Here is a 112032-nt window from a genome sequence, read left to right on the forward strand (position 1 = left end):
ATCAACCTGTTGGTCAATGCCATCCAGTCGATGGCTTCGTGCCCCGGGCGGGCGCACGAATTGCTGGTCTGCCTCGCGCGGCACGAGGACGATGGCAAGGTGCGGCTGCGCGTCGAAGACAGCGGGCCGGGGATCGAGGCGGACCAGATCGGCAAGTTGTTCGGCGCCTTCTATACCACGCGCAAGGAGGGCCTGGGCATGGGGCTGTCGATCTGCCGCTCGATCCTGGCGGCGCATGGCGGCAGCATCTGGGCCGAGTCCCCGGCCCGGCCCGACGGCATGCCAGGGCCGGGGGGCGGCGCGGCCTTCAGCTTCACGCTGCCTGCATGGCAGCCCGACGCCTGAGGCGCGCGCCGCCGCCGCACGGCGAGGCCGGCGTCAGCGCGCTGCCGGCGGCGGCTGGTCCGGCGATGCTTCGGCTTCGGTGCGCGCGGCGACCAGCGTGGGCGCAGGCGTGCCGGTGATCTTGGGCACGCATTCGCTGCGGAACCACGCCACGCTGACGGGCTCGCCGGCCAGCATGCGCTTGACGGGCGGTACCACCTGTTCGCCGATCAGCATGCCGAGCAGGCCGATCAGGGCGACCGCGGGCGGGGCGGGCGAGCGCACCTGCAGCAGTGCATAGATGATGCCGACCAGGATGCCGGCGGCGAGCGAGACGATGTAGACCTTCATGATGTTCTCGATGTCACGGTGTCATGGGTTGAAGTGGAGGACAGCGGGGGAGAGCGGCCGGCGCGGGTGCCACGGCTTCAGCCGCCGGGCGGGGACCGGTGCCGCCAGTCCTCCCACGCCACCAGCAGGAAGCCGCCCACCAGCCCGAGATGCTCGAAGAAGGCATTGGCCAGGCCGAAGCGCTCGGCCGGCGGCGCCGCCCAGAAGCGGTTGGCCAGGAAGGTGGCCAGCAGCGTGAAGGCGGCCAGCCCGAGCGCACCCAGCCAGCGCCAGCGCCCGCTGAGGATCAGCAGCGAGGCGCCCAGCTCCAGCGCGATCACGGCCGCCGCCAGCGGCGCCGCCGGCGCCAGGCCGAAGTGCTGCATCTCCTGCACGGCGCCGCCGAAGTCGCTCAGCTTGACCAGTCCGCCCTGCAGGTAGGCCGCGCACAGCAGCAGCAGGGCGAGCCAGCGCAGCCAGCGGGGCAGCACGCGCGGGGCGGCGCGGTCCAGGGTCATGTCGGGCATGGCGCGCTCCCTCAGAAGGCCCAGCAGGAGCAGCCCAGCGCGCCCCAGAAGCTGCGCGCGTCGGAGGCCGGCACGTTGGCGGCGAGGGCCGAGGTGTGCGCGTGGCCGTGCACGCCGCAGGCGCTGGCGCAGGCGCAGGCGGCTGCCGCGCTGCGCGCCAGCCCGGCCTTGTCGCGCAGGGCACCGGGGCGGCCCTGGTAGCCGCCGCCGTGGCGTACCGGCGACCAGTCCGGCATGGCCGGCGGCACCACCGGCGCGAGCGGGCCGAAGTCGCCGTCGCCGTACACCACCTTGCCGCCCAGCAGCGTCATCACCGAGGTGATGTCCTGGATCTCGTCGCCGGGCACGGCGAAGTAGTCGGCGGACAGCACTGCGAGGTCGGCCAGCTGGCCCACGGCGATGCGCCCCTTCTTGCCTTCCTCGGAGGAGAACCAGGTGTTGGCCTCGGTCCACAGGCGCAGCGCGGTTTCGCGGTCGAGCAGGTTGGCCTGCGGATACATCGACATGCCGCCCACGGTCTTGCCCGTGGTCAGCCAGTACAGCGAGACCCAGGGGTTGTACGAGGCCACGCGGGTGGCGTCGGTGCCGGCGCCCACCTTGACGCCGCGCTCCAGCATGCGCTTGATCGGCGGCGTCGCCTCGGCCGCGCGCGCGCCGTAGCGCTCGACGAAGTACTCGCCCTGGTAGGCCATGCGGTGCTGTACCGCGATGCCGCCGCCCAGCGCGGCGATGCGGTCGATGTTGCGGTCGCTGATGGTCTCGGCGTGGTCGAAGAACCAGTGCAGGCCGTCGAAGGGGATGTCGCGCGCCACCTTCTCGTACACGTCGAGCGCGCGCGAGATGGTCTCGTCGTAGGTGGCGTGCAGGCGCCACGGCCAGCGCTGCTCGGCCAGCAGGCGGATCACCGGTTCAAGGTCGCTCTCCATCGACGGCGGCATCTCGGGGCGCTCGACGCGGAAATCCTCGAAGTCGGCCGCCGAGTAGACCAGCATCTCGCCCGCGCCGTTGTGGCGGTACAGGTCGTCGCCCTGGCCGGGCTTGACCTGGCCGGACCAGGTGCGGAAGTCGCTCAGCTCTTCCTTGGGCTTCTGCGTGAACAGGTTGTAGGCCAGGCGCACCGTCAGCTGGCCGTCCTTGTGCAGTTCCTCGATGATCTGGTAGTCCTCGGGGTAGTTCTGGTAGCCGCCGCCGGCGTCGATCACGCCGGTCACCCCGAGCCGGTTCACCTCGCGCATGAAATGGCGCGTGGAGTTCTTCTGGTACTCGGGCGGCAGCTTGGGGCCCTTGGCCAGCGTGGCATAGAGAATGGTGGCGTTGGGCTTGGCCAGCAGCAGTCCGGTCGGATTGCCGTTGCCGTCGCGCACGATCTCGCCGCCCGGCGGGTTGGGCGTGTCCTTGGCGTAGCCGACCGCGCGCAGTGCCGCGCCGTTGAGGATGGCGCGGTCGTACAGATGCAGGATGAAGACCGGGGTATCGGGCGCGACGGCGTTCAGTTCGTCGATGGTCGGCAGCCGTTTCTCGGCGAACTGGTGCTCGGTGAAGCCGCCCACCACGCGTACCCATTGCGGCGCGGGGGTACGCGCCACCTGCTCCTTGAGCATGCGCATGGCATCGGCGAGCGAGCGCACGCCGTCCCAGCGCAGTTCCATGTTGTAGTTCAGGCCACCGCGGATGATGTGCATGTGGCTGTCGATCAAGCCGGGGATGGCGCGCCGGCCGCCGAGGTCCACGACCTGGGTCGAGCTGGCGGCCAGGCGCATGATGTCATCGCGGCGGCCGACCGCGGCGAAGCGGCCATCGCGGATGGCAACGGCGTCGGCCTGCGGGTTGGCCGGGTCGAGGGTGGCGAACTTGCCGTTGACGAGGATCAGGTCCGGAGGCGTCGAAGCGTTCATGGCGAATGTCCTGGTGGCGGCTGCCGCGCCGAGGGCGGCGGCGCCGGCGATGAATTGCCGGCGTGTCAGCGGCAGCTGCGGTTGGCCCGGTCGGGGCGAAAACAGGCCGTCCCGGCCTGCCTGGGAGTCGCGGGACGGCATGGGCGTCAAGCGTTCAGGAAGGCCAGCAGGTCGGCATTGACCTTGTCCGCGTCGACCACGCACATGCCGTGCGAGCCGCCGGGATAGATCTTCAGCGTGGCGTTCTTGACGATCTTGGCGCTGAGCTTGCCGGCGTCATCGATCGGCACGATCTGGTCGTCGTCGCCGTGCAGGATCAGCGTCGGCACGTCGATCTTCTTCAGGTCCTCCGTGTAGTCCACCTCGGAGAACTCGCGGATGCACAGGTACTGGCCGAGGATGCCACCGGTCATGCCCTGCGCCCAGAAAGCGTCGATGGTGCCTTGCGACACCTTGGCGCCGGGACGGTTGAAGCCGAAGAAGGGGACCGCCAGGTCCTTGAAGAACTGGGAGCGGTTTTCCGCCGTGTTCTTGCGGATGCCGTCGAACACGTCCATCGGCAGCCCGCCCGGGTTGGCCGCGGTCTTCAGCATGATCGGCGGCACCGCGCCGATCAGCACCGCCTGGGCCACGCGCCGGGTGCCGTGCCGCCCGATATAGTGCGCCACCTCGCCGCCGCCGGTCGAATGGCCGACCAGCGTCGCGCCCTTCAGGTCGAGTGCCTCGATCACCGCCGCCAGGTCATCGGTATAGGTGTCCATGTCGTTGCCCTGGGTGGGCTGGCCGGAGCGGCCGTGGCCGCGGCGGTCGTGGGCGATCACGCGGAAGCCGTGCTGCACCAGGAACAGCATCTGGGCGTCCCAGGCGTCGGCGTTGAGCGGCCAGCCGTGCGAGAACACTACGGGGCGGCCGGCGCCCCAGTCCTTGTAGAAGATGCGGGTGCCATCCTTGGCGGTGACGTAGCTCATGCTGTGTGCTCCTGAGGCGTGGTGGGTGCGGGCCTGCGGCTTGCCGGTGGCGCCGCCTGCGCGGCGGCGCCAGCCGTAGCGGCCTGCATGTCCCGCCGCGCGGCTTGCCCGCGCATCGAGGTGCTTCGGGGTGGGCTGCCGGCGGCGCGGCGATCAGCGTGCCGGCACCGGCGCGATGGACTCGTGGGTGGTGGCGGTGCGCTGGGGTGCCTTATGCACCATGGTGTAGGCATAGTCCACGCCCATGCCGTAGGCGCCGGAGTGCTCCTTGACGAGCTGCATCACGGCGTCGTAGGTGTCGCGGTGCGCCCAGTCGCGCTGCCATTCGAGCAGTACCTGCTGCCAGGTCACGGGCACCACGCCGGCCTGGATCATGCGCTGCATGGCGTAGTCGTGGGCTTCCTTGCTGGTGCCGCCGGAGGCGTCGGCCACCATGTAGATCTCGTAGTCGGTGTCATGCATGGCCGACAGGGCGAAGGTGAGGTTGCAGACCTCGGTCCACAGGCCGGAGACGACGATCTTCTTGCGGCCGTTGGCGGCCAGGGCGTCGCGCACCTTCTGGTCGTCCCAGGAGTTCATCGAGCTGCGTTCCAGGGTCTTCTGGCCGGGGAAGACATCGAGCAGTTCGGGGTAGGTGAAGCCGGAGAAGGACTCGCTCTCGACCGTGGTGATGGTGGTCGGGATATTGAAGATCTTGCCTGCCTTGGCCAGGCCCACCACATTGTTCTTCAAGGTCTGGCGGTCGATCGACTGGACGCCGAACGCCATCTGGGGCTGCTGGTCGATGAAGATCAGCTGGCTGTTCTGCGGGGTCAGGACTTCGAGTTTGGCGTTCGACATGATGTCTTCCTGAAGTAAGAGGGGGCGGAAACTGCGCCGCTCTGGCAGGATAGGGCGCCAGGGCGGACAGCGCGGGTTGCTTGCGGAAAGTGCGCTCACCGCCGCGCTGCGGCGCGTGATACGCGCTGGTGCCGGGTCGAAGCTCGCCTGGCAACCGCACGGAAGGCTAAACCCGGCGGTGGCCGGAGGCCATTGTCTGTTCGTATTACCTGTGTGCCGTCGAGGCGGACACATCAGGCGGACACATCGCCGTGGTCCGGGCCGGCGCCGCGCGCCCCGTCGGTGAATGTGTCGAGCTTGCCGCTGCGCGCGCCGTCGCTGTAGACGTCATGGCTGCGGAAGGTGTAGCCGTAGGTATCGGCGGCGTTCGGTTCACGCGCGCCGGCGCCCGGCGCGGCGGTGAGGGCGGCCAGGGACAGCAGCAGGGTGGAAACGATCCTGCGGGAAACGATGTGGCTCATGATGTGCTCCAATGCCATTGGTTATTGAGTTTTATAGAATGTCTGCGTTTCGCTGCATCCTGTTCATGGGCTCAACTATAGGGCTGATTCAGGTATCTTTTCAGGCATATTTGAGGTTGAGTTATTCAAAATATCTGAATATCGATGCCGGCACCTATAATCGGAGGGCTGTTGAAACGGGAGGGGATCCGGCGTCCTTGCGAGCCTCGGCGACAGGAAGCCATATGGGGCGGTCAGAGTGCTGTGCACGCGATTGCATCGCCTGCGATTAAAAAGCGCAAACAGGATCAAGGCGCAGCACAAATTGACAAGGCAGCGGCGGTCGCATGGCGTAGATTCCGCTGCAGAGCGCTGAGCCGGCCGCGCGGGGCGGCCGGATCGGCGACGAGGGGAAGAAGGAGGGGCTGTGACACGACAGAACTTGGAACCGGCCGAAGCGGGCGCCCGGGATGACGCCCTGGTGCTGGTGGTCGATGACGATGCGGCACTGCGTGGGGCGCTGGGCTGCCTGTTCCGTTCGATCGGGCTGGAGGTCGCACTGTTCGGGTCGGCCACGGAGATGCTCGAATTCGCCATGCCGGACGTGCCGTGCTGCCTGGTGCTCGATGTGCGCCTGCGTGGCCCGAGCGGGCTGGACCTGCAGGCGCGCCTGGCGCAGCGGGGCGTGCACGTGCCGATCATCTTCATGACGGGCCATGGCGATATCGCCATGACGGTGGCCGCCATGAAGGCCGGCGCGGAGGACTTCATGACCAAGCCCTTTCGCGACCAGGACCTGCTCGATGCGGTGTCGGCGGCGCTCGACAAGGACCGCCGCCGGCGCGAGGCGGGGCGGCGCACGCAGGCGCTGCGCGCCAGTTTCGAGACGCTGACGCCGCGCGAGTCGGAGGTCATGGGGCTGGCGGTGTCCGGCCTGATGAACAAGCAGGTCGCGGGCCGGATGGGGATCAGCGAGGTCACCGTGAAGATCCATCGCGGACAGGCCATGCGCAAGATGAAGGCGCGCACCTTCGCCGAGCTCGTGCTGATGGCGCAGCAACTCGGCATCTGCCACGCCTGAGGGCGCTGTGCGGTACGGACTCCGGCCGCCTCCCGTGGCGGGGCGGAGCACGGCAGGCAAGAGCGGCCGGCAGGTGCCGTCCGTGCCGCGATGGCGCGCTGGCTACAGTGCGCGCAGGGCGTGGCTCAGCACGTGGGCCGCACGTACGGCGGCGTCGAAGGAGCGATCGCAGGCCAGTTCGCGGCCGGCGATGCGGATCGACCAGTATCCCTGCACACGCTCGCAGGACAGCCGCCGCTCTTCCATCTGGTCCGAGAACCAGCGCCAGAGGGCAGCGTCCTGTCCGTTGGCATGGACGGCCGCGCGCAGTCGGATCAACTGAAGGCTGGTGGTCTCGGTCATCGCTATCCTCTGTGCGGTACGGATGCAGCGGCCGAGGGTCAGGGAGCCGGCGCGGTCTGCCAGTCACAGCTTAGAGCGAAGCGGGCATCGACGCCGCTGTGCTTGCGGGCAGACTTCCTAGGGCATGGGTTTAGCGGGCTCAGACCATGGTATGAGTGTCAGCCCTCCGGCTTTGCCGCGGCGCGGTGGATCGCCGCGCGGATGCGCGGATATGTGCCGCAGCGGCAGATATTGCCCGACATGGCGGCATCGATGTCCGCGTCGGTGGGCCGCGGCGTCTGCTTCAGCAAGGCGCAGGCCGACATCAGTTGGCCGCTCTGGCAATAACCGCACTGCACCACGTCGAGTTCCCTCCAGGCGGCTCTGAGCGCCTGCGCCTGCGGACCCTGCAGCCCTTCGATGGTGGTGATCTCCTGGTTGCCGACCGCGCTCAGCGGGGTCACGCAGGCGCGTACCGGCGCGCCGTCCAGGTGGACCGTGCAGGCGCCGCACAGCGCCATGCCGCAACCGAACTTGGTGCCGGTCATCTTGAGTTCGCCGCGCAGCACCCACAGCAGGGGGGTATCGGCTTCGGCCTGCACGTCAACGGCCTTGCCGTTGATCTTCAGGGTGGGCATGTCGGTCTCCGGTCGGAATGGGCCGTGATGGCGGGAGTCTGCGCGGTATCTGCGCTGGTCAGGCCGGCCGCAGCGGCAGGGCGCGCTGGCGTTGGCCGGTCAAGGCGAACAGCGCGTTGGCGACGGCCGGCGCGATGGGTGGCGTGCCCGGTTCGCCCACGCCTTCGGGAGCGTCCTGGCTGGACATGATCTCGGTCTCGATGCGCGGGCATTCGTGCATACGCAGCACGGGGTAGTCGTGGAAGTTGCTCTGCTGCACCTGGCCGTCGACCACCTTGATTTCGCCATGGAGGGCGGCCGACAGACCGAACAGGATGGCGCTCTCCATCTGCTGGCGGATCAGGTTCGGGTTGACCGGCGTGCCGCAATCCACCACGCACACCACACGATGCACGCGGATGCGCTTGCCTTGGCCCTGGTCCTGGCCGAGCGAAACCTCGGCCACCTGCGCCACGATGGAGCCGAAGGACTGGTGCAGGGCGACGCCGCGCGCGCGCGGGCTGCCGTCATCGGCCGGCGCCAGCGGCTTGCCCCAGTCGGCCAGCGCGGCGGCCCGCCGCAGCACGGCCAGGTGGCGCGGATGCTGCGCCAGCAGCGCGGCGCGGAAGGCGACCGGATCCTGGCCCGCCGCCGCCGCCACTTCGTCGAGGAAGCTCTCCTTGAAGAAGGCCTGGTGCGAATGGCCGACCGAGCGCCAGAAGCCGACCGGTACCGGCAGGTCGACGATTTCGTGGGCGATGCGCGCGTTGGGCCACTCGTAGGGCTGGTCGAAGGCGCCCTCGGACGTGGTCTTGTCCGGACCCGCGCCGGGCAGGCCGAAGCTGCGCTTGAGCACATTGGGCATGATGGCCTGGCCCGCCGAGGTGTTGCGCCAGGCCACCAGCTTGCCGTCGGCATCGAGCCCGGCCTGGAAGCGCGAGACGCAGGCAGGGCGGTAGAAGTCATGGCGGGTGTCTTCCTCGCGCGACCAGATGGTCTGCACGGGCCGCCCGGGCATGGCGCGCGCGATGGCGGCGGCCTGCGCCACGTAGTCGGCCTCCAGGCGCCGGCCGAAGCCGCCGCCGAGCAATTGCACGCGCAGGTCGACCTTGTCGGCGGCGATGCCCAGCACCTTGGCCACGTGGTCGCGTGCGATGCCCGGCACCTGGGTCGAGGCCCACACCGTGGCGGCGCCGTCTTGCGCCTGCACGGTGCAGTTGACCGGCTCCATCGCCGCGTGTGCCAGGTAGGGCGCGCGGTACTCGGCGCTGACCTTGCGCGCGGCGCCGGCCAGCGCGCCGTCGACGTCGCCGCGGCTGAAGTAGGCGTGGCCGTCGGCCTTGTCGAGCGTGGCCGCCAGCTGGGTGAAGATGGCGTCGCTGGACGTGCTGGCGGCCGCGCCGTGGTCCCATTCGACCGTGACCTGCTTGAGCGCGCGCATGGCGTGCCAGGGCGTGTCGGCGATGACCGCCACGCCGCCGCTGCCGCCGTGGTAAGGCTCGACCGCCAGCACCTTGTGCACCCCCGGCAGGCGCGCCGCGGCGGCGCCGTCGAAGCGCGCCACCTTGCCGCCCAGCGTGGGGCACATGGCGACGCTGGCGTAGAGCAGGCCGTCGGGTGCGGCGTCGATGCCGAAGCGGGCCGAGCCGTCGAGCTTGGCGGCGGCCTCGATGCGATGCAGCGGCTGGCCGACCAGCTTGAAGCGCGCGGGCTCCTTCAGTGCCACCTTGTCCGGACGCGGCTGCTGCGCGGCCAGCGCCGCCAGTTCACCGAAGGTGGCGCTGCGGCCGGAGCCGTGCAGCACCTTGCCCGATTCGGCGCGGCACTCCTGCGCGGGCACCTGCCACTGCGCGGCAGCGGCGCCTACCAGCATGGCGCGCGCCGAGGCGCCGGCTTCGCGCATGGGCAGCCACAGGTCCTTGATGCTGGAGGAGCCGCCGGTCATCATGACGCCGATCTCGCGCATCAGCTTGCCGGTCATCCATCCGGCCGCGCGCTTGAGCGCACCCTGGTCGTCAGGGTGGAAGGGCAGGCCGTCGACGGTGGCCGCGACGTTGTTGTAGATCTTGTCGATGGGGGACTGCTCGATGCGCACTTGCGACCAGTCGGCATCGAGTTCCTCGGCCAGCAGCATGGCCAGCCCGGTGTGCACTCCCTGGCCCATCTCGGACTTGCTCATCATCACCGTGACGGTGTTGTCCGGCGAGACCTTGAGCCAGCCGTTGAGCGCCGCCTGGGCGGGGCCGAGCGGCAGCGGCTCGGCGGTCAGCAGACGCTGGCGCGCCGGCATCACCGACCAGCCGACCACCAGCGCGCCTGCGGCACCGACGGCGCCCGCGCTGGCGCGCAGGAAAGTTCTTCGACTGACCATGCGTTGTCTCCTGGTTCCGGGGCGGTATCCGCAGGGCTTGGGGAGCGATCCGTGGACGATGTGCCACGGCGGCAGCGCCGCGCGTCCGGCCGCTGTGGCCGCCGTGCTTTTCATGTTGACGGCGACAACATAAACTAGCGATGTAAGCACTGTCAACATCGGTTCGGCAAAGTGCGCGCGTTTGAATCGGCCTGTCCGCTGCAGGCATTGCGTGCCACACATCCCGGCCCGGAGGCCTCCATGAATCCACCCGCGTCGCGCGCCAAGGCCGCGCCCTACCATCACGGCGACCTGCAGCCGGCCCTGCGGGCCGAGGCAGAGCGCATCCTGCAGACACGCGGCGTCGCCGAGGTCAGCCTGCGCGAAGTGGCGCGCGGCGTGGGCGTGTCGCATGCCGCACCCTATCGCCATTACGCGAACCGGGACGCGCTGCTGGCAGACGTGGCCGCGCGCGGCTTCGAGCGCCTGCACGCGCGCTTCGAGGCCCTGCCGCGGCGCCGCAAGGCGGCGCTGCGCTTCGCCGACCTGCTGCGTGCCTATCTCGAGTTCGCTGCGGCCGAGCCGGCCATCTACCGCCTGATGTTCGGCCCGGAGTTGCGCAAGGCGGACCATCCCCAGCTCGCCGCGGCGGGCTTCCGCGCCTTGGACGCAGTGCGCACGGCGATCGAGGCGCTCGACATCGCGCGGCCGGCGACCGCCGAGGCGATGGCGGCGTGGAGCCTGGCGCACGGGCTGGCCTTGCTGATCCTCGATGGCCGCATCGAGTTCGAACCCGGCGTGGACGAGCCCATCGACCACCGGGCCCTGGCGCAGCGGGCCGGGGAGATCTTCCTGGCGGGCCTGCAGGCGCGGGTGCCGCCACGGCAGCGGCAGCCGCGCCCGCGCGCGTAGGCGACGGAGGCGCTCAGCCCGACGCTTCGCCGCGGGCCTTGTGGCGCGATGCCATCTGGTCCTGCTGCGCGGGCGGCACCGGATCGTAGTGGCTGAACTGGATGGTGTAGCTGCCGTGCCCGCCGGTCAGGCTGTTCAGGCGCGTCTGGTAGTCGTTCAGTTCGGCCAGCGGGATCTTGCCCATCACGACGACGCTGTGGCTGGTCGCGCCGCGCGTGCCGCGCACCTGGCCGCGCTTGGCCGACAGGTCGCCGATGATGTCGCCCATCGCCGCCTCGGGCGTGAGCACCTCGATGTCGACGATCGGCTCCAGCACGCTCGGCCGCGCCTTCAGCACGGCGTCGATGAAGGCCTTGCGTCCTGCCGTGGCGAAGGCGACCTCCTTCGAGTCCACGGGGTGGCTCTTGCCGTCGTACACGGTGACGCGCACGTCCTGCATGGGGAAGCCTGCCAGCGGGCCGCTGTCCAGCACCTGGCGGATGCCTTTCTCGACGGCCGGCAGGAACTGGCCCGGAATCGCGCCGCCCTTGACCGCGTCGATGAACTCGAAGCCGCTGCCGCGCGGCAGCGGTTCGACGCGCAGCATGACCTCGCCGAACTGTCCGGCACCGCCGGTCTGCTTCTTGTGCCGGTGCTGGCCCTCGGCCTTGCCGCCGATGGTTTCGCGGTAGGCGATCTTGGGCGGCCGCGTGACCACCTCCAGCTTGTACTGTTCGGTCAGGCGCTCCAGCAGGCAGCGCAGGTGGAACTCGCCCAGGCCCAGCACCACCGTCTCGTTGGTGTCGGCCGGATGCTCGATGCGCAGGCAGGGATCCTCGGCGCCGAGCTTCTGCATCACCTCGGCCAGGCGCTGTTCCTGGCCGCGCCGCGCGGGCTCGATCGCCAGGCCGTAGATCGGCGTGGGGAAGTCCAGCGGCACCAGGTGGATGTCGCCGTCCTCGCTGGCGTCGTGCAGCACCGCATCGAAGCCGATCTCGTCGATCTTCGCCACCGCGCAGATATCGCCCGGACCGGCGCGCGGCACCTCAGTGTGCTCCTTGCCCTGCAGCAGCAGCAGGTGGGACACCTTGAACGGCTGGCGCCCGGCGCCGATGTAGAGCTGGCTGTCGCGCGCGACCGTGCCCTGGTGGATGCGGAACAGCGCCAGCTTGCCGATATAAGGGTCCGCCACGATCTTGAAGACATGCGCCAGCACGTGCTTGCCGGGATCGGGTTCGGCCCGCACCGCTTCGCGCTTGCCGTTCGCCTCGCGGTAGAACAGCGGGGGGTTGCCTTCGGCGGGATTGGGCAGCAGCCGCACGAACACGTCGAGCAGTTCGGCGATGCCCGCGCCGCTGGCGGCCGAGGTGAAGCAGATGGGCACCAGGTGGCCTTCGCGCAGCGCGCGCTCGAACGGCGCGTGCAACTGCTCGGGCGTGATGGCCTGGTCCTGCTCCAGGTAACGCTCCATCAGCTCCGGGTCGATCTCGATGACCTGGTCGACCAGCGCGTCGTGCGCCGACCCCACAGAAAGAAAATCCGCCTCGCCGGACGGATCGAAGAAGCAGTCGACGACCTGGCCGGCGTGGGCCGCCGGCAGGTTGATGGGCAGGCACTCCTTGCCGAAGGCCTCCTGGATGTCGGCTACCAGGGCGGGCAGGTCGATCTTGTCGCAATCGATGCCGTTGACCACGATGAGCCGGCACAGCTTGCGCGCGGCCGCCCAGGCCATCATGTGGCGCGTGGTCATCTCCACGCCGGTCTGCGCATGGATCACGATGACGGCGGTCTCCACCGCCGGCAGCGCGCTCAGGGCGAGGCCGGCGAAGTCGGGATAGCCCGGGGTGTCGATCAGGTAGAGGCGGGTGTCGGCGTGGTCGAGGTGGGTGACGGCGGAGGTGAGGGAGTGGTGATACTTGCGTTCGAGCGGGTCGGAGTCGCACACCGTGGTCCCGCGCTCGACGCTGCCCGCCGCGTGCAGCGCGCCGCCCCGGTGCAGCAGTGCCTCGATCAGCGAGGTCTTGCCGCCCCCCGCATGGCCCAGCAGGGCAATGGTACGAATTGCATCGGGACCGCGAAGCATGGTCGCCCCCTCGTGCAGCGATGGCAGATGCCAGTCAGTGAGCCCATTATTGGCGAAATCGGCCGCGGCGCCAAATGCTGTGCAGGGCGCGTGTTGGACGCCGTACGCTCACGACTGTCCTGCTTGCGGAACAGTGTATTGCGACTTTCAGGGTTTTCCCTGATACAAGCCCTGCGCTACAGTGCACCATGCCGTTGCTGCAGCGCGGGATGTCCGGTGCGGTGCAGCGAGCGGCGCGACTGGCCGTGCCCCCCGAGGCGAAGCGGAGCCCGCCTCGATCCGGCGGCCAGCCGTCTCCAGCGCCCTGGCCGGCCGCGCGCCTGCCAGCCGCGCACCCAAAGCCAATAAAGCCCATCGAAGGCAACAGGAAGCGAAGCCATGGTCACCACCATCGAAGCCCTTTTCCCCGGCCACCAGCATGATGCCGACACGGTCGTCAGCGCCCTGAACCACCAGCAGATCGTTGTCGCGCTGTCGGCGCTGGTAGCGCCGCAGCGCGTCGCGATCCTGCACATGCTGTACCCGCGCAGCGACGCGCGCACGCACCGCAGCCTCGATGCGCTGGTGAACGTGCTGCACGGGCACGGCCTGCACCAGGTCGCCACGCTGATCGAACAGGAAGCCCATTACCTGGTGTTCCGCGACCCGGTCAAGGCATGGAAGGCCTTCCAGGAAATCCGCCACGACTCGCTGGCGATCGGCGTGCACCTCTACTACAAGGGCCATTCGGGCGAGGCCGCCGAGCGCGAACTCGACGCCGACGCGCACCACAAGGCCTGAAGTCCCGGGGGCGCGCCGGCGCCGCGGCGTGCCGGCTCAGGCCGCGGTGGCTGCCTGGTGCAAGCCGGGCCGGGCCGGCGGCGTCCAGGCCGGCAGCGCGCTGCCGTCGAGCAAAGCGTCGACGTGGCGGCGCGCCAGCGCCGGGCCGACGCTCATGCCGATGCCGCTGTGCATCAGCGCGGCGGTGGTGCGAGCGTCGACGCGTGTCACCGAGAAGGCGCCGCCCTCGGGCACGCGGCGCTTGGCGCCGTACACGCCCTGCCAGCGCTCGATCACGCGCAGTCCGGAGCCCAGCGCCTCGCGCGCCAGGTCGAGCATCAGGGTATCGACGCTCTCGGCGTTGAATGGGCGCGCGTCCTGCCCGTAGTCGTGCGAATCGCCGACGATCCAGTCGCCGTAGGGCGTGGGGCTGACCAGCAGGTGGATGCCGTGGCGCTCCAGCTCGGGCCGCTGCTGCGCGATGCGCGTGGCCAGCGCGCGTGCCGAGGTGAGGTCCGAGAAGGCGCCGTAGTGCGTGCATGACAGCCCGGTCAGTACCACGTGCTCGAGCGCGAAGCCGTCCAGCGGCGCCACGCGCAGCATCTGCAGCCGGCATACCTGCGGCTGCAGCGCGCGCAACTGGTCGGCGCACAGGGTCTGGTAGTCGTGGCCGCTGCAGACGATGACGTGCTGCGCGCGGCAGGGGCCGGCCGTGGTGTCGAGACGGCCATCCTCCACGTGGCGCACCAGCGTGCCGAAGTGAAAGCGCACGCCCTGGCCGGCCAGCCATCGGGCCAGCGCCGGCACGGCCTCGCGCGAATAGAGCTGCAGGTCTTCCGTGCCTTGCAGGGCTGCATGATGGCGCGCGAAGCGGCCATCGTAGAGCCCGGACAGCGCGGCGCCGCGCAGCAGGCGCACGCGATAGCCGAAGGCGGCGGCCCGGGTGTCCATGAACTCCTCCAGCACCGCCTCTTCCTGCGCATCGCGGGCGAACAGCAGGCAGCCGTTGGCGCGCACCGACAGGCCGGCGCGCTCGGCCCAGCCGAGATAGAGCGCGCGGCTCTCGCGCGCCAGGTCCAGCATGATGCCGGGCGGCTGCCCGGTCACCAGCATCTGGCCGAAATTGCGGATGGAGGCGCCCACCGCGATGTCGCTGCGTTCGAACACGGTCACGCGCAGGCCGCGGCGGAGCGCCGCGGCTGCGTGTGCCAGTCCGAGGATGCCGGCACCGACGATGGCGACATCGGTCTCGCCATCGAGGCGCGGCGAGGTATCGGACGGCACCATCATTTACTTCTTCTCCGACTTGCCATCGTAGCGCTTGGACCATTCGGCCAGCACGCGGTCGCGATTGGCGCTGGCCCAGGCGAAATCGTTCTTGATCAGGCGCTTCTCATAGTCGGCCGGCAGCAGCGCGTCCGGCTTGGCGACGCCGGGCATGGCGGTCACGGCGAAGTTCTTCTCGTACAGGGCCATGGCGGCGGGGCTGGCGGAGAAGTCGGCGAGCTTCCTGGCGGCGTCGAGGTTCTTGGTGCCCTTGACGATGGCGGTGGCTTCGATGTCCCAGCCCAGGCCTTCGGAGGGCAGCACGATGTCGATCGGCGCGCCTTCCTTCTTGGTCTTCACCGCGCGGTACTCGAAGGAGATGCCGATGGGGAACTCGCCGGTGGCGGCCATCTTGCAGGGCTTGGAGCCGGAGTGGGTGTACTGGCCGATGTTCTGGTGCAGGGCGTCCATGTAGGCCCAGCCCTTCTGCTCGCCCATCATCTGCAGCCAGGCGCTCACGTCGAGGTAGCCGGTGCCCGACGAAGCCGGATTCGGCATGACGATCTTGCCGGCATAGACGGGCTTGGCCAGGTCGGCCCAGGAGGTCGGCCTGGGCAGCTTCTGCTTCTGCGCTTCCACGGTGTTGAAGCAGATCGCCGCGCCCCAGACGTCCATGCCGACCCAGGCCGGCGGGTTGGCGCCGCTGCGGTAGCGGGCGTCGATCTGCGCCAGCGAGGCCGGCGCGTACGGCGTCAGCATGCCTTCCTTGTCGAGGATGGCCAGGCTCGAGGCGGCCAGGCCCCAGATGGCGTCGGCGTGCGGATTGTTCTTCTCGGCCAGCAGCTTGGCGGTGACGATGCCGGTGGAGTCGCGCACCCACTTGATCTCGATATCGGGGTTGGCCTTCTCGAAGGCGGCCTTGTAGGCGGCCACCTGGTCGGCTTCCAGCGCGGTGTAGACGGTCAGCGTGGTGGCGGCCTGGGCGGGGCCGGCCAGCAGCGTGGCGGCGGCCGCGGCGATGGCGGCCGGCAGGGCGAAGCGAGCGGTCATGGAGTTTCTCCTGGTTCGGATACGGCTAAGGATGAGACGGATGGAATGGGCAAGACGGTCGGCAGGTGCGGCGCAGGCGCGCGGCGGGCGCCTCACTGGCACTGCGGCCGTTCGCCGCGTGCCAGGCGCGCATTGATATCGGCCACCACGGCGGGCAGGTCGGCGATGGTGTCGATCTCGTAGTGCGGGCGGCAGGCGGCGAAGCCGGCCGAGATGGCCACGCGGTGGCGGGCGCGCTCGGTCACGGGCAGCGCGGCGTACTGTTCGTAGGTCAGCCCCAGCGCATTGCCCGACATCAGCAGCGCCACCGTCCACATGCCGGCACGGCGGCCTTCTTCGATGCCCGGCACGGTGTCGTCGACCTTGACGCAGGCGGCGACGTCGCCGATGCCGAGCTCGACCACGTTGCGCAAGGCCTGCGCGGGCCAGGGACGGCCGCGCGGCACCTCGTCGGAGGCGACCACGCAGTCGGGGCGGTAGCCGGCCTCGGCGGCATACTCGACGACGCGCGCCATCACGGCGGCGGGGTAGCCGGAGCAGGTGCCGATCTTCAGGCCCTGCGCGCGCAGCGCGGCGATGGTTTCCAGCGCGCCGGGAATCAGTGCCGAATGCGCGCCGACCTTCTCGATCTGCAGCGGCATGAAGCGTTCGTAGATGGCGGTGACGTCGTCATTGGTCGGGGCATGCCCCTGTGCTAGGGCGAAGCGCGCGGCGATGGCGGCATCGTTGCACAGGGCGCGGATGTGGTCCCACTTGCCCATGCCCATCGGGCCGCGTGCCTCTTCGAGAGTGATGGCCACGCCGAACTCGGCAAAGGCTTCGACGAAGATCTGCGTCGGCGCGAAGGAGCCGAAATCGATCACGGTGCCGGCCCAGTCGAGGATGGCGGCTTCCAGGCGCAGGGCCGTGGCGGGTGCGGCTTCGCGGCGCGCGATCGGGGTGCTTGCTTGTTCCATGGTCGGTGCGTTGTCTCAGGCAGTGTCCTGGCGGACGGTCAGTCGTGGTGGTGTGGCTATCGTCTTGTGGCGGAGGCCGGGTTGCGGCGCGCTCCTGTCTTGCCCGGCGGCCGCCGCACGGGCATGGAGGTGCCCCGGCAGCCCGCGGTGGGTTCACTGCCTCAGTCGCGCGGCGCGCTGCGCCAGGCCTGCGTGCGCCGCACCAGGCGGTGCGTCAGCAGCGACAGCAGCAGCGTGGCGGCGATCGAGGTCAGCAGGATCAGCGTGGACATGGCGGCGGCCGGGCCGATATCGCCGGCGTCGTCCATATTGAGCACGGCCACCGAGGCCAGCACGGTGTCCGGGCTGTACAGGAAGATCACCGCCGACACCGTCGTCATGGCCGAGACGAACAGGTAGCGGGCGTTGGCCAGCACCGTCGGCAGGCAGATCGGCAGGGTGACGCGCCAGAAAGTGCGCAGCGCGCCGACCTTGAGCGAGGCCGATACGGCTTCGAAGACCGGGTCGAGCTGGCCCAGCGCCGAGACCGAGGTCAGGTGCGCGGTGGTGGCGCAGTGCATGATGGTGCAGAGCACCAGCAGCGCCATGCCACCGTACAGACCATGCAGCGGGTTGGCCGGGTGGTTGAAGAAGAACACGTAGCCGAGGCCGAGCACCAGCCCGGGCACCGCCATCGGCAGCAGGATGCACAGGCGGATCAAGGGGTGCGTCCAGGCCGCCAGGCGGCCGGCGCGGGTCTTTTCCAGCAGCCAGGCGCCGGTGAAGATCAGCGCGGTGCCGAACACAGCGGTCAGCGTGGCCAGCTTCAGGCTGTTGCGGTAGGCCAGCCAGCCGCCTCCGTCCATATTGTCGAAATCATAGTTGCGCAGCGTCAGCTCCAGGTTGTAGGGCCACAGCTTGACCAGCGAGGCGCCCACGGCGGTGGCCAGGATCAGCAGGATCCAGCCGGCCACCAGCAGCGCCAGCAGCAGGAAGGCGGCGTCGCGCAGGCGGTTGGCGCGTGGCGCATAGGGCTGGGCGCGGCTGGCCATCTGCGCATGCTGGCGCCGCTGTACCAGCCGCTCCAGTCCGAAGGCGAGCACGGCGGGCAGCAGCAGCAGCAGGCCGATCACCGCGCCGCGCGCGAACTGCTGCTGGCCGACCACGGCCTTGTAGGCTTCCACCGCCAGCACCTGGTAGCTGCCGCCCACCACGGTGGGCACGCCGAAGTCGGTGGCGACCAGCGTGAAGACCAGGGCGAAGGCGCCGAACAGGCCATAGCGTGCGCCGGGCAGCGTGACCGTGCGGAAAGTGCGCCACGGCCCGGCGCCCATGGCGCGGGCGGCGTCGTAGAGACGGCCGTCGGCCAGCGCCAGGGTGGCCAGCAGCGGCATCAGGGCATAGGGGAAGGTGTAGAACGCCTCGCCGGCGACGATGCCCCAGAAGCCGTAGATGCTGCCGCCCACCCAGTCCTTGAACAGGCCCTGGTTGCCGAACAGGTAGACCAGCGCGATGCCCGGCAGCAGCGAGGGTGCGAACAGCGGCAGCATGGCCAGCGCGCGCAGCACGCCGCGCAGCGGCAGGCGCGTGCGCTGCATCGCATAGGCGAAGGCGAAGGCCAGCGGTACCACGATGGCCGCCACGGTGGCCGCCACGGCCAGGCTGCGCCCCACCATCGGCAGGAAATTGGCGTCGCCGAGCACGTGCGCCACCAGCGCCAGCCCGTGTTCGCCGCCACGCGCGGTGGTCACCAGGCCGGTGGCCTGCAGCAGCATCGCGGCCAGCGGCAGCAGCAGGCCGAGCAGCAGCAGCGCCAGCCAGGCCAGCTTCATGCTGCCCAGCACGGCGCCTTCGCCGGGCGCGCGGCCGCGGCGGGTGGCGGGAGCGGCGGCAGCCGGCGTGGCGGCCCTCAGTTCACGCGGGATCGTCGACATGGCCGCCTCACGCATAGACGCGCAGGCCGTCGCGCTGCAGCGCGATCCAGAGCTTGCCGACGCCGGCCGGCAGCGCTGCCGAAGGGACTTCGGCAACCACCGGGGTGTCTTCGAGGCCATCCAGCGCCAGCGTGACGCGGCTGCGGCTGCCCAGGTAGAGCTGGTCGGTGATGCGCGCCAGGTGCCGGTTGGGCATGCCTTCGGGGGCATGCAGGGTGACGGCTTCGGGGCGGCAGAACAGGCGCGCGCGGCCGCGCGGCGCGGCCTGGGCGGGGCACAGTTGCAGCGGCTGGCCGGCCAGGCGCAGCGAACCGTCGCCGGCATGCTCCAGCGGCAGCCAGTTGGCCTGGCCGACGAAGCCCGCCACGAAGGCGGTGGCCGGGGCGGCGTAGATGTCCTGCGGCGCGCCGGTCTGCTCGATGCGGCCATTCGACATCACCGCGATGCGATCGGCCATGGCCATGGCCTCGTCCTGGTCATGCGTGACCATCACCGTGGTGACGTTCAGCTTGCGCTGCAGCCGCCGCAGTTCCACGCGCAGGTGCTCGCGTACCTGCGCGTCGAGCGCCGACATCGGCTCATCGAGCAGCAGCAGGGACGGCGCCGGGGCCAGCGCGCGGGCCAGCGCCACGCGCTGCTGCTGGCCGCCGGACAGTTGCGCGGGGTACTTCTCTTCGCTGCCCGCCAGGCCGACCAGGGCCAGCATCTCGGCGACGCGCGCGCGCAGCCGGGCACGGTCGGTGTTGCGCGAATCCAGTCCATAGGCGACGTTCTGCGCCACCGTCAGGTTGGGGAAGAGGGCGTAGGACTGGAACACGATGCCGTAGTCGCGCTCGCGCGGCGGCGCTTGCGTGATGTCGCGGCCGCCGGCCAGGATCTGCCCGCCGTCGCAGTCCTCCAGGCCGGCCACGATGCGCAGCAGGGTCGTCTTGCCGCAGCCCGAAGGGCCGAGCAGGCAGACGAATTCACCTTGCGCCACGTCCAGCGAAACCCCGTCGAGCGCGGTGAAGGCGCCGAAGCGGCGCGAGATGCCGCGCACGGACAGGAAGGCGGGGCTGGCGGTGCCGGCTTGGGGGGCGTTGGGGGGCTGGGACATCGGCGCAAGCGTGGTGGTTGACGCCTTGCACTGTAGCCAGCCGACATGTAGGCACCGTGGCAGTTATCGCAAAAACGCCGATGCGGTCATTGCTGGTTTTGCGATGGGCCACCGCGGCGGGTGGCGGGCACGGGTGGCGCAAGCCCCGCCGGCGGGTGGCGGACGGCCGAGCCGATGGTCTATCGGGCGAACGTCCGCACCAGGGCCAGGAAGGCGGCGATCAGGCGCGCCTCGCGCCGGTCCTGCAGGCAATAGAGGTATTCGCTGAGTTCGGGTGTGGCGCCGGCGAAGGGGATCACGCGCAGCTCGGGATGGTCCGGTACCTCGTGGCGGGCGATCACGCTGACGCCGAGGTCGCGCAGGATGGCTTCGCGGATGGCCTCGCGGCTGCCGATCTCGAGCGTGGCGCGGGCGCTGACGCCGGCCTGCGCGAGCATGGTCTCGGTCATCGCGCGGGTGATCGAGCCCGCTTCGCGGACCAGCAGGCGGCAGTCCGCCAGCGCCTGCAGCGGCAGGCTGGCGCGGCCGGCCAGGGGGTGGCGGCGGTGTACCACCAGCACCAGCGGGTCGCGCGCCAGTTCGAGGCGCAGGAAGCGCGCGTCGTCGGCACGGTGCGACGACAGGGCCACGTCGACGCGGTACTCCTGCAGCGCCTCGAGCATCTGCACCGAATTGCCGGTCTCGATGCTGACCTCGATGCCCGGGTGGCTGCGGCAGAAGCGGTCGACGATGTCGAGCACGTAGTAGGGCGCGGTGGCGCCGATGCGCAGGTGGCCCGAGCCGAGGTCGCCGGAATTGCGCAGCATGAAGTCGATCTCGGTCTCCTGGCGCACCAGTTCGTCGACCAGGGGCATCAGGCGCACGCCGGCATCCGACAGGGCCAGGCGGCGCCCGCCGCGATGGAACAGCTCGACGCCGTAGGCCTCTTCCAGCGCGCGGACCTGCGAGGTGACGGTCGGCTGGCTCAGGCCGAGCTGCTTGGCCGCCAGCGTGATGCTGCCGAGGCGGGCGACCATGAAGAACGATTTGAGTTGGGCGACGAGCATCGGGGGTGGGCGGTGGGCGCGCCGGGCAGGGCCGGCGGTGCAGCGGCGCTCATTCTAGCCGAGCGGCCGAGCGCCGCGGCACCCGGCCGCCGGCCAGGCTCACAGCTGGGTGGTGTCGACGGCGATGCCCAGCTCGCCAGCCATGCGCTCGATCAGTGCCTGCAGGCGTTCCACCTTGTCGCTCAGCGCCTCGTGTTCGGCGCGCAGCGCGGCGAACTCGGCCATGGGGACGCCGCCGGCGGTGCCGGCGAGGGCATCGTCGTTCGCGCCGCGGCCGACGGCGTCCGCCGCCGCCATGGTGTCGATGGCGACCTCGCCGCACAGCAGGTGCGTCCAGCGGTGTTCGCGTTCCCCCGGCATGCGCGGCAGCTTGACCACGCGCGCCGGTTCGCCGTCGGCCAGTTCGTCGAGAAAGGCTTCGACCGAGGACGTGTCGGCGAAGCCATGCAGGCGGGCGGTATTCAAGCGCAGTTCGGCGGCCGTCTGCGGGCCGCGCAGCATCAGTACCGCGAGGATGGCGGCCGACTGGCTGGGAATACCGAGCACGCGGCCCATATTGTGTTCGAAGCGGGTCACGCGGCTGCTGCTGCCTTCCATGGCCAGGCTCAATTGCTTGAGGCCCTCGATGGCTTGCAGCACCTCGGTCTCGCTGACATTCATGACCGGCGCGCGCGCGGTCTTCTGGTTGCAGCCGGCGGTGAGCGCGTTCAGGGACAGCGGATAGGTGTCTGGCACGGTGTGCTGCTTCTCCAGCAGCACGGCCAGCACGCGTGCCTCCAGGGGCGTCAGCGGCCGCATGGCCGGGCGGGCGGTGGATGGGGCTTCGGTTTGCATGGTCGGTTCCGCGGGTTGCTCGCCTCGCCCGCAGCGCGCGCATGCCGCGCCGCGCTCCGGGAGAGGCATGTTGGAGCCGGCGGGCGCAGCGCCACGACTGCGCGGGGCCGGCCGGCGAGCGACATGATAGCCGCGATTCCCGGGCGCGGGCCTAAAGCGGCTCCCGGCGGCGCGAGAAGTAGCGCGCGGGAGAGTCGCCGAAGGCCTTGCGGAACATGGCGATGAAGTTGCTCGGAGTGGCGTAGCCGAGCGCTTCGGCCACGTCGTTGACGGCATCGCCGCCCGCCAGGCGTTCGAGCGCCAAGGTCAGGCGTGCCTGCTGGCGCCATTGCTGCAGGCTCATGCCGGTCTCGGCCAGGAACAGGCGCCGCAGCGTGCGCTCGGACAGCCCCGCCTCGCCGGCCAGCGACGCCAGCGTGCGCGCGTCGGCCGGCTGCGCCAGCAGCGCCGTGGCAACGCGCAGCAGCCTGCGGTCGGACGGCATCGGCAGGTGCAGCGGTTCGTGCGGCGCCAGGCGCATCTCGTCGAGCAGCACCGCCACCACCCGCTCCTGTTCCGGCAGCAGGTGCTCCGCCTGTGACCACGAGGTGGCCCGGCGCACCAGCGCGCGCAACAGCTCGCTGACGCCGAGCACGCGGGGCTCCGGCGGCAGTCCGCCGCTGGCGGCCGGCGTCAGCATCACGCCCCAGCCGCTCAGCGCGCCGCTGATGCTGACCTTGTGCTCGATGCCGGGCGGCAGCCAGCCGGCACGGTGCGGCGGCAGGATCCAGGAGCCGTGCCGGGTGCGCACGTGCACCAGCCCGTTCTCGATGCAGAAGAACTGGCCGCGCAGGTGCCGGTGCCAGCCGTATTCGCGCGTGCCGAGGCGGAACTCGCTCTGCGCGGCTTCCGAGCCCCAGAAGGCGACCAGCGCGGGGCCGTCGGCGCGGTCGCTCAGGTCGCGCAGGGCGAGGACGGTCTCGCTCTCCGGCGGCGTGGCCAGGAGCGTGGCCCGGAGCGGCTGGCGAGGCTTCCCGTGGTCACCGCCGCGCCGCTTGTCCGGAGCGCCGTGCGCCTTGGCATTGGTGTCGTCGGATGCCTGGACGGATGCCTGGTCCTGTCCTTTGCGGCCTGTCGTGCGTGGCATTTCCCGTGGCATCTCCTGCAGGGTGGGGATAGGCCGCCGCGCGAGGCTTTCCCCGGGTTGGCCGAATTGCATTAATTATCGTCCGAATATCGTTATCGCGGAAAGGCGCGGCCGGGCTACCTTTGTCGGCACGGCGCTGCGGCATGGGCCGCCGCCGGTCACAGGAAGAATCCACGATGAAGGGTCTACACGTTTCCATCATCGGCGCGGGCCTCGGCGGCCTGTGCCTGGCCCAGGGCCTGCAGCGCGCGGGCATCGCCTTCGACGTCTTCGAGCGCGATGCGCGGCCGGACAGCCGCGCCCAGGGCTACCGTATCCGCATCGATGCCGACGGGCAGCGCGCGCTGTCGGCGTGCCTGCCGCCCGGCCTGGACGTGCTGTTCCGGCACAGCTGTGCCGTCGCCGCCAGCGCGGGGAGTTTCTTCGACACCGGCTTGAGGCCGACGCGTGGCAGGCCGGCGCCCGGCTGGCGGCGCACGGTGGACGAGGCCGGCGCGCCTGCCGGTGGCGACCTCAGCGCGCACCGGCAGACGCTGCGCGAGATCCTGCTGTGCGGCATCGAGAGCCGGGTGCATTTCGGCAAGTCCTACCTGCGCCACGCGCCGATGGGGCAAGGCGGCCTGCGGGTGGCGTTCGACGATGGCACGGCGCTGGCCACCAGCGTGCTGGTCGGCGCGGATGGCGTGCATTCCCCGGTCCGCGCGCAACTGGCGCCGGCGGCCGCGCCGGAGGACACCGGCGCCGTCTGCTTCTACGGCCGCAGTGCCGCCATGCCAGCGCTGCGGCGCGATGCCGGCGCGGCCGGCGAGGCGTTGTGCCAGGGCACCTCGGTGATTTTCGCCGATGGCTTTGCCGCCATCCTCGACCCCATGCGTTTCCGCGAGCCGCTGCCGCAACTGGCCGCGCGCCTGGCACCGGGTTGCCGGCTCGGCGCGGTCGAGGACTACTTCTATTGGGCCGTGATCGGCCCGCGGGCGCGCGTCGGACCGGCCGATGCCGAAGCGACGCCTGCACGGCGCTTCGCGCAGGTGGCCGGACTGGTCGCCGACTGGCATCCGGTGCTGCGGACGGTGTTCGATCAGACCGACCCGCGCAGTATCGCCATGCTGCCCGTGCGCAGCGCGCGCCAGCCCGCCCTCTGGCCGGCCGGGGAGGCAACCCTGCTCGGTGACGCGGCGCATGCGATGTCGCCGGCTGGCGGAGTCGGAGCCAATACGGCGCTGCAGGATGCCGCGGAGCTCGCCGCATGCCTGGCTGCGGTGGCAGGTGGCTATCAAGCCCTGCCGGCGGCGCTGGGGCGGTACGAGGCGGGCATGCGCGAGCGCGCGGCGGCTGCGCTGGAGGCCTCGGCCGCGGCGGCGGCACGCCTCGCCGCTGCCATGGATGCCGCGGACGCGGCTTGAAGAAGCAGAAGGAGCAATGCCATGACCCAGGTATTCGAGCACGCCACACCGTTTACCGTTCACGATATCGCCGCGTTCCCGCTGGTCTGGACCCGGCGCGAGGCCGTCCGCCCGGGCTACGCCGCGCAGTGGGAGCGGGAGATGGACGAGCTGCTGCGGCAGCAGTTTCCCTTCGTGATCCTGATGCCGGAGCGCCAGGCCGAAGAGGAGCATGCGGACCGCAAGGTACGTGCGCTCTGGCTCAAGCGCAACAAGGAGGCGCTTGCCCGCCTCTGCAAGGCGGTGATCGCCGTCGAGCCGGATGCGCTCAAGCGCGTGGCCCTGAATGCACAGGCAGCGCTGGCGGTGAAGGCCTTCGGCGTACCGATGGCGATCGCGCCGTCGGCGCAGGCAGCGCAGGAACTGGCCAGGGAGCGGCTGGCCGGCTAGCCGCTCCGCCTGGCCGGCACACCGGCGCGGCCGCGGTCTACGCGGATGGCGAAGCCTGGCACGCCGACTGCCGGCAGCACCTATGCTGGTGGCAGTGGCTACGCCCACGTGAAGGAGAGACCGATGACGACGATCTGGACAGTGGTTGCGGACGGCAGCCGGGCACGGGTGTTCCAGAGCAACGGCCGTTCCCGCGATTTCGAGGAGATCCAGGATCTGCTGAATCCGCTCGGCAGGGCCCGCGACAGCCAGTTGCGGACCGATGCGCAGGGGCGCTTCGCTGGCAAGGGGGAGCCCTCGCATTCGATGTCGCCGCGTACCGATCCGGCGGCCAAGGAACATGAACTGTTCGCGCGCTGGCTTGGGCGCTTCCTCGACGAGGCGCGCATGGCCCGCCGCTTCGACAAGCTGCGGCTGGCGGCCGCGCCGCGTTTCCTGGGGCGCCTGCGTGTGCACCTGGGCAAGCAGGTGCGAGGCATGGTGATGGAGGAGATTCCCGGCGGACTGTGCAAGCTGGCCGCACCCGAGGTGCGCAGCCGCCTGGCCAGGCGCTGACCGGTGCCGCGCGCCCCGCCGGGGGCGCGTTCCGGTGGCCTGCCTGCACGCGCTGGGCCGTGAGCGCCGTGAGCGCGGCGGCGCCGGTGCTAGTAGGCGCGCTCGCCGATGGGGGCGGGGGCCTGGCTGGCGCTGGCAGGCATCGGCCTGGTCGCGGCGTCGAGCTTTGCCACCGCGGCGACGACGGCCGCGCGCGCTTGCGCATCCAGCGTCAGGCCGATGTGCCCGCTGCCTGGCACCAGCGTGACGGGGATGTCGGGCCGTCCGGCTTCGGCGAAGACCTGGGCGAAGCGGGCGGCCAGGAAGACCTCGTCGTCCACGCCGGCCAGCACCGCTGCCGGCTCGCGGATGGCGCGGATATCGTCCTGGTAGGCTTCGTCGGGCTGGAAATTCGTCACCAGGGCATAGGAATAGGTGCCGACCAGCCCGGCAGCGGATGCATTGCCGACGGCGAAGGCCACCACCGGCAGGTGGTTGTAGCGCGTGACGCCGATGCGGTTGAGCAGGGTCAGCGCGACCACGCGCGGCACGCCGACCGCCACCCAGCCGCCGGCATTGGGCCGGAAGCTGGCGGCGCGGCGGCTGGTGTAGGGGGCCAGGAACAGGTAATTGTCGAACAGCGCCTGGCGCGCTCCGCCGGCCACGCGGATGGCAAAGCCGCCGCCCGAGGAGAAGCCCGCCAGCGTGCTCGGGCGCGGCGGGCGCACGCTGCCCATGAAGTCCTGCAGGTCGTCGTCGAGCTGGCCGATGTAGGCGATGTCACCGTGCGGGCCCGAGTTGCCGTGGCCGCGGATATCGAGCGCGTAGACGGCGAAGCCCGCTCCGGCGAGGCTTTGCGCCAGCGGATGCACGCTCTGGCTGTTGGCCGATGAGCCGTGCACCAGCACCACGCTGCCGCGCGCGGCAGCGCCGCCCGCCGGCGCATAGCGGCGGTAGGCCAGTTGCGTGCCGTCGCGCGCCGCATAGTGCGACAGCGGCGGCAGCGCGCTGTAATCGACATTGCGGAAAGGGTTGCTGATGCTCAGCATCGGCTGCGGCCGCGTGGGGCCGCCGAAGGCGATGGCGGCCGCCAGCGCGACGAGCAGCAGCACGGCGCAGGCCGCGCAGGCCGAGAGGACGGTTCGCAGGTTCACAGGTGGCTTCTTGGTCCAGTTGCTGCGTCTGACAAGCGAAGAACGGCCGCGGAGAACGGCGGGCGAAGAACGGCGCACGAACAACGGCGCACGAACAACGTGGCCTGCAGCCAGCTGCACGCGCAGGCCAGCCTCGGACACTAGGCGCTTTCGCTCGTTCAGGCAATAGGTGCCTGCCCGGGCGGCTGGTCCATTGCGTCAGAGAAGGCGCACCGGAGCGGCGCCGCCTCCAGGTGGCAGGCCAGGTGCAACGCACAGCCATGGCACGGCCATGGCGGGCCTTTGCAACGACGCATACGGACGGCCCGGAGGCGCGGTCCGATCGGGGGTGCCTTTCGAATGCGCCGTGGACTAGAATCCTGGGTCCGGCGCCAATCCCGGCCGCGGCGGCATCCGGCCACCGGCCACTGCGCGCCCGGCTTCAACCCAGGCATCGAACGTGACCCTCCGCAGCTTCCAAGGCAAGACCCCGCAACTCGGCGACCGTGTGTTCGTCGACGCCAGCGCCGTCGTGATCGGCGACGTCGAGATCGGCAGCGACAGTTCCGTGTGGCCGCTGGTGACGATCCGCGGCGACATGCACCGCATCCGCATCGGCGCACGTACCAGCATCCAGGATGGCAGCGTCCTGCATATCACCCACGCCGGCCCGTTCAACGCGGACGGCTTTCCGCTCACCATCGGCGACGAGGTGACCGTGGGCCACAAGGTACTGCTGCATGGCTGCACCATCGGCAGCCGCATCCTGGTGGGCATGGGTTCCATCGTGATGGACGGCGCCGTGATCGAGGACGAGGTCATCCTCGGCGCCGGCAGCGTGGTGCCGCCCGGCAAGGTGCTGGCGAGCGGACATCTCTACGTCGGCAGTCCCGCCCGCCAGGTACGCGCGCTGACCGACAAGGAGCGCAGCTTCTTCAGCTATACCGCGGGCAATTACGTGAAGCTGCAGGCGCAGCACCGGGCCGAAGCAGACCAGGCCTGAGGCCGGGCGGCGCCGTGGGCACCGCCCGGGTATCGCCGTGCTCAGAACTTGTGGCGGATGCCGACTACCGCGCCGACCTGGTTGCGCTTGGCCGTGCCGTCGATGAAGGGGGCCGGCGCGCCATACAGGCTGTCGCCGCCGTTGACACCGAGGTTGGAGGCGACGCCCTGGCCGGCGTCGGCGCGGTTCCAGGCGAGCGCGACGTTCACGTAGGCATCGGTGCGCTTGGACAGCGCATAGTCCGCCGAGGCGACGAAGAGCCAGGGGTCGGCGCGCGTGTCGCGGAAGTCCTGGTAGTAGGCCGCGCCCTTCAGCGACAGCGCCGGCGTGGCTTGCAGGCCCAGGCCCGCCCACCACAAGTTGGCGCGCGAGTGGGGTGTCCCGGCCTGCAGCATGGCCCAGCGGTAGCCTGCGAAAGCCTTGACCGGGCCGATGGCGTAGCTGCCGGCGATTGCGGCGCGCTGTACCTTGACGTCGCGGCCGAGCGATTTATCGGTGGACGGCAAGCGCTGGTCGTAGATGGCGCCGACGCTGAACGGCCCGTCGGCGTAGCCGAGGCCGAAGGCATACTCACGGCCCAGGCGCGAGTCGCCCGGGCGCTCGCCCTCGTCGCCGTAGCCGAAGCTATACAGGGCCGATGCCGTCAGGCCGCCGAAGCTGCCGGTGTACTTGATGGCGTTATTGGCGCGGCCGGCCATGCCGCGATCCTGCGACAGCATGGAATAGCGCGCCGACAGCGCCATCGGGTCGTAGGTGATGCCGAAATCGTAGACCGGCGTCTGCTGGCGTCCCAGCGTCAGGCTGCCGAACTCGCCCTGCAGGCCGACCAGGGCCTGGCGGTCGAACAGGCGCGAGCCACCGCTGGTGCTGCCGGTATCGAGGTGGAAGCCGCTCTCCAGCGTGAAGACCGCCTTCAGGCCCTGGCCCAGGTCCTCGACGCCGCGCAGGCCCCAGCGCGAGCCGGACAGGTTGCCCGACGACATGCGCACGGTGCGGCCGTCGGCGCCGGGAGCATGCCCCTGCGACGCACGGTTGAGGGCTTCGATGCCGACGTCGGCGACGCCGTAGAGCGTCACGCTCGATTGGGCATGCAGCGTGCCCGAGGCCAGCAGGGCGGCCGACGCGGCGATCAGTCTGAGCTTCATGGTTTTTTCCTCCGTTCCTGTGTTTTCACAAGCACTCCTTGTGGACCGAGGATTATCGAAGGTCAAAAATATCCGCTCAATTCCTGCGCTGCCTGGTGTTGCTGGTCTGTTTTTCGTGTGAGATTAATATTTTTCTTATAAATCAATGGCTTGATTTATTTTTAATGAAAATTAGGAAAATAAACTTCCGAAAATAGAATATTCCCAACCGGCGCTGGGTCGCGCTGGGATAATCGGCATGTCCGGCATGTCCGGCATGTCCGGCATGTCCGGCATGTCCGGCATGGTCCGGCGTGCATGCCGGCGCCTCGAGGGCGTGTGCGGCCCCGGGTGGGACGCGCGTTCCCGCCTGGGGGGGGGGGCCAGCGAGGGAGCCGTGCCGCGCCTACAGCACCTTGCCCGGGTTCATCAGCCCGAGCGGATCCAGCGCCTGCTTGATGGCGCGCATCATGGCCAGCTCGACCTCGCTCTTGTAGCGCTGGTTTTCCTCGCGCTTGAGCTGGCCCAGCCCGTGCTCCGCCGAGATCGAGCCGCGGTGCGCATGCACGCTGTCGTGCACGATCTGGTTGACCGCTGCCTGGTTGGCGAGGAAGGCGTCGTGGTCGGTGCCTGCGGGCGGCGAGACGTTGTAGTGCAGGTTGCCGTCGCCGAGATGGCCGAACGTGACCATGCGCGCGCCCGGGAAGGCCTGCTGCAGCAGCGCGTCGGTGGCCTCGATGAAGTCGGCGATGCGCGAGATCGGCACGGCGATGTCGTGCTTGATGTTCTTGCCTTCCTCCACCTGGGCCAGCGGAATGTGCTCGCGCAGGTTCCAGAAGTCGCGCGACTGCTGCACCGATTCGGCCACGGCGGCGTCCTGGACCACGCCGGCCTCCAGCGCGGCCTGCATCATGGTCTCGAAGATCTGGCGCGCATGGTCCTCGCTTTCGCTGTCGGAGAGCTCCAGCAGCACCAGCTGGGGATAGGGCTGCACGAAGGGATAGCGCAGCTGCGGGAAGTGGCGCGTCACCAGCGTCATGCACAGCGCCGACATCAGCTCGAACCCGGTCAGCATGGCGCCGGCATGGGCCTGGGCGATGGCCAGCAGCGCCAGCGCCGCGCGCGGGCTGTCCACTGCCGCCAGCGCGGTGACGCGCGCGCGCGGCAGCGGATAGAGCTTCATCACGGCGGCGGTGATGATGCCCAGCGTGCCTTCGGCGCCGATGAAGAGGTCACGCAGGTCGTAGCCGGTATTGTCCTTGCGCAGGCCGCGCAGGCCGTCCCACAGTTCGCCGGACGGGGTCACCACTTCCAGCCCCAGGCACAGTTCGCGCGTGTTGCCGTAGCGCAGCACCGCGGTGCCGCCGGCATTGGTGCCGAGGTTGCCGCCGATGGTGCAGCTGCCTTCCGCCGCCAGGCTCAGCGGGAACAGGCGGCCGTGCTCGCGCGCCACTTCCTGCAGGTGCTGCAGCACCACGCCGGCCTCGACCGTGATGGTGTTGTTGAGCGGATCGACCTGGCGCACGCGCTTGAGCCGCTGCAGCGAGATCACCACCACCGGCCGTTCGCCGGCCGCGGCCGGGGTGGCACCGCCGCACAGGCCGGTGTTGCCGCCCTGGGGCACCATGGCCACGCGGTGCGCGTGGCAGGCATGCACCACCGTGGCCACTTCCTCGGCGCTGCCCGGGCGCAGCACGGCGAGCGCCTCGCCGGTGTAGCGCCGGCGCCAGTCGGTCAGGTAGGGCGCCAGGTCGTCGGCAGTGGTCAGCACATGCTGCGGCCCGATGGCGGCGCGGCACAGGTCGAGGAAGGAGTCGGGGCGGAAGGGGGTGGACATGGTGTCTGCAGGGTCGGGGATGGGCCGGGAGTCAGCGGCCGCGCGCGCTGGCGCGGGCACGTTGCTTGAACGGGCGCAGGTAGAGGATGGTGCTGACGAAGCACAGCAGGACCAGGGCCACCTCGATCCAGGCGTAGGTGGCGGACGGCTGGCGGTCGCTGGTGGCGCGCACGATGCCTTCGGTGAAGTAGAGCAGGATCAGCATCGACGACCACTGCATGGTGTAGCGGTCGCGGCGCAGCACCCCGCGCAGCGGCAGCAGCAGTGGCAGGCACTTCAGGACCAGCCATGAGCCGCCCGGGCGCAGCGGCGCCAGCAGCCATTCCCAGCCGACGCACAGCAGCAGCAGGGCAACGAGGCTGCCCGCCGACAGGGCGTGCAGTGCCGGATTGTGCAGGCGGGTGTCGTCGGTGGAGGGGGCGGCCGCCATCAGCGCACTCCCGCGTCGAGCCGCAGCGCCGTCTGCGCCAGGCGGCGCCCGAGCGCGCGCGCCAGCGCGCTTTCGTCCTCGGTGACCGGGCCGCTGTTGTCGACGTGGGCGTAGTGGCTGGCGCCATAGGGCGTGCCGCCGGAGCGCGTGGTCATCAGCGCGCTCTCGGAATAGGGCAGGCCGAGCAGCAGCATGCCGTGGTGCAGCAGCGGCAGCATCATGGACAGCAGCGTGCTTTCCTGTCCGCCATGCAGGCTGCCGGTCGAGGTGAAGACGCAGGCCGGCTTGCCGGCCAGGGCGCCGGACAGCCATTGCGCCACGGTGCCATCGAGGAAGTACTTCATCGGCGCGGCCATATTGCCGAAGCGGGTGGGGCTGCCGAGCGCCAGGCCGGCGCATTCCTCCAGGTCACGCAGCTCGGCGTAGGGCGGGCCGTTGCCGGGGATGTCGGGGGCAGTGGCTTCGCTGACGGTGGAGACCGGCGGCACGGTGCGCAGCCGCGCATGGGCGCCGGGCACGCTGTCGATGCCGCTGGCGATCAGTTCGGCCAGCCGGCGCGTGCTGCCGTGGCGGCTGTAGTACAGGACAAGGATTTCGGTCATCGGGGAGCGGAGCGGGCAGATGGTGTCGGGCTCTGGTCGTGCTTGGGGCGCGCCTGGGTCGTGCTTGGGCCGGGCTGGTGCCGGGCACGCAGCAGGCCGGTCCGCTGCGGGCGGGCCGGCAATAGCGGTTATTATAGATGTGGCCCCGGCGCCAGCTCCGGCTGCGCCGGGCCATCGTCATCGAAGCTGGAGCCGTGCCCCCAAATGTCCTCCGTCCGCCTGAACCGCCTGCGCCGCGGCTGGAACCTGCAGAAGCTGCGCGCGCTGCTGCGCTATGTGCTGCGCCGCGCCGGCGAAGACAAGCTGCCGCAGGTTGCCTCGAGCCTCACCTTCACCACCTTCCTGTCGGTGGTGCCGGTGCTGACCGTGGCCTTCGCCCTGCTGGCCGCCTTTCCCGTGTTCCGCGACTTCCGCGCGCAGATCGAGGCCTTCCTGTTCCAGAACCTGATTCCGGGCAATGTCAGCAATTCGATCTCGAGCTACCTGGGGCAGTTCTCCCGCAGCGCGCGCGGGCTGACCGCGATGGGCCTGGGCGGCCTGATGGTGACGGCTGTGCTGACCATGCTGACGGTGGAGAACGCGCTCAACGCCATCTGGCGCGTGCGCCGGCCGCGCCCGCTGGCGCAGCGCGTGCTGGTGTACTGGGCGACGCTGACCTTCGGGCCGGTGCTGATCGGCGCCAGCCTGTCGATCAGTTCCTACCTGATCTCGGTCTCGGCCGGCTACGTCGGCACCATGCCGTTCGGCGTCGGCCTGCTGGTCAGCATGGTGCCGGTGCTGCTGTCGGCGCTGGCCTTCGCCTTCCTCTACACCACGGTGCCCAATGCCTACGTGGACTGGCGCGACGCCATCGTCGCCGGGCTGGTGGCGGCGCTGGCCTTCGAACTGGCCAAGCGCGGCTTCGGCTACTTCATCACCCATATCCCGACCTATACGGTGGTCTACGGCACCTTCGCCGCGCTGCCGATCTTCCTGCTGTGGATCTACCTGAGCTGGCTGGTGACCTTGCTGGGCGCCACCATCGCCGCCAACCTGCCGGTGATCCGCCAGGGCCACTGGCGCCGGCGCAGCTTCGCCGGCAGCGAGTTCTTCGACGCGCTCGGCGTGCTCTACCTGTTGTACAAGGCGCGCGACGAGGTGCCGCGCAGCGTGGGCGAACTCGACCTGGGCCGCAAGCTGCGGGTGGAGGCCGACTACCTGGCGGCACTGCTGGGCAAGCTCAAGGCCATGCACCTGGTGGGCCGGCTGCAGCAGGAAAGAGGGCAGGCGCACTGGGCCTTGCTGTGCGATCCGAGCCAGGTGGCGCTGCGCACGCTGCACAGCCGACTGGTGCTCAACCTGCCGCGCCTGGCGCGCACCGCGCTGGCGCAGCAGCTGCAGGGCGGCGATGAGTTGAAGGCCATGCTCGACAATCCGCAGCTCGACCGCTCGCTGGAATCGGTCTTCCGCCAGGCGGAATATCCGGCCGGCGGCGGGGATGGCGGCAGCGAAGACCAGGGCAAGGGGCGCCGCCGCGCCTTGGAGGTGGTGCCGCCGGGCTGGCACGGCCAGGTCTGAGTCCGTGCCGCGGGCGGCGGCCCGCCGCGCGCGCTCAGAAGGGGAGGCGGCCGCGCAGGATGTCGGCGTACATCACCCAATCGCCCATCAGGCTGTAGAGCGGGTGGCGGAAGGTGGCCGGGCGGTTCTTCTCGAAGGCGAAGTGCCCGACCCAGGCGAAGGCATAGCCGGACACCACGGCGCCAGCGAGCCACCAGGCATTGCCGCTGGCGACCAGCGCGGCCAGGCACAGCAGCGCCACCGTGGAGCCGGCGAAATGCAGGCGGCGGCAGGTGCGGTTGCGGTGCTCGTTCAGGTAGAAGGGGTAGAAGGCGGCGAAGCTGTCGAATTCGCGCGTGGATGCCGGGCGCATGGCGGTCTCCTGTTTTCGTTGGAATACATCCGGAAAACAGTGTAGCGCGCCGCCGCGCGCCGGGCATGCTGCGGCGCGGACCGGGCGGCCCGCGCCGGGCAGGGGGCGGGCTTCAGCCGGCCGCCATCGCGCGGCGCGCGAACGCGGCCAGCGCGTCCAGCACTTCGTCGGGCTTCTCGCCCATCAGCGCGTGGCCGCACGGCACCGTGACCACGCTGGCGGCGGTCATCCTGGCCGCCAGCGCCTGGGCTGCCCTGGGCGAGGTCATCAGGTCCTTGCTGCCGCACACGAACAGCACCGGGCAACGCACCGCCGCCGCCGCTTCGTCGCCGTGGGCATAGGCGTTGCAGGCCGAGAAGTCGGTGTGGAAGACGTGGGCGCCAGGATTGCGCTGGGCCACTCGCTCCATCAGGCGCTGGTTGCCGCCGTGCATCCACGAGCCCGGGCCGGGCGAGGAGGGCTTGTTGGCCAGGCTGGACAGCGACCAGTTGTTGACCATGGCGATGGCCTGGTCCTCACGCTCCAGCGCGGCCTGCAGCAGCGCGTCGGAGACCTTCATCGGATAGGCGGTCGCCAGCAGCGCGGCCCCGCGTACCGAGTCGGGGTGGCGCGCCGCGCATTCCAGCGCGATCAGCGAGCCCATGCTGTGCCCGAACACGAGTACAGGGCCCTGCACGCCGGCGGCGCGGGCCAGGTCCATGACCCAGTCGGCCATGGCCTCGACGGTAGCGAGCGGTTCGCCTTCGCTGCGGTTGTGGCCGGGCAGGTCGACGGCGAGCACCGAGAAGCCGTGGTGGGCGAACCAGCGCGATTGCAGGGCCCAGACGCTGTGGTCGTTCTGCGCGCCGTGCACGAAGATGGCACAGGGCAGGGTGGGGTCGAAGGGTTTGCCGCCGGTGTAGGCGTAGGCCTTGCGGCCGGAAACGGTCAGTTCCATCAGGCTGTCCTCACTTGCCGCTCATGGATTTCTCGGCGGCCTTGAGGCCGCGCTTGAGGTCGTCGATCAGGTCGTCCGGGTCTTCCAGGCCCACCGACAGGCGGATGGTGCCTTCGCCGATGCCGGCCGATTGCAGCGCCGCCGCGTCCATGCGGAAATGGGTGGTCGAGGCCGGGTGGATCACCAGCGAGCGGGCGTCGCCCACGTTGGCCAGGTGGGAGAACAGCGTCAGGCTCTCGATGAAGCGCTGGCCCGCCACGCGGTTGCCCTTCAGGTTGAAGCTGAACACCGCGCCGCAGCCGCGCGGCAGCAGGCGTTTGGCCAGTTCGTAGTCGGGGTGGGATTCCAGCTCGGGATAGGCCACCGACTCGACCATCGGGTGCGACACCAGGAACTGCACCACGCGGCGCGCATTGTCGATATGCCGCTGCATGCGCAGCGGCAGCGTCTCGATGCCCTGCAGCAGCTGCCATGCCGCCATCGGGTTCATGCAGGCGCCGAAGTCGCGCAGGCCCTCGCGGCGCGCGCGCAGCAGGAAGGGCGCCACCGTGCTTTCCTCGGTGAACACCATGTTGTGGAAGCCCTCGTAGGGCTCCGACAGCTCGGGGAAACGCCCCGAGGCCTGGAAGTCGAAAGTGCCGCCCTCCACCAGCACGCCGCCGATGGTGGTGCCGTGGCCGCCCAGGAACTTGGTGGCCGAATGGTAGAGCAGGCCGGCGCCATGGTCGAAGGGCTTGAGCAGGTAGGGGGTGGTGAAGGTCGAGTCGACCAGCAGCGGGATCTTGTGCTCCTGGCCGAGCTGGGCCAGCGTCGGGATGTCGAGCACGTCCAGGCCGGGGTTGCCGAGCGTCTCGCCGAACAGCAGGCGGGTCTCCGGGCGGATGGCCGCGCGCCAGGCGTCGATGTCGCGCGCCTTGACGAAGGTGGTCTCGATGCCGAAGCGGCGCAGCGTGTAGTGCAGCAGGTTGTGCGAGCCGCCGTACAGCGCGCTGGAGGCGACGATATGGGAGCCCGCTCCCATCAGGGTGGCCACCGCCAGGTGCAGCGCGGCCTGGCCGGAAGCCACGCCGATCGCGCCGACGCCGTTCTCCAGTGCCGCCACGCGCTCCTCGAATACCGCCACGGTGGGGTTGGAGATGCGCGAATAGACGTGGCCGGCCCGTTCCATATTGAACAGCGAGGCCGCGTGCTCGCTGTCGCGGAACACGAAGGACGTGCTCAGGTGGATCGGGGTGGCGCGCGCCCCGGTGGCGGGATCGGGCGCGGCGCCGGCATGCAGCGCCAAGGTGTCGAAGCGGGTTCCGGACATGATGAGGCAGGCTGAAGTGGATTCCGGCGTGCATCGTAGCATCGCGCGCGCGCCGCCGGCACCCCCCGCAGGCGCCTCTCCGGGCGCCCGGAGAGGCGCCTGTGCTTTACTTCGGCGGCCCGTTTCGGCTAGGATCGGGCGCATGAGGTTGTGCAGTGCTCGCGGCGCCGGGCCGACATACCCTTCCAACAAACATTATTCCTACCCAACACCGGCTATCCCGAGCCCCAGCGCCTGCAGCGCGGGCATCCGGCCAGACCCAGCGGAGACCATCATGAAAGTCAGCGACATCCTGCAGATCAAGGGCAACACGCTCTTCACCGTGACGCCGGACACGTCCCTGATGCAGGCCGTGCACACCATGTCGGAGCACGATATCGGCTCCCTGGTGGTGATGGAGTACGGCGATCTGGTCGGCATGCTCACGTTCCGCGAGATCATCCAGACCCTGGCGGCGAACAATGGCGCCGTGGGCACCGTCAGCATCCGCAAGGTGATGGACGACGCCCCGTTGACCTGCACCATGGAGACCGACGTCGACGAGGTGCGCCGCATGATGCTGGCGCGCCATGCGCGCTACCTGCCGGTGATGGACAACCGCACCCTGATGGGCGTGATTTCCTTCTACGACGTGGCCAAGGCGGTGGTCGAGGAGCAGAGCTTCGAGAACCGTATGCTCAAGGCCTACATCCGCGACTGGCCCGAGGAGCGGGCCGACTGAGTCCCCGGCGTCGCAGGCGGGCGCCATCGGCGCGCCCGCGGGTGCGCCGATGGCGCGGCGCCCGCGGCGGCCGCTGCCGGCGACGGCCGGCGTCCTGCCCGGACGGGCCAATTCCTGCGTCCCCATGAGCGATCCCAAGAGCCACTCCAAGAGCCACTCCAAGAGCCAGTTCCAACTGCTGTCCACGCGCCGTTTTGCTCCCTTCTTCTGGACGCAGTTCCTGGGGGCGATGAACGACAATGTCTTCAAGGTGGCCTTCACGTCGCTGGTCACCTACCATGCCACGCTGTTCGAGGGCGTCGACCCGCACAGCGCCGCGTTCCTGATCTCGGCCATCTTCATCGCGCCCTTCGTGCTGTTCTCGGCCACCAGCGGCCAGATCGCCGACAAGATGGAGAAGTCGCGCCTGATCCGCCTGGTCAAGTCGCTGGAGATCGTCATCATGGCATTGGGGCTGGCCGGCTTCGTCTGGCACAGCGCACCGGTGCTGTACGCCTGCACCTTCCTGATGGGGCTGCATTCCACGCTGTTCGGGCCGGTCAAGTTCGCCTACCTGCCGCAGCACCTCGACGAGACCGAGCTGGTGGGCGGCAACGGCATGGTCGAGATGGGCACTTTCGTGGCCATCCTGATCGGCACCCTGGTGGGCGGCGAGCTGGCCGGCCTGAGCCGCGGCGGGGACGTGATCGGGCCGCTCTACGTGGGCGCACTCTGCCTCGCGCTGGCGCTGGCGGGCCGGCTGGTGTCGCGCGGCGTGCCGGTTTCGCCGGCGCCGCAGCCGGACCTGCGCATCAACTGGAACCCGCTCAGCGAGACCTGGCGCAACCTGAAGCTGGCGCACCAGAACCGCACCGTCTTCCTCAGCCTGCTGGGCATTTCCTGGCTGTGGTTCCTCGGTGCCACCATGCTGACTTCCTTCTTCGGCTTCGCCAAGGAGGTGCTCGGCGGCGACCAGAACGTGGTGACGATGCTGCTGGCGGTCTTTTCGCTCGGCATCGGCATCGGCTCGCTGCTGTGCGAGCGCCTCTCGGGGCGCCACGTGGAAATCGGGCTGGTGCCGTTCGGCTCGATCGGCATGAGCGTGTTCGCCATCGAGCTGTATTTCGCCAGCCATGGCGAGCACCATGCCGCGCTGTCGGGGGTCGGCGACTTCCTGGCCGATCCGCGCCACTGGCGCGTGCTGGCGGACCTGTTCCTGCTGGCCATGTTCGGCGGCTTCTACAGCGTGCCGCTCTACGCCCTGATCCAGAGCCGCAGCGCGCCCACGCACCGCGCCCGCATCATCGCCGCCAACAACATCCTCAACAGCCTGTTCATGATCGCCGCCTCGCTGCTGGGCGTGGCGATGACGCAGGCCGGCTACACCATTCCGCACCTGTTCCTGGTGGTGGGCCTGCTCAATGTGGTGGTGGCGCTCTACGTTTATTCGCTGGTGCCGGAGTTCCTGCTGCGCTTCATCGCCTGGATCCTGGTGCATACGGTCTACCGGCTGCGCCGCATCCATGCCGAGCGCATTCCGGAGGCGGGCGCGGCGGTGCTGGTGTGCAACCACGTGAGCTTCGCCGATGCGGTGGTGCTGATGGCGGCGAGCCCCCGCCCGGTGCGCTTCGTGATGGATCACCGCATCTTCAAGGTGCCGCTCCTGTCGTGGTTCTTCCGGCAGGCGGGGGCGATCGCCATCGCGCCCGCGCACGAGGACGGCACGCTGCTGGCGCGCGCCTACGACCGCATTGCGGCGGCCCTGGCCGAGGGCGATCTCGTCTGCATCTTCCCGGAAGGCAAGATCACGGCGGACGGCGAGCTCAATCCCTTCAAGCAGGGCGTGATGCAGATCATCGGCCGCACGCCGGTGCCGGTGGTGCCGATGGCGCTGCGCGGCCTGTGGGGCAGCTTCTTCTCGCGCAAGGGCGGGGCGGCCATGTCGCGGCCGTTCCGGCGCGGCATCCTGAGCCGGCTGGAGCTGGTGGTGGGCGAGCCGATCGCGCCGGAGGCGGTGACGCCGGAAGGCTTGCGCCAGGTGGTGCTCGACCTGCGCGGCGACTGGCGTTGAGCGTGGTGCCGGACGTGGTGCCGGGGCTGCCCCGTGCGCTCCGGCGCAGTCTTCATCTTCCCGGGAGCAGGTAGCGATGATCGTCCTCTACACCTTCGGGCCGGCCTTCGGCCTGCCGGATGCCAGCCCGTTCGTCACCAAGGCGGACATGCTGCTCAAGCTGGCGGGCCTGCCGTACCGTTCCGAGCGCGGCAGCCTGCGGCGGGCACCCAAGGGCAAGTTGCCCTACCTGGACGACAGCGGCCGCATCGTGGCGGATTCGACGCTGATCCGCTGGCATCTCGAAAAGACCTACCACATCGATTTCGACGAGGGTCTCAGCGCTGCCGAGCGCGGCATCGCCTGGGCGGTGGAGAAGCTGCTGGAGGATAACCTGTACTGGGCCATCGCCCGCATGCGCTGGCTCGAGGGCGACAACTTCGCCAAGGGGCCGGCGCAGTTCTTCCGCGCGGTGCCGGCGCCGCTGCGCGGGCTGGTCGAGGCCCTGGTGCGGCGCAAGGTCAGGCAGGCGCTGTGGGCGCAGGGGCTGGGCCGGCATGCGCCGGAGGAGCTGCTGGCGCTGGCCGCCAAGGGCATGGCCTCCGTGGCCGATATCCTGGGCGACAAGCCTTACCTGATGGGTGATCGCCCATGTGGTGCAGACGCCACGCTGTTCGCCTTCGCCATGGGGGCGCTGGCGCCGGCGTTCGAGTCGCCGATCCGCGCGGCGGCGGCCTCGCATGCCAATGTGGTGGCCTACGTCGAACGCATGCGCCGCTGCTACTATCCGGAGCTGGCCGCGCCGGCGGCGGTGCCGCCCGCGCCATGGCCGGCAGCTGCCGCCTGAGTGCGCGGCACGGCTGGGGCAAAGCGGCACAATGGCCTTACAATGTAGGCCGTTCCCTCTTCCTGTGCGCTCCCCATCATGTCCGGCAATACCTTAGGCCTGCTCTTCACTGTCACGACTTTCGGCGAATCGCATGGCCCGGCCATCGGTGCGGTGATCGACGGCTGCCCGCCGGGCATGGCGCTGAGCGAGGCGGATATCCAGGGCGACCTGGACCGCCGCCGTCCCGGCACTTCCCGCCACGTGACGCAGCGCCAGGAAGCCGACCAGGTCGAGATCCTGTCGGGCGTGTTCGAGGGCAAGACCACCGGCACGCCGATCTGCCTGCTGATCCGCAACACCGACCAGCGCAGCAAGGACTACGGCAATATCGTCGAGACCTTCCGCCCCGGCCACGCCGACTACACCTACTGGCAGAAGTACGGCATCCGCGATCACCGCGGCGGCGGCCGCTCGTCGGCCCGCCTGACGGCGCCCGTGGTAGCGGCCGGCGCGGTGGCCAAGAAATGGCTGCGCGAGCAGTACGGCACCGAGATCCGCGGCTACCTGTCGCAGCTGGGCGAGATCGAGGTGCCCTTCGTCGACTGGTCGCAGGTCGGCGAGAACCCCTTCTTCGTGCCCAATGCCGACATCGTGCCGGAACTGGAAACCTATATGGATGCGCTGCGGCGCGACGGCGACTCGGTCGGCGCGCGCATCGAGGTGGTGGCCAGCCAGGTGCCGGTCGGCCTGGGCGAGCCCTTGTTCGACAAGCTCGATGCCGACATCGCCTATGCGCTGATGGGCATCAACGCGGTCAAGGGTGTGCAGATCGGCGCCGGCTTCGACAGCGTCGCGCAGCGCGGCAGCCAGCACGGCGACGAACTGACCGCTGCCGGATTCCGCAGCAATAACGCGGGCGGCGTGCTGGGCGGCATCTCGACCGGCCAGGACATCACGGCCTCGCTGGCGATCAAGCCGACCTCCAGCATCCGCACGCCGCGCGAATCGATCGACAAGGCCGGCCAGGCCGCCACCGTCGAGACCTTCGGCCGCCACGATCCCTGCGTGGGCATCCGCGCCACCCCGATCGCCGAAGCCATGCTGGCGCTGGTGCTGATCGACCACGCCTTGCGCCACCGCGCTCAGTGCGGCGACGTGCGCGTGGACACGCCGCGCATCCCGGCCCAGGCTCCGCAACAAGGCTGAGTTGCAGCCCGCCGGCCAGGCCGCGGGCGCGCGCGTGCCGCTGACGCGCTTCGGCCTGTTCTACCTGGGCTACTACAGCTACGTGGGGGTGGTGTCGCCCTACGTCAGCCTGTTCTTTGCCGGCCGCGGCTTCTCGGCGCTGCAGATCGGCGTGCTGATGGCCTGTTTCCAGGTCACCCGCATCGCCGGGCCCTATCTGTGGGGCTGGCTGTCCGACGTCACCCATACCCGCGTGCGCATCCTGCGCTTCACTGCCGTGTGCGCGCTGCTGGCCTTCCTGGCGGTGCCCGGCGTGCATGGCTACGGCGCCATGGTGGCCATGATGCTCGGCCTCAACCTGATCACCAGCGCCATGTCACCGCTGGGCGACGCGCTGACCATCTCCACCTTGCGCCGCCATGGCGCCTTCGACCACCGTTATGGCCGCATCCGCATGTTCGGCTCGGCCGGCTTCATCGCCGCGGTACTGCTGGGCGGGGCCTTGTTCGAGCGGGTCGGCATCGACGCTTTCCCGTGGCTGGCAAGCGCCACGCTCGCGCTGTTCACGCTGGTGGTGGCAGGAATGCGGGATGCGCCGGAGGAGGGGCCGCGCACGCGGCCGCCGCCGGCCATGCCGCTGCTGCGGCGTGCCGACGTGGCCTGGTTCCTGGGCGCATCCTTCCTGATGATGTTCGCGCACGCAGCGCTCTACGTGTTCTATTCGCTGTACCTGGAACGGCTCGGCTACAGCAAGTTCGCCATCGGCGTGATGTGGACCATCGGCGTGGTGGCCGAGATCGTGTTCTTCTTCTATCAGGGCCGCCTGTTCGCACGGGTGCCGCTGCGCGCGATCCTGGCCGGGACCTTCCTGCTGGCGGCGCTGCGTTTCGGCCTGACCGGTTACTTCGGGCAACTGGCCTGGCTGATGGCGGCGGTGCAACTGCTGCACGCGGCGACCTTCGCCGCGCACCACAGCGCCAGCCTCAAGCGCCTGCAGCATTGGTTCGCCGGGCCGCTGCAGGGGCGCGGGCAGGCGCTCTACACCGGGATTTCCTACGGCCTGGGCGGCACCCTGGGCGGACTGGCGATGGGCTGGACCTGGAAAGCGCTCGGTCCCGAGCACACCTTCGGGCTGGCCGCGCTGGCGGCCCTGCTGGGCGCGCTGTGCGCCTGGCTGAGCTTCGCTGGCGAGGCACGGCCGGCGCTGCCGGCCGCAGGCTGAGGCGCGGCGCTGTTCAGGCGAGCAGGGCGGCCACGCGCTCGCCGATGGCGAGGGAAGACGTCAGCCCCGGTGACTCGATGCCGAACAGGTTGACCAGCCCCGGCACGCCGTGCACGGCGGGGCCGTCGATGCGGAAGTCGGCCGCGGTCTCGCCCGGTCCGCTGATCTTGGGGCGGATGCCGGCATAGCCCGGCTGCAGCGTGCCGTCGGCCAGTCCGGGCCAGTAGCGGCGCACCTCGCCATAGAAACTGTCGGCGTCCGACGGGTCGACGCCATACTCGATCTCGTCGATCCAATGCACGTTCGGGCCGAAGCGTGCCTGGCCGCCCAGGTCGAGCGTCAGGTGCACACCCAGGCCGGCGGCCTCGGGCACCGGGTAGATCAGCCGCGAGAAGGGTGCGCGGCCGGCCAGCGTGAAATAGCAGCCCTTGGCGTAATACTGCGGCGGGATATGCTCAGCGGGCAGGCCGGCGATGCGGCGCGCCAGGGCGGGGGCCGTCAGGCCGGCGGCATTGACGACGCTGCGTGCCAGCAGCGTGGTGGTGCCTGCGCCGTCGGCGGCGCCGACCTCGAGCCGGATGCCGGTGTCGCCGGCCGCGCCGGACAGCACCGGCGACTGCACGGCCAGCATGGCGCCGGCACGCTCGGCATCGCCCAGCAGCGCCGTCATCAGGCCATGGCTGTCGATGATGCCGGTGGACGGCGACAACAGCGCGGCCTGGCATTCGAGCTGTGGTTCCAGCGCGCGCGCCTCGTCGCGCGACAGCAGGCGCAGGTCGTCCACGCCGTTGGCGGCCGCCTTGGCGCGGATGCCGTCCAGCGTGGCCACCTGCTCCAGGCTGGTGGCCACGATCAGCTTGCCGCAGCGCTGGTGGCTGACATGGTGGTCGGCACAGTAGTCGTAGAGCATGGCCTTGCCGCGCACGCACAGCTCCGCCTTCAGCGAGCCGGCCGGGTAGTAGATGCCGGCGTGGATCACTTCGCTGTTGCGCGCGCTGGTGATGGTGCCGAAGGCATTCTCCGCTTCCAGGATGATCACCTCGCGGCCCTGCTGCGCCAGCGCCCGCGCTACCGCCAGGCCGACCACGCCGGCGCCGATCACCACGCAATCCACTTGTTCCATCTTGCTTCCTTTTCGTTGTTCGTTGTTGCCAGTGACCGGCGAGCTACCGGCGAGCTACCGGTGAGCTAGCAGCCAGTGACCGGTCACAGGTTTCTGTTCCTTGCCGTTCGTCATGGCGCCTGCGCGGCGCGCCCGGCTGGCCTCAGCCCGGTTCCAGGCCCATGCGCCGTGCCGCCGCCAGCAGGTGCCGGCGTGCCGCCTGGCGCGCGGCAGCCGGATTGGCGGCGGCGATGGCCTCGACCAGGGCAGCGTGCTCGGCATCCGCGGCGCCGTGGCCGCCGCGGAAACGGGCGGCGTTTTCCCAGGCCGTCTGGCGGGCTTGCAGCAGGTGCTGGCCGACCAGGTCGGTCAGGCCGGTGAAACAGGGGTTGTGCGCGGCGGCGGCGATCGCGTGGTGGAAGGCCACGTCGGCAGCCGCCGCGCCGGCGAAGTCACCGGCGCGGGTGCGCATCGCCTCCAGCGCCGCACGGATGGCGGCAAGGTCGGCCTCGGTGCGCCGTGCGGCCGCCATCTCGGCGCAGGCGGTCTCCACCACCATGCGCAGCTCGAACAGCTGGACCGGTGTCGGTCCCCCGTCCGGTGCGCTGTTGACGCGCCAGACCTGCCCGCCGGGCGTGTCCGACACATAGGCGCCGGATCCCTTGCGGGTCAGCAGTACGCCGTCCGCCTTCAGCAGGGCGATGGCTTCGCGCACGATCGGGCGGCTCACGCCGAAGGCTTGCGCCAGCGCGGCTTCGGCCGGCAGGCGCGCGCCGGGCGCGAAGCGGCCGGCTGCGATGTCGGCGCGCAGGGCGTCGGCGATGCGGGTGGCGAGCGATGCAGGGCGGCTCAGGGTATCCATCGGCGTGGCTTGAATCTGTCAGGCTGTCAGACAGCATGGGGCGATGGGCGTATTCTGCTGAGCCCGGCCGGCGCCGTCAAGTGCGGCCATGCCGGAATGTGGCGCCTGGAGCTGGTGGCGCGCCGGCCGTCCGCGCATCATCGCTTTGCTTCGGGCAGGCGCATGGCGGACGCAGCGTGCCTGTCACGGAAGCTTAATTTTCGCGCCGGCGCGCCGTTAGCACGCGCATCGGGTGGCTGGCGCCGCCGGGCACGGCAAGTGTCTGTGGCTGCCAGCCGTGCTTTCGTCGAGGCTTTGTCGCGCATGGACTTGATCCCCCTTTCTCTCACCGATCTGCCGCTCGGGCAGCCGCTACCCTGGTCGCTGTTCGACGACGAGGGCAACTGCGTGCTCGGCAGCGGCAACATCATCCGCGATGCGCGCGACGCCGCCCTGGTATTCCGGCAGGGTGAACTGTGCCGCCAGGACAGCGAGCCGGTGCGGCCGAACGCAGACAGCGGCCGCGCCGGCAAAGGTCCGCTGGGGCTGCCGGTCGGCACGCTGCTGCATGCCAAGCGTCCGGAAGACAACGAACGTGCCGCGGCGAGTCGCCTGATCGGCTTCATGGAGCACGCCCTGTTCATCTCCTGGCCGCAACAGGGCGGCCGCGAGCAAGCGATCGAGGCGGGCGAGTCGCTGCTGCTGCGGGGGTTTTCCGGCCAGGTCATCTACAGCTTCCGCTCCACCATCACGGCGGTGTGCCGCAGCCCGTTCCGCTACCTGGTGCTGTCGGCCCCGACCGATGTGGAACAGATCCCCGTGCGCAAGGCCGCACGCGTGCCGACACGCCTCGCCGCCTTCCTGGGCCAGGAGGCGGGAGGCGAGGGCGAAGAGCGTCTCGTCATGCTGTCCGACCTGAGCCTGGGGGGCGCGCTGCTGCATGCCGCCGAGCCGGCGCCCACGCCGGGCAGCCGGGTGCGCCTGCGTTTCCAGTTGCGTACCGCGGCCGCCGACAGCGAACTCGACATCGTCGCGCGGGTGCGCAATCTGCCGGGGGAGGCCGAGGATGCCGGCTTTCCCGCCTTCGGCGTGGCTTTCGACAGCCTAGGCGAGCGCGAGCTGACCCTGCTGCACTGCTTCATCTACGAACAATTGCTCTCCGGCGCGCGTTTGCCGCTGTAGTCCCTGCCGGCACCGGGGCCGGCGTCGTCCCTGTCCCGGTGCCGGTTCGGCTCAGCGCGAAGCGGAGAACAGCGAGAACAGCCCGAGCCCGGCGCGTACCTCGTCGAGGGTCAGCTGCGTGACTGCGCGGGCGCGTTCGGTGCCCTGCCGCAGCACCTCCAACAGGTAGTCCGGGTGGCGCGCCAGCTGCGCGCGGCGCTCGCGGATGGGGGCGAGCAGGGCTTGCAGTGTCTCGTCCAGGCGGCGCTTGACCACCATGTCGCCGAGGCCGCCGGCCCGGTAGGCGGCTTTGAGCCGCTCGACTTCGGTGTGGTCTTCGTCGAAGGCGTCCAGGTAAGTGAAGACCACATTGCCCTCGACCCGGCCCGGGTCGGCCGCGCGCAGGTGGCCCGGATCGGTGTACATGCCGCGCACCGCGGCCTGGATCTGCTCGGGGCTGGCCGACAGCGGGATGGCATTGCCCTGCGATTTGCTCATCTTGGACTTGCCGTCCGCGCCGGGCAGCCGTCCCATGGTGGGGATCAGCGCCTGCGCTTCGGTCAGCACCGGGCGCCCGGCCTGCCGGTTGATGCGGCGCACGATCTCGTTGGTCTGCTCGATCAACGGCGCCTGGTCTTCGCCCACCGGCACCACGCCGGCGCGGAAGGCGGTGATATCGGCCGCCTGCGAGACCGGATAGCAGAGGAAGCCGGCCGGGATGTCGCGGCCGAAGCCGCGCGCCTGGATCTCTTCCTTGATGGTGGGGTTGCGCTCCAGCCGCGCCACCGTGACGAAGTTCATGTACAGCAGTGTCAGTTCCGCCAGGGCCGGCAGGGCCGACTGCAGCGCAATGGTGGTGCGGGTGGGGTCGATACCGACCGCCAGGTAGTCGAGCACGACTTCCAGCACGTTGCGCCGCACCTTGTCGGGGTCGTCGGCATTGTCGGTCAGGGCCTGGGTGTCGGCGACCAGCAGGGTCTGGTCATGCGTGTCCTGCAGCGCCAGCCGGCTCTTCAGCGAACCGGCGTAGTGGCCCAGGTGCAAGGCTCCGGTGGGGCGGTCGCCGGTCAGGACGATGGGGCGGACAGGGCTGGCGGCGGGCGCGGGAACGGACGCTTCGCGCGCGGCCTGGGGAGAAGCTTGACTGGAGTGTTGCGTATCGTGCATGGGGCATTCCATCGGGAACCGCCGCAGCACGGGTAAGGCAGGGAGATGACGCGATGCCGGCCGGTCTGCGGCGGCATGGTCAGGGGAAAAGACAGGAAAAACGTGACGATGCCGCTCCTTCAGGAGCGCCACCAGTTGCGGAGGGCAGGGGTCATCGTCGTGTGCATTCGCACAGCATGCCATAGCCAGGGGGGCTCTGACAACCTGGCCAGCCATTGAGGAATCCGCCTCGCGCGATCCTTCCGGTTCTTTTCAACGGGAAGGGGAGGCGATACCATCACCGCCATGGAAATCCGATCCGCCACCCCTCACGACGCAGAACGCATCAGTTCCCTGATCCGGAGCGTCTCCCGCTTCTTCACGCTGGATCCGCACGGCCTGGGCGCGGAAGGCTTTCTGGCCCGCATCGGGCCGGAGGCCGTGCGCGGATATATCTCGGCCCCGGACTTTCGCTATGCCGCGGGCTTCATCGATGGTGAGCTGGCCGGTGTGGTGGCGATGCGCGGCACCACCCACCTCTATCACCTGTTCGTCGCGCCGGCATTCCAGGGCCGGGGCCTGAGCCGCCTGCTGTGGGAACACGCGAAGGCGGATGCCATGGCCGCCGGCAATCGCGAGGCCTTCACGGTCAACTCGACACCCTATGCGGTGCCGGTCTATGAGCGCTTCGGCTTCCGGGTCACCGGCGCCCGTGTCGAGCGCGATGGCATTGCCTTCGTGCCGATGGCGTTGCGGCCGGGCGGCGGCCAACCTGCCTGACACGGCTTCCGCTCGCCTGGGCGGTCGTGCCCGATGGCCTGTCCTGCGGCGGAGCGGTACGCAGTGGTCACGGACGCGCGGCACTGGCCGGGCGTGCCGTATGCGTGATGCCGGGATGGCGCTCCGTCGCCCGCAAACGGCCTATCCGACGATGCGCAGCGCGGCGCGCGTGCCCCACCATGCCGCCTCTTCGAACACCGACAGCCCGGACAGGTCGGCGTGGGCGAACAGGATGCGTCCATCGGCCGCGCGCAGCGCCGCCGTGCCGGCATTGCCGAGGAAGCCGGGGCGCGGCGAGGCCATCGCATGGCCGCGCGCGGTGATCTCGACGCGGTCGGCGTGGCGCCAGAAGGCGCGGCCGTACACCTGGCGCAGATCGGTCACGGCATAGTCCATCAGTTCGGCGGGGCTGGCCTGCGCCAGCCAGTGGCGCACCGCGTCCGGCGCGCCGGGTTCCGCGCCGTAGGCGGCGCCGGCCGGGCCCAGGGCCGCGGCGTCGAGCGGGCAGTAGGCCGTGAACACGGTCTGTGCGGGACGGGCCTGGCGTATCCATTGGTGGGTGGCGACCACATAGCCGAGCGCGCGCGAGCCGTGCACGACGTTGTCCCAGGCCAGCGGCACGCCCTCGGCTTCGGCTGGGAAGCCCTGCAGGCGGAAGTTCGACACCAGCCAGGCGGCATGCGCCGGCAGGTGGCGGGCTGCGTCGAAGCCGAAGCGGCCCAGCGGCAGCAGGCGGCCGGCCACATGCAGCGGCATGGCGCAGATCACGCGGCGCGCGCGCAGGCGCCAGGTGCGCGGCGGGGGCAGCGGGCCTGCGCAGCTGGCGTCGCCGGAACCATTGCAGGCGGGCCAGCTGGCGCACAGCACGGTGACGCCGTCGCGCTGTTCCTCCACCCGCAGGGCCATGCCGGCACGCCGCCAGCCCTGGGCCTGCGCGCCGGGCCGGGTGCCGAGCAGATGGTCGACGCGTGCCGTCAGCAGCCTGACCATGCCGTGCAGGCCGTCCGGCCAGGTCAGGACCGCGCCGTCGGCCGCGTTCTGCGCGTGGCCGCCGCGGCTGGCGAAGTAGTGCAGGCCGGCCCAGGCGGAGATGGCGCCGTGGCCGGCGCCGTAGTCGTCGCGGCAGCAGTAGTCGGCATAGGTGTGCAGCAGCGGTGAGGTGAAGCCCTCGTCCAGCAGCCACTGGCGCAGCGTGGTGCGGTCGAGCGCGGTCCAGGCGGGATCGCGCGAGGACAGGGCCAGCGGAATGGCGAAGGCCTTGCGGCCGTCGCTGCCGCGCGCCTGCTTGAGCCCCTCGACGCGGGCGAAGAAGCGCGCGCATTGCGCCGCATCGTCCGCGCCTATGCCCTCGGCCGGCAGCACGCCGTCCTGCCAGCGGCCGGCGAAGAACACGCGTTCGTCGGGCGCGTGGACGAGCACGCGCTCGTCGAAGCGCGGCCGCATGCCGAACGGGTCCTGCTCGATCACGCCGAGGTCGGCCAGCATCTCGCGCACATGGGCGGACTCGGGCGAGGGCAGCGGCAGGTAGTGGGCGCCGCGCGGGAAGCCGAGCGGGCCGAAGCGGCCGGCGGCCGCGTTGCCGCCGGACTCCGGTCCGTCGACCACGACGAAATCGCGCAGGCCGGCGTGCGCCAGCTGCCACGCGGCCGACAGTCCGGCGGCGCCGCTGCCGAGGATGGCGACCTCGGTCTGCAGTTCGCCGTCGGGCGCGGGCCACCGCTGCGCGTCGCGCAGCGCGTGGCCTTGCGCCATGCCGGGCCGCAACACTGCGGGCTCCAGTTCGCTCAGGCCGAGGCCGGCCAGGAAGCGGCCGGCAGTCTCGTCCAGGCGGTCGCAGCCGGCCAGCGCGGCGCTGCCGGCTGCGGCGGCACCATGGATCAGGAAGCGGCGACGGTCCATCGGGCGGGCAGCGGGGGCGGGTGCGTCAGCGGATGACGTCGCGCCAGTCCTGTTCGAAGTCGTGCACCAGCGTCTGTTCGTTGAGACGGTTCGGCTGGCCCGCGCGCGGCGCCATGTCGGCGGGGAAGCGGAACATCAGCGCGGTGCTGGCGGCGTCGAGGAAGCGCATCGGCATGTCGTAGCGCGTGGGCGGCGTGTAGTCGCTGCGCTTGCCGGCCAGGATGAAGCCCCATTCGCCGAAGGAGGGCACGTAGGCATGGTAGGGCCAGGTGTGGAAGCCGGCTTCGCGCAGGGTGGCGTCGATGTCCCAGAACGAGCGTGGCGCGTAGTAGGGCGAGGTCGACTGGATCACCGCGTAGCCCTTTTCCGCCAGGTGGTGGGCGAGCAGGCGGTACATCGGCACCGAGTACAGCTTGCCGAGGCCGAAGTTGGAGGGGTCGGGCAGGTCGACGATGATGGCGTCGAAGACCTCGGTGTTCTGTTCCAGCCATTGCGCCGCGTCGGCGTTGACCACGTGCAGGCGCGGGTCGCGCAGCGCGTCGCGGTTGAGGGCGCGCAGCGGCGCGCTCCGGGAGAACAGCATGGTCATGGCCGGATCCAGGTCGACCAGGGTGATGTGCTCGATCTGCCGGTGGCGCAGGATCTCGCGCGCCGCCAGGCCGTCGCCGCCGCCGATCACCAGCACGCGCCGCGCCCACGGCAGGGTCTGCAGCGCCGGGTGCACCAGGGCCTCGTGGTAGCGGTGCTCGTCGCGCGAGGAGAACTGCAGGTTGCCGTTGATGTAGAGGCGCAGGTCGTCCTTCCAGCGGGTGATGACCAGGCGCTGGTAGGGCGTGGTCTCGCTGTGGATGATCTCGTCGCCGAACAGGCCTCGCTCGGCCCAGTGGGTGAGGCGGGCCGAGCCGGCGAAGCCGGCCCCCAGCAGCGCGATGACGACCATGGCGCGCATGGTGCGTCCGGCCACGTCGGGCAGCTCGGCGCGGAACACGCGCGTGGTGAACAGGGCCACGGCGGCGTTGCACATGCCGAACAGGAAGCCCGTGCGCGACAGGCCGAGCCGCGGCGCCAGCAGCAGCGGGAAGACCAGCGAGACCGCGAGCGCGCCCAGGTAGTCGAAGGTGAGCACGCGGCTGACCAGTTCGCTGAAGGACGCGCGGCGCGCGTTGAAGATGCGCATCACCAGCGGGATCTCCATGCCCACCAGCAGGCCGATGACGAAGACCAGCGCGTACAGCGCGGCGCGGAAGGGTGCCGACATCCAGGCGAAGACCACGAACAGCAGCGCGGCGGAAACGCCGCCGAGCAGGCCGACCAGGATCTCGATATCGACGAAGCGTGCCAGCACGTCCTCGTCCTTGACGTAGCGCGACAGCCACGAACCCACGCCCATGGCGAACAGGTAGCAGCCGATGATGGAAGAGAACTGGAGGATGGAGTCGCCCAGCAGGTAGCTGGACAGGGCGCCGGCGATCAGTTCGTAGCCCAGCCCGCAGGAGGCCACGATCAGCACGGAAAGGACGAGGGTACGGTCGCGCATCGGGCGGCGGGGAAAAACGGGAAAAGGAAGGCACGGCGCACCGGGCGGGTGCGGGTTCGGATCGCTGCGATGTGATCGGGTGAAGGGACTGCGGCCGTGACAGCGGCTATACTTGGGGTCGCTGATCACAGGGTCGCTTACCACGGGGTCGCCGGGGACCACTGGTCCGGCCCCGCCGGTCCGGCCGTGCAACCTGCCTCGGAACACGCACCATGCAACCCGTCTATGCCTACGCCTTGCACCTTCTCGCAAGCCTCGTGCTGCTGGCCGTGTTCGTCGGAGTCTACACCAGGATCACGCCGTTCCGCGAGTTCGCGCTGATCCGCCAGGGCAATATGGCCGCGGCGCTGTCGCTGGCGGGCTCGGTGTTCGGGCTGTGCTTCACGCTGTCGGCCAGCATCCAGCACAACGACACCTTCCCGATGTTCCTGTTGTGGTCGGTCGGCGCCATGCTGGTGCAGGTGCTGGTCTATGCCGCGCTCACCCGCATGCTGCCCGACATGGACGCGGCCATCGAATCGAACAATATCGGCATGGGCGCCCTGATGGGCACGATGTCGTCGGCGGTCGGCGCGCTCAACGCCGCCTGCCTGTCCTGAGGCCGCCGCGCCGGCCCGCTTCCCTTTCCACGCTCACCGCCTCCAGGGAGTCCGCCATGAGCCTCGGCTCGTTCATCAAGAAGCAGTTCATCGACATCCTGCAGTGGACCGAGGACGCCGACGGCGTGCTCGCCTGGCGTTATCCGATGGAGGACATGGAGATCCAGTACGGCGGCAGCCTGACGGTGCGCGAGTCGCAGATGGCGGTGTTCGTCAACGAAGGCAGGATCGCCGACGTGTTCGGCCCCGGCATGCACAAGCTGACCACGCAGACGCTGCCGGTGCTGACCTACCTGAAGAACTGGGACAAGCTGTTCGAGTCGCCCTTCAAGTCGGACGTCTATTTCTTCAGCACGCGCCTGCAGATCGGCCGCAAGTGGGGCACGGCCCAGCCCATCACCATCCGCGACGCGGACTTCGGCATGGTGCGGCTGCGCGCCTTCGGCCTGTATTCGTACAAGATTGCCGATGCGGCGAAGTTCTACACCGAGATCAGCGGCACGCGCGCCGAGTACGGCCGCGAGGAGCTGGAGGAGCAGTTGCGCAACCTGCTGGTCGCCACCATGACCAGCACGCTGGGCGCATCCTCGCTGCCCTTCCTCGACATGGCGGCCAACCAGGCGCTGATGTCGCAGGCGGTGCAGGAGAAGCTGGCGCCGGAATTCGCCCGCTATGGCGTGGCGCTGGAGAATTTCGCTGTCACCAATGTCTCGCTGCCCGAGGAACTGCAGAAGGCCATCGACACCCGCATCTCGATGGGCATGATGGGGGATATGGGCCGCTTCACCCAGTACCAGGTGGCCAGCTCGATCCCGCTGGCGGCGCAGAACGAGGGCGGCGTGGCCGGGCTGGGCGCCGGCCTGGCCGCCGGCGCGGCCATCGGCCAGGCCATGGCCGGGGGCCTGGCAGGCGCTGCGGCGCCCGCCGCCACGGCTGCCGCTTCTGCCACTGCCGCAGCGGCTCCCGCCGGCGCCCCGGCGGAGGATCCCGCCGCACGCCTGCAGAAGCTCAAGGAGCTGCTCGACAAGAGCCTGATCTCGCAGGCCGAGTTCGATGCCGCCAAGGCCGAGATCCTGAAGAAACTGGTGGGTTGACCGGCGCGCATGCAGACGTTCCATTGCCCGAGCTGCGGCGCGGAGGGCGCCTTCCGTTCCTCTGCCGCCGTGATGGCGGTTTGCGAGTACTGCCACAGCACGCTGCTGAAGGAAGCCGATGCGGTCAAGGACATCGGCAAGATGTCGGCCGTGCTGGAGGACTACACGCCGCTGCGGCTGCATGCCAGCGGCCGCTGGCAGGGGCAGGGCTTCACCGTAGTGGGCCGCCTCCAGCTGCGCTACGACGCCGGCCTGTGGAACGAGTGGTACCTGCTGTTCGACGATGGCAGCGATGGCTGGCTGGCCGATGCTTCCGGGCAGTACATGCTGACGCGCCGCGTCGCGGATGCGCCGGCGCGGCAGGGCGGCGAGGGGCTGCCGCGTTTCGAGGCGCTGGCACCCGGAGCAAGCCTGTTCTTCGACAAGCGGAACTACCTTGCCGGCGACGTGCGCAGCGCGCGCTGCACCGGCGGCGAAGGCGAACTGCCCTTCGCCGTGGGAGCGGGCTGGCAAGCGCAGGTGGCGGATTTCCGCGAGGAAGGGCGCTTCCTCACGCTCGACTATGCCGATGGCTATCCGCCGGCGCTCTATGCCGGCGAACTGGTCAAGCTGGAACAGCTCGCCTGCCAGTTGCTGCGGCCCGCCGACGAGATCGGGCAAACGGCGGATCGCTACCGCGGCAAGGCGGTGCCGCTGGCCTGCCCGCAATGCGGCAGCCCGATCCAGTACCGTGCCGGCATGGCGAACTTCGTCATCTGCGCGCAGTGCCACAGCGAGGTCGACTGCACGACGTCGACCGCCATCGTGCTGGAGAAGCACGGTGAGATCGAGGCGCTGAAGACCAGCCTGTCGCCCGGGGACAGCGGCCGCATCGATGGCCGGGCCTACACGGTGCTTGGGTTGCTGCAGTGCACCGACCATGACGAGGAAGAGGCTTCGACCTGGGTCGAGTACCTGCTCTTCAATGAAGAGCGCGGCCTGTTGTGGCTGGTCGAACAGAGCGATGGCTGGGACCGCGTCGAAGTGCTCGACACCTGGCCGCGCCTGGTGTCCGGGACGACTGCCACCTACCAGGGGGGCAACTTCCAGCGCGGGTCCGACTACGAAAGCGAGGTGCTGTACGCGGCCGGCACCTTCAACTGGCGGGTGCAGGCGGGTGACCGCACGCGCTTGACCGAATTCGGGCCGCGCCAGCGGCGCCTGACCCGCGAGACCTCGGCGACCGAAATCGTGTGGACACTATCGGTGGCGGTGGCGCGCCGGCAGGTGGCGCAGTGGTTTCCGGACAAGCCCGGGCTGGCCAGCGCGGCGGCCACGCCGGCAGCAGCCAAGGCGGTCGGCGTGGCGGTCGGAGACATGGCGTTCTGCCGCAAGGCGGCCAAGGTCTATGCGCTGGTGCTGCTGGTGCTGAACCTGCCGATCGCGCTGTTTTCCGGCAGCGGCTGGTTCACGCTGGCCTTTGCGCTGTTGCTGCTGTGGGCGCCCATCTGGGTGGTGGGCCGCCTGGGCGGTGCCGAGGGGGATTGATCCGTGCGTATTCTCTATCTGGTCTACGGCCTGATCGTGCTGTTCGGCGCCACCTTCTACAACCTGGGGTCATCGACGACAGGCGGCTCGGGCGGCGCATCGTCCGCCCGCAGCTGGGGCGGTGGAGGCGGTGGAGGGGGCTGGGGCGCCGGCGCCGGGCACAAGTAGCGTGCACCGGGCACGCGCCATCACTCGTGCGGCGGCCCCTCGCCGGTATCGACCGCCACCAGCACGCTGCAAGACACCTTGTCCAGCAGCAGGCCGTGGCCTTGCCCGGCCCACCAGCGCGCCAGCAGGCCGCAGCGCTTGTGCCCCACCACGATCAGGTCAGCGCGGATGCGGTCGGCCATGCGCGCGATCTGGTCGATCGGGCTGCCGGTAGCGAAGTGTCCGGTGGCGTTGACGCCGCGCGTTTCCAGCTTCTCGACGCCTTCGCGCAGGATCTCGCGTGCCGATTGCTCCTCGACCAGGGTGGCTTCCATCACCGCGGCATCGTAGCCACGGATCCAGTAGGCGTTGTCGAGCACGGCCAGCAGGTGGGTTTCCGCCCCCAGCCGCTGTGCCAGGTCGGCGCCCAGGCGCAAGGCGCGCCGCCCCTCGCGCGAACCGTCATAGCAGAGCAGGATCCGAGAGAACAGTTCCATTGCGCACCCCCTGGGGATTCCGGCGCGCCGCGCCGCCTCGCAGGCGGCGGGCGGTGCACCCATGGAAAAAGTATAGCGGGCGCGACAGGAAAAAACGGCAGCCCGGAGGCTGCCGTTTTCCCTGATGCCGGGGTGCCGCGCGCAACGCGGCGCCGGCCTTACATGCCCACGTAGTTGGGGCCGCCGCCACCTTCGGGCGTGACCCAGACGATGTTCTGGGTGGGGTCCTTGATGTCGCAGGTCTTGCAGTGCACGCAGTTCTGCGCGTTGATCTGCAGGCGCTCCTTGCCGGCGTCGTCCTGCACGAACTCGTACACGCCCGCGGGGCAGTAGCGGCTTTCCGGGCCGGCGTACTTGGTCCAGTTGACCTTGACCGGCACCGAGGCATCCTTCAGGGTCAGGTGGGCCGGCTGGTTCTCTTCATGGTTGGTGTTGCTGATGAAGACCGAGGACAGGCGGTCGAAGGTCAGCTTGCCGTCCGGCTTCGGATACGCGATCTTCGCGCACTCGGCTGCCGGCATGAGCGACTGGTTGTCCGACTTGGTGCCGTGCAGCGTCCAGGGCGGGCTGGCGACGCCGATCTTGGGCAGCAGCCATTGCTCGATGCCGGTCATGATCTTGCCCAGCGTCGGGCTCTTCTTGAACCACAGCTTGAAGTTGCGCGTCTGGTCCAGTTCTTCCTTCAGCCAGCTCTGCTCGAAGGCGGCCGGGTAGGCGGACAGCTCATCGGCCGAACGGCCGGAGGTGACGGCGTCGAACACGGCTTCACCGCACATCATGCCGCTCTTGATGGCGGCATGGCTGCCCTTGATGCGCGCGGCGTTCAGGTAGCCGGCATCGCAGCCGACCAGCGCGCCGCCCGGGAACACCGTCTTGGGCAGGGCCTGCGGGGTGCCATTGTTGATGGCGCGGGCGCCGTAGCCGATGCGCTTGCCGCCTTCGATATGCGCGCGGATGGCCGGGTGCGTCTTCCAGCGCTGCATTTCCTCGAACGGGCTCAGCCAGGGGTTCTTGTAGTCGAGGCCGATGACGAAGCCGAGCGTGACCTTGTTGTCTTCCAGGTGATACAGGAAGCCGCCGCCGAAGGTGTCGTCCTCCATCGGCCAGCCGGCCGTATGCACCACCAGGCCGGGCTTGGCCTTGGCCGGGTCGATTTCCCACAATTCCTTGACGCCGATGGCGAAGGTCTGCGGGTCCTTGCCGGCGGTCAGCTTGTACTTCTCCAGCAGCTGGCGGCCCAGGTGGCCGCGCGCGCCTTCGGCGAAGATGGTGTACTTGCCCAGCAGTTCCATGCCGAGCTGGAAGTTGTCGGTCGGCTCGCCGTCCTTGCCGACGCCCATGTTGCCGGTGGCGACGCCGCGCACCGCGCCCTTGTCGTCGTACAGGACCTCGGCTGCCGCGAAGCCCGGGAAGATCTCCACGCCCAGCCCCTCGGCCTGCGTCGCCATCCACTTGACGACATTGGACAGCGAGATGACGTAGCAGCCGTGGTTATGGAAGTTGCGCGGCACCAGCCAGTCGGGCGTGCGCTTGACGCCGGTCTCGCTCAGGAACAGCACGTCGTCGCCGGTGACGGGCTGGTTGAGCGGGGCGCCGTCTTGTTTCCAGTTGGGCAACAGCTCGTCGATCGCGCGCGGATCCATCACCGCGCCGGACAGGATATGGGCGCCGGGCTCGGAACCCTTCTCCAGCACGCAGACGCTGACGTCCTTGCCCTTCTCCTGCGCCAGTTGCTTCAGGCGGATGGCGGTCGCCAGGCCGGCCGGGCCGCCACCGACGATGACGACGTCGTACTCCATCGATTCGCGGGGACCGAACTGTTCCAGGAGCTGTTGCTGATCCATTGTCTCTAACCCTCTGTCTTCTTGGCAGCACGCGCAGGCGGGCGCGCCGTGCCACCGCGCGGGCGCGGAGCCGGGACGCCATCCCTCGCGGTTTGTGGGATATACGGTATTCGTCTTCAGGCGAACCGGGCCGGGAGCGAACTTTTTCGCTTCCCCTTTGTCGGCCAAGTTCTTAGAATCTCCGGCATTGTCCGGGAGTCGCCACTCACAGGCAAGGATTTTTTTTGAACGATCGTTCTTTTTTTTGATATGCTGCCTTCCGCCCTGGCTTTGGCCGGCGCGCTCGTGAACGGGTGTGCCGTTGCCGGCGGGCGGAGTCCGCGGCTAGCAAAGAACAGGCGGGAAGGCCGGCAGCGTGTTCCCCGGGCATCCGGGCCGCGCGCTGGTAAAAGAGGTCAACATGGGTTTGTCGATTAATCTGGAAGGCAAGGTCGCGCTGGTGACCGGTGCATCGAGCGGCCTGGGCAAGCGCTTCGCGCACGTGCTGTCGGCCGCCGGGGCCAAGGTGGTGCTGGCCTCGCGCCGCACGGAACGGCTCAAGGAACTGCGCGCGGCCATCGAGGCCGAGGGCGGCAATGCCCACGTGGTGCGGCTCGACGTCACCGATCCGGACAGCATCCGCGCCGCGATCGCCCATGCCGAGACCGAGGCCGGCGCGATCGATATCCTGGTGAACAACTCGGGCGTGTCGACCACGCAGAAGCTCACCGACGTCACGCCGGACGATTTCGATTTCGTCTTCGACACCAATACGCGCGGCGCCTTCTTCGTCGCGCAGGAAGTGGCGAAGCGCATGATCGTGCGTGCCAAGGGAGCGGAGAAGGCGGGGCATCCTCTGCCGCAGTCGCGCATCGTCAACATCGCCTCGGTGGCAGGGCTGAAGGTGCTGTCGCAGATCGGCGTCTACTGCATGAGCAAGGCCGCGGTGGTGCACATGACCCGCGCCATGGCTCTGGAGTGGGCACGTCACGGCATCAACGTCAATGCGATCTGCCCCGGCTATATCGATACCGATATCAACCACCATCACTGGGGCACCGAGGCGGGCCAGAAGCTGATCCAGATGCTGCCGCGCAAGCGCCTGGGCAAGCCCGAGGATCTCGACGGCCTGGTGTTGCTGCTGTCCTCGGACCAGTCGCAGTTCATCAATGGCGCCGTGATCACCGCCGACGACGGCATGGTGTGACGGCCCGGCGCCGGACGGCACCGTCCGGCGCGCTGCCGGCAAGCCACAGCCCCGGCCGGCGCCACAAGCGCCCGGCGGGGCCAGTCGCTTTCGGCCGAGGACAACGATCCGGTCCCCTCGGCCATGCCGCGGCTTCGACCGCCTGCGACGCAGGCCGAAGCGGAATCCAGCCAGTTCCTGCCGAGCCTATCGCCACGCTCGCCACACTCTTGGCATAATCGCCCCAAGCATTGCGATTAAGTCTTTACATAAAAGTCTTTGCATAACGAATCACCGCGACGGCCGCAACGGTCCGCGCGGACCGGACCGGAGGCCGGGGAGGATGGAGCAGAAACGGGAGGCGCGGCGCGAGCCCGCGCCGCAGCATGTCGTCGATTCGGCGGTGATCCCGCAGGCGGCCGACGAGGCCGCCGAGGCGGAGTTCCGCGTCTCGCCGCGCATCGAGGACTGGATCGGCGTGATCGTGATGATCCTGCTGGTCGGCATCACCTTCGCCAATGTGGTGGTGCGCTATTTCACCGACGAGTCCTTCGCCTGGACCGAGGAATTCTCGGTGTTCCTGATGGTCGTGCTGGCCCTGGTGGCCGGCAGCGCCGCCGTGGCGCGCGACCGCAATATCCGCATCGAATACTTCTTCGAACGCGGCAGCGAGGCGCGCCAGAAGCGCCTGGCGATCGTGTCGGCGCTGGCGGTCGCGCTGATGTTCGCGGCGCTGGCGGTGCTTGGCGCCCGCATCGCCTGGGACGAATACACCTTCGGCGAAACCTCGCCCGGCATCGGTGTGCCGAGCTGGTGGTACTCGATGTGGCTGCCGGTGCTGTCGCTCGCCATCACGCTGCGCGCGCTGGCCTTGTTGCAGCGCAACGTGCGGGCGCTCAAGGCCCTGCACGCAGCGCGCAGCGAAGCCACCGGCAGCGCGGGTGCAGGAGGTGCGCGATGACCCTGATCGCCATCATCCTGTTCGCGGTCTTCATCGGGCTGATGCTGCTGGGCGTGCCCATCGGCGTCTCGCTGGGGCTGGGCGGCCTGGTCGCGATCGGCCTGTCCAACCTGGACACGCAGATGTTCGGCCTGCTGGCGGTGCCGCAGAACTTCTACGCCGGCCTGGCAAAGTACCCGCTGCTGGCCATCCCGATGTTCGTGCTGGTCGGCTCTATCTTCGACCGCTCCGGCGTGGCGCAGCGCCTGGTCACCTTCGCCATCGCCATCGTCGGGCGTGGCCCCGGCATGCTGCCGCTGGTGGCCATCCTGGTGGCGATGTTCCTCGGCGGCATCTCGGGCTCGGGCCCGGCCAACGCGGCCGCGGTGGGCGGGGTGATGATCGCCGCCATGTCGCGCGCCGGCTATCCGGGCTCCTACAGTGCCGCAGTGGTCGGCGCCGCGGCCGCCACCGACATCCTGATCCCGCCTTCGGTCGCCTTCATCATCTACAGCGTGCTGGTGCCCGGCGCCTCGGTGCCGGCGCTGTTCGCCGCCGGCATGATCCCGGGCGTGCTGGCCGGTGTGGCGCTGATCGTGCCCGCCGTGTGGCTGGCGCGCAAGCACAAGATGGGCGCTATCGAGGCCGCGCTGCCGCGCCCGCCGTTCTGGAAGAGCCTGCGCGAGGCCTCCTGGGGCCTGATCGCGCCGTTCCTGATCCTGGGCGGCATGCGCGCGGGATGGTTCACGCCGACCGAGGCGGCGGTGGTGGCGGTGGTCTACGGCCTGTTCGTCGGCATGGTGGTCTACCGCAGCATCGGCATGCGCGACCTGTTCGTGATCTTCCAGGAAGCGGCCGAGACCTCGGCGGTGATCCTGCTGGTGGTGGCGCTGGCCGGCATCTTCGCCTATGCGTTGTCGACGCTGGGCGTGATCGATCCGCTGGCCGATGCCATCGCCCATTCCGGCCTCGGTGAGTACGGCGTGCTGGCGCTGATCGTGCTGCTGCTGATGACTGTCGGCATGTTCCTCGACGGCATCTCCATCTTCCTGATCTTCGTGCCGCTGCTGCTGCCGATCGCCAACGCCTTCCACTGGAACCCGGTCTGGTTCGGCGTGGTGCTGACGCTGAAGGTGGCGCTCGGCCAGTTCACGCCGCCGCTGGCCGTGAACCTGATGGTGTCCTGCCGCATCGCCCGCGTGCGCATGGAAGAGACCGTGCCCTGGGTGATCTGGATGCTGCTGGCGATGTTCATCGCCATGCTGATGGTGCTGGCCTATCCGCCGCTGGCGACCTGGCTGCCCGACCGGCTCGGCTACTGATGCGATGACGCTGGCGCCGAGCCACACAACGATGAAGAACGATTCCCAAGAGGAGAGGAAACCGATGAAACGCCGTGCCCTGATGCTGTCCGCCGCCGCCGCGATCGCCGCCGCCGCCTTCGCGCCGGCCGGCGCCATGGCGCAGACTTACAAGTCCGAGTACAAGATGTCGCTGGTGCTCGGTCCCGCCTTCCCCTGGGGCAAGGGCGGCGAGATCTGGGCGGACCTGGTGCGCCAGCGCACCAACGGCCGCATCAATATCAAGCTGTATCCCGGCACCTCGCTGGTGGCGGGCGACCAGACGCGCGAGTTCTCCGCGATCCGCCAGGGCGTGATCGACATGGCGGTGGGTTCGACCATCAACTGGTCGCCGCAGGTCAAGGAGCTGAACCTGTTCTCGCTGCCCTTCCTGATGCCCGACTACAAGGCGCTCGACGCGCTGACGCAGGGCGAGGTCGGCAAGTCGCTCTTCGCCACGCTGGAGAAGGGCGGCGTGGTGCCGCTGGCCTGGGGCGAGAATGGCTTCCGCGAGGTGTCGAACTCCAAGCGCGAGATCCGCAAGCCCGAAGACTTGAAGGGCATGAAGCTGCGCGTGGTGGGCTCGCCGCTGTACATCGAGACCTTCAATGCGCTGGGGGCCAACCCGACCCAGATGAGCTGGGCCGATGCGCAGCCGGCGATGGCTTCGGGCGCCGTCGATGGCCAGGAGAACCCGCAGTCCGTGTTCGCCGCCGCCAAGCTCTATACCGTGGGCCAGAAGTTCGTCACCACCTGGGGCTATGTGGCCGATCCGCTGATCTTCGTCGTCAACAAGCAGATCTGGGAAAGCTGGACCCCGGCCGACCGCGACATCGTCAGGCAGGCCGCCATCGATGCCGGTAAGCAGGAGACCGCGCTGGCCCGCAAGGGCCTGGCCGAGCCCGGCGCGCCGGCATGGAAGGACATGGAAGCCCACGGCGTCAAGGTGACCCAGCTGTCGCCGGCCGAGCACGATGCCTTCCGCAAGGCGACCGCCAAGGTCTACGAGAAGTGGAAGAAACAGGTCGGGGCCGACCTGGTGACCAAGGCGGAAGCGGCCATCGCCAAGCGCTGAGTCTCGCGCGACGAGGGTTGACGACGGGCGGGGCGGATGCTCCGCCCGTTTTTCTTTCAGCCATTTTCTGGGGGTGATTCAGATTCATCCGATTTCGAGGGCGTAGGGCCCTCGCTAGACTTGGCTGTCTTTTCCCGTCCGAGGCCATGCTCTTGCGTTCGCTCCGTCCCAGCCCGATCCTGCCAGCCCTGTTGTCCGCCGTTGCACTCGCCGCGAGCTTGCTGTCGGGCGGGGCTGCCGCGGCGGAGTTCGGGCTGCCGGTGGGCGATATGCCGGCCGCCGGCGCCCAGGTCCTGCCGCAAGATGGGGCAGGGGTCGAGCCGGCTGCCGGCACGCGCAGCATGCTGGTGGAGTTGCAGGCGCGCATGCGCGAAGGACGGGTGCGCGAACTGCGTACCCGCTACGACGGCGACTATGGCACCAGCCTTCTGGTCGCCGACGATGCGGTGGTCTGCTATGTCGCCCTGCTGCACCAGCGCAGCCTGTGGCGGGTATTCCGCTTCGATGCCTTCGCCGATGCCGAACGGGCCTTCACGCGCCTGTCGCAGCAGAACGCCGACTGGGCCAAGGATGCCATCGTCGGCACCGTGCTGAACTCGCAGCAGCGCGAACTGTCCCGCCTGACACAAGAAAGCGAGGCGCGTCTCGGCCTCCTCGACGCCGAACTGATGCGGATGCAGGCGCAGCGGCGCCTGATGCTGGAGGCGCAGCAGAGTGCGCAGGCGCAGGCCAATGCTGCGCATGTCGAAAACCGTGCCGCGCGCCTGCAGCTCGACCAGTTGTACACGCGCATCCGCGAACTCGAGGCGAGCCTGCTCGATGGCGTGGCGGATCCGCCGGCAAAGGCGGGCCGGCGAGCGGGCGAGCGGCGCTGAGCCCGATCGTCTGCGCCGGACCGCTTGCGGCGGCTCGAACGCCGGGCCGCCGGGACGGAATCGAGGCGGCCGACGCATCATCCGCCGGAGCATTGCGCGGATGCCCCCGCATCTTCCGAATTCTCCGCGCAGCAGCCGGCTGCGCCGACGCTAGTATCCGGCGAGCTTCCTGCAGGTGATCCCCATGTCCGACGCATTCCCTTCTGATCCCTATCCCGGCATCGCCGTGCCGCCGCCGTTCGGTACGCCTTTCGAGGTGCGCAAAGCGCTGGAGACGATGCGTGCCGACGCCGTGGCCAAATATATCGCCGGGACTGCCGGCGGGGCCCTGCGCGCCCGGCGGCGCGCCTTCCGGCACGGCCTCGGTGGCGGCCTGCTGGCCGGCTTGCTGCTGGGGGTGGGTGGTGGCGGCGCGGCCTGGTGGCTGCAGCAGGCCGCGCCGCCGACGGAACCGCCCGTGAGCGCCTCGACTGCCCTGACTCCGGTCGCCCCGGCTCCGGCCGCGTTTTCTGCCTCCGATGCCGCTGCTGCGCTCCTGGTGGCGCGCGAGGCACCGGCACCGGATGCCTCGGCAGCGCCGCCGGGTGAGGTGGGGGCCGGTGTGCCGGGGAGCAGGTCTGCGGCGGTTCCGGCCGCTCCGGCCGCCAACATGGCGCCGGCCGGGGTTCCGCCGGCGGAGGCCGGCAAGGCGGTGCCGGCGCGGCGCGCAGGCGTGGCAGCGGCGGGGAAGCAGGGCGCCTCGAACGGCCGGCGAACGTCCACGCGTGCCGCGTCATCGGCGGCGGTGGGACCGGCGGCGTCGATACACCGGGGCGCCGGCTGGCAATCCCATCCGGGAAGCCGGCATCTGCCTGCCGAGGACGTCGCCTACGCGGCTTCGGACACGGCATTCGAGCTGCGCGGGCACGCGCCCTTGCTCGGGCAGTGAGCGGCCCGGCGGCAGGCCGATGGCGTGAGGGGTATCGGCAATGGTAGGCTAGCTGGCATGAAACCCGTCTATACCTGCCAGATGCCCATCCGTTGGGGCGACATGGACGCCATGGGCCATGTCAACAACACCGTCTATTTCCGCTACATGGAGCAGGCGCGCATCTCCTGGTTCGAATCGCTGGGCCGCGGCGGCAAGGACGCCGACGGCTGCGGACCGGTCGTCATCAACGCGCACATGACCTTCCTGCGCCAGCTGCGCTATCCGGGCGACATCGAGTGCCGCCTCTACGCCGGGGCCCCCGGACGTACCAGCTTCGAGACGCGTATCGAGATCCGCCGCATCGACGAGCCCGAGGTGGTCTACGCCGAAGGCGGCGCCAAGGTGGTCTGGTGCGACTACGAGGCGGAGAAATCGGTCCCGCTGCCCGAGGCCATCCTGGCGTTGATCACCGGCTAGTGCCCCGAGTCCCGAATTCGCGGGAGTACCCAGCCTGCCGGGAAGGCGTGCGAGGCTTGGTACGCAGCGCAGCAGGGCTGGAGTCTTGGAGCATTCGTGATGACGCATCGCGCGGTTGATCGACGCAATCAGGGCCGACTTAGTCCACGAATTTGTGATTCAGGACACGAGTGTTCCGATCGGGGCTAGTGGTTGATCAGCCTTTGCACCAGGTCGACGGCCGTGCTCGCCCCATACTTCTTCATCAGGCGGGCGCGGTAGATATCGACGGTGCGCGGGCTGATCGCCAGCAGCTTGCCGATCTGCTTGCTGGTCTTGCCGTCGACCAGCTGGGCCGCCACGTCGCGTTCGCGCGCGGTCAGCTCGGCGGTGACCGGGCGCTTCTGCGAGAGGTCCTCGAAGCTCCAGATGCCTGCGCCGAGCGGGTCCTTGCGATCCAGCGAACGGCCGGTGACGTGGCACCAGAACAGTTCGCCGCCGGCGCGCTTCATGATGCGTTCGTCCGAGTACAGGCCGCGCGTGTTCATGATCGGCACGATGCGTGCGCCGATGCGCTCGAACTCGTCGGCGCTGGGGTAGAGCACCTGGAACGACTGGCCGACCAGGGTCTCGCGGGTGGTGCCAAAGATGCGGCAGACCTCGTCGTTGCAATCCTCGATGACGCGCTCGCGTGACAGCACCAGGCCGACGGGGGCGAGCAGGAAGGCGGTCTGGTAGTCGATTGCGGGCATGTCCTTATGTATTTTTACGTAATGGCCTAGCAGGCGCCCCATCGCGTATGCTTTCGCTCGGTCGACATGGCGGCGCTTGCCGCCCGATTGTACCGTTACAATTTCCCCGCGTCGCCCGCCGCCGGCTGGACCGGCGGCCCCGAGCGGGCGGGAACCACCGAGGAAGGAGCAAAGCATGAACAAGGTCTACGCCAGCGCCGCCGAGGCGCTCGCCGGCGTCGTCCGTGACGGCCAGACCGTCGCGGTCGGCGGTTTCGGTCTGTGCGGGATTCCCGAGGCGCTGATCGCCGCGCTGCGCGACAGCGGTGCCAAGGAACTGACCTGCATCTCGAACAATGCCGGTGTCGACGGCTTCGGCCTCGGCCTGCTGCTGGCCACCCGCCAGATCCGCAAGATGATCTCGTCCTACGTGGGCGAGAACAAGGAGTTCGAACGCCAGTACCTGGCCGGCGAACTCGAGCTCGAATTCACGCCGCAAGGCACGCTGGCCGAGAAGCTGCGCGCCGGCGGCGCCGGCATCCCGGCCTTCTTCACCAAGACCGGCGTGGGCACGCTGGTGGCCGAGGGCAAGGAAGTGCGCGAGTTCGACGGCGCCCAGTACGTGATGGAACGCTCGCTGACCGCCGATGTGGCGCTGGTCAAGGCCTGGAAGGCGGACCGTGCCGGCAACCTGATCTATCGCCGCACCGCGCGCAACTTCAACCCGATGTGCGCGATGGCCGGCAAGGTCACCGTGGCCGAGGTGGAAGAGATCGTCGATACCGGCACGCTGGATCCGGACGAGATCCATACGCCGGGCATCTTCGTGCAGCGCATCGTGCTGAACGCCAATCCCGAGAAACGCATCGAGCAGCGCACCGTGCGTGCCGCAGCCTAAGGAGACACATCATGGCATGGACACGTGACGAAATGGCGGCGCGCGCTGCCGCGGAACTGCAGGACGGCTTCTACGTCAACCTGGGCATCGGCCTGCCGACCCTGGTGGCCAACCATGTCCCGGCAGGGATGGAGGTGTGGCTGCAGTCGGAGAACGGCCTGCTCGGCATCGGCCCGTTCCCGACCGAGGACGAGGTCGATCCCGACATGATCAACGCCGGCAAGCAGACCGTGACGACGCTGCCTGGCTCGTCGATCTTCTCGTCGGCCGATTCCTTCGCGATGATCCGCGGTGGCCATATCAACCTGGCCATCCTCGGCGCCATGCAGGTCAGCGAGAAGGGCGACCTGGCCAACTGGATGATCCCGGGCAAGATGGTCAAGGGCATGGGCGGCGCGATGGATCTCGTGGCCGGCGTCGGTCGCGTGGTCGTGCTGATGGAACATACCGCCAAGAAGAAGGACGGCGGCGAGGACCTGAAGATCCTCGGTTCCTGCTCGCTGCCGCTGACCGGCGTGGGTGTGGTCAACCGCATCATTACCGACCTGGGCGTGATCGACGTGACCGAGCAGGGCCTGAAGCTGGTGGAAACCGCTCCCGGCGTCAGCCGCGAGGAGATCCAGGCCAAGACCGGCGCGCCGCTGCTGTAAGGGTGTACCCCGCGCGCTGCGTTCCTGCAGCGCGGCGGCTGGACCCGATGAAGCCCCGCCAGGCTCAGCCGGCGGGGCTTCGTGCTTTGCGCGGGCTGCCAGCCTGCCTGGCTTGCGGGGCTGCCAGCAAGCCAGCGCCGGGCGCGACCGCGGTCGCCGGTGTGCCGGTGTCCGCCCGGTCGCATAGGGTCTCCGGCAGGCCCGGCCATTGCAGGAAGCGCAGGGCGTTGCCGAACGGATCCAGCAGCACTGCCTGCCTGCCGGCACCGCATTCCTGCGGCCAGTCCTCGAGGTCGGCGCCGGCTTCCAGCGCGCGCTCGATGGCCGGTTCCAGCTCGGGCACCAGCCAGTCGACCCGGGCCGGGATGCTGCGCCGCATGGCGCGCTGCGGCAATTCCAGCAGCACTATCTGGGCGGGCTGCCCGCCGCCGGCGTGCAGCATCACGGCGCGGGCGCCGGGCCGCCAGGCGCCCGCGTGCAGGCCCAGGCCGTCGCGGTAGAACGCGGCAGCCTGGGCCAGGTCATCGACTTCAATGCGGGTGAGCAACTGCATCGCCGCCTCCAGGGATCGAGCGCGCCCGAGGGGCGCAATGGCGGCATTGTGATCCCGGTCTCCTGACAGGAGTTGTCAGGAGGATGCGTGGCCCGGCCGGCGTCGGCGCGGGGCATCGGCGCGGGAACAGCGCCGATCGGTGAAGCTCAGCGCGCCGACGGCAGCAGGCGGACCACCACGTCGGCCAGGGCGTCGCCCAGCGCGAGGTGGGCCTCGGCGTCCAGGTGCACGCCGTCCACCTCGCTACTGCGGATCACCGTGCCGGCATCGAACAGCGGGCAGCCCAACGTGTCGCAGACCTGCCGGTAGGCGTCGACCAGGCCCGCGCACTTGTGCTCGCCGCCGGCGAACTTCGGCGCCAGCGGGCCCCGGGGGGCGCGGATCGGCGGCGGCGCCACCACCAGCACGGGCGGCACCGGCATGCCCGGTTCGATCGGCGCGCCGCGGATGGCCTGCACCAGGGCGGAGATTCCCTGGGCGGCGTGCCAGGCATTGTGCGGGTACATCGACTGGAAGTCGTTGCTGCCGAGCATCAGGATCACCATGGCCAGCGGCGAATGCATCTCGATGACTTGCGGCAAGCCGTCGAGACCATTCCGTCCGGGCTTGAACGGATCGTCCCAGACCGTGCGGCGCCCGTTCAGGCAATCCTCCAGCACGCGCACCGGCGCCTCGGCGCACGGGCCGCCGGCGCGGTTGAGCACGTGTTCCATGCGTCCCGGCCAGCGCACCGGGAAGGGCAGGCGCCGGCGCGTGCCGGGCACGATGCCCCAGGACAGGGAGTCGGCATAGACGAGGATCTGGCGCGGGTCCGGTGCGCCGGAGGGCAGGGCGTTAGCGGCGGGGGGCGTCTGGGCATCTGGCATGGGAAGGCTCCGGGATTGGGTGCGGTGCATCAAGCGAATTGATATCGCGGGCTACACGGTGCCGTCATAATATCGGCTATACGTTCCCCCCATTTCTGGAGAATCAAGTTGCGCTTCGAGCATCTGGTAGAGATCAACGACCCGGGCGATCCGCGGCTGACGCCGCTCACGCCGGAGCAACTCTGGCAGGGGCTGGTCCTGCGCGCCATGGAGCCAGAGCTGTTCATGCTCGGGCTCGATCGTTCCGAGATCGTTGCACGCGGTGACAACTGGATGGATAGAGAGCTGCATTTCGGCGGCGCCACCGTGCAGGACCGCGTGGTGCTGGAGCCCCGGCGCGGCGTGCGCTACGAAAGCGCGGCCACGGCAGAGCACGCCGGGGGCACCCTCAGCATGATGATCGAGGCGCCGGCCGAAGGGGCGCTGCTGCTGCGCTTCCTCTACGAGACCACCATGCCGACGGTCGACGAGACCGGCAACGACCGCTATGCAGAGATCGTCAAGTCCGCCTACCACGAGGCCGATCTCGACACCGTGCGCAAGATCCGCGAACTGGCCGCCAGCGGGCGGCTCGGGTGAGCGAGCCGGCCGCGGCCGGCCAGGCCGCTGTTCCGCGCGGCGCGCCCACGCGTGCCGCGCTGCGCGCGCGCTACGGCGAGCGGGCGCGCTGGCGTGTGCTGTTCACGCTGATGCTGGGGACGGTGTCCTCGATCGTCTCGTCGACCATCGTCAACGTCGCCATTCCCGACCTCAGCCGCCATTTCGCCCTGGGCCAGGAGCGCGCGCAATGGGTGGCGGCCAGCTTCATGATCGCCATGACGCTGTCGCTGCTGCTGACGCCCTGGCTGCTCAATCGCTTCGGCCTGCGCCGCACCTTCATCGGCTGCCTGGCGTTGCTCGGCTGCGGCGGGCTGGTCGGCGGGCTGTCGCCCACCTACGGCGTGATGATCGCCATGCGGGTGGCCGAGGGCATCGCCGCCGGCATCTTGCAGCCGCTGCCCAATATCCTCATCCTGCGCGTGTTCGAGGAGCGGGAGCAGGGCAAGGCGGTCAGCCTGTTCGGCTTCGGCGTGGTGCTGGCGCCCGCGCTCGGTCCCAGCCTCGGCGGCTTCCTGGTCGAGGCCTTCGGCTGGCGCTCCATCTTCTTTGTGGTGGTGCCGCTGACGCTGGCGGCATGGTGGATGGCGCGCCGGTACATGGCGGTCGATTCAGCCATGATGGGAGAGCGCAAGCCGCTCGACTGGCGCGGGCTGGGCCTGGCGGGCATTGCCACCGTGAGCCTGCTCAACGGCGTGGTGGCCATGCGCGGCGACCTGGCGGACGGCCTCGCGCTGGCGGGGCTCGGGCTGGCCATGCTGCTGGCCTTCGTCTGGTGGCAACTGCGCGCGCCGCATCCGCTGATGAACATGCGGCTGTACAGCTACCGGCAGTTTTCCGCCGGCGCCATGGTGGCCTTCATCTACGGCGCCGGCCTGTTCGGCTCCACCTACCTGCTGCCGGTCTATATGCAGATGGCGCTGGGCTATACGCCGTCGCGCGCGGGCCTGGTGCTGCTGCCGGCGGGGCTGGTGCTGGCGGTCACCATCGCCGTCGCCGGGCGCCTGACACGCCGCATCCCGCCGCACCGCCAGGTGTCGTTCGGGCTGGCGCTGCTGGCCGTGTCCTTCCTGCTGATGGCGACCGGTTCGCAATCGACGCCTTACCTGCTGCTGGTCCTGCTGGCGGTGGTGGGGCGCGTCGGCCTGGGCTGCATCCTGCCGTCGCTGACGCTCGGGGCGATGCGCGGGGTGGACTATTCGCTGATCCCGCAGGGCTCGAGCTGCATCAATTTCCTGCGGCAGCTGGGCGGGGCGATCGGTGTGAGCCTGGCCGGGGTCGGGCTGCAGTGGCGCCTGGCCACGCATGGGGCGGCGCTGGGCGAGGCGGGTGCCGCCGCGGCTGGTGCCGCGCGCATCCGTGCCTTCGACGAGACTTTCCTCGCCGTCGGCGTGGTGATCGCCATCGCCATCCTGGCGGCCTGGCGGATCCGGCCGCGGCCGGAGCCGCCGCCGGGCTGAGCGGCCGGGCCGGCGGGCGCCGTCTCCGGCGGCCGCGGTGCGTATCTCAGGCGGCCTTGCCGCTGCGCAGCTCCTCGACCAGCGCGATGTACTTCTCCTTGGCTTCGTCCTGGCCGGTGCCTTTCAGCGTTTCCCAGGCCTCGAACTTGTAGCGGCCGACGAAATCCGTCATGCCGGGCTTGTCGCCGTGGGCATCGCCCTCGCTGCCCTGCTTGAACAGTGCGTAAAGACGCAGCAGGGTCATATTGCTCGGGCGCTCGCTGAGTTGCTTGACATCGATCTGGGCCTGGTCGAAGCGGGCTTGCAGGTCGCTCATCGGTATCTCCTGTCTGGGCATCGTGGAAAAGGGGCGATGATAGCCGCGGCCCCGCTGCGTTTGCCTTGAAAAAAACCGAGGAAGCACTCGACTGCGCGTGCGCCGGGTGCGCGTCCGCACGCGGCAAGCGGGCCGACAGCGGCTACAATCGCGCCATGTCCTGGATTCTTGCAGTTGAAACTTCCACTGAGTGGTGTTCGGTGGCCCTTGGCCGCCTGGATGCGGATGGCACACTGGCGTGCCTGTCCCGCCACGAGCATACGGGCGCGCGCTCGTCCTCCCGCGTGCTGCCGGCTGCCGGCGAGCTGCTGGCCGAAGCCGGCATCGCCCTGGCCGATTGCGCCGCCATCGCCTTCGGCGCCGGCCCGGGGTCCTTCACCGGCCTGCGTACCGCCTGCGGTGTGGCGCAGGGCCTGGCCTTCGGCGCCAGCCTGCCGGTCGTGCCGGTCAATACCCTGATGGCCTGCGCCGAGCGCGCCCGGCGCGACGGTCCGCCGCTGCCCGACGGCACCGCGGTGCTGGTGGCGCTGGATGCGCGCATGGACGAAGCCTATACCGGCGCGTTCGCCTGGCGCGACGGCCGCTGGCATGCGCTCACCGCGATGCAGGTCGGGCCGCCCGAGACCGTGGCCTTGCCGGCGGGACCGTACTGGCTGGCCGGCAACGCGGCCGAAGTGTTCGGCGAGCGGCTGGCCGGCCTGGGCGGCGCGCAGCGCGTGGCATCCGATGCGATGCCGGACGCGCGCGCCGTGGCCGCCCTGGCCTTCGGCGCGCTGGCGCGCGGCGAGGCGGTCGAGGCCGCCGAGGCGATGCCGATCTACCTGCGCGACAAGGTGGCGCAGACCATCGCCGAGCGCGAGGCGGCGGCAGCGCTGCGCGCCGCCGGGAGCCGGCCATGAGCGATATGGCGCAGCACAGCAGCCTGTGCGAGGTGCCCGAGATGCCCGTGCTGCCCGCAGGATGGGCGCTGGGTCGCATGAGCGCACTGGACGCGGATGCGGTGGCCGAGGTCGAGTCCCGCGCCTTCAGCCATCCGTGGACACGCGGCAACTTCGAGAACTCGATCAAGGCGGGCCACCTGGGCCTGGTCCTGCGCGACGCCGCAGGCGGGCTGGCCGGCTATGCCGTGCTGATGCCGGTGGTCGACGAGATGCACCTGCTGAACATCACGGTGGAGCCGGCTCGCCAAGGGCAGGGCCTGGGCCGTTTGCTGCTGGCCGCCGCACTGGCGACGGCCGAGGCGCACCACCTGCACACCATGCTGCTCGAAGTGCGGCCGTCCAATGCGGCCGCGCTGGCCTTGTATCGCCAGGCCGGCTTTGTCGAGATCGGGCGGCGCAAGGGCTACTATCCGGCCGCCGCGCAGGGCCGTGAGGATGCCCTGGTGCTGCGTCGGGCATGGACCGGAGGACAGGCAGCATGACGGACCGGCGCGCTCGATTCCTGGAAGTGCTCGGCATTACCCATGAGTGGCTGCCGCGTGGGCTGCCGCCGCTGGCCGCCGAAGCCGCACCGCTGGCAGAGCCCATGGAGCCGATGGAAGCGGTAGAGGCAGTGGAAGCGCTGGCGGTGGCGCCGGTGGAAGCCATGGCCCCGCTGCGGGACGATCCAGCCGTGTCCGTTCCGCAAGCGGTCTTGCCGCCTGCGCGCCTGCCGCAAGCCGCTGGCACTGGCATGGAAGCCGCCACGCCGGCCGTGGCGGACATGGCGGCAGCCCGCCCGCCGGCGCCGTCCGCCATGCCGCCACACGCGCAGGTGCCGGTCCCCGCGCGGCAAGCCGTTGCCACGCAGGGCGAGGCCGACGGTGCGCTGTCGGCCCGGGCTGCCGGCATTGCCTCGCTCGACTGGCCGGCGCTGGAAGCCCAGGTGTCCGGCTGCACCGCCTGCAAGCTGTGCAGCACGCGGACGCAGACCGTGTTCGGCGTGGGCGACCCCCAGGCCGATTGGATGCTGGTCGGCGAGGCCCCGGGCGAGAACGAGGACAAGCAGGGCGAACCCTTCGTCGGCCAGGCTGGCAAGCTGCTGGACAATATGCTGGGCTCGCTCGGCCTGGCGCGTGGGAACCGCGTCTTCATCGCCAACGTGCTCAAGTGCCGGCCGCCGGGCAACCGCAACCCGGAGCCCGAGGAGGTGGTGCAATGCGAGCCCTTCCTGAAACGCCAGATCGCCCTGATCCGGCCCAGACTGATCGTGGTGCTGGGACGCTTCGCCGCGCAGAGCCTGCTGCGCACCACCACGCCGATCAGCAAGTTGCGCGGCACCGTGCACAGCTACGAGGGTATCCCGGTGGTGGTGACCTACCATCCGGCCTACCTGCTGCGCACCCCGGCCGACAAGGCACGTGCCTGGGACGATCTCTGCCTGGCGCGCGAGGTACACGACCGTGCGGGAGCCGAGGCTTGAAGCAGCCCTAGCAGCGGGCGGCACGCCGGCGCGCGTGCCGCTCTGGCGCGCCAGCCCGTCGCGGCGGCTGCGCGAACTGGCCTGGTGCACCTTGTCGCCCCAGTTGCTGGCGAGGCTGCCGGACGGGCCCGGCGGCGCGACGCCGGCGCGCTGGCCCGTGGCGGCGCAGGCGGCCTGGGAGCGCTGGCTCCAGGCCGCCGATCCCGAACGACTTCCCCCTACCATCGATGAACTGGCCGCCGGCGAGCGCGATGGCCGCAGCCTGCGGCTGGGCCGCCATGCCGAGCGCCTGTTGCATTTCGCGCTGGAACGCTGCGCCGGACTCGAACTGCTGGCCGCCAACCTGCCGGTGCGGCGCGCTTCCGCGCGCGGTGTGCAGACGCTGGGCGAACTGGACTTCGTCTGGCGCGACCGGGCCGACGGCGCCATCGTGCACTGGGAGATGGCCGCCAAGTTCTACCTGCTGGTCGAAGCGGAAGGCGCAGGAGATCTCTGCGACGCCGATGAGGCCGCGCACCTGCGTCATTTCGTCGGTCCGAACCTGGTCGACCGCCTGGCCGACAAGCTGGACCACACCGTGCGCCGGCAACTGCCGCTGGGCCGCTCCGCCGAAGCCCTGGCGCTGCTGGGCCAGGCACCGGACCGCAGCGAAGCCTACCTGCTCGGCTGGCTGTTCTACCGCGACGGCCGGCGCCCGGACTGGCTCGAGGACGCCGGCTTCGCGCCTGACCATCTGCATGGATGGTGGTCGACGCTGCCCTCGTGGTCCGGCTGGGCTGCCCGGCAGGCGGGCGCGCGCTGGTGCCGCCTGTCGCGCTCGCAGTGGCTGTCGGGCGCGCTGGTGTCCGCCGCGCAGACGCTGGATGCGGCCACCCTGCAGGAGGAGCTGGCCGGCCGCTTCGCCGAGCCGCGCGCGGACCGGCATTGGCGGCGCGAATCGCCGGTCATGGTGTGCGAACTGGAGCCGGCAGGGGCCGAGGCGCCGGGCATGTGGCGCGAGGTGTCGCGTGGCTTCGTGGTGCCGCTGGATTGGGAGCAGCGGGCGCGCCTGCGGGCCGGCGGAGGACCGGCGGCACAGGGGAGCGTGGCCGGCGCGTTGCGCGACTAGGGCTGCGGGCGCCGAGGCGGCGGAGAAGGCGGGCCGAAAGGCCGGCGTGCGGCGGACCGGGCTGGCGCGGGCACTGCCAAGGTGCCGCGCCGCCGGCTTCAATGGTGCTTGTCTTCCCCGATCATCGCCAGGGAGTTGAACGTGCGGACGTTGTAGCGGTGCAGGCGCATCACCATCAGCATGGTGGTGCAGACGAAGATGCCGAAAGCGACGATGACCACGCCGATGGGCACGTTCAGCTTGACCAGCAGCGCGTACAGGCAAAGCATCAGCAGTACCGAGACGTTCTCGTTGAAGTTCTGCACGGCGATCGAATGGCCGGCGGACAGCAGCACGTGGCCGCGGTGCTGCAGCAGGGCGTTCATCGGCACGACGAAATAGCCCGACATGCCACCCACCACCATCAGGAAAAGGTAGGCGATCAGCATGTGCAGCGGCATGCGCATGCCAAGCAGGTCGAGCGTGACGGTCGGCACCATCTCCTTGGTGTAGAAGGCCATCAGCATCACCACCGCGCCCATGGCGACGCCGAAGGGCAGTACCGAGAGCGACTTGCGCAGCGGGATGCGCATGGCCGCCAGCATGGCGCCCACGGCCACGCCGACGGCGACCACGGCCTGCAGCAGGGCGCCCTGCGACAGGTTGAGGCCCAGCGATTTCTCCGCCCACTTCAGCACGATGAACTGCAGGGTGGCGCCGGCACCCCAGAACAGGGTGGTGACGGCCAGGCTGATCTGGCCGAGCTTATCGCGCCACAGAGCCATGAAGCAGTCGCCGAATTCGGCGATCAGCTTGATCGGGTTCTTTTCCTGCTGCGGATAGCGCGCCCCGGTGTCCGGGATGAACAGGTTGAAGATGGTGGCAACCAGGTAGAACAGCATGATGACCACCATCGCGGCTTCCGCCGGGGTGGTGATGCCCGTATCGACATAGGGCACGTCGATACTCAGCAGCAGCTGCGAGATGTGCACGGAGATCAGCGCGCCGCCGACCACCGTGCCGAGGATGATGGAGCCTACCGTCAGTCCTTCGATCCAGCCGTTGGCTGCCACCAGTTTTTCCGGCGGCAGCAGTTCGGTGAGGATGCCGTACTTGGCGGGAGAGTACGCCGCCGCGCCGAAGCCGACGATGCCGTAGGCCAGCAGCGGATGCAGGCCGAACATCATGATGGCGCAGCCGGCGATCTTGATGGTGTTGGTGATGAACATCACCCGGCCCTTGGGCATGGAGTCGGCGAAGGCGCCCACGAAGGCGGCCAGCACCACATAGGACAGCACGAAGAACAGCTTGAGCAGGGGGGTCATCCACTGCGGGGAATGCAGCTCGGCAAGAAGGGCGATCGCGGCGATCAGCAATGCATTGTCGGCCAGCGAAGAGAAGAACTGCGCCGCCATGATGATGTAGAAACCCTTCTTCATACTGTGGACTGTCTCTCCATGGCTGGTCTCGCTTCGGTTCGCTAACTCGCTCAGGCCGGCGGCGACTCCTGCCCCGCCTGCGCCGCGCAGGCCGGCCGGCGGCATGCGCGGGGCAATGGCCGTCGTCGGCAGGGAACCCGGCGCTGCCGGCATGTCAAAGTGATGCATGCGTGCAGCGGTGGAACGCCGTTCGGTCCGTCTGTTCGTCATCGATATTGCATCAGGAATGAAACATGGCCGGAGCGTCCGGCTTTATATCATGAAAACAAGACATTTCGGCGCATCGGCGGGAAGGCAGTTTGACAGCCTGGCAGCCATTCGATTCCCGGCCGCACGATCCGAATGTGTTCAAATATCGTTCATCAACGCTGGAGCGGCAGCGCGCGCGGACCGGGTAATCCCCGATGTGGTGCATGCGCGGTGTGCCCCGGTCGTTTTCTGTGTTCGAGGCGGTGGTTTTGTGCCGTTCTCTACGCTCGAGTAGCCGATTTCATGCCAAGACCGATTCACGCCGTCGTCCACCAGCCGGCGCTTGCCAACAATCTCGAAGTGGCGCGCCGCTGCGCGCCGGATTCCCGCATCTGGGCCGTGATCAAGGCCAATGCCTACGGCCACGGCATCCGCCGTGCCTTCGCCGGCCTGCGCGCCGCCGACGGCTTCGGCCTGCTGGACCTGGACGAGGCGGTGCTGCTGCGCGACCTGGGCTGGCAGGGGCCGGTGCTCCTGCTCGAAGGCATCTTCCAGCCGCAGGACGTGGCCCTGCTGGAGCAGTACCGCCTGACCACCGTGCTGCACAGCGAAGAGCAACTGCGCATGCTCGAGCTGGCGCGGCCCAAGGGGCCGCTGGCGGTGCAGCTCAAGATGAATACCGGCATGAACCGCCTGGGTTTCCATCCCGACCAGTACCGGACCATCTGGGAGCGCGCGCGCGCCCTGTCGTGCGTGGGCTCCATCGTTCACATGACGCATTTTTCGGATGCCGACAGCCCGCGCGGCATCGAGCACCAGTTGGCCGTCTTCGATGCGGCCACGGCCAACTTGCCGGGCGAGGCCAGCCTGGCCAACTCGGCGGCCACCCTGTGGCACCCCAAGGCCCACCGTGCCTGGGTGCGGCCGGGCGTGATGCTGTACGGCGCGGCGCCCACCGGGCGCCAGGCCGACGTCGAAGGCATGGGCCTGCAGCCTGCCATGTCCTTGCAGAGCGAACTCATCTCGGTGCAGGACCTGCAGCCGGGCGACACCGTCGGCTATGGCTCGCTGTACACGGCCGAGCGGCCCATGCGCGTCGGCGTGGTCGCCTGCGGCTATGCCGATGGCTATCCGCGCCACGCCGCCGGCTGGGGCGACAAGCCGGCGCCGGTGCTGGTCGACGGGGTGCGCACGCGCCTGGTCGGACGGGTATCGATGGACATGCTATGCGTGGACCTGACGCCCTGCCCGAAGGCACGCGTCGGCTCGCCGGTCACGCTGTGGGGACAGGGCCTGCCGATCGACGACGTGGCCGAGGCCAGCGGCACGGTCGGCTATGAGCTGATGTGCGCGCTGGCGCCGCGCGTGCCGACCACGGTGGCGATGCTGACCGCCCCGGACCAGCCTGGCAACACGGGGGACTGAGTTGGCCAAGGTCAAGACGGTCTACACGTGTACCGAATGCGGCGGCACCGTGCCGCGCTGGCAGGGGCAGTGCCCGCACTGCCAGCAGTGGAACACCCTGGTGGAGAGCGTGGCGGAAAGCGCTTCGGCCAAGCGCTTCCAGCCGCTCGCGGCGTCGACCAGGGTGCGCAAGCTGGCGGAGATCGAGGCTGCCGACGTGCCGCGTTTCTCCAGCGGCATCGACGAGTTCGACCGCGTGCTGGGCGGTGGCCTGGTGGCCGGCGGCGTGGTGCTGATCGGCGGCGACCCGGGCATCGGCAAGTCGACGCTGCTGCTGCAGGCGCTGGCCAATCTCGCGGCCCAGCGCCCGGTGCTCTATGTCAGCGGCGAGGAGTCAGGCGCCCAGATCGCGCTGCGGGCGCAGCGCCTGGGCGTGGAAAGCCCGGCGCTCGGCCTGCTGGCGGAGATCCAACTGGAGAAGATCCAGGCCACGCTGGAGGCCGAGCGGCCCGAGGTGGCGGTGATCGATTCGATCCAGACCCTGTACTCCGAGGCGCTGACCTCGGCCCCCGGGTCGGTGGCGCAGGTGCGCGAGTGCGCGGCGCAGCTCACGCGCATCGCCAAGAGCAGCGGCACCACCATTATCCTGGTGGGCCACGTGACCAAGGAGGGCAGCCTGGCCGGTCCGCGCGTGCTCGAGCATATCGTCGATACCGTGCTGTATTTCGAGGGCGACACGCATTCGTCGCATCGCCTGATCCGCGCCTTCAAGAACCGCTTCGGCGCGGTCAACGAGCTCGGCGTGTTCGCCATGACCGAGCGCGGCCTGCGCGGCATCAGCAACCCGTCGGCGCTGTTCCTGTCTCAGCACGAGCAGACCGTGCCCGGTTCCTGCGTGCTGGTGACGCAGGAGGGCACGCGCCCGCTGCTGGTCGAGATCCAGGCGCTGGTCGATACCGCCCACGTGCCCAATCCGCGCCGCCTCGCCGTGGGCCTGGAACAGAACCGGCTGGCGCTGCTGCTCGCGGTACTGCACCGTCACGCCGGCGTTGCCTGCTTCGACCAGGATGTCTTCCTCAACGCGGTCGGCGGCGTGAAGATCACCGAGCCGGCGGCCGACCTTGCGGTGCTGCTTTCCATTCATTCCTCGATGCGCAACAAGCCGCTGCCGCGCGGCCTGGTGGTGTTCGGCGAGGTCGGGCTGGCGGGCGAGATCCGGCCGAGCCCGCGCGGCCAGGAGCGCCTCAAGGAGGCCGCCAAGCTGGGCTTCACGCAGGCGGTGATTCCCAAGGCCAATGCGCCGCGCCAGCCGATCGACGGCCTTGAGGTGATCGCCGTGGAGCGCATCGAGCAGGCCATCGACCGCGTGCGCCATCTCGAATGAGCGCGCCGGCCGACGTGCTCCCGTCCGGCGTGCCGGTGCTGCCGGCGCTGCTGGAGCCGGCCACGGCGCGGCTGCGCTTGCGCCAGTGGTGCGACACCGACCGCGCGCCGTTCGCCGCGCTCAACGCCGATCCCGAGGTCATGCGCTGTTTTCCCGCGCCGCTGGCGCGCGCGGACAGCGACGCCATGGCGGAGCGCTGCCAGGGCCTGATCGCCGCGCACGGCTGGGGCCCGTGGGCGGTGGAGCGGCGCGAGGACGGTGCCTTCGTCGGCATGGTCGGCCTGCACGTGCCGGCGGCCGCACTGCCGTGCGCGCCGTGCGTGGAGGTGGCTTGGCGCCTGGCGCGCGCCCATTGGGGCAGGGGCTATGCCAGCGAGGCCGCGGCCGCCGCGCTGCGGGCCGGCTTTGAAGTGCTGGGGCTGGCGTCGATCGTGTCTTTCACGGTGCTTGCCAACCAGCGCTCGCGCCGCGTCATGGAGCGCATCGGCATGCGCGACAGCGGCGCTGATTTCGACCATCCGGCCGTGGCCGAGGGCAGTCCCCTGCGCCGCCATTGCCTCTACCGCATCACGCGCGGCGAGTGGCTGGCGCATCAGGCCGCCGTGCCGCAGGCGTAAGGCGGGGGTGCGTCAATCTGTCGCAAGCGCTACCGCGGTGTGCCGCGCCCGCGGCCGCGCCGTATCGCGAAAATCGGTAATAATGCGCTTCACGCGCGCGTGATCCGCTTGCCGCGCCAGGCTCGGCTCCGTGCTTTGTCAGACCCCTCTATTTCTTCCATGCAAGCCAATTCTCGCGCCTATTTCCTGCTGATCGCCGTGATCTCCTTCGGACTGGTCGGCTACGCGCTCTACCTGCAGCACGTGGAGGGCTACCAGCCTTGTCCGCTGTGCGTGATGCAGCGTTTCGCCTTTGTCGCCATCGGCTGCTTCTCGCTGCTGGCAGCGGTCGCGCAGAACACGCGCTCGCTGTGGCAGGGGCTGGGCATGCTGTCCGGCGTGGCCGGCATCGCGGTGGCTGGCTACCACGTGTCGCTGCTGCTGAATCCGAAGGCTTCGTGCGGTATCGATCCGCTGGAGAACTGGGTCAATGCGCTGCCCACCGCCAAGCTGTTGCCGCAGGTGTTCTTCTCGGACGGCCTGTGCACCGCGCCGCTGCCGCCGATCTTCGGCCTGTCGATCCCGGCATGGTCGCTGATCTGGCTGGCGATCCTGACCCTGACGCTGGCGGTCGGGCTGATCCGGCGCGAGAAGAACTACCGCTGAGTTCCGCGCGGCTCCCGTCCCGGACGCCCGTGCCGGAAGCGCTCCGGCGCGGGCGTCCGCTTCCCGCGCGGCAGGCGGGACTCAGGTGATCTGCTCGATCTGCTCCTGCAGTTCCAGCCAGCGTTCTTCCAGCGTGCCGAGTTCGCCCTCGACTTCGCCCTGGCGCTTGAGCATCGCCATCAGCTTGGCCTTGTTCGCTTCCGCGTAGCTGTTCTCGTCGGCCAGGAAGCCGTCGATCTCCGCCTTGGCCTGCTGCAGTTCGGCCATGCGCTTCTCCACCTTCTCCAGTTCCTTGGTCAGCGGCTTGCGCAGCTGCGCCAGGCGCTGGCGCTCGTCCGCTTCGGCGCGGCGCTGGTCCTTGCGGTTGAGCGCCGCCGGCGCCGCTTCGCCCGCGGCCACCGCGCGCTCGGGCAGCGCGGCGTTGCGCTTGGCGGCGGCCTGCTGCAGCAGCCAGTCGCGATAGTCGTCGAGGTCGCCGTCGAAGGGCGTGAGCCGGCCTTCGGCCACCAGCATGAACTGGTCGGTGGTGGCGCGCAGCAGGTGGCGGTCGTGCGAGACCACGATCAGGGTGCCCTCGAACTGGGCCAGTGCCATGGTCAGCGCCTCGCGAGTGTCGAGGTCCAGGTGGTTGGTCGGCTCGTCGAGCAGCAGCAGGTTGGGCTTCTGCCAGACGATCAGCGACAACGCCAGGCGTGCCTTTTCGCCGCCGGAGAAGGGCGCGATCGGCGCGGTGGCCATGTCGCCGCGGAAATTGAAGCTGCCGAGGAAGTCGCGCAGCTCCTGCTCGCGCGTGTCGGGCGCCAGGCGCGCCAGGTGCTGCAGCGGCGAGTCATGGTCGCGCAGGGTCTCGAGCTGGTGCTGGGCGAAATAGCCGATCTGCAGGCCCTTGCCGAGCCGCAGCGTGCCGGCCAGCGCATCCTGGGTGCCGGCCAGCGTCTTCACCAGCGTCGACTTGCCCTGGCCGTTGGCGCCGAGCAGGCCGATGCGCTGGCCGCCCTGGATCGACAAGGTCAGCCCGCGCAGGATCACCTTGGCCGCTTCGGCGCCGTCTGCGGGCGGGTAGCCGCAGTCCACCGCGTCGAGCTGCATCATCGGGTTGGGGGCGGCATCCGGCTCGCGGAACTCAAAGGAGAAGCCCGCCGCCGCGTGCACCGGCGCGAGCCGCTCCATCTTCTCCAGCGCCTTGACCCGGCTCTGCGCCTGGCGTGCCTTGGTGGCCTTGGCCTTGAAGCGGGTGATGAAGGATTCGAGGTGGGCGATCTGCTTCTGCTGGCGTGCGTAGGCGGCCTGCTGCTGCGCCATCTGCTGCAGGCGCTGCGTCTCGAAGAAGGTGTAGTTGCCGCCGTAGCGCTTGAGCTGCTGGTTCTCGATGTGCACGGTGACCGTGCAGATGGCGTCGAGGAACTCGCGGTCGTGCGAGATCATGACCAGCGTGCCGGGATAGCGCGCGAGCCAGTCTTCCAGCCAGACGATGGCGTCGAGGTCCAGGTGGTTGGTCGGTTCGTCGAGCAGCAGCAGGTCGGACGGGCACATCAGCGCCTGCGCCAGGTTCAGGCGCATGCGCCAGCCGCCGGAGAAGTCCGCCACCGGCTGCGCCACCTGGTCCAGCGTGAAGCCCAGGCCCAGCAGCAGCGTCTCGGCGCGCGCCGCGGCGGTATAGCCGTCGGCGTCGGCATAGGCGGCATGTCCCTCGGCTTCGGCGCTGCCATCACCGCTGGCCTGGGCAGCCGCGATCTGCGCTTCGATGTCGCGCAGGCGGGTATCGCCGTCGATGGTGTAGTCCAGCGCACTGCGCGAGACCGCCGGCGTTTCCTGTGCCACGTGGGCGATGCGCCAGGTGGGCGGGATCGCCATGTCGCCGCCGTCGGCATGGAGTTCGCCGCGCAGCAGCGCGAACAGCGTGGACTTGCCGCTGCCGTTGGCGCCCACCAGGCCGACGCGCTCGCCGGGGTTGAGGGTCACGCTGCTGTGGTCGAACAGCACCTTGGTGCCGCGCTGGAGGACAAGCTGGTCGATTCGGATCACGAGGGGGACGGAGAAAGACTTCGGGAGGGGCGTGTGCCCCGGCGAACAACCCGACATTGTAGCGTCAGGCGCTTGCCGTGCAGCGCCGCGAGCGGGCAGAGGGATTCCGCGCGGCATGCCGATGCGGGACAATACGGCCTTCGGCCGGGCGGGAAACCCGGCCCTTCATCACAGCAGGACGGCAGGACAAGCAGGCAATGCACAGCAAGGAGAGGGGCTGGACGCCCGTGCGCAAGGATTTCGTCGAGGCGGAGGTCCGCTGCAGCCACGCCCTGGCCGGCGTGGCCGACCATGCCGGCATCGCCGGCAGCGACGGGCGCCCGCATGGCGTGCCCGGCGGGCGCGCCATCGTGATGCGCGATGCACAGGGGCTGGAGTACCCGTTCGCGCCGGACTGCGCCCAGGCCGTGGTGGCGGACGCGGATGCGTTGGCCTGCCTGCCCGACTACACGGCGCGCGATGCGGGTCTGGCGACGCCGCGCGCCGGCGTCCAGCCCACGCCGGGCCAGGCGCCGGCCGTGGCCGGCCGCGTGTCGGCCGTGCAGCGCGCCAAGGCAAGGTACCGGCAGGAAGCGTTGCTGCGCGCCGAGGCGGAGCGCTATCTGGTGCTGCGCATCGACAAGGTGGCGGCGGTGCCGCGCATCCAGCCATCGGTGCGCTATGCGGCGCTCGAGGAGCTGCATGAGCGCTATCTGCGCCAGGGCGGGCTGGAGCTGGCCCAGGCGCGGCGCATCCTTGCCATCGAGCGCGGCCCGGCCACGCCGTACAAGCTGAAGACCACCAACCTGCTCGACGTCTACACCGCGCATACCAAGCTGTGCTGGCGCATGGCGCAATCGCGCAGCCTCTCCGAGCAGCGCTTCCTGCGCGGGCTGGAGGACTGGCTGGCACGCCACCTGATGCTGACCCCGGCGCAGATCGAAAGCGCCGGACTGGCCTTGCATCCGGCGGCCTTCCTGCCGCCGGAGCCGGCCCGCGGCCAGACTGAGCTGCCCGGCTTCTAGCCGCGGCCGATGGGTGGCCGGCGGGTGGCCGGCGGGTGGCAGCGCGCCGGGATTTGGCGTCTAATGAAGAGCCAGCCGCCACTCGCCGTCGACGCCATGTCCGCCTTCTCCCGCAGCTATGCCGAAGCCAGACAGAAATTCCTCGATGCCGCGCGCGACGCGGGCGCGGCGCTGACCGAGTTCCCGCACCCGACGCAGCGCGGTGCCCGCGGCGAGGCCTTGGCCATCGACGTGGCCTGGGTCGGCGAGGCGTCCGCCCGGCACTGCCTGATGATCAGCTCGGGCATGCACGGGGTGGAGGGCTTCTGCGGTGCGGGAGCGCAGGTCACGCTGCTGCGCGATGCCGGCTTGTGCGCCGCCGCGCGCGCGGCGGATGCGGCGCTGCTGCTGGTGCACGCGCTCAATCCCTACGGCTTTTCCCATCTGCGGCGGGTCAACGAGGACAATGTCGACCTGAACCGCAACTTCCTCGACTTCAGCCGGCCGCTGCCGGAGAACGCCGCTTACGCCGAGCTGGCGCCGCTGCTCTTGCCCGAGCACTGGCCGGCATCGCAGGAAGACGAAGCCAGCCTGCACAGGATGGTGGCGGAGAAGGGATTGTCGTGGTTCCAGGCCGCGGTCAGCGCGGGCCAGTATGCGTTTCCGGACGGGCTGTTCTTCGGCGGGCACAAGCCGGCCTGGAGCAACTACACGCTGCGTCGGCTGCTGGCGCGCTTCGGTGCCGGCCGCGCCAGCCTGCGCTGGCTGGACATCCACACCGGGCTCGGTCCGTGGGGTTATGGCGAGCCCATCTACATGGGGCCGGACGACGCGCGCCAGCTGGCGAATGCGCGTGCCATCTGGGGCAGGGAAGTGACCTCTATCCACGACGGTTCGTCCACCTCGGCCAGCCTGACGGGGATGGCCTGGCGGGCCATCCCCGAGACGCTGCCCGCGCTCGACTATGCCGGCATCGCGCTCGAGTTCGGCACGCTGCCGGTCGGCGAGGTGCTGGAGGCCCTGCGCGGCGACCATTGGCTGCACCTGCATCCGGACGCCGACCAGGGCCAGCGCACGCTGATCCAGCAGGGCATGTGGCGCGCCTTCTACGGCGATAGCGACGACTGGCGCGCGGGCGTGCTCGAGCAGGTGCGCGAGGCGGCGCTGCGGGCGCTGGCCGGATGGTGAGCCGGGCGCCGGAGCGCGGCGGGCCCCTGCGCGGGGCGGAGGATCCGCGTGATACGGCCGCTCAACCCGGCAGCGTGTCGTAGGTCAGCAGGAAGACCTGGTCGTCCCCGGCGCTGACCGGCAGCCAGATGATTTCGAGGTCGGGGAAGGCGGCTTCCACGTTGGCGCGCTCGTTGCCGATCTCGACCACCAGCACGCCGCCCGGGTTGAGGTGCGCCTTGGCACCCGCGATGATGCGGCGCACTACGTCCATGCCATCGTCGCCACCGGCCAGCGCGATGCGCGGCTCGGCCAGGTACTCGGCCGGCAGTGCCTGCATCGAGGCCTCGTTGACGTAGGGCGGATTGCTCAGGATGACGTCATAGGTGGCGCCATGCGGCAGCGGGGCGTAGAGATCGCCCTCATGCAGGTGGATGCGCTCCGCCATCTTGTAGTCGGCCACGTTGCGGCGGGCCACCGCCAGCGCGTCCGGCGAGATGTCGACCGCGTCGATGCGGGCGTTCGGCCAGGCGTGGGCCGCCAGGATCGGCAGGCAGCCCGAGCCGGTGCACAGCTCCAGCACCGGGCCGACGTCATCGGCTTCGCCCAGCCACGGTTCCAGCCCGTCCTGCAGCAGTTCGCCGATGAAGCTGCGCGGCACGATCACGCGCGAGTCGACGTAGAAGCGCAGGCCGTGCATATAGGCCTCGTGCGTGATGTAGGCGGCCGGCACGCGCTCCGTGACGCGACGCTCGATCACCGCCAACACGGCGTCGATCTCTTCTGGCAGCAGGCGCGCGTCCAGGAAAGGGTCGAGCGTGTCGAGCGGCAGGTGCAGGGTGTGCAGGACCAGGTAGGCGGCTTCGTCGTAGGCATTGGCGCTGCCATGGCCGAACGACAGCTGGGCCGCGCTGAAGCGGGAGACCGCCAGGCGCAGCAGGTCGCGTACGGTGCGCAGCGGGGAGGGAGTTGCCATGGGTTTGTTCTCGGTCAGGGGCGGGGAGGCGGTGCGGGCTGCCGGGGCTCAGGCCACCAGGCGTTCCAGCACACCGCGGTAGATATTCTTCAGCGGCTCGATGAAGCGGACTTCCACGTGCTCGTCGATCTTGTGGATGCTGGCGTTGGGCGGGCCGAATTCCACCACCTGCGGGCAGATCCTGGCGATGAAGCGGCCGTCCGAGGTGCCGCCGGTGGTCGACAGTTCGGTGGTGACACCCGTTTCCGCGGCGATGGCCGCGGCCATCGCTTCGGAAAGCTCGCCGCGCGGCGTCAGGAAGGGCTCGCCGCCGAGGGTCCAGGCCAGTTCATAGTCCAGGCCGTGGCGGTCGAGGATGGCGTGCACGCGCGCCTTCAGTCCGTCGGGCGTGCTCGCCGTCGAGAAGCGGAAATTGAAGTCGATGGTCACCTGGCCCGGGATCACGTTGGTGGCGCCGGTGCCGCCGTGGATGTTCGACATCTGCCAGGTGGTGGGCGGGAAGTACTCGTTGCCTTCGTCCCAGCGTTCGGCCACCAGTTCGGCCAATGCCGGCGCGGCCAGGTGGATGGGGTTGCGGGCCAGGTGCGGATAGGCGATATGGCCTTGCACGCCCTTGACCACCAGCTTGCCGGAGAGCGAGCCGCGGCGGCCGTTCTTGACCATGTCGCCGAGCACGTCGACCGAGGTCGGCTCGCCGACCACGCAGTAGTCGAGGCGCTCGCCGCGCGCAGCCAGCGCCTCCACCACCTTGACGGTGCCATCGTGAGCCGGGCCTTCCTCGTCGCTGGTGATCAGGAAGCCGATCGAGCCGGTGTGCGCGGGATGGGCCTGGATGAACTCCTCGGCGGCGACGACGAAGCCCGCGATCGAGGTCTTCATGTCGGCGGCGCCGCGGCCGTAGAGCTTGCCGTCGCGATGGGTCGGCGCGAAGGGGTCGGAATGCCACTGCTCCAGCGGGCCGGTCGGCACCACGTCGGTGTGGCCGGCGAACACCAGCAGTTTGCCGTCCTTGCCTGCGCTGCCGCGCCGCACCGCCCACAGGTTGGTGACGCGGAAGTCGTCCGGGCCGCTGACGATGGATTCGCAGTGGAAGCCGAGCGCCTTCAGGCGGCTTTCCAGCACGGCCTGGCAGCCTTCGTCGGCCGGCGTGACGGAGCGGCGGCGGATCAGGTCTTCGGTGAGGGCGAGGGTGGTGGTCATGGAGTGAATCGTTTGCTAGAGGCAGAGGCGCCCGACGGGCCGCGCACGGCGCGGCAGGTCGGGGCACTAGTTTACGCCTGTGCGCCGCCCAGCCGGGCGGACGCTGTCGGGGCCGGCGGCAGGGCAAGGCCGCCGGCCCGGCCGGTTTCAGAACAGGGTGGCGTACTGGTCGGCGCTGAAGCCCACGGCAACCTTGCCGCCGTGTTCCAGCACGGGGCGCTTGATCAGCGAGGGGCTCTGCTGCATCAGCGCGATGGCGCCGGCCTCGTCCTCGGCGCGCGCCTTGTCGGCGTCCGACAGCGCACGCCAGGTGGTGCCCTTGCGGTTGAGCAGGGCGCTGAGCGGAACCTGTGCGAGCCAGCCGCGCAGCAAGGCTTCGCTGACCCCTTGCTTCTTGAAGTCGTGGAAGGAATAGGCGACGCTGTTGCCGTCGAGCCAGGTGCGGGCCTTCTTGACGGTGTCGCAGTTGGGGATGCCGTAGAGCCGGACGGTCATGGAGCTTGCCTCAGCGGATATTGCGGGGAAGGAGCCGGGCGGGTGGCCCGGCTCCGGTCGTGCGGGATGGCTGGCGCCACCTTCAGCGCAGCAGCAGGTTCAGCGAGACCACCAGCGCGCCGATGCCGAGCGCCACGCCGGCCATCGCCACCGCCGTCATCAGGCGCAGCCGGCGGTCGAGCCGCGCAGCCTCCTTGCGCAGCGCGTCGATGGTGATGGCATGCTGCTCGGCCAGCAGCTTGACCGCCTCGGCCTGCTGCATGGCGGCCGACTCGAGCTCGGCGAGGCGCGCGGCCGGGTCGCGCGGCTCCGCCGCGCCTGGCGCCCCGTCTTCGCGGCGGCGCCCCTTCTTGATCTTCTCGATGGTCTTGTTGGCCTGCTCGAGAATGGTCGGCAGCAGCGACAGGACGGTGCTGACGGTGGCGGGATCCAGGGCCATGATGCGCTTGCGCAGGGAGGGCACGATCATCTCGCGCGGCGCCTGCCGCCACGCTGCGTCCGCCGGGGCGGCCGCGCGGGGGCCGGCGCATCGCGCGCCGACGTTCAGTCGCCGCGCAGCAGGTCGTTCAGGCTGGTCTTGGCGCGCGTCTGCGCGTCCACCTTCTTGACGATCACCGCGCAGTACAGGCTGTACTTGCCGTCCTTCGACGGCAGGTTGCCCGCCACCACCACCGAGCCGGCGGGCACGCGGCCATAGTGGATCTCGCCGGTCTCGCGGTCGTAGATCTTGGTCGACTGGCCCAGGTACACGCCCATCGAGATGACCGAGTTCTCCTCGACGATCACGCCTTCGACAACCTCCGAGCGCGCGCCGATGAAGCAGTTGTCCTCGATGATGACCGGGTTGGCCTGCAGCGGCTCCAGCACGCCGCCGATGCCGACGCCGCCGGACAGGTGCACGTTCTTGCCGATCTGTGCGCAGGAACCGACGGTGGCCCAGGTGTCGACCATGGTGCCTTCGTCGACGTAGGCGCCGATGTTGACGTAGGAGGGCATCAGCACCGCATTGCGGGCGATGAAGGAGCCGCGGCGGGCCACGGCCGGCGGCACCACGCGGAAGCCGCCCTTGGCGAAGTCGTCGGCGCTCCAGTCGGCGAACTTGCTCGGCACCTTGTCGTAGAACTGGGTGAAGCCGCCGGCGCCCATCGGTGCGTTGTCTTCCAGGCGGAAGGACAGCAGCACGGCCTTCTTGATCCACTGGTTGACGATCCAGTCCTTGCCCTGCTTCTCGGCCACGCGCAGCGTGCCGGCATCGAGCTGGCCGATGACGCTGGCCACCGCTTCGCGGATATCGTTGGGGGCGGACTTCGGCGACAGGCTGGCGCGGTCTTCCCAGGCCTGGTCGATCAGGGCTTGCAGTGCTTGCGTCATATGCGTTTCTTGATGGTTAAGCGTTGTCTACAACAGTCTCGGGTCCGGTTGCTGGGCTTCCGGTGCGGGGGCCGGCGCTCAGCCCGGTGCCTTGCAGAATTCCACGATGCGGCGTGCGCCCTCCAGGCATTCCTCGGGGGTGGCGACCAGCGCCATGCGCACCCGGTTGGCACCCGGATTGATGCCGCCGGCCTCGCGCGCCAGGTAGCTGCCCGGCAGCACGGTGACGTTCTGCGCAGCCAGCAGGCGCGTGGCGAACTCGGTGTCGCTCAGGCCGGTGCGGGAGACGTCGGCCCACAGGTAGAAGCCGGCGTCGGGCAGCGCCACGTCCAGCACTTCGGCCAGCAGCGGCGTCACCTCGCTGAACTTGCGCCCGTAGGCGGCGCGGTTGTCGCGCACATGGGCCTCGTCGTTCCAGGCCGCCACGCTGGCCGCCTGCACCGCGGGGTTCATGGCGCCGCCATGGTAGGTGCGGTACAGCAGGAATTTCTTCAGCAGCGCGGCGTCGCCGGCGACGAAACCCGAGCGCAGGCCGGGCACGTTCGAGCGCTTGGACAGGCTGGAGAACATCACCAGCCGCTCGAAGGCGCGGCCCAGCTTGCGGGCGGCTTCCAGCGCGCCCAGCGGGGCGCGGCCCTCGTCGAAGTAGATCTCCGAGTAGCACTCGTCCGAGGCGATCACGAAGCCGTGGCGGTCCGACAGGGCGAACAGCTGCTGCCAGTCTTCCAGCGACAGCACCGCGCCGGTGGGGTTGCCCGGCGAGCAGACGTAGGCCAGCTGCACGCGCGACCAGGTGGCGTCGTCGATGCGGTCGAAGGCGGGCGCGAAGTTGCGCGCCGGATCGCTGTTGGCGAACACCGGGGTGGCGCCGGCCAGCAGGGCTGCGCCTTCGTAGATCTGGTAGAAGGGATTCGGGCACAACACCAGCGCGCCGGGCTTGCTGCCGTCCACCACGGTCTGGGCAAAGGCGAACAGCGCTTCGCGCGAGCCGGTCACCGGCAGCACTTCGCTGGCCGGGTTCACCGCGGGCAGGCCGTAGCGGCGCTCGAGCCAGGCGGCGATGGCCTGGCGCAGCGCGTCGGAGCCTGCCGTTGTGGGATAATTCGCCAGCCCCGCCAGCGACTCGGCCAGCGCCGTCTTGATGAACTCGGGCGTGGGATGTTTGGGTTCGCCGATGCCGAAGCTGATCGCCGTCCTGGCGGCATCGGGCTTCACGTCCGCGAACAGCGCACGCAGTTTCTCGAACGGGTAGGGCTGGAGCAGGTCGAGGCGCGGATTCACGTTCTGTGGTGGTGGGCCGGTTGAAACCGGACATTATAGAGGAACAGGGCCCATCGCCGGGCGCGCCGCTCCCGCGCGGGGGCGGCGCCCGCCAGGATGGCGCGCATCACGGTACCGTGATGTCCGCTGCGTGCTGCCGGATCCCCGTTTTCCGTTGCCGTTTTCCAATTCCATCCGTCATTCCCGGGTCCGATGAGCCCTTCGTCCCTTGCCTTGCAGCCCGGCGCTGCCGACCACGATCCCGTCAAGTCCTCGCTGTCCATCCTGCTGGGCGCTTCGGTATGGGGCATCGCCTGGTTTCCCTATCGCGTGCTGGCCGGCTGGGGCCTGGGCGGCCTGCGCGCGGCGGCGCTGGTCAGCCTGATCGCGGCCGCCATCGCCATGCTGGCCTTCCGCCGCCACCTGGGCGGGCTGCGCCAGTCCTGGTTGTTCTTGGCGATCGGCGCGGCCGCCGGCATCACCAACGCCGGCTTCGTCTGGGGCAGTGTCAACGGCCACGTCATGCGCGTGCTGCTGCTGTTCTACCTGACCCCGGTCTGGACCGCGTTGTTCGCGCGCCTGTGGCTCGGCGAGCGCCTGTCGGCCACCGGCTTCGGCCTGGTGGCGCTGGCGCTGGGCGGCGCCGGCCTGATGCTGTGGTCGCCGCAGGCCGGCGTGCCCTTGCCCGCCAACCTGGCGGAATGGGCCGGGCTGGTGGCGGGCATGGGCTTTGCCGTCAACAATGTGCTGTCGCGCCACGCCGGGCAGCGCCTGCCCCAGGTCGATGGGCGCGTGCGTACCGTGGCGGTGTTCCTGGGCAGTGTGGCGGTCAGCGCACCTTGCGCGCTGTGGCTGGAGCCGGCGCTGGCGGGGCCGGCGGCCGGGCGCGAAGGCGCGGTGCTGCTGCTGGCGGTGGCGCTGGCGGGCACCCTGGTGCTTGGCAACGCCATCGTGCAGTACGGGTTGCAGCGGCTGCCGGCCAACCGGGTGTCGCTGCTGATGCTGTTCGAGATCGTGGTGGCGGCCCTGTCCTCGTGGTGGCTGGCCGCGGAAACCCTGAGCTGGAAGGAGGGGGCGGGAGGCCTGTGCATCGTCGCGGCGGGGGCGCTGTCCGGGCTGGTGCACCGGCCGCGCGCGGCACGCGGCCCCGCTCAGTGAAGCATCGCGCGGGAAACCAGGGCGATCAGCGGGCGCCGGATGGCCCGTTCCACGCCACTGTGCAGGTGCAGCGGGCGCAGCAGCATCTTGACCGCCATATCGACCGGCAGGTGGCGCCGCACGATGGCGCTGACCTGTGAATTCAACTGGCGCACTTCGCGGTCGGACACCGCCTCGGTGCCGCGTTCGATGCGCAGCACGTTGCGCAGTGCGATTTCGGCATCCTCGTTCTTGATCTCCAGCAGGCGGCGCGCCAGCGCTCCCAGCACGCGCCCGCGCCCGACCTGCTCCTGGAGGCGGAAGTCGTTGAAATAGCGGAAGAAATGCTTGTAGTGGCGGACTTCGTCATTGGCGATGCGCCGGCTCAGGTCGCGCAGCACGGGCTCGTCGGTGGCTTGCTCGATGGCGCGGTAGAGCGTGGCGGTGCCGGTCTCCACCACGCAGCGTGCCACCATCTCCAGGGCATGGGTGGGCTCGAAATTGTCGATCGAGCAGGTCACGCGGTATTCCTCGAAGAAGCGTGCGTAGCCACGCTCCCAGTCGAACTCCGGCCAGACGTGCTCCACGTAGCGGCGCAGCGCCAGTCCGTGCTGCAGTTCCTCGGCTTCCCAGTGCCGCTCGAGCCATGAGGCGGCCTGCGGCACGTCGGCGTAGTAGGAGGCGAGATTGCCGGCGTAGGTGTCGGAGCCGCTCTCGATGAAGGAGGAGGCCGTCAGCAGATAGAACAGGAGCCGGTCGGGACGTATTCGCGCCGTGTCGATGGCTTCGTAATCGATCTCTCCGACTGACCACGGCAGGCGGGTCGGTGAAGATGCGGTCATGCTTGGTCCTCCCAGGAAAGGACGCGCGGGCGCGTCGCAAGGGTTCCGGCTCGGGGTGGGCATCCGGGGTCACGCTGTCAATTCAGAGACTAGCATCAACCCTGATAAGTTTCTTGTCCTCCTGCCTGCCGGCCATGACAGCCGGCGGTCATGGCGCGGCGCGGGGTGGCGGGCAGGTGAGAAAGTGCTCGCAGGAACGCCCGTAAATGGCCGATCCAGCAGGGAAAGTGATGCCGGGAAGCCGTGAAAAGCCGGCCGGATGCGGGATGGGCGATGGTATGATTAGCGCCAGCCAACGGGCACGCCAGGGCTGAATGCGATCCGAAATTCACTTTTTCGCGATGTCGCACGAGTTGCCGGGCGCCCGGCGGCAGCCCGTTTCCTCGAACGCTTTCCTACGCCGAATCCACACGACCAACCGTGCGACTGTCCTCGATCAAACTGGCGGGCTTCAAGTCCTTCGTCGATCCCACCAATTTTCAAGTGCCGGGCCAACTGGTCGGCATCGTCGGACCCAACGGCTGCGGCAAATCGAACATCATCGACGCGGTGCGCTGGGTGCTGGGCGAGTCGCGTGCCTCGGAACTGCGTGGCGAGTCCATGCAGGACGTCATCTTCAATGGCTCGACCGCGCGCAAGCAAGCCGGCCGGGCCAGCGTCGAACTGGTCTTCGATAACAGCGAAGGCCGCGCCAACGGCCAGTGGAGCCAATACGCCGAGGTGGCGGTCAAGCGCGTGCTGACGCGCGACGGCACCTCGTCCTACTACATCAACAACCAGCCGGTGCGCCGGCGCGACATCCAGGACATCTTCCTGGGCACGGGCCTGGGCCCGCGCGCCTACGCCATCATCGGACAGGGCATGATCTCGCGCATCATCGAGGCCAAGCCCGAGGACCTGCGCATCTTCCTTGAAGAGGCCGCGGGCGTTTCCAAGTACAAGGAACGCCGGCGCGAGACCGAGAACCGGCTGTCCGACACGCGCGAGAACCTGACGCGTGTCGAGGACATCCTGCGCGAGCTGGGCAACAACCTGGAGAAGCTCGAAGGCCAGGCCGAGGTGGCGCAGCGCTTCAAGGCGCTGCAGGCCGACGGCGAGGAGAAGCAGCACCTGCTGTGGATGCTGCGCAAGCGCGAGGCGCTGGGCGAGCAGGAACGCCACCAACGCGCCGTCGGGCAGGCCCAGGTCGACCTGGAGGCCCAGACCGCCCAGCTGCGCCATGTCGAGGCTGAACTGGAGACCATGCGCGCCGCGCACTATGCGGCCTCCGACAATATGCATGCCGCCCAGGGCGCGCTGTACGAGGCCAATGCCGAGGTCAGCAAGCTGGAGGCCGAGATCCGCTACGTGGTGGAATCGCGCAACCGCGTGCAGGCCCAGATCGCGGCGCTGTCGGCACAGGGCGAGCAGTGGCGCGACAAGGCCGAGCAGGCCTCGGAGGACCTGGCGCAGGCCGAGGAAGAGCTGGCGCTGTCCGAGGGACGCACGATCGAGGCGCAGGACACCCTGGCCCAGCGCAGTGACGAACTGCCGGCGCTCGAGGCCCAGTGGCGCGAGGCGCAGCAACTGCTCAACGAGCAGCGCGCCGGCATCATCCAGGCCGAGCAGGCGCTGAAGCTGGAGGCTGCGCAGCAGCGCAGCGCCGACCAGATGCTGCAGCAGCTCGAGCAGCGCCGCGAGCGCCTGTCCGGCGAAGAGAAGGGGCTCGACCGCCCCGACGACGTGCGCCTGGAAGAGTTGCGCGCGGACCTGGCTGAGCAGGAAGCCGTGCTGGAGGAAGCGCAGGCCGCGCTGGCCGAAGCGGAGGAAAGCCTGCCGCGCCTCGACGCCGAGCGCCGTGCCGCGCAGGAGCGTGTGCAGGGCGAGGCCGCGGCCATCGCCGCGCTGGAGGCGCGCCTGGCCGCGCTGCGGCAACTGCAGGAGAGCGTGCAGACCGAGGGCAAGGTGCAGCCGTGGCTGGCCCGCCACGGGCTGGCCGAATTGCCGCGGCTGTGGAAGAAGATCCATATCGAGCCCGGCTGGGAGAATGCACTGGAGTCGGTGCTGCGCGAGAAGCTGGCGGCGCTCGAGGTTTCCGGCCTGGACGCGGTCAAGGCCTTCCTGTCCGACGCGCCGCCCGCCAAGCTGGCCTTCTATGCGCCACCCGCCGCGGCACGGCCCCAGGAAGCAACGCCGGGCCTGCGCCCGCTGATGGCCCTGCTGCAGATCGCCGAGCCGGGCATCCGCGCGGTGATGCAGGACTGGCTCGCCAACGTCTATACCGCCGCTGACGTCGACGCGGCGCTGGCGGCGCGCGCCACGCTGCCCGAGGGCGCCACCTTCGTGGTGGCCGAAGGCCACCTGGTCGGCCGCAGCGGCGTGCAGCTCTATGCGGCCGATTCCGAGCAGGCCGGCATGCTGGCGCGTGCCCAGGAGATCGAGAACCTGGAGAAGCAGGTGCGCGCACAGGCGCTGCTGGCCGAAGAGGCCAAGACGCAGTCGGTACGCGCGGAGACCGCGCACACGCACGCCAGCCGCGTGCTGGTCGAGGCGCGCACCGCCAGCGAGCAGGCCACGCGGCGCGTGCATGCGCTGCAGATGGACGTGCTCAAGCTGTCCCAGGCGATGGAGCGCTATGCTGCGCGCAGCAGCCAGATCCGCGCGGATCTGGAGGAGATCGCCGCCCAGGTCGAGGAGCAGCGCGCCATCCGCGCCGAGTCGGAGGCGAGTTTCGAGCAGCACGATGCCGCGCTGGCCGACCAGCAGGCCGCCCACGAAGCGCACCAGGGCGCCTTCGAAGCGCTGGACGGGCGCCTCGCGGCGGCACGCCAGCAACTGCGTGAGCTGGAGCGCGCGGCGCAGGAGGCGGTCTTTTCCGAGCGCAACCTGGGCAGCCGCATCGAAGAGCTGCGCCGCAATATCCAGGTGGCATCCGACCAGAGCGAACGTATCGCCGAGTCGCTCGAGAACGCGCGCGCCGAGCTGGAGACCATCAACGAGCAGACCGCGCATACCGGGCTGCAGGAAGCGCTGGAAGTGCGTGCTGAGAAGGAAGCCAGGCTGAACACGGCGCGCGTCGAGCTCGACTCGCTGTCGGTGCAGCTGCGCCAGTTCGACGAGCAGCGCCTGGCCGCCGAGCGCAGCCTGCAACCCTTGCGCGACCGCATCACCGAATTCCAGCTGAAGGAGCAGGCCGCGCGCCTGAACCAGGAGCAGTTTGCCGAGCAGCTCACCGAGGCCGGGGTCGACGAAGCGGCGCTGGCCGGCAAGCTGAACGCCGACCTGAAGCCGGCCTGGCTGCAGGGCGAGGTCACCCGCATCAACAACGCCATCAATGCGCTGGGCCCGGTCAACATGGCCGCGCTCGACGAACTGGCCACGGCGCGCGAGCGCAAGACCTTCCTGGACGCGCAGTCGGCGGACCTGAACGACGCCATCAACACCCTGGAAGACGCCATCAACAAGATCGACCAGGAAACCCGTTCGCTGCTGCAGGGCACCTTCGACCAGGTCAATATGCACTTCGGTGAACTGTTCCCGCAGTTGTTCGGTGGCGGACAGGCCCGCCTGATCATGACCGGCGAAGAGATTCTCGATGCCGGCGTGCAGGTGATGGCGCAGCCGCCCGGCAAAAAGAACTCCACCATCCACCTGCTGTCGGGCGGTGAGAAGGCCCTGACCGCGATCGCGCTGGTGTTCGCCATGTTCCAGCTGAATCCCGCGCCGTTCTGCCTGCTCGACGAGGTGGACGCACCGCTGGACGATGCCAACACGGATCGCTATGCCAAGATGGTGGCACGCATGTCGAACAAGACGCAGTTCGTCTTCATCTCCCACAACAAGATCGCGATGGAAATCGCCCAGCAACTGATCGGCGTGACGATGCAGGAGCAGGGCGTGTCGCGTATCGTCGCGGTGGACATGGACGCCGCGATGTCGATGGTGGAAGAAGCCGCCTGATCCCACCCGCCGTGGCGCGGCGCGCCCGGCGGGGACCAGAATTCTCGCAATCTCGATGCACAACAACATCCTCAAGGGAGCCGCAGCATAAATGGACCTGCAAACCGCTCTGATCGTCGCCGGTCTCGTCCTGCTGCTGCTGGTCGTCGTCTACAACCAGTGGCAGATCCGCAAGGCCCGCCGCCCGCGTGCGCTGCAGCCGGATGACGATGTGGCGCCGATGCGCGAGCCCACCTTCGACCTGCCGCCCGGCGCCGACTATCCCGCCGCATCCGCCAAGGCGCCGTCCATGCCGGACCGGCCCGCGCCCGTCGCTGCCAAGGAAAGCGAACCTGCGCCGGCGGCGCAGCGCCGCGAGCCGACGCTGTCGGCCTCGCCGCTCGATGCGGCGGCCGCGATCGGCGCCGCTGCCTCGACCGACGCCGACCAGGCGCTGGCCGATGAAGTGGCCGTGGCGGCCAATGTCGCTGCCACGAACGGCGAAGGCACCGAAGCCACTGCGACAGCGGACCGGGGCGACGAGGCCGAGCCGGCTGCGACGGTGCAGCAGCATCTGCAGGATACGGCGCCCGAGGCGCTCGAAGGCCAGCCGCTTCCCGCCGTCATCGACCCGCTGGTCGACTGCATCGTGCCGCTGCACCTGGAGCGCAAGGCCTCCGGCGACCGCATCCTGCCGCTGACCGGGCGGCTGCGCCGCGCCGGCACCAAGCAGGTTCATATCGAGGGCCTGCATGCCGAGGCCAACGCCTGGGAAGTGGTCACGGCGGGGCACCAGTACGAGGACCTGCAGGTGGCGGTGCAGTTGGCCAACCGCTCCGGTCCGCTCAACGCGCTGGAGTTCTCCGAGTTCGTCAACGCGGTGCAGGGGCTGGCCGAGGCCCTCGATGGCGCGACCGACCTGCCCGACATGAGCGAGTCGGTGGCCAACGGACGCGAGCTCGACAGCTTTGCCGCGAGCTGCGACGTCCAGCTCGGCGTCAATGTGATCTCCGACGGGGCACCCTGGTCGGCCGCCTACGTGCAGACCGTTGCCACCCAGGACGGCCTGGTGCTGTCGCGCGACGGCACGCGTTTCACGCGCTACCTGGCGGGTGCGGACGGCGTGCAGCGCGCGCTCTTCACGCTGCAGTTCGGCGATACCAACTTCCTGCGCGATGACCTGACCGTCAAGGCCGGGCGCCAGATCACGCTGCTGCTCGACGTGCCGCAGGTGGCGCGCGCCAGCAAGCCCTTCAAGACGGTCTGCGAATACGGCCACAGCCTGGCGCAGCGCATGGGTGCGCGCCTGGTCGACGACAATATGCGTCCGCTGAGCGAGGCTTCCTTCATCGCCATCTTCGGCCAGCTCGAAGTGCTGTACGACAAGCTCGAGGCGCGCGGCATGCCCGCCGGCTCGCCGGTCGCGCTGCGGCTGTTCAGCAACTAGTCCGGAGCGACACCATGACCGGAACCCGAACCGGCGCGCAGGCCCAGGCCTCCGCGCCCGCCGCCGCATCGCCGGCCGCCCGCGCTGACTGGTTGCGCGAGACGCTGGAGCGCTATAACTACGAGTACTACGTGCTCGATGCGCCCACCGTGCCGGATGCCGACTACGACGCGCTGTTCCGCGAGTTGCAGCAGATCGAGACCGAGCACCCCGAGCTGCTGCACCCCGATTCGCCGACCCAGCGCGTCGGCGGCGCACCGCTGGCGGCGTTCGCCACGGTACGCCACGCCATCCCCATGCTGTCGCTGAACAACGGCTTCGAGGACGAGGACGTGCTCGCCTTCGACCGGCGCTGCGCCCAGGGCCTCGGGCTCGAGCCGGCGGGCGCCGGCGAGCCCGACCTGTTCTCGGCCGCGGCCGCCGTCGAGTACGCCTGCGAGCTCAAGTTCGACGGACTGGCGATGTCGCTGCGCTACGAGAACGGGCAACTGGTGCAGGCTGCCACGCGTGGCGACGGCGAGTCCGGTGAGGACGTGACTGCCAATGTGCGCACCATCAAGAGCATCCCGCTGCGCCTGCGCGGCCAGGCACCGGCGGTGCTGGAGGTGCGCGGCGAGGTGCTGATGTTCCGCGCCGACTTCGACCGGCTCAACGCGCGCCAGGCCGAGGCCGGCGAGAAGACCTTCGTCAATCCGCGCAATGCCGCGGCCGGCAGCCTGCGCCAGCTCGATCCGCGCATCACCGCGCGGCGCCCGCTGTCCTTCTTCGCCTACGGCATCGGCGAGCTGCAGGGCACGCCGCGCCCGGATACCCACAGCCAGATGCTGGACGGCTTTGCCGCGCTCGGCCTGCCGGTGTGCCAGGAGCGCGCGGTGGTGCGGGGCGCGCAGGGCTTGCTGGACTTCTACCGCGGCGTCGGCGCGCGGCGCGACCAGTTGCCGTACGACATCGACGGCGTGGTCTACAAGGTCAATGCGCTGGCCGAGCAGGAGCGCCTGGGCTTCGTCTCGCGTGCGCCGCGCTTCGCCCTGGCGCACAAGTTCCCGGCACAGGAAATGACCACCGTGGTCGAGGACATCGAGGTGCAGGTCGGCCGCACCGGGGCCATCACGCCGGTGGCGCGGCTGGCTCCCGTCTTCGTCGGTGGCGTCACCGTGACCAATGCCACGCTGCACAACGAGGACGAGGTACGGCGCAAGGACGTCCATGTCGGCGACACCGTGATCGTGCGTCGCGCCGGCGACGTGATCCCGGAGGTGGTGGGCGTGGTGCTGGAGCGCCGGCCCGCCGATGCGCGCGCCTTCGTCATGCCGACCGCCTGCCCGGTGTGCGGCTCGCATATCGAGCGCCTGGAGGGCGAGGCCATCGCTCGCTGCACCGGCGGCCTGATCTGCGCCGCCCAGCGCAAGCAGGCCCTGCTGCACTTTGCGCAGCGGCGCGCCATGGACATCGAGGGGCTGGGCGACAAGGTGGTCGAACAGCTGGTCGACCAGGGCATCGTGCGCACCCCGGCCGACCTGTTCAAGCTGGGCGTGGCCAAGCTGGCCGCGCTCGATCGCATGGCCGACAAGTCGGCCGCCAACCTGGTGGCGGCGATCGAAGGCGCGCGCGCCACTACGCTCAACCGCTTTATCTTCTCGCTGGGTATCCGCCACGTCGGCGAAGCGACCGCCAAGGACCTGGCGCGCCACTTCGGCAAGCTCGACGGGCTGATGGCAGCCGACGAGACGGCCCTGCTCGAGGTCAACGACGTGGGCCCGGTGGTTGCGCAGTCCATCGTCAACTTTTTCGCCGAGGCGCACAATGTCGAGGTGATCGAACAACTGCGCGCGGCCGGCGTGCATTGGCCCGAGAGCGAACCGCAGGCGCGCGCACCCGCGCCGCTGGCTGGCAAGACCTTCGTGCTGACCGGCACGCTGCCGACGCTGTCGCGCGAAGAGGCCAAGGAGCGCCTGGAAGCCGCCGGCGCCAAGGTGGCCGGTTCGGTGTCGAAGAAGACGGACTACGTGGTGGCGGGCGCCGAAGCCGGCAGCAAGCTCGAAAAGGCCCAGGCGCTGGGTGTGGCCGTGCTCGACGAGGACGGCATGCTGGCGCTGCTGGCCGGTGCCCATGGCGCGGATCCCGAGCCCGCCCCCGATGCTTCCGAATCTTCCGATCCCTCTGATTCCGCGCCTTCCGCGCAGCCCGACCACGGAGAACAGGCATGATCCATGACATCCTCAAGATGGGCGATCCGCGCCTGTTGCAGGTGGCGCGCCCGGTCGCGCGCTTCAACACGCCGGAACTGCGCACGCTGGTCGAGGATATGTTCGACACCATGGACCATGCCAACGGCGCCGGCCTGGCGGCACCGCAGATCGGCGTCGGGCTGCAGGTGGTGATCTTCGGCTTCGAGCGCAATCCGCGCTATCCGGGCGCGCCGGCCGTACCCAAGACGGTGCTGATCAATCCCGAGCTGACGCCGCTCGGCGATGAGCAGGAGGACGGCTGGGAAGGCTGCCTGTCGGTGCCGGGCCTGCGCGGCGTGGTGCCGCGCTATACGCGGCTGAAGTACTGTGGCTACGATCTGCAGGGCAACCGCATCGAGCGCGAGGCGGAGGGCTTCCACGCGCGCGTCGTGCAGCACGAATGCGACCACCTGCAAGGCATCCTCTACCCGATGCGGGTGCGCGACTTCACGCGCTTCGGCTTCACCGAGGTGCTGTTCCCCGAGCTGCCGCCCAACGCCGAGGACTGACGCGGGCGGCGCTCAGGCCAGCATGGCGGCCAGTCCCCAGGCCAGCAGCGCCAGCCAGACCAGCACATAGAGCCATTGCGCGCGCATCATCCTGCGCAGCGCGCCGGGCTCAGCCATGGCCTCGAGCAGGCGTGGTGCCAGCGGCGCCATGCCCGCCATCGTCAGCAGCGCCATGAACAGGCAGACCGCCAGGATCTGCACGATCGACAGGCCGGAAGCCAGCAGGGCGTACAGCACCAGCGCCGCGAGTACATAGGCCAGCGCGGCCAGGAGCGCCGGGCGGGCATAGAGCCGGCGCATGGCGCGCAGCCATCCCTGCGGCGCCAGCAGGACCGCGCACAGCTTCGGCACGGCCAGGGCGATCAGCACCGCCGCCAGCAGCCGGGTCAGCGGTTCAGGCATGGCAGCTCTCCGGAAGCGGACAGGCTTCCAGCATGCGCCTTGCCGTGGCCGCCCGCAAGCGCGGCCGCCGGCACCGGTTCAGGCCAGCGCTTCCCGCCCGATCAGCTCGCGTTTGCGCTCCACGCCCCAGCGGTAGCCGGACAGCGCACCATCGCTGCGCACCACGCGGTGGCAGGGGATCGCCACCGCCAGGTGGTTGGCGGCGCAGGCCTGGGCCACCGCCCGCACCGCCTTGGGCGCGCCGATGCGGGCGGCGATCTCGGCGTAGCTGGCCGTGGTGCCGGGCGGGATCTCGCGCAGCGCCTGCCACACACGCAGCTGGAAGGCGGTGCCGCGCAGGTCCAGCGGCAGGTCCAGGCCGATCGACGGCGCCTCGATGAAGCCGACCACGCGCGCCACTAATTGTTCGAAACCTGAATCGCCGCCGATCAGCTCGGCCTTGGGGAACTGGTCCTGCAATTCGCGCGCGAGGGCGTCCGGGTCGTCGCCGAGCAGGATGGCGCAGACGCCGCGCTGGCTCTGCGCCACCAGGATGGCCCCGAGCGAGCACTGCCCGATGGCGAAGCGGATCGCCATGTCGGCGCCGCCCGCGCGCCAGCGGCTGGCGGTCATCCCCAGCATGCCGTCCGAGGCCGCATAGAAACGGCTGTTGGACTGGAAGCCGGCGTCGTAGATGGCCTCGGTGACCGTGGCCGCCTGTCCCAGCCGCTGGCGCAGGCGCCGCGCGCGATGCGCGTCGGCAAAGGCCTTGGGTGTCAGCCCGGTGAGCGACTTGAAGATGCGATGGAAGTGATAGAGGCTGAGGCCGGCCTGCGCAGCCAGGGTCTCCAGCGTTGGCGGCGTGTCGGCCGCCTCGATGCGGCGGCAGGCGGCGGCGACGATGGCCGCATGCCGCGCACCGGTTTCGGCGGCATCGTCCTCGGCGCGCTTGCTGGCGCGGTAGCCGGCCGCCTCGGCCTCGGCGGCCGTGGCGAAGAACTCGACGTTCTCCGGCCGCGGCAGCCGCGAGGGGCTGCTCGGGCGGCAGTAGATGCCGGTGGTGCGCACCGCATAGACGAACTCGCCGTCGGCAGCCGGGTCGCGCGCCAATACCTTGGCCCAGCGAGGATCCTCGGCGACGCTGTGGCGGGCCTGGGTGCCGGCCACGCCGGCGGCGCGCTTGGCAGCCTGCTTTGTCCTCATGCCTGTGCTCACGATCGCGTTCATCCTCTTCATCCTTGGCAAGCAGTGGTCTCGGGTTCGACTGTAGGGCGCGCGCGGCGATGCCGCACTCCGGCGCTTGCGCTCGAATTCGCGCACCGGCCAGCCAATTCCGGTCTATTCAGCATCATGGAAGATGATGCCCAGGGTAAAGCGCTGGCCTGAGCGCAGCCGGCTCACGCCGTGGCGCAGGTTGACGCGGTAGACGCCGCGGCCGCCTGTCACCGGGCGCTGGCTGACGGCGAAGACGACGGCATCGCCTTGGGTGAGCGGCACCACCTCGGCACGCGACTGCATGCGCGGGCGCTGCTCCGTCAGCACGAACTCACCACCGGTGAAGTCCGTGTCAGGTGCCGACAACAGGATGGCGACCTGCAGCGGAAAAACATGCTCGCCATAGAGGTCCTGGTGCAGGCAATTGTAGTCGCCGGGGCCATAGCGCAGCAGCAGCGGTGTCGGCCGCAGCTGGCCCGCGCCATGGCAGCGGGCGAGGAACTCCGCGTGAGCGGCGGGGTAGCGCGGTGCCAGTCCCATGGCCGCGTTCCAACGGTTGGCGGTCGGCGCCAGCCGGGCGTAGAGCGCGCTGCGCAGGGCGGCGAGCGGGGCGGGCAAGGGGGAGGCGAAGTACTGGTATTCGCCGCGTCCGAAGCCGTGGCGGGCCATCACCACGCGGCTGCGGAAGGGCCCTTCCTGCGCGTACAGCGCGGCCAGGGCGCGGCATGCCGGGGGCGCCAGCACGGCGGGCAGGACGGCATGGCCGTGCAGGTCGAGCTCGACGCCCACCTGTTGCCAGTCGAACGCCTGCAGGCGGGCGAGGGCGGCGGCCGCGGTGTCGGCGGGTGCGGCTTGAGGCACGGCGGTGGCCGGCGTGGACTGCCAGGCAGGCATCCTGGTCTCCTGTTCGATGTTCCGGCTTCCATGCTAGACGGGCATGCGCCGAGCGCGCACTCCGTCGCTTGCGGTCGAATTTTGCCGGCTGCTCGCCGTGGCTGACTGCGCTGACTGTACAGCCGCTCCCGCCACGCGCCGGCGCGATGCGTACAATGCGGGGTTTCCGTTTCCCGCAGAGGTAGTCCGCATGGCAATGAAAAAGACCGATCTTGAGAAGAACAAGGCACTCAAGCTCACCAACAAGATGAAGCAGGCGACGGCCGACCGCTTCGGCAAGACCGCGGACGCCCCGGTCGATCGCCGCGAGCAGCGTAAGCTGGACCAGGCCAAGGGCCTGGTGCCGTTCGCCTGCAAGCTGGACAAGGACCTGGTGGTCCGCCTGAATGCCCTGGCGGCGGACCATGTCGAAGGGATGACCGGCCTGCTGACCGAAGTGATCCAGCGCGGGCTCGGCGACGCCGCGGCCTGATCGCGGCTACCCGGATACAGCGGCCCGGACGCGGGCCCGGGCCCCGGCGTGATGTGAGCTGGCGCGCCGAGTGCGCTGGCCGGCAATTGCCGGCCACCTATACTGCTAGCAACTCCCGCTCCGCGTGACGCCCACGACCGGAACCATGATGAAGCTGCGCGCAGGCCCGGCCGCCGAGCTGGGGGCCAATCTCTTGCTCCCCTGGCTCGCCTACCGGCTCGCCTTGCCGCATTGGGGCATGGCGGGGGCCCTGTACGCATCGGCCGTGCCGCCGGTGGCCTGGAGCGCCATGGAGTTCGCGCGCACGCGCCGCGTCGATGCCGTCAGCGCGGTGGTACTGCTCGGCATCGGCCTGTCGCTGGCAGCGATGATGCTGGGCGGCAGCCCGCGCCTGCTGCTGCTGCGCGAATCGCTGGTCTCGGGCGTGGTCGGCATCGTCTTCCTGCTGTCGCTGGGCTGCCGGCGTACGCTTGTCTTCTATCTGGCGCGGGCCACGTTCGCGCGCGAGAGCGCGGATGGCCACGTGCGTTTCGAATCGCTGTGGCAGGAGCGCGCCAGCCTGCGGGTGGCCCTGAGACAGATCACCCTGGTGTGGGGCCTCGGCCTGACCGGCGAGAACCTGCTGCGTGCCTGGCTGGCCTGGCATTGGCCCATCGAACGCTACCTGGTGCTGTCGCCGTTGATCGGCTACGCGCTGTACGGCGGGCTGATCGCCTGGACCTTGTGGTGCCGCGAACGCATGCGGCGGCGCGGCGAGATCGTCGTGGCCGCCGGCACGCCGTCGATTCGCTGACGGCGTGCCGCGTCCGGCGGCCGGCTTCAGGGCAGGCCGACGGCCGGCTCGGCTTGTGCGATGCTGTCGCGCTGGCGCCAGGGAGGCGTTGCGCCGAGCGGCACCGCTGCCGGCTGTGCGAGCCCCGCGTTCAGCTCCAGCGCCTGGCGCTCGAACAGGCGCCGATAGAGGCCGTGCTCGCGCCGGATCAGCTCGTCATGGCTGCCTTCCTCGGCGATGCGGCCCTTGTCCATCACCAGCAGACGGTCCAGCGCGCGCACCGTCGACAGCCGGTGCGCCACCACCAGCGTGGTGCGGCCCACCATCAGCCGTTCCATGGCCTGCTGGATCAGCACCTCGCTTTCGCTGTCCAGGCTGGAAGTGGCCTCGTCCAGGATCAGCACGGGCGCGTCGGCGAGAAAGGCGCGTGCCAGAGCCACGCGCTGGCGCTCGCCGCCGGACAGCTTGACGCCGCGCTCGCCCACCAGTGTGTCATACCCCTTGGGCAGGGCCTGGATGAACTCGTGCGCGTTGGCCAGGCGCGCCGCGCGCTCGATCTCGGCGCGGCTGGCACCGGGGCGGGCGTAGGCGATGTTCTCCGCCAGCGTGCGGTGGAACAGCACCGGCTCCTGCTGCACGATGGCGATCTGCGCGCGCAGCGAGGCCTGCTCGACCAGCGCGATGTCCTGGCCATCGATGGTGATGCGCCCGCCGTCGATGTCGTAGAGCCGCTGGATCAGCTTGACGAAGGTGGTCTTGCCCGAGCCGGAGTGGCCCACCAGGCCGATCCGTTCACCCGGGGCGATGCGCACCGAGAGCCCGGCGTAGAGCGGCTTCTCCAGCGCGCCGTAGCGGAAGGTCACCTGCTCGAAGCGGATCTCGCCGTCGCGGATGCGGATGGGGCCGGCGCCGCGGCGGTCTTCCACGCCGAGCGGCTGCGCTTCCAGCGCGACCAGTTCTTCCATGTCGTTGACGGAGCGCTGCAGGTTGCGGATATGCATGCCGACGTCGCGCAGGTAGCCCTGCAGCATGAAGAACATGGTCAGGGCGAAGGTGATGTCGCCCACGCTGGCCTGCCCGCGTGCCCACAGCCACAATGCGGCGCCGAGGATGGCGGCCTGCATGGCCACCAGCATGGTGCCCTGCACGCCGCCGTTGATGGTGCCGCGCACCCAGGTGCGGCGCGTGCGCTGGCGCCATTTGGCGATCACGCGCGCCAGCCTGGCTTCTTCGCGCGTTTCGGCGCCGAAGGCCTTGACCACCGCGTTGCAGCCGACCGCATCGGCCAGGGCGCCGCCCATGCGGGTGTCCCAGGCATTGCCGAGGCGCGCCGCCGGCGCGACGAAGCCGAGCGACAGCGCGACCGTGACAGCGATATAGAGCACGGAGCCCAGCCCGACCACCGCGCCCATCATCGGCCAGCGGATGCCGAGCAGCACCGTGGCGCCGACCAGCATGGTGAGCGAGGGCAGCAGGGCGATCAGCAGGGTGTCGTTGAGCAGATCGAGCGCCCACATGCCGCGCGTGATCTTGCGCACGGTGGAACCCGCGAAGCTGTTGGCATGCCAGTCGGTGGAGAAGCGCTGCACGCGCTGGAAGGCATTGGCGGCGATCTGGCTCATCATGCGCAGCGTCAGCACGATGATGTTCTGGAACACCGCCTGGCGCAGCAGCGTGCCGGCCACGCCGAGCGACACCAGCAGCGTGAAGGCGCCCAGCGCTGCCGGCCGGGCGGTGCCGGTGCCGGCGGCCAGCGCGTCGATCAGGCGCCCGGCGTAGAGCGGGGTCAGCACGTCGGCGCAGGCCGACAGCAGCGCCAGCAGCGCGATCAGCAGGATGCGCCAGGGCTGGCGGGCCCAATGGCGGAAGGTGAAGCGCAGGACGTCCTGGAAGGCCTGTCCCCGCAGGTCGAATTTCTTGCGAGCCATTTGTGGTAGCCAGGCACGCGCGGCGCCTGGATCGTCGGACTAGGATGGAACGGAGACGGCCCGGCATGCCGCTGGGGCGGCGAGGGAAGGGCGGTCTGGAGCGGAGCGGTGCCGGCGGGCGGCGCCGCGTGGCCGGCGGCCTAGTGGCGCCGCGGGGTCACGCCTGGAAAGGCGCTGCACATGATGTCTGCCATCGGACGCCTCCCTGGGTGAGTGAAGTGTGGGTCGGAACGCAAGACGCGCGACCATGCGCGCGTCTAGTGAAACGATTCTACCGCCGTGCCCGGCGCGCTGCAAGCTGGTGCATGGACACGGCCGCGGGGCGCTACACTGGCCGCCCCTGTCCCTTCCTTCCAGGCCGCCATGTCCGCCATGATCGCCGGTACCGCCGGCTACCAAGACGAGTCCGAGGCGCTCGCGCAGCGTTTCGAGAGCGTCGCGTTCGAAGCGGTGCATCGCGAGGTGCTGCCGCTCTTTCCCGATCGCCCTTGCCGGGTCCTGGACATCGGTGCCGGTTCCGGACGCGACGCCGCCGCGCTGGCCGGGCGCGGGCATCGCGTGGTGGCGGTCGAGCCGACCGCCGGCCTGCGCGAGGAAGGCCGGCGCCGCCATGGCGCGCAGCCGATCGAGTGGGTCGACGACCATCTGCCGGCGCTCGCGCAGGTGCGCGCCGGCGGCACGCGTTTCGACCTGATCCTGTGCATCGCCGTGTGGATGCATCTCGACGGCGCCGAGCGCCCGCAGGCGATGGCGGCGGTGTCGGCGCTGCTGGCGCCCGGCGGGCTGCTGGTGCTGACACTGCGGCACGGACCGGTGCCGGCGGGGCGCCGCATGTTCCAGGTCGACGCCGACGAGACGGTCGCGCTGGCGGCGGCCAACGGCCTGGCGCTGCGCCATCGCGGCGCGCGCGCGAGCCTGTTCCACGACAGCGTGCGGTGGAGCGTGCTGGCGTTCTCGCCGCAGCCTGCCGGCGCCATCTAGTCCCGCGCGCGGCTAGCCATCGGCGTGGTGCGGGGCCGATCTCCGCGCAGCTCAGCCGGGCAGGCCGTGCAGCAACAGCACGATGGCATCGGCGCCGGCTTTGCGGTCCTTGGCGATCTCCTGGGTCGCGGCACGTGGGGGGCAGGCGCATGGGGGTGCCGGTGCCGGCTCGCAGCGATGCATGCGGGGTGCCGACGATGGTACTACGGAGTGCAGCCGGCTGCCCGTGGTCCGGTATTCCGCATCGCCGAAGGCGTTCTTTCCCGATCTCGAACGGAAAACGGGCCGGAACGGATGGGCACGTTGCCCGCACCGCTTTGTCAGTTTTAAAATGCAACTAATGGCGCCGCGGCAGCCAGGCGCTGCTGCAACGACGACGAGTGAGAGGGAGGCAAGAGCAACGATGGTCAAACGGACCAGCCACAAGGAAGCAGGCTGCCCGGTGGCGCGGCCGCTGGATGCGATCGGCGACTGGTGGTCGCTGCTGATCATCCGCGACGCCTTCGAGGGCCTGCGCCGTTTCGGCGAGTTCCAGCGCAGCCTGGGACTGGCCCGCAACATCCTGTCGGCGCGCCTGCGCAACCTGGTGGAGCACGGCATCCTGGCCACCGCGCCGGCATCCGATGGCAGCTCCTATCACGAGTACCAGCTGACCGAGAAGGGGCGCGGCCTGTTCCCGGTGCTGGTGGCGCTGCGCCAGTGGGGCGAGGACTATTGCTTCGGCGTGGACCGGCCCGCGGTGCGCCTGCTCGACCGCGAGCACGCGCAGCCGGTACGGCACCTGGAATTGCGCGCGCAGGACGGGCGCCTGCTCGGGCCGGACGATACCGTGGTGGTGAAAGACGTGCCGGCCTGACGCGGCCGGGCGTTCCGGGGCCATCCGGCCCGCCGCTTTCAGCTCCGGCGCGCCAGCGGGCTGCGCAGGTAGACCAGCAGGGCCAGCGCGACCAGGATGCCGGCGCACAGGAAGATCGACGAGTAGATCCTGGCCACCGGCCAGTTGTCGTGGTGGCCGAAATCGGCGATCAGGCCGAAGGTCCAGGACGCTACCGCGGAGCCGAGAAAGACGAAGGTATTGAGCAGGCCGAGCCCGCGCCCGCGCGCGGCGGGCGGGATCAGGCCCCGGCCTTGCGCCATCACCAGCGGATGCAGCATGCCGATGGTGGACAGCAGGGCCATCAGGCCGACTCCTGTCGCCACGCCGTGCGCCGGCCACAGCGTCAGCAGCGCCGCGCCCGCCAGCGACAGGCAGGACCAGCCGGCGATGGTGGTCTTGAGCGAACTGCGCCACACCAGCACCGGCAGCACGAAGGCGGTCAGGAAGCCGCCGAGGCTGACCAGCGTCAGGGCCATGCCGCGGTGGCCTGCGTTCAGCTCGAACACATCGGCGAGGTAGGGCCCGCCCCAGGCATTGCGGAAGGTCGTGCCTGCCGCCATCGCCACGCACATCGGGATCAGGGCCCACAGCGGGCGCAGGGCCAGCAGGCGCACGCTGTGCAGCAGCATCTCGCCCAGCGGCGCATGGCGCGCCTCGGCGTGCCCTTCATCGTGGACGAAGCGCCAGACGCCGATACAGGCGGTCACCATGCCCAGCGCGGCGCAGGACATGGCCGCGCGCCAGCCGAACAGCTCCGCCGCCCAGCCGAGCGGCGCGGTCGCGCATAGCGCGCCGATCATGCCGGTGGCATTGGAGCGGCTGACGACCTTGGTGTACTGCGTTTCCGGCAACTGCTCGGAAGCGAAATGCAGCAGCCCCATGAACACCGGCGCGCAGGCCAGGCCCAGGCCCGCCTGCGCGAGCATGGCGGTGCCGCCATTCGGCGCGGCCGCGAACAGCACCGCGGACACGGCGCCCACGGCCAGCAGGCCGGCGGTCGGCCGGCCGACGCCATAGCGGTCGAAGGCGATGCCGATGGGGATCTGCGCCGCGGCGAAGGCCAGGAAGAAGCAGGAGGACAGCGTGCCGAAGCCGGCCGGCGACAGGCCGAAGTCGTGCTGCAGCTCGGGCGCCATCACCGCCAGGCAGCTACGGTAGAACTGGCTGAGCGAGAAGGCGAAGGTCAGCAGGGCGATGCCGCGCGCGGCGCGCGGATCGTGCGCACGGTCAGCGGCCACGGCGGTCTCCGGTGCGGCAGGTGGTGCCGGCGGACGCAGGGTCGCGGCGCCGGCCACGGTAGGCAGGGCAAGTCATCGTCACGATGGGGGATTCCGGCCCGCAGCGCCGCGCCCGGTTCGCGGGCGCAGGGATTGGCGGGGCCACGGGGAGGGGTGGCTCGATTCGTTGTTCAGTCAAGTAATCCGCCATTCTACGCGCCCTTGGCTGCGCTGGGCGGCTCTAGTGCTTCGCCATTGCCTTAGCGCAGCTTCCAGGCCGGGGAAGGCGGCCCTGGAGGTGCAGGCCAGCGCTCAGAACAGCGTGAGCTGGCGGCTGACCACCTTGTCGAAGCTGTCTCCGGCGAACGGCAGGATGGCGTCCGCCACCGGCTGCAGCTGCCGCGTCAGGTAGTGCTCGTAATCGATGGCGGCACGGCGCAGTTCGAGCGGCTCGGGGCCGGCCAGGGTCATCACATAGCTGATCCAGCCGCCGCCCTGGTACTGCGGCGGCCGCCCCAGGCGGCGGTGGTGCTCGTCGGCGAGGCGGGCGGCGCGCACGTGCGGCGGCACGTTGCGCTGGTAGTCGTCGAGCTGGCGGCGCAGCCGCTTGCGGTAGACGAGCTGGTCGTCGAACTCGCCGGCCAGCGTGCGCCGCACGTAGTCGCGCACGTAGTCGCGGTAAGGCTCGCGGCGGAAGATGCGCCGGTAGAGCTCCTGCTGGAAGGCCTGTGCCAGTGGCGACCAGTCGGTGCGCACGGTCTCCAGGCCTTTGAACACGAGCTCCTCGCTGCCGTCGGCGCGCTGCACCAGGCCAGCGTAACGCTTCTTGCTGCCCAGCTCGGCGCCGCGCACGGTCGGCATCAGGAAGCGCCGGTAATGGATCTCGAACTGCAGCTCGAGGGCGCTCTCGAGCCCGAAGGCCTGCGCCAGGTGCTCGCGCCACCATTGATTGACGTGGGCCACCAGCGCATGGCCGATGCGCGCCGCTTCTTCTTCGCCGTGCTCGCGCTTGAGCCAGACGAAGGTGGAATCCGTATCCCCGTAGATCACGGCGTAGCCTTGTGCCTCCACCAGGGCCCGCGTCTGCCGCATGATCTCGTGGCCGCGCATGGTGATGGAGGAAGCCAGGCGCGGATCGAAGAAGCGGCAGCCGGTGGAGCCGAGCACGCCGTAGAACGAGTTCATGATGATCTTCAGCGCCTGCGACAGGGGCTGGTTGCGCTCGCGCTTGGCCGCCTCGCGCCCCTGCCAGATGTGGGCGACGATGGCGGGCAGGCAATGCCTGTCGCGCGAGAAGCGCGCGCCGAGGAAGCCGGGGACGGTCGTTGCCGGCCCGGGCCCGCCCGTACCCGATGGTCCGCCGGTACCATGCGCTGCCGCCGCAGCGCCAGGCTCGTCGCCCTCGTCGCCCTCGTCGTTCACACTGTTCCCGCCGTCCCCGGCCGCGCCGGCTTCGTGCATGCCCTCGACCAGGCCCACCGGATCGATCAGGAAGGTACGGATGATGGAGGGGTACAGGCTCTTGTAGTCGAGCACCAGCACCGAGTCATACAGGCCGGGGCGCGAATCCATGACGAAGCCGCCGGGGCTGGCCGCGGCGGGCAGTTCGCCGAGGTTGGGGGCGACGTAGCCGAGCCGGTGCATGCGCGGCAGGTAGAGGTGGGTGAAGGCCGCCACCGAGCCCCCGCTGCGGTCCGCCGCGAGGCCGGTCATGGTGGCGCGCTCGAGCAGGAAGGTCAGCAGCTCCGTCTTGTCGAAGATGCGCGTGACCAGCTCGCAGTCCTTCAGGTTGTAGCGGGCCAGCGCCGGCTTGTCCTCGGCGAACATGCGGTCGATGGCATCCATGCGATCGTAGGGCGTGTCGATCGCCTTGCCCTCGCCGAGCAGCGCCTGCGCGACGAACTCCAGGCTGAACGAGGCGAAGTTCCAGGTGGCCGAGCGCAGCGCCTCGATGCCGTCGATCAGCAGGCGGCCGGCCGCGCTGGCGAACAGGTGCCCGTTGCCGAGGCGGTGCTCGCGCCATTCCAGCGTGCTGCCGTCGCGGCCGAGGCGCAGTGGCACGCGGTGGCGCTCGGCCTGGGCATGCAGCACGCGCAGGTCGAACTGGATCAGGTTCCAGCCGAGGATGGCATCGGGGTCGTGGCGCGCGAACCACTGGTTGAGCCGCGTCAGCATGGCGGCGCGGTCGGGGCAGTAGGCCAGGTCGAAGCCGCACTCGCCTTGCCCGCCTCGCTCACCGCCATCGGCCACGTCGTCCCGCCCGGCGGCGGGCGCCGCATCGGCGGCCGCGTCAGCCGCGGGCGGCTCGCCGAGCATGAAGACCTGGCGCTGGCCGCAGCCGTGCAGGGCGATCGAGTACAGCTCGCCATCCATGCTGGTCTCGATATCGAGCGATACGCAGCGCAGGCGGGGGCGGTAGTCGGGGGCCGGCTTGAGCACCGCGTCGCGCAGCAGGGCGCCGCCGTCGGCGTCGCTACGGCTGTCGCTATGGCTGCCGCTGAACCAGACCGGCGCGGTGATGAAGCGCTCCATCAGGTAGCGCTCGGGCGGACGGATATCCGCTTCGTAGACGTCGACCCCGTGCTCCCGCAGCAGCCTCTCCAGCCGCATCAGCTGGTTGTGCTGCGGGCAATAGAGCCCGTGCACCGGACGGCGGCGGAAGTCGCGCAGCGGCAGCGGGCGCAGTTCGGCCTGCGGCTCGCCGCGCAGCAAGGCGGCGGCGTGCTCGGCCTGCTCGGCGGGAATGAAGGCGACCGAGGGCTGCGGCGGCAGCCTGACCTGGCGCGGGCCCGCGTCGGTGGCCAGCCAGAACTCGACCGCCGTGCCGGCCGGCGTGTCATGCCAGTGCCGCGTGAGAATGAAGCCCGGTTGTGGGGAAAGCAAGACGCAGAGGGGAAAGCGGATCCAGTGCGGATTCTAGCGCCTGCCGGCCCGGTGCGCCGCCCTGCAATGTGGCGGGACGGGCCCGGTGCTGCGGGCTCCTGACAGCACGGTGTCAGGAGCCCGTGGTGCCCCGGCGCGCGCCGCGACGGTCGCGCGGCGGAGGGCGGGCGGCAGCCTCAGAACTTCTCGAACGGACCGAGGAAGCGCCACTGGCCGACCGGCAGGTCGCCCAGCACGATGCGGCCCATGCGCACGCGCTTCAGGCCCACCACTTCGAGGCCGACCTGCTCGCACATGCGGCGGATCTGGCGCTTGCGGCCTTCGCGCAGCACGAAGCGCAGCTGCTCTTCGTTCTGCCAGCTGACCTTGGCGGGCTTGAGCTCGACGCCGTCGAGCGAGAGGCCGTGGCGCAGCTTGTCGAGGCTTTCGGCCGGAAAGACATCGGCCACGTTGCGCTCGACGCGACCCTGCGGCCCATGCCAGACCACCCGCACCAGGTACTCCTTCTCGATGGTGGAGTCCTCGCCGATCAGTTGGCGCGCGACGCGGCCGTCCTGGGTCAGGACCAGCAGGCCGGTCGAGTCGATGTCGAGGCGTCCGGCGGGCGCCAGGTTCTTGCGCTGCCACGGGGCGAAGCGCTTGCGGGTCGGATCGTCCTGCCAGTGGTTCTCTTCGGCGAACAGCACGGCCGCCGGCTCGTAGCCGTCCTCGGCCTGGCCGGACACATAACCGACCGGCTTGTGCAGCAGTACCGTCACGCGCTCGCCCTGCTCGGAGCGGGCGGCCTGCAGGATCTCGATCTCGGCGTCGGGGCGCACGCGGGAGCCCAGTTCGGTGATGGCTTCGCCGTCGACCAGCACCCAGCCGCGCGGGATCCACTCGTCGGCCTCGCGGCGCGAGCACAATCCCAGCTCCGACATGCGCTTGGACAGGCGCACCAGCCCGTCCGCGGCAGCGGGTTCGGGCGCTTCCTGCCGCTCGGCCGGCAGCGCGCGCGCGGGCTTGGTGCGGTCGGCGGTGTCGCTGAAGCGGCGGGCGCGCACGTCGCCGGCAGCATCGCGCGGACGCGCTGGCGCATCGCCGGCGCGTCGGGCACCCGGAGCCGGGCGGCGCCACTCACCCTGCGGTCGTGCGCTGCCATCGTCGTCGAAGCGGCGCGGCCGCGGTCCGCGCGCATCGCCCGCACCGCGTGCGTCGCGATTGTCATCGCCACGACGGGCACCCGGGGCCGGGCGGCGCCATTCGCCCTGCGGGCGGGCGTTGCCGTCGTCATCGCCGAAGCGGCGCGGGCGGGGGCCGCGTGCATCGCCGGCACCGCGCGTGTCGCGGTTGTCGTCGCCACGGCGAGCGCCCGGGGCCGGGCGGCGCCACTCACCCTGCGGGCGGGCGTTGCCGTCGTCGTCGCCGAAGCGGCGCGGCCGCGGGCCGCGTGCATCGCCGGCACCGCGCGGGTCGCGGTTGTCGTCGCCACGGCGGGCACCCGGGGCCGGGCGGCGCCACTCGCCCTGCGGGCGGGCGCTGCCGTCGTCGTCGCCGAAGCGGCGCGGGCGCGGGCCGCGCGCATCGCCGGCACCGCGCGCGTCGCGGCTATCGTCGCCACGGCGGGCGCCCGGGGCCGGGCGGCGCCATTCGCCCTGCGGGCGGGCACCGGCATCGTCGTCGCCGAAGCGCCGTGGCCGCGCCTGGCGCTCGCCATCGCCGAAGCGGCGTCCGTCGCCGCCGGCGCGGCCGCGCGCGGGGTCATCGCTGAAGCGGCGCGGGCGTGCATCGCCCTCGCGCCTCGGTTGCGCATCGTCGAAGCGGCGGGGCCGCTCGCCGCCGGCCTTGGCCGCGGCATCGGCGGGCTTGCGCGGCTTGGCCGCATCCTGGGCGGCGCGGGCGCGCTTGATGCCCTCGGCCACGTCGCGCACGCGCTGGCGGTTCAGGTCCGAGATACGCACGGGACGGGTGGCGCCGGCCTTGCGGGGCGCGGCCTGGGCACTGTCGGTGCGGGTGGGTTTCAGGCCCAGCGTCTTGCGCTTGGGCGATTGGTCATCGGTCATGGAGTCGGTGCTGCGGGCCGCGCTCAGATGGCGAGCGCGTCCAGCAGGTCCTGTTCAAGCTGTAACTGCAATTTGTTGTCGGCGGCGAGACGGCTGCCGTCGACGAGGAACATATCCTCGACGCGTTCGCCGAGGGTATTGATGCGGGCGGTATGGACCGAAACGCGGTGCCGCGCCAGCACGCGCGTGATGGCGTAGAGCAGGCCGGTACGGTCGTTGGCCGACAGCGCCAGCAGGTAGTACTGGCCGCGCTCGTCCGGGCGCAGGTCGACGCGCGGCTTGATCGGGAAGCTGCGCGACTGGCGCGACAGCCGGCCCTGGGTGGGTTCCGGCAGCGCAGCCTGGGTGTGCAGGCGTTCCGCCAGTTCGTGCTCGACCAGCGTGATGATGTCGCGGTAGCCCTGGCTGCCGGTGTGCTGGCCGGCCGCCGCGCCGGAGATGCGCGGATCGATCACCTGGAAGGTGTCCAGCGCATAGCCGTGGCGCGTGGTGTGGATCTTGGCGTCCTGGATGGAGAAGGCCTTGCGCTCGAAATAGCCGCAGATGCGCGCGAACAGATCCGGCTGGTCCTTGACGTAGACCGCCACCTGCAGGCCTTCGCCGGCCGGCGAGATGCGGGCCTTGACCACCGGCGTATCGCTGTCGACGCGGTTGTACAGGTGGCGCGTCAGCCAGGCGATATCGCGCGAATCATGGCGCAGGAAGAAGGCGACGTCGAGCTGGGCCCACAGCGGCTTGCCGAGGTCGGGATCGAAGGCCATCAGGCGCAGTTGCGCGATGGTCTCTTCCTTGCGTTGCGACCACAGCGAATGCGGGTCGACGCGGGCGCCGCCCAGCACGCGCAGCGTGATGCGGTACAGGTCTTCCAGCAGCTTGCCCTTCCAGGCGTTCCAGACCTTGGGGCTGGTGCCGCGGATATCGGCCACGGTGAGCAGGTAGAGCGCGGTCAGGTAGCGCTCGCTGCCCACCGTGCGGGCGAAGGCATGCACCACGTCCGGGTCGGTCAGGTCCTGCTTCTGCGCCACATGGCTCATGGTCAGGTGGTGCTCGACCAGCCAGGCGATCAGGTCGGCATCTTCGCGCGCGATGCCGTGCTGCTTGCAGAAGCGGCGCGCGTCGACCGCGCCCAGCGAGGAATGGTCGCCGCCGCGGCCCTTGGCGATATCGTGGAACAGCGCCGCCACCCAAAGCACCCAGGGGCGGTCGAAGCTCGCCATCAGCTGGCTGCAGAAGGGGAACTCGTGCGTGTGCTCGACGATGGCGAAGCGGCGCATATTGCGCACCACCAT

General features: G+C 69.9%; 105 protein-coding genes (2 of these 105 running past the window's edge). 50 read left to right on the forward strand and 55 right to left on the reverse strand.

Features of this window, described 5'->3' with window-relative positions; all coding sequences use genetic code 11:
* Positions 1-345, forward strand: partial view of an AAA family ATPase gene (locus BKK81_RS09210; protein ID WP_071012284.1) — the 3' portion only. It extends 4869 nt beyond the left edge of the window; only the last 345 of its 5214 coding nucleotides appear in the window; the start codon falls outside the window, past its left edge; its stop codon occupies positions 343-345.
* A gap of 33 nt (positions 346-378) precedes the next feature.
* Here BKK81_RS09210 and BKK81_RS09215 read toward each other — a convergent pair whose 3' ends face one another.
* From BKK81_RS09215 to BKK81_RS09240, 6 genes are all read right to left on the reverse strand, one after another.
* Positions 379-675 (reverse strand): XapX domain-containing protein, encoded by a 297-nt coding sequence (locus BKK81_RS09215; protein ID WP_071012286.1) that lies wholly within the window; start codon positions 673-675, stop codon positions 379-381.
* Between the two features lie 77 nt (positions 676-752).
* Positions 753-1181, reverse strand: coding sequence for a DoxX family protein (locus tag BKK81_RS09220; protein WP_071012287.1), 429 nt, complete (start codon positions 1179-1181; stop codon positions 753-755).
* Between the two features lie 11 nt (positions 1182-1192).
* Complete coding sequence (locus BKK81_RS09225; protein WP_197523900.1) at positions 1193-3076, reverse strand: amidohydrolase; 1884 nt, start codon at positions 3074-3076, stop codon at positions 1193-1195.
* Between the two features lie 146 nt (positions 3077-3222).
* The gene (locus tag BKK81_RS09230; RefSeq protein WP_071012289.1) at positions 3223-4044 is read right to left on the reverse strand and encodes an alpha/beta fold hydrolase; all 822 of its coding nucleotides are present in this window, start codon (positions 4042-4044) and stop codon (positions 3223-3225) included.
* 153 nt (positions 4045-4197) lie between these two features.
* Positions 4198-4884 (reverse strand): hydrolase, encoded by a 687-nt coding sequence (locus BKK81_RS09235; RefSeq protein WP_071012291.1) that lies wholly within the window; start codon positions 4882-4884, stop codon positions 4198-4200.
* 233 nt (positions 4885-5117) lie between these two features.
* A complete protein-coding gene (locus tag BKK81_RS09240) occupies positions 5118-5345 on the reverse strand; it encodes a hypothetical protein (protein ID WP_071012292.1) in 228 nt (75 codons plus the stop codon).
* Between the two features lie 406 nt (positions 5346-5751).
* Between BKK81_RS09240 and BKK81_RS09245 the strand changes: the two genes are divergently transcribed.
* Positions 5752-6405: a response regulator transcription factor gene (locus BKK81_RS09245; RefSeq protein ID WP_071012294.1), complete on the forward strand. Its 654-nt coding sequence runs from the start codon at positions 5752-5754 to the stop codon at positions 6403-6405.
* A 102-nt stretch (positions 6406-6507) separates the two neighbouring features.
* On the opposite strand, the gene BKK81_RS09250 is transcribed toward BKK81_RS09245, so the two are convergent.
* The 3 genes from BKK81_RS09250 to BKK81_RS09260 all read right to left on the reverse strand — a co-directional run bounded on the left by BKK81_RS09250 (position 6508) and on the right by BKK81_RS09260 (position 9714).
* On the reverse strand, positions 6508-6747 hold the full coding sequence (locus tag BKK81_RS09250; RefSeq protein WP_071012296.1) for a hypothetical protein: 240 nt from the start codon (positions 6745-6747) through the stop codon (positions 6508-6510).
* Positions 6748-6905: 158 nt separating this feature from the next.
* Entirely contained in the window at positions 6906-7364 is a 459-nt protein-coding gene (locus tag BKK81_RS09255; protein ID WP_071012297.1) for a (2Fe-2S)-binding protein, read from the reverse strand.
* A 58-nt stretch (positions 7365-7422) separates the two neighbouring features.
* A complete protein-coding gene (locus tag BKK81_RS09260; protein WP_071012299.1) occupies positions 7423-9714 on the reverse strand; it encodes a xanthine dehydrogenase family protein molybdopterin-binding subunit in 2292 nt (763 codons plus the stop codon).
* Between the two features lie 240 nt (positions 9715-9954).
* On the opposite strand from BKK81_RS09260, the gene BKK81_RS09265 reads away from it, so the two are divergent.
* Positions 9955-10605, forward strand: coding sequence for a TetR/AcrR family transcriptional regulator (locus BKK81_RS09265; RefSeq protein WP_071012301.1), 651 nt, complete (start codon positions 9955-9957; stop codon positions 10603-10605).
* Positions 10606-10618: 13 nt separating this feature from the next.
* On the opposite strand, the gene fusA is transcribed toward BKK81_RS09265, so the two are convergent.
* A complete protein-coding gene (gene fusA, locus BKK81_RS09270; protein WP_071012303.1) occupies positions 10619-12667 on the reverse strand; it encodes an elongation factor G in 2049 nt (682 codons plus the stop codon).
* A 378-nt stretch (positions 12668-13045) separates the two neighbouring features.
* Between fusA and BKK81_RS09275 the strand changes: the two genes are divergently transcribed.
* Entirely contained in the window at positions 13046-13447 is a 402-nt protein-coding gene (locus tag BKK81_RS09275) for a hypothetical protein (RefSeq protein WP_071012305.1), read from the forward strand.
* 36 nt (positions 13448-13483) lie between these two features.
* Here BKK81_RS09275 and BKK81_RS09280 read toward each other — a convergent pair whose 3' ends face one another.
* The 8 genes from BKK81_RS09280 to BKK81_RS09315 form a co-directional block, all read right to left on the reverse strand.
* Positions 13484-14716: a TIGR03364 family FAD-dependent oxidoreductase gene (locus tag BKK81_RS09280; RefSeq protein ID WP_071012307.1), complete on the reverse strand. Its 1233-nt coding sequence runs from the start codon at positions 14714-14716 to the stop codon at positions 13484-13486.
* Complete coding sequence (locus BKK81_RS09285) at positions 14717-15742, reverse strand: putative 2-aminoethylphosphonate ABC transporter substrate-binding protein (RefSeq protein WP_071012309.1); 1026 nt, start codon at positions 15740-15742, stop codon at positions 14717-14719.
* 92 nt (positions 15743-15834) lie between these two features.
* Positions 15835-16698 (reverse strand): phosphonoacetaldehyde hydrolase, encoded by an 864-nt coding sequence (gene phnX, locus BKK81_RS09290; protein ID WP_071012311.1) that lies wholly within the window; start codon positions 16696-16698, stop codon positions 15835-15837.
* A gap of 161 nt (positions 16699-16859) precedes the next feature.
* Positions 16860-18611, reverse strand: a complete 1752-nt coding sequence (locus tag BKK81_RS09295) for a putative 2-aminoethylphosphonate ABC transporter permease subunit (protein ID WP_071016264.1) — start codon at positions 18609-18611, stop codon at positions 16860-16862.
* A gap of 7 nt (positions 18612-18618) precedes the next feature.
* Positions 18619-19707 carry a putative 2-aminoethylphosphonate ABC transporter ATP-binding protein gene (locus BKK81_RS09300; RefSeq protein WP_071012313.1) on the reverse strand — a complete coding sequence of 363 codons (1089 nt, stop codon included), beginning with the start codon at positions 19705-19707 and terminating at the stop codon, positions 18619-18621.
* Between the two features lie 179 nt (positions 19708-19886).
* Positions 19887-20753, reverse strand: coding sequence for a LysR family transcriptional regulator (locus BKK81_RS09305; RefSeq protein ID WP_071012314.1), 867 nt, complete (start codon positions 20751-20753; stop codon positions 19887-19889).
* A 99-nt stretch (positions 20754-20852) separates the two neighbouring features.
* Positions 20853-21587 carry a YceH family protein gene (locus BKK81_RS09310; protein ID WP_071012316.1) on the reverse strand — a complete coding sequence of 245 codons (735 nt, stop codon included), beginning with the start codon at positions 21585-21587 and terminating at the stop codon, positions 20853-20855.
* Positions 21588-21738: 151 nt separating this feature from the next.
* Positions 21739-22713 (reverse strand): AraC family transcriptional regulator, encoded by a 975-nt coding sequence (locus BKK81_RS09315; protein ID WP_083384025.1) that lies wholly within the window; start codon positions 22711-22713, stop codon positions 21739-21741.
* 176 nt (positions 22714-22889) lie between these two features.
* Between BKK81_RS09315 and BKK81_RS09320 the strand changes: the two genes are divergently transcribed.
* From BKK81_RS09320 to BKK81_RS09330, 3 genes are all read left to right on the forward strand, one after another.
* Entirely contained in the window at positions 22890-24116 is a 1227-nt protein-coding gene (locus BKK81_RS09320) for an FAD-dependent oxidoreductase (protein ID WP_071012318.1), read from the forward strand.
* 21 nt (positions 24117-24137) lie between these two features.
* Complete coding sequence (locus BKK81_RS09325) at positions 24138-24545, forward strand: hypothetical protein (RefSeq protein WP_071012320.1); 408 nt, start codon at positions 24138-24140, stop codon at positions 24543-24545.
* Between the two features lie 123 nt (positions 24546-24668).
* Positions 24669-25100, forward strand: a complete 432-nt coding sequence (locus BKK81_RS09330; RefSeq protein WP_071012322.1) for a host attachment protein — start codon at positions 24669-24671, stop codon at positions 25098-25100.
* A gap of 89 nt (positions 25101-25189) precedes the next feature.
* Here BKK81_RS09330 and BKK81_RS09335 read toward each other — a convergent pair whose 3' ends face one another.
* Positions 25190-26233, reverse strand: a complete 1044-nt coding sequence (locus tag BKK81_RS09335) for an alpha/beta hydrolase (protein ID WP_071012324.1) — start codon at positions 26231-26233, stop codon at positions 25190-25192.
* A gap of 439 nt (positions 26234-26672) precedes the next feature.
* Here BKK81_RS09335 and BKK81_RS09340 point away from each other — a divergent pair, with 439 nt between their 5' ends.
* The gene (locus BKK81_RS09340) at positions 26673-27215 is read left to right on the forward strand and encodes a gamma carbonic anhydrase family protein (protein WP_071012325.1); all 543 of its coding nucleotides are present in this window, start codon (positions 26673-26675) and stop codon (positions 27213-27215) included.
* Positions 27216-27256: 41 nt separating this feature from the next.
* Here BKK81_RS09340 and BKK81_RS09345 read toward each other — a convergent pair whose 3' ends face one another.
* The 4 genes from BKK81_RS09345 to wrbA form a co-directional block, all read right to left on the reverse strand.
* Positions 27257-28360 carry a porin gene (locus BKK81_RS09345; protein ID WP_071012327.1) on the reverse strand — a complete coding sequence of 368 codons (1104 nt, stop codon included), beginning with the start codon at positions 28358-28360 and terminating at the stop codon, positions 27257-27259.
* Positions 28361-28745: 385 nt separating this feature from the next.
* On the reverse strand, positions 28746-30176 hold the full coding sequence (locus BKK81_RS09350; protein ID WP_071012328.1) for an FAD-binding oxidoreductase: 1431 nt from the start codon (positions 30174-30176) through the stop codon (positions 28746-28748).
* A gap of 31 nt (positions 30177-30207) precedes the next feature.
* Positions 30208-30606, reverse strand: coding sequence for a DUF2069 domain-containing protein (locus BKK81_RS09355; protein ID WP_071012330.1), 399 nt, complete (start codon positions 30604-30606; stop codon positions 30208-30210).
* On the reverse strand, positions 30606-31208 hold the full coding sequence (wrbA, locus tag BKK81_RS09360) for an NAD(P)H:quinone oxidoreductase (protein WP_071012331.1): 603 nt from the start codon (positions 31206-31208) through the stop codon (positions 30606-30608). Before wrbA ends, BKK81_RS09355 begins: the two co-directional genes overlap by 1 nt.
* Positions 31209-31412: 204 nt before the next feature.
* Between wrbA and BKK81_RS09365 the strand changes: the two genes are divergently transcribed.
* Positions 31413-32765: a YihY family inner membrane protein gene (locus tag BKK81_RS09365; RefSeq protein WP_071012333.1), complete on the forward strand. Its 1353-nt coding sequence runs from the start codon at positions 31413-31415 to the stop codon at positions 32763-32765.
* Between the two features lie 34 nt (positions 32766-32799).
* On the opposite strand, the gene BKK81_RS09370 is transcribed toward BKK81_RS09365, so the two are convergent.
* The 3 genes from BKK81_RS09370 to BKK81_RS09380 form a co-directional block, all read right to left on the reverse strand.
* Positions 32800-33117, reverse strand: coding sequence for an Mpo1-like protein (locus tag BKK81_RS09370; protein ID WP_071012335.1), 318 nt, complete (start codon positions 33115-33117; stop codon positions 32800-32802).
* A 112-nt stretch (positions 33118-33229) separates the two neighbouring features.
* On the reverse strand, positions 33230-34054 hold the full coding sequence (locus BKK81_RS09375) for an alpha/beta fold hydrolase (protein WP_071012337.1): 825 nt from the start codon (positions 34052-34054) through the stop codon (positions 33230-33232).
* Positions 34055-34064: 10 nt separating this feature from the next.
* The gene (locus BKK81_RS09380; protein WP_071012339.1) at positions 34065-35363 is read right to left on the reverse strand and encodes an O-acetylhomoserine aminocarboxypropyltransferase; all 1299 of its coding nucleotides are present in this window, start codon (positions 35361-35363) and stop codon (positions 34065-34067) included.
* A gap of 274 nt (positions 35364-35637) precedes the next feature.
* On the opposite strand from BKK81_RS09380, the gene BKK81_RS09385 reads away from it, so the two are divergent.
* The 5 genes from BKK81_RS09385 to BKK81_RS09405 all read left to right on the forward strand — a co-directional run bounded on the left by BKK81_RS09385 (position 35638) and on the right by BKK81_RS09405 (position 41349).
* Positions 35638-36084, forward strand: coding sequence for a CBS domain-containing protein (locus BKK81_RS09385; protein ID WP_071012340.1), 447 nt, complete (start codon positions 35638-35640; stop codon positions 36082-36084).
* Between the two features lie 124 nt (positions 36085-36208).
* Positions 36209-38134 (forward strand): MFS transporter, encoded by a 1926-nt coding sequence (locus tag BKK81_RS09390; RefSeq protein WP_071016268.1) that lies wholly within the window; start codon positions 36209-36211, stop codon positions 38132-38134.
* Positions 38135-38210: 76 nt separating this feature from the next.
* Positions 38211-38960 carry a glutathione S-transferase C-terminal domain-containing protein gene (locus BKK81_RS09395; protein WP_071012342.1) on the forward strand — a complete coding sequence of 250 codons (750 nt, stop codon included), beginning with the start codon at positions 38211-38213 and terminating at the stop codon, positions 38958-38960.
* Between the two features lie 78 nt (positions 38961-39038).
* Entirely contained in the window at positions 39039-40148 is a 1110-nt protein-coding gene (gene aroC / locus BKK81_RS09400; protein ID WP_071012344.1) for a chorismate synthase, read from the forward strand.
* Between the two features lies 1 nt (position 40149).
* On the forward strand, positions 40150-41349 hold the full coding sequence (locus BKK81_RS09405; protein ID WP_071012346.1) for an MFS transporter: 1200 nt from the start codon (positions 40150-40152) through the stop codon (positions 41347-41349).
* 13 nt (positions 41350-41362) lie between these two features.
* Here the strand turns inward: BKK81_RS09405 and BKK81_RS09410 are convergent, their stop codons facing one another.
* Together BKK81_RS09410 and BKK81_RS09415 are read right to left on the reverse strand one after the other, a co-directional pair.
* Positions 41363-42472 carry an NAD(P)/FAD-dependent oxidoreductase gene (locus BKK81_RS09410; protein ID WP_071012348.1) on the reverse strand — a complete coding sequence of 370 codons (1110 nt, stop codon included), beginning with the start codon at positions 42470-42472 and terminating at the stop codon, positions 41363-41365.
* Between the two features lie 142 nt (positions 42473-42614).
* Complete coding sequence (locus BKK81_RS09415; RefSeq protein ID WP_071012350.1) at positions 42615-43313, reverse strand: FadR/GntR family transcriptional regulator; 699 nt, start codon at positions 43311-43313, stop codon at positions 42615-42617.
* 309 nt (positions 43314-43622) lie between these two features.
* Here BKK81_RS09415 and BKK81_RS09420 point away from each other — a divergent pair, with 309 nt between their 5' ends.
* Entirely contained in the window at positions 43623-44474 is an 852-nt protein-coding gene (locus tag BKK81_RS09420; protein ID WP_071016270.1) for a flagellar brake protein, read from the forward strand.
* Positions 44475-44525: 51 nt separating this feature from the next.
* Here the strand turns inward: BKK81_RS09420 and trpS are convergent, their stop codons facing one another.
* The gene (trpS, locus tag BKK81_RS09425) at positions 44526-45620 is read right to left on the reverse strand and encodes a tryptophan--tRNA ligase (protein WP_156811189.1); all 1095 of its coding nucleotides are present in this window, start codon (positions 45618-45620) and stop codon (positions 44526-44528) included.
* 285 nt (positions 45621-45905) lie between these two features.
* On the opposite strand from trpS, the gene BKK81_RS09430 reads away from it, so the two are divergent.
* Entirely contained in the window at positions 45906-46379 is a 474-nt protein-coding gene (locus tag BKK81_RS09430; protein WP_071012352.1) for a GNAT family N-acetyltransferase, read from the forward strand.
* Positions 46380-46520: 141 nt separating this feature from the next.
* On the opposite strand, the gene BKK81_RS09435 is transcribed toward BKK81_RS09430, so the two are convergent.
* A complete protein-coding gene (locus tag BKK81_RS09435) occupies positions 46521-48278 on the reverse strand; it encodes an NAD(P)/FAD-dependent oxidoreductase (protein WP_071012354.1) in 1758 nt (585 codons plus the stop codon).
* A 25-nt stretch (positions 48279-48303) separates the two neighbouring features.
* Complete coding sequence (locus tag BKK81_RS09440; protein WP_071012355.1) at positions 48304-49815, reverse strand: polyamine aminopropyltransferase; 1512 nt, start codon at positions 49813-49815, stop codon at positions 48304-48306.
* Positions 49816-50027: 212 nt separating this feature from the next.
* Between BKK81_RS09440 and BKK81_RS09445 the strand changes: the two genes are divergently transcribed.
* From BKK81_RS09445 to BKK81_RS35975, 4 genes are read left to right on the forward strand one after another with little or no spacing between them, the layout of a single operon-like run.
* Positions 50028-50414 carry a DUF350 domain-containing protein gene (locus BKK81_RS09445; RefSeq protein WP_071012357.1) on the forward strand — a complete coding sequence of 129 codons (387 nt, stop codon included), beginning with the start codon at positions 50028-50030 and terminating at the stop codon, positions 50412-50414.
* 56 nt (positions 50415-50470) lie between these two features.
* The gene (locus tag BKK81_RS09450; protein WP_071012359.1) at positions 50471-51508 is read left to right on the forward strand and encodes an SPFH domain-containing protein; all 1038 of its coding nucleotides are present in this window, start codon (positions 50471-50473) and stop codon (positions 51506-51508) included.
* Positions 51509-51517: 9 nt separating this feature from the next.
* On the forward strand, positions 51518-53035 hold the full coding sequence (locus tag BKK81_RS09455; protein WP_071012361.1) for a DUF4178 domain-containing protein: 1518 nt from the start codon (positions 51518-51520) through the stop codon (positions 53033-53035).
* Positions 53036-53038: 3 nt separating this feature from the next.
* Positions 53039-53203 (forward strand): hypothetical protein, encoded by a 165-nt coding sequence (locus BKK81_RS35975; protein WP_167366672.1) that lies wholly within the window; start codon positions 53039-53041, stop codon positions 53201-53203.
* 20 nt (positions 53204-53223) lie between these two features.
* On the opposite strand, the gene BKK81_RS09460 is transcribed toward BKK81_RS35975, so the two are convergent.
* Together BKK81_RS09460 and BKK81_RS09465 are read right to left on the reverse strand one after the other, a co-directional pair.
* The gene (locus BKK81_RS09460) at positions 53224-53679 is read right to left on the reverse strand and encodes a universal stress protein (RefSeq protein ID WP_071012362.1); all 456 of its coding nucleotides are present in this window, start codon (positions 53677-53679) and stop codon (positions 53224-53226) included.
* A 158-nt stretch (positions 53680-53837) separates the two neighbouring features.
* The gene (locus tag BKK81_RS09465; protein WP_071012364.1) at positions 53838-55523 is read right to left on the reverse strand and encodes an electron transfer flavoprotein-ubiquinone oxidoreductase; all 1686 of its coding nucleotides are present in this window, start codon (positions 55521-55523) and stop codon (positions 53838-53840) included.
* Positions 55524-55923: 400 nt separating this feature from the next.
* Here BKK81_RS09465 and BKK81_RS09470 point away from each other — a divergent pair, with 400 nt between their 5' ends.
* From BKK81_RS09470 to BKK81_RS09500, 7 genes are all read left to right on the forward strand, one after another.
* Entirely contained in the window at positions 55924-56709 is a 786-nt protein-coding gene (locus BKK81_RS09470) for an SDR family oxidoreductase (protein WP_071012366.1), read from the forward strand.
* Between the two features lie 322 nt (positions 56710-57031).
* Complete coding sequence (locus BKK81_RS09475) at positions 57032-57649, forward strand: TRAP transporter small permease (protein WP_071012368.1); 618 nt, start codon at positions 57032-57034, stop codon at positions 57647-57649.
* Complete coding sequence (locus BKK81_RS09480) at positions 57646-58950, forward strand: TRAP transporter large permease (protein WP_197523901.1); 1305 nt, start codon at positions 57646-57648, stop codon at positions 58948-58950. Before BKK81_RS09475 ends, BKK81_RS09480 begins: the two co-directional genes overlap by 4 nt.
* Before the next feature lie 64 nt (positions 58951-59014).
* Positions 59015-60043, forward strand: coding sequence for a DctP family TRAP transporter solute-binding subunit (locus BKK81_RS09485; protein ID WP_071012369.1), 1029 nt, complete (start codon positions 59015-59017; stop codon positions 60041-60043).
* A 152-nt stretch (positions 60044-60195) separates the two neighbouring features.
* On the forward strand, positions 60196-60918 hold the full coding sequence (locus BKK81_RS09490) for a DUF2968 domain-containing protein (protein ID WP_197523902.1): 723 nt from the start codon (positions 60196-60198) through the stop codon (positions 60916-60918).
* Between the two features lie 184 nt (positions 60919-61102).
* A complete protein-coding gene (locus BKK81_RS09495; protein WP_071012371.1) occupies positions 61103-61846 on the forward strand; it encodes a hypothetical protein in 744 nt (247 codons plus the stop codon).
* 57 nt (positions 61847-61903) lie between these two features.
* Positions 61904-62305, forward strand: coding sequence for an acyl-CoA thioesterase (locus tag BKK81_RS09500; RefSeq protein WP_071012373.1), 402 nt, complete (start codon positions 61904-61906; stop codon positions 62303-62305).
* Between the two features lie 185 nt (positions 62306-62490).
* Here the strand turns inward: BKK81_RS09500 and BKK81_RS09505 are convergent, their stop codons facing one another.
* Entirely contained in the window at positions 62491-63036 is a 546-nt protein-coding gene (locus BKK81_RS09505) for a PAS and helix-turn-helix domain-containing protein (protein ID WP_071012375.1), read from the reverse strand.
* Positions 63037-63211: 175 nt separating this feature from the next.
* On the opposite strand from BKK81_RS09505, the gene BKK81_RS09510 reads away from it, so the two are divergent.
* Positions 63212-63913, forward strand: coding sequence for a CoA transferase subunit A (locus BKK81_RS09510; RefSeq protein WP_071012377.1), 702 nt, complete (start codon positions 63212-63214; stop codon positions 63911-63913).
* An 11-nt stretch (positions 63914-63924) separates the two neighbouring features.
* Positions 63925-64563 (forward strand): CoA transferase subunit B, encoded by a 639-nt coding sequence (locus tag BKK81_RS09515; protein WP_071012379.1) that lies wholly within the window; start codon positions 63925-63927, stop codon positions 64561-64563.
* A 64-nt stretch (positions 64564-64627) separates the two neighbouring features.
* Here BKK81_RS09515 and BKK81_RS09520 read toward each other — a convergent pair whose 3' ends face one another.
* The gene (locus BKK81_RS09520) at positions 64628-65116 is read right to left on the reverse strand and encodes a VOC family protein (protein WP_071012381.1); all 489 of its coding nucleotides are present in this window, start codon (positions 65114-65116) and stop codon (positions 64628-64630) included.
* A gap of 146 nt (positions 65117-65262) precedes the next feature.
* Positions 65263-65982, reverse strand: coding sequence for an SGNH/GDSL hydrolase family protein (locus BKK81_RS09525; RefSeq protein ID WP_071012383.1), 720 nt, complete (start codon positions 65980-65982; stop codon positions 65263-65265).
* Between the two features lie 108 nt (positions 65983-66090).
* Here BKK81_RS09525 and BKK81_RS09530 point away from each other — a divergent pair, with 108 nt between their 5' ends.
* Both BKK81_RS09530 and BKK81_RS09535 read left to right on the forward strand, forming a co-directional pair.
* Positions 66091-66561 carry an SRPBCC family protein gene (locus tag BKK81_RS09530; RefSeq protein ID WP_071012385.1) on the forward strand — a complete coding sequence of 157 codons (471 nt, stop codon included), beginning with the start codon at positions 66091-66093 and terminating at the stop codon, positions 66559-66561.
* Entirely contained in the window at positions 66558-68039 is a 1482-nt protein-coding gene (locus tag BKK81_RS09535; RefSeq protein ID WP_071012387.1) for a DHA2 family efflux MFS transporter permease subunit, read from the forward strand. The genes BKK81_RS09530 and BKK81_RS09535 overlap by 4 nt, the downstream gene beginning before the upstream one ends.
* A gap of 46 nt (positions 68040-68085) precedes the next feature.
* Here the strand turns inward: BKK81_RS09535 and BKK81_RS09540 are convergent, their stop codons facing one another.
* Positions 68086-68355 (reverse strand): acyl-CoA-binding protein, encoded by a 270-nt coding sequence (locus BKK81_RS09540; RefSeq protein WP_071012389.1) that lies wholly within the window; start codon positions 68353-68355, stop codon positions 68086-68088.
* Between the two features lie 155 nt (positions 68356-68510).
* Between BKK81_RS09540 and tsaB the strand changes: the two genes are divergently transcribed.
* The 4 genes from tsaB to BKK81_RS09560 are packed head-to-tail and all read left to right on the forward strand — an operon-like array spanning position 68511 to position 71866.
* Positions 68511-69254, forward strand: coding sequence for a tRNA (adenosine(37)-N6)-threonylcarbamoyltransferase complex dimerization subunit type 1 TsaB (gene tsaB, locus BKK81_RS09545; RefSeq protein WP_071012391.1), 744 nt, complete (start codon positions 68511-68513; stop codon positions 69252-69254).
* Between the two features lie 5 nt (positions 69255-69259).
* Positions 69260-69778: a ribosomal protein S18-alanine N-acetyltransferase gene (rimI, locus tag BKK81_RS09550; RefSeq protein ID WP_071016277.1), complete on the forward strand. Its 519-nt coding sequence runs from the start codon at positions 69260-69262 to the stop codon at positions 69776-69778.
* A complete protein-coding gene (locus tag BKK81_RS09555; protein ID WP_071012393.1) occupies positions 69775-70758 on the forward strand; it encodes a uracil-DNA glycosylase in 984 nt (327 codons plus the stop codon). Before rimI ends, BKK81_RS09555 begins: the two co-directional genes overlap by 4 nt.
* 34 nt (positions 70759-70792) lie before the next feature.
* Entirely contained in the window at positions 70793-71866 is a 1074-nt protein-coding gene (locus tag BKK81_RS09560; protein ID WP_335582864.1) for a DUF1853 family protein, read from the forward strand.
* Between the two features lie 98 nt (positions 71867-71964).
* On the opposite strand, the gene lplT is transcribed toward BKK81_RS09560, so the two are convergent.
* A complete protein-coding gene (gene lplT, locus BKK81_RS09565; RefSeq protein WP_071012396.1) occupies positions 71965-73284 on the reverse strand; it encodes a lysophospholipid transporter LplT in 1320 nt (439 codons plus the stop codon).
* A gap of 492 nt (positions 73285-73776) precedes the next feature.
* Between lplT and alr the strand changes: the two genes are divergently transcribed.
* The 4 genes from alr to BKK81_RS09585 all read left to right on the forward strand — a co-directional run bounded on the left by alr (position 73777) and on the right by BKK81_RS09585 (position 77523).
* Positions 73777-74898, forward strand: coding sequence for an alanine racemase (gene alr / locus BKK81_RS09570; protein ID WP_071012398.1), 1122 nt, complete (start codon positions 73777-73779; stop codon positions 74896-74898).
* 1 nt (position 74899) lies between these two features.
* The gene (gene radA / locus BKK81_RS09575) at positions 74900-76261 is read left to right on the forward strand and encodes a DNA repair protein RadA (RefSeq protein ID WP_071012400.1); all 1362 of its coding nucleotides are present in this window, start codon (positions 74900-74902) and stop codon (positions 76259-76261) included.
* The gene (locus BKK81_RS09580) at positions 76258-76878 is read left to right on the forward strand and encodes a GNAT family N-acetyltransferase (RefSeq protein WP_083384028.1); all 621 of its coding nucleotides are present in this window, start codon (positions 76258-76260) and stop codon (positions 76876-76878) included. The genes radA and BKK81_RS09580 overlap by 4 nt, the downstream gene beginning before the upstream one ends.
* A gap of 159 nt (positions 76879-77037) precedes the next feature.
* On the forward strand, positions 77038-77523 hold the full coding sequence (locus BKK81_RS09585) for a disulfide bond formation protein B (protein ID WP_071012402.1): 486 nt from the start codon (positions 77038-77040) through the stop codon (positions 77521-77523).
* A gap of 81 nt (positions 77524-77604) precedes the next feature.
* On the opposite strand, the gene BKK81_RS09590 is transcribed toward BKK81_RS09585, so the two are convergent.
* On the reverse strand, positions 77605-79548 hold the full coding sequence (locus tag BKK81_RS09590) for an ATP-binding cassette domain-containing protein (protein WP_071012404.1): 1944 nt from the start codon (positions 79546-79548) through the stop codon (positions 77605-77607).
* A gap of 197 nt (positions 79549-79745) precedes the next feature.
* Here BKK81_RS09590 and BKK81_RS09595 point away from each other — a divergent pair, with 197 nt between their 5' ends.
* Positions 79746-80552, forward strand: coding sequence for a hypothetical protein (locus BKK81_RS09595; protein WP_071012405.1), 807 nt, complete (start codon positions 79746-79748; stop codon positions 80550-80552).
* Positions 80553-80648: 96 nt separating this feature from the next.
* Positions 80649-81719 carry a M14 family metallopeptidase gene (locus BKK81_RS09600; protein ID WP_071016281.1) on the forward strand — a complete coding sequence of 357 codons (1071 nt, stop codon included), beginning with the start codon at positions 80649-80651 and terminating at the stop codon, positions 81717-81719.
* Positions 81720-81780: 61 nt separating this feature from the next.
* On the opposite strand, the gene prmB is transcribed toward BKK81_RS09600, so the two are convergent.
* From prmB to dapC, 6 genes are all read right to left on the reverse strand, one after another.
* Positions 81781-82674, reverse strand: coding sequence for a 50S ribosomal protein L3 N(5)-glutamine methyltransferase (gene prmB, locus BKK81_RS09605; protein WP_071012407.1), 894 nt, complete (start codon positions 82672-82674; stop codon positions 81781-81783).
* A gap of 48 nt (positions 82675-82722) precedes the next feature.
* Positions 82723-83874: a succinyl-diaminopimelate desuccinylase gene (gene dapE / locus BKK81_RS09610; RefSeq protein WP_071012409.1), complete on the reverse strand. Its 1152-nt coding sequence runs from the start codon at positions 83872-83874 to the stop codon at positions 82723-82725.
* 147 nt (positions 83875-84021) lie between these two features.
* Complete coding sequence (locus BKK81_RS09615) at positions 84022-84369, reverse strand: ArsC family reductase (RefSeq protein WP_071012411.1); 348 nt, start codon at positions 84367-84369, stop codon at positions 84022-84024.
* A gap of 82 nt (positions 84370-84451) precedes the next feature.
* Entirely contained in the window at positions 84452-84808 is a 357-nt protein-coding gene (locus tag BKK81_RS09620; protein WP_197523973.1) for a hypothetical protein, read from the reverse strand.
* Positions 84809-84912: 104 nt separating this feature from the next.
* Positions 84913-85740, reverse strand: coding sequence for a 2,3,4,5-tetrahydropyridine-2,6-dicarboxylate N-succinyltransferase (dapD, locus tag BKK81_RS09625; RefSeq protein ID WP_071012414.1), 828 nt, complete (start codon positions 85738-85740; stop codon positions 84913-84915).
* Between the two features lie 78 nt (positions 85741-85818).
* Complete coding sequence (dapC, locus tag BKK81_RS09630; RefSeq protein ID WP_071012417.1) at positions 85819-87021, reverse strand: succinyldiaminopimelate transaminase; 1203 nt, start codon at positions 87019-87021, stop codon at positions 85819-85821.
* A gap of 192 nt (positions 87022-87213) precedes the next feature.
* On the opposite strand from dapC, the gene BKK81_RS09635 reads away from it, so the two are divergent.
* On the forward strand, positions 87214-88158 hold the full coding sequence (locus BKK81_RS09635) for a DMT family transporter (protein ID WP_071012419.1): 945 nt from the start codon (positions 87214-87216) through the stop codon (positions 88156-88158).
* Here BKK81_RS09635 and BKK81_RS09640 read toward each other — a convergent pair.
* A complete protein-coding gene (locus BKK81_RS09640; RefSeq protein WP_071012421.1) occupies positions 88152-88979 on the reverse strand; it encodes a ferritin-like domain-containing protein in 828 nt (275 codons plus the stop codon). The two genes, BKK81_RS09635 and BKK81_RS09640, sit on opposite strands and share 7 nt — an antisense overlap.
* A gap of 420 nt (positions 88980-89399) precedes the next feature.
* Between BKK81_RS09640 and smc the strand changes: the two genes are divergently transcribed.
* The 4 genes from smc (at position 89400) to def (ending at position 97081) form a co-directional block, all read left to right on the forward strand.
* The gene (smc, locus tag BKK81_RS09645) at positions 89400-92918 is read left to right on the forward strand and encodes a chromosome segregation protein SMC (RefSeq protein WP_071012422.1); all 3519 of its coding nucleotides are present in this window, start codon (positions 89400-89402) and stop codon (positions 92916-92918) included.
* Positions 92919-93009: 91 nt separating this feature from the next.
* Entirely contained in the window at positions 93010-94344 is a 1335-nt protein-coding gene (locus BKK81_RS09650; protein ID WP_071012424.1) for a cell division protein ZipA C-terminal FtsZ-binding domain-containing protein, read from the forward strand.
* Between the two features lie 14 nt (positions 94345-94358).
* Positions 94359-96551, forward strand: a complete 2193-nt coding sequence (gene ligA, locus BKK81_RS09655) for an NAD-dependent DNA ligase LigA (RefSeq protein WP_083384029.1) — start codon at positions 94359-94361, stop codon at positions 96549-96551.
* Entirely contained in the window at positions 96548-97081 is a 534-nt protein-coding gene (gene def / locus BKK81_RS09660; protein ID WP_071012426.1) for a peptide deformylase, read from the forward strand. Before ligA ends, def begins: the two co-directional genes overlap by 4 nt.
* A gap of 12 nt (positions 97082-97093) precedes the next feature.
* Here the strand turns inward: def and BKK81_RS09665 are convergent, their stop codons facing one another.
* The 3 genes from BKK81_RS09665 to BKK81_RS09675 all read right to left on the reverse strand — a co-directional run bounded on the left by BKK81_RS09665 (position 97094) and on the right by BKK81_RS09675 (position 99571).
* Entirely contained in the window at positions 97094-97483 is a 390-nt protein-coding gene (locus BKK81_RS09665) for a hypothetical protein (protein WP_071012427.1), read from the reverse strand.
* Positions 97484-97561: 78 nt separating this feature from the next.
* Complete coding sequence (gene ada, locus BKK81_RS09670) at positions 97562-98665, reverse strand: bifunctional DNA-binding transcriptional regulator/O6-methylguanine-DNA methyltransferase Ada (protein ID WP_083384212.1); 1104 nt, start codon at positions 98663-98665, stop codon at positions 97562-97564.
* Positions 98666-98800: 135 nt separating this feature from the next.
* Complete coding sequence (locus BKK81_RS09675) at positions 98801-99571, reverse strand: 2OG-Fe(II) oxygenase (RefSeq protein WP_083384030.1); 771 nt, start codon at positions 99569-99571, stop codon at positions 98801-98803.
* A 190-nt stretch (positions 99572-99761) separates the two neighbouring features.
* Here BKK81_RS09675 and BKK81_RS09680 point away from each other — a divergent pair, with 190 nt between their 5' ends.
* Both BKK81_RS09680 and BKK81_RS09685 read left to right on the forward strand, forming a co-directional pair.
* A complete protein-coding gene (locus BKK81_RS09680; RefSeq protein WP_071012428.1) occupies positions 99762-100043 on the forward strand; it encodes a hypothetical protein in 282 nt (93 codons plus the stop codon).
* A 148-nt stretch (positions 100044-100191) separates the two neighbouring features.
* The gene (locus BKK81_RS09685; RefSeq protein WP_071012429.1) at positions 100192-100836 is read left to right on the forward strand and encodes a VC0807 family protein; all 645 of its coding nucleotides are present in this window, start codon (positions 100192-100194) and stop codon (positions 100834-100836) included.
* 26 nt (positions 100837-100862) lie between these two features.
* Here the strand turns inward: BKK81_RS09685 and BKK81_RS09690 are convergent, their stop codons facing one another.
* The gene (locus tag BKK81_RS09690; protein ID WP_071012431.1) at positions 100863-102743 is read right to left on the reverse strand and encodes an ABC transporter ATP-binding protein; all 1881 of its coding nucleotides are present in this window, start codon (positions 102741-102743) and stop codon (positions 100863-100865) included.
* Positions 102744-103106: 363 nt separating this feature from the next.
* Here BKK81_RS09690 and BKK81_RS09695 point away from each other — a divergent pair, with 363 nt between their 5' ends.
* Complete coding sequence (locus BKK81_RS09695; protein WP_071012432.1) at positions 103107-103724, forward strand: class I SAM-dependent methyltransferase; 618 nt, start codon at positions 103107-103109, stop codon at positions 103722-103724.
* A gap of 51 nt (positions 103725-103775) precedes the next feature.
* On the opposite strand, the gene BKK81_RS36750 is transcribed toward BKK81_RS09695, so the two are convergent.
* The gene (locus BKK81_RS36750) at positions 103776-103907 is read right to left on the reverse strand and encodes a hypothetical protein (protein ID WP_257786937.1); all 132 of its coding nucleotides are present in this window, start codon (positions 103905-103907) and stop codon (positions 103776-103778) included.
* Between the two features lie 220 nt (positions 103908-104127).
* Between BKK81_RS36750 and BKK81_RS09700 the strand changes: the two genes are divergently transcribed.
* Entirely contained in the window at positions 104128-104580 is a 453-nt protein-coding gene (locus BKK81_RS09700; RefSeq protein WP_071012434.1) for a winged helix-turn-helix transcriptional regulator, read from the forward strand.
* 38 nt (positions 104581-104618) lie between these two features.
* Here the strand turns inward: BKK81_RS09700 and BKK81_RS09705 are convergent, their stop codons facing one another.
* The 4 genes from BKK81_RS09705 to BKK81_RS09725 form a co-directional block, all read right to left on the reverse strand.
* On the reverse strand, positions 104619-105839 hold the full coding sequence (locus BKK81_RS09705) for an MFS transporter (RefSeq protein ID WP_071012437.1): 1221 nt from the start codon (positions 105837-105839) through the stop codon (positions 104619-104621).
* Between the two features lie 291 nt (positions 105840-106130).
* Positions 106131-108701 (reverse strand): DNA polymerase II, encoded by a 2571-nt coding sequence (locus BKK81_RS34170; RefSeq protein WP_156811191.1) that lies wholly within the window; start codon positions 108699-108701, stop codon positions 106131-106133.
* A 176-nt stretch (positions 108702-108877) separates the two neighbouring features.
* Complete coding sequence (locus BKK81_RS09720; RefSeq protein ID WP_071012439.1) at positions 108878-110743, reverse strand: pseudouridine synthase; 1866 nt, start codon at positions 110741-110743, stop codon at positions 108878-108880.
* 23 nt (positions 110744-110766) lie between these two features.
* On the reverse strand, positions 110767-112032 hold the 3' end of the coding sequence (locus BKK81_RS09725) for a [protein-PII] uridylyltransferase (protein WP_071012441.1). It continues 1338 nt past the right edge of the window; 1266 of the gene's 2604 nt are visible here — the last part of the coding sequence; the start codon falls outside the window, past its right edge; its stop codon occupies positions 110767-110769.

The sequence above is a fragment of the Cupriavidus sp. USMAHM13 genome (genome assembly GCF_001854285.1).
In the GTDB taxonomy this organism is placed as follows: domain Bacteria; phylum Pseudomonadota; class Gammaproteobacteria; order Burkholderiales; family Burkholderiaceae; genus Cupriavidus; species Cupriavidus malaysiensis.

Coding starts and splice junctions, on each gene's coding strand:
- trpS (WP_156811189.1), bottom strand. CDS start 45,620: ATGCACGATACGCAACACTCCAGTCAAGCTTCTCCCCAGGCCGCGCGC.
- BKK81_RS09310 (WP_071012316.1), bottom strand. CDS start 21,587: ATGCAAACCGAAGCCCCATCCACCGCCCGCCCGGCCATGCGGCCGCTG.
- BKK81_RS09495 (WP_071012371.1), top strand. CDS start 61,103: ATGTCCGACGCATTCCCTTCTGATCCCTATCCCGGCATCGCCGTGCCG.
- BKK81_RS09445 (WP_071012357.1), top strand. CDS start 50,028: ATGCAACCCGTCTATGCCTACGCCTTGCACCTTCTCGCAAGCCTCGTG.
- BKK81_RS09485 (WP_071012369.1), top strand. CDS start 59,015: ATGAAACGCCGTGCCCTGATGCTGTCCGCCGCCGCCGCGATCGCCGCC.
- phnX (WP_071012311.1), bottom strand. CDS start 16,698: ATGGAACAAGCAAGCACCCCGATCGCGCGCCGCGAAGCCGCACCCGCC.
- BKK81_RS09410 (WP_071012348.1), bottom strand. CDS start 42,472: ATGGAACAAGTGGATTGCGTGGTGATCGGCGCCGGCGTGGTCGGCCTG.
- BKK81_RS09325 (WP_071012320.1), top strand. CDS start 24,138: ATGACCCAGGTATTCGAGCACGCCACACCGTTTACCGTTCACGATATC.
- BKK81_RS09235 (WP_071012291.1), bottom strand. CDS start 4,884: ATGTCGAACGCCAAACTCGAAGTCCTGACCCCGCAGAACAGCCAGCTG.
- BKK81_RS09345 (WP_071012327.1), bottom strand. CDS start 28,360: ATGAAGCTCAGACTGATCGCCGCGTCGGCCGCCCTGCTGGCCTCGGGC.
- BKK81_RS09220 (WP_071012287.1), bottom strand. CDS start 1,181: ATGCCCGACATGACCCTGGACCGCGCCGCCCCGCGCGTGCTGCCCCGC.
- BKK81_RS09440 (WP_071012355.1), bottom strand. CDS start 49,815: ATGCGCGACCGTACCCTCGTCCTTTCCGTGCTGATCGTGGCCTCCTGC.
- BKK81_RS09695 (WP_071012432.1), top strand. CDS start 103,107: ATGTCCGCCATGATCGCCGGTACCGCCGGCTACCAAGACGAGTCCGAG.
- BKK81_RS09615 (WP_071012411.1), bottom strand. CDS start 84,369: ATGACCGTCCGGCTCTACGGCATCCCCAACTGCGACACCGTCAAGAAG.
- BKK81_RS09720 (WP_071012439.1), bottom strand. CDS start 110,743: ATGACCGATGACCAATCGCCCAAGCGCAAGACGCTGGGCCTGAAACCC.
- BKK81_RS09305 (WP_071012314.1), bottom strand. CDS start 20,753: ATGCTCGTCGCCCAACTCAAATCGTTCTTCATGGTCGCCCGCCTCGGC.
- BKK81_RS09475 (WP_071012368.1), top strand. CDS start 57,032: ATGGAGCAGAAACGGGAGGCGCGGCGCGAGCCCGCGCCGCAGCATGTC.
- BKK81_RS09295 (WP_071016264.1), bottom strand. CDS start 18,611: ATGTCGACGATCCCGCGTGAACTGAGGGCCGCCACGCCGGCTGCCGCC.
- ada (WP_083384212.1), bottom strand. CDS start 98,665: ATGAGGACAAAGCAGGCTGCCAAGCGCGCCGCCGGCGTGGCCGGCACC.
- BKK81_RS36750 (WP_257786937.1), bottom strand. CDS start 103,907: ATGCATCGCTGCGAGCCGGCACCGGCACCCCCATGCGCCTGCCCCCCA.
- BKK81_RS09435 (WP_071012354.1), bottom strand. CDS start 48,278: ATGGACCGTCGCCGCTTCCTGATCCATGGTGCCGCCGCAGCCGGCAGC.
- BKK81_RS09225 (WP_197523900.1), bottom strand. CDS start 3,076: ATGAACGCTTCGACGCCTCCGGACCTGATCCTCGTCAACGGCAAGTTC.
- BKK81_RS09450 (WP_071012359.1), top strand. CDS start 50,471: ATGAGCCTCGGCTCGTTCATCAAGAAGCAGTTCATCGACATCCTGCAG.
- BKK81_RS09465 (WP_071012364.1), bottom strand. CDS start 55,523: ATGGATCAGCAACAGCTCCTGGAACAGTTCGGTCCCCGCGAATCGATG.
- BKK81_RS09430 (WP_071012352.1), top strand. CDS start 45,906: ATGGAAATCCGATCCGCCACCCCTCACGACGCAGAACGCATCAGTTCC.
- BKK81_RS09380 (WP_071012339.1), bottom strand. CDS start 35,363: ATGTCCGGAACCCGCTTCGACACCTTGGCGCTGCATGCCGGCGCCGCG.
- BKK81_RS09680 (WP_071012428.1), top strand. CDS start 99,762: ATGGCAATGAAAAAGACCGATCTTGAGAAGAACAAGGCACTCAAGCTC.
- BKK81_RS09315 (WP_083384025.1), bottom strand. CDS start 22,713: ATGCCACGCACGACAGGCCGCAAAGGACAGGACCAGGCATCCGTCCAG.
- prmB (WP_071012407.1), bottom strand. CDS start 82,674: ATGGCAACTCCCTCCCCGCTGCGCACCGTACGCGACCTGCTGCGCCTG.
- BKK81_RS09650 (WP_071012424.1), top strand. CDS start 93,010: ATGGACCTGCAAACCGCTCTGATCGTCGCCGGTCTCGTCCTGCTGCTG.
- BKK81_RS09690 (WP_071012431.1), bottom strand. CDS start 102,743: ATGGCTCGCAAGAAATTCGACCTGCGGGGACAGGCCTTCCAGGACGTC.
- aroC (WP_071012344.1), top strand. CDS start 39,039: ATGTCCGGCAATACCTTAGGCCTGCTCTTCACTGTCACGACTTTCGGC.
- BKK81_RS09700 (WP_071012434.1), top strand. CDS start 104,128: ATGGTCAAACGGACCAGCCACAAGGAAGCAGGCTGCCCGGTGGCGCGG.
- wrbA (WP_071012331.1), bottom strand. CDS start 31,208: ATGACCGAAATCCTTGTCCTGTACTACAGCCGCCACGGCAGCACGCGC.
- BKK81_RS09215 (WP_071012286.1), bottom strand. CDS start 675: ATGAAGGTCTACATCGTCTCGCTCGCCGCCGGCATCCTGGTCGGCATC.
- BKK81_RS09510 (WP_071012377.1), top strand. CDS start 63,212: ATGAACAAGGTCTACGCCAGCGCCGCCGAGGCGCTCGCCGGCGTCGTC.
- BKK81_RS09230 (WP_071012289.1), bottom strand. CDS start 4,044: ATGAGCTACGTCACCGCCAAGGATGGCACCCGCATCTTCTACAAGGAC.
- BKK81_RS09285 (WP_071012309.1), bottom strand. CDS start 15,742: ATGACCGCTCGCTTCGCCCTGCCGGCCGCCATCGCCGCGGCCGCCGCC.
- BKK81_RS09320 (WP_071012318.1), top strand. CDS start 22,890: ATGAAGGGTCTACACGTTTCCATCATCGGCGCGGGCCTCGGCGGCCTG.
- BKK81_RS09455 (WP_071012361.1), top strand. CDS start 51,518: ATGCAGACGTTCCATTGCCCGAGCTGCGGCGCGGAGGGCGCCTTCCGT.
- BKK81_RS09600 (WP_071016281.1), top strand. CDS start 80,649: ATGTCCGCCTTCTCCCGCAGCTATGCCGAAGCCAGACAGAAATTCCTC.
- BKK81_RS09260 (WP_071012299.1), bottom strand. CDS start 9,714: ATGGTCAGTCGAAGAACTTTCCTGCGCGCCAGCGCGGGCGCCGTCGGT.
- BKK81_RS09675 (WP_083384030.1), bottom strand. CDS start 99,571: ATGCCTGCCTGGCAGTCCACGCCGGCCACCGCCGTGCCTCAAGCCGCA.
- dapD (WP_071012414.1), bottom strand. CDS start 85,740: ATGACGCAAGCACTGCAAGCCCTGATCGACCAGGCCTGGGAAGACCGC.
- BKK81_RS09635 (WP_071012419.1), top strand. CDS start 87,214: ATGAGCCCTTCGTCCCTTGCCTTGCAGCCCGGCGCTGCCGACCACGAT.
- dapE (WP_071012409.1), bottom strand. CDS start 83,874: ATGACCACCACCCTCGCCCTCACCGAAGACCTGATCCGCCGCCGCTCC.
- BKK81_RS09240 (WP_071012292.1), bottom strand. CDS start 5,345: ATGAGCCACATCGTTTCCCGCAGGATCGTTTCCACCCTGCTGCTGTCC.
- BKK81_RS09265 (WP_071012301.1), top strand. CDS start 9,955: ATGAATCCACCCGCGTCGCGCGCCAAGGCCGCGCCCTACCATCACGGC.
- BKK81_RS09395 (WP_071012342.1), top strand. CDS start 38,211: ATGATCGTCCTCTACACCTTCGGGCCGGCCTTCGGCCTGCCGGATGCC.
- BKK81_RS09540 (WP_071012389.1), bottom strand. CDS start 68,355: ATGAGCGACCTGCAAGCCCGCTTCGACCAGGCCCAGATCGATGTCAAG.
- BKK81_RS09370 (WP_071012335.1), bottom strand. CDS start 33,117: ATGCGCCCGGCATCCACGCGCGAATTCGACAGCTTCGCCGCCTTCTAC.
- BKK81_RS09460 (WP_071012362.1), bottom strand. CDS start 53,679: ATGGAACTGTTCTCTCGGATCCTGCTCTGCTATGACGGTTCGCGCGAG.
- BKK81_RS09415 (WP_071012350.1), bottom strand. CDS start 43,313: ATGGATACCCTGAGCCGCCCTGCATCGCTCGCCACCCGCATCGCCGAC.
- BKK81_RS09365 (WP_071012333.1), top strand. CDS start 31,413: ATGTCCTCCGTCCGCCTGAACCGCCTGCGCCGCGGCTGGAACCTGCAG.
- BKK81_RS09330 (WP_071012322.1), top strand. CDS start 24,669: ATGACGACGATCTGGACAGTGGTTGCGGACGGCAGCCGGGCACGGGTG.
- BKK81_RS09585 (WP_071012402.1), top strand. CDS start 77,038: ATGCAAGCCAATTCTCGCGCCTATTTCCTGCTGATCGCCGTGATCTCC.
- BKK81_RS09480 (WP_197523901.1), top strand. CDS start 57,646: ATGACCCTGATCGCCATCATCCTGTTCGCGGTCTTCATCGGGCTGATG.
- alr (WP_071012398.1), top strand. CDS start 73,777: ATGCCAAGACCGATTCACGCCGTCGTCCACCAGCCGGCGCTTGCCAAC.
- lplT (WP_071012396.1), bottom strand. CDS start 73,284: ATGAAGAAGGGTTTCTACATCATCATGGCGGCGCAGTTCTTCTCTTCG.
- BKK81_RS09555 (WP_071012393.1), top strand. CDS start 69,775: ATGACGGACCGGCGCGCTCGATTCCTGGAAGTGCTCGGCATTACCCAT.
- BKK81_RS09385 (WP_071012340.1), top strand. CDS start 35,638: ATGAAAGTCAGCGACATCCTGCAGATCAAGGGCAACACGCTCTTCACC.
- BKK81_RS09665 (WP_071012427.1), bottom strand. CDS start 97,483: ATGCCTGAACCGCTGACCCGGCTGCTGGCGGCGGTGCTGATCGCCCTG.
- BKK81_RS09520 (WP_071012381.1), bottom strand. CDS start 65,116: ATGCAGTTGCTCACCCGCATTGAAGTCGATGACCTGGCCCAGGCTGCC.
- fusA (WP_071012303.1), bottom strand. CDS start 12,667: ATGCTTCGCGGTCCCGATGCAATTCGTACCATTGCCCTGCTGGGCCAT.
- def (WP_071012426.1), top strand. CDS start 96,548: ATGATCCATGACATCCTCAAGATGGGCGATCCGCGCCTGTTGCAGGTG.
- BKK81_RS09685 (WP_071012429.1), top strand. CDS start 100,192: ATGAAGCTGCGCGCAGGCCCGGCCGCCGAGCTGGGGGCCAATCTCTTG.
- ligA (WP_083384029.1), top strand. CDS start 94,359: ATGACCGGAACCCGAACCGGCGCGCAGGCCCAGGCCTCCGCGCCCGCC.
- BKK81_RS09595 (WP_071012405.1), top strand. CDS start 79,746: ATGCACAGCAAGGAGAGGGGCTGGACGCCCGTGCGCAAGGATTTCGTC.
- BKK81_RS09275 (WP_071012305.1), top strand. CDS start 13,046: ATGGTCACCACCATCGAAGCCCTTTTCCCCGGCCACCAGCATGATGCC.
- BKK81_RS09350 (WP_071012328.1), bottom strand. CDS start 30,176: ATGTCCACCCCCTTCCGCCCCGACTCCTTCCTCGACCTGTGCCGCGCC.
- BKK81_RS09255 (WP_071012297.1), bottom strand. CDS start 7,364: ATGCCCACCCTGAAGATCAACGGCAAGGCCGTTGACGTGCAGGCCGAA.
- rimI (WP_071016277.1), top strand. CDS start 69,260: ATGGCGCAGCACAGCAGCCTGTGCGAGGTGCCCGAGATGCCCGTGCTG.
- BKK81_RS09620 (WP_197523973.1), bottom strand. CDS start 84,808: ATGGCCCTGGATCCCGCCACCGTCAGCACCGTCCTGTCGCTGCTGCCG.
- BKK81_RS09375 (WP_071012337.1), bottom strand. CDS start 34,054: ATGGAACTGACCGTTTCCGGCCGCAAGGCCTACGCCTACACCGGCGGC.
- BKK81_RS09580 (WP_083384028.1), top strand. CDS start 76,258: ATGAGCGCGCCGGCCGACGTGCTCCCGTCCGGCGTGCCGGTGCTGCCG.
- BKK81_RS09500 (WP_071012373.1), top strand. CDS start 61,904: ATGAAACCCGTCTATACCTGCCAGATGCCCATCCGTTGGGGCGACATG.
- BKK81_RS09390 (WP_071016268.1), top strand. CDS start 36,209: ATGAGCGATCCCAAGAGCCACTCCAAGAGCCACTCCAAGAGCCAGTTC.
- BKK81_RS09505 (WP_071012375.1), bottom strand. CDS start 63,036: ATGCCCGCAATCGACTACCAGACCGCCTTCCTGCTCGCCCCCGTCGGC.
- BKK81_RS09280 (WP_071012307.1), bottom strand. CDS start 14,716: ATGATGGTGCCGTCCGATACCTCGCCGCGCCTCGATGGCGAGACCGAT.
- BKK81_RS09525 (WP_071012383.1), bottom strand. CDS start 65,982: ATGCCAGATGCCCAGACGCCCCCCGCCGCTAACGCCCTGCCCTCCGGC.
- BKK81_RS09515 (WP_071012379.1), top strand. CDS start 63,925: ATGGCATGGACACGTGACGAAATGGCGGCGCGCGCTGCCGCGGAACTG.
- BKK81_RS09300 (WP_071012313.1), bottom strand. CDS start 19,707: ATGTCCCAGCCCCCCAACGCCCCCCAAGCCGGCACCGCCAGCCCCGCC.
- tsaB (WP_071012391.1), top strand. CDS start 68,511: ATGTCCTGGATTCTTGCAGTTGAAACTTCCACTGAGTGGTGTTCGGTG.
- BKK81_RS09470 (WP_071012366.1), top strand. CDS start 55,924: ATGGGTTTGTCGATTAATCTGGAAGGCAAGGTCGCGCTGGTGACCGGT.
- BKK81_RS09355 (WP_071012330.1), bottom strand. CDS start 30,606: ATGGCGGCCGCCCCCTCCACCGACGACACCCGCCTGCACAATCCGGCA.
- BKK81_RS09640 (WP_071012421.1), bottom strand. CDS start 88,979: ATGACCGCATCTTCACCGACCCGCCTGCCGTGGTCAGTCGGAGAGATC.
- BKK81_RS09250 (WP_071012296.1), bottom strand. CDS start 6,747: ATGACCGAGACCACCAGCCTTCAGTTGATCCGACTGCGCGCGGCCGTC.